Below are 111,773 nucleotides of genomic sequence, written 5' to 3'. Positions count from 1 at the left end.
CCGGTGGGCCGTCTTGGGGAAGCCAACGAAATCGCGCGCTGCGTGGTGTTCCTCGCAAGCGACGACGCAGGCTTCATCACCGGCTCCACGATGACTGTGAACGGCGCGCAGTACATTACGTAACCCATCCTGAAACCCTCGCCGGTTGGCGAGGGGCTAGCGATAGCGAGCGGATGGGCAGATAAAAATCGATGCAGTCATCTCCCTCGACGCAAACGGCGGCGACGCTTACGGGCCTTGCCGCCGTTTTCATGTGGTCGTTCCTGTCGCTGCTCACGGTGGCAAGCGGGACGATGCCGCCGTTCCAACTCGCGGCGATTACTTTCCTGATCGGCGGGCTGATCGGCGTGGCAAGCTGGATCGCACGGCCTGATGCTGCGCGTTCGCTGAAGCAGCCGCCCGTGGTGTGGTTGCTCGGTGTCGGCGGTTTGTTCGGCTATCACGCGCTCTATTTCGCGGCGCTGCGGCTCGCGCCTCCGGCGGAAGCGCAGTTGTTCAATTATCTATGGCCGTTGCTGATCGTGTTGTTCTCGGCGTTGCTACCGGGCGAAAAGCTGAAACCCCATCACATCCTCGGCGTGTTGCTCGGTCTGGCGGGAACGCTCGTGCTGATCGCGGGCATGCGCGGGGTCGAGATCAAGCGCGAATACATCTTCGGCTATCTCTGTGCGCTCGGCGCGGCGCTGGCGTGGTCAGGGTACTCGGTGTTGTCGCGGCCCTTCAAGAACGTGCCGAGCGATGCGGTGGCAGGGTTCTGCCTTGCGACCGCGGCGCTTTCGCTGGCTTGTCATTTGTCGTTTGAACAAACGGTGTGGCCTGCGAACACGCTGCAATGGCTGAGCGTCATTGCACTTGGAATCTTCCCCGTGGGGCTTGCGTTCTATGCGTGGGATCGCGGCGTGAAGTTCGGCGACATCCGCGCGCTCGGCGCCGCTTCCTATGCAGCGCCGTTGCTCTCGACGATCTTTCTGGTGCTCGCGGGCTATGCAGAGCCGCGCTGGTCGCTGGCGCTTGCGGCTATCCTGATTTCGCTCGGCGGCGTCGTTGCCGCGAAAGACATGTTCACTCGCTCAAAGGTCCGGGTGACCAATCTTTCCTAGCGAGCATGAAACCGGAAAATTCAAAGCCCGGCGCGACGGTGCAGCCAACCAGCGTCCATTCGCCGAGTGTTTCCGCGGCTTGCCAGTTGTCCTGCGGGATCACGAATTGCGGCTGCTGGCCGTTTGTGATGTCGGTGCCGAGCGTGATCGCGGCGGCCGGCGTATGTTCGCTGGCTGCGTAGTGCAGGGCAAGCGGCGCGCCCGCGTAGTAGTGCCAGCATTCCGCGGCATCGACCTTGTGCCAGTGCGAGCGCTCGCCTTTCGCGAGCAGGAAATAGATCGCCGTCGATGCAGCGCGTCCGTCCGTCCTGCGCATGTCGCGGAAGGTCTCGCGGAAATGGCCGCCCTCCGGATGCGGGCGCAGGTCGAGCAGCGCAATCACTTCCGCAGCCGATAGCGCGGTAATGCTCATCCCTTGAACGTATTCTTGAGTTCGCGGAGCTTCGTGAACACGGCGCCGGAATCCTCGCCCTTCATGCCGACCGCTTCCTGCACATCCGGGTTATCGGCGCGCAGGAACGGATTGGTGTGAAGCTCCTCCTCCATGGTCGAGGGCACGGTGGGTTCGCCCTTCGCGCGCATCGCTTCGATCTGCTTGAGGCGTTCCTTCAACTGCGTGTTGTTGGGATCGACGGTGACCGAAAATTTTGCATTGGAAAGCGTGTATTCGTGCCCGCAATAGATTTTGGTTTCGGGCGGAAGCTCGCGCAGCTTCAGGAGCGATTGCCACAGCACTTCCGCGGGCCGCTCGAACGGACGTCCGCAGCCGAGCGCAAACAACGTGTCGCCGGAGAACAGCAGCATTTCCTTCGGGAAGTGATAGGAAATGTGACCCGCAGTGTGGCCTGGCGTGTCGATCACGTCGGCGCGCAGCGGACCGACTTCCGCGACATCGAGATGGCCGAGCTTCACGGAAATGCCGGGGATCTTGTCCGCTTCCGCGCGCGGGCCGTAAACCGGCACCGGGAATTTTTCACGGATCGCGGCGATGCCCTGCACATGATCCGCATGATGATGCGTGATCAGGATATGGGTGAGGTTCCAGCCTTCCCGCGCGAGCGCCTCCAGAATCGGTCCGGGCTCCGGTGCGTCGATCAGCGCGGTGGTCTTGCTATCGGCATGGTGAATCAGAACCGCGTAATTATCGCTCAGGCAGGGAATCAGGCGAACTTCGACCGCCATTACTTGCTCCGTTTTGTCTGCTGTAAAAGGAACGTAGTCGTCCCGGATAACCGCTGCAAGACGCTCCTTCCGGCTGCGGCGAAGCAACGCTAGTCTCCAAGATAACGGTATCCGCGCCCGCATGTTCCTCGACGTCGTCGATCTTCGCTCGTTCTACGCACAGCCGCTCGGCACCATGACGCGGCGGTTCTTGACGCGCGCGATCCGCACACGCTGGCCGGATACGAAAGGCATGTCGGTGCTGGGTCTCGGTTATGCGACGCCTTATCTCGGCGTGTTCCGCGACGAAGGCGAGCATACGTTTGCGTTCATGCCGGGCGCGCAGGGCGTGGTGAAGTGGCCGTCCGCATCGCCGACGCTGGCCGCGCTCGTATCAGAGATCGAAATGCCGCTGCGCGACGCCATGATCGACCGCGTGCTTGCGGTCCACGCCTTGGAAATGACGCCGAATGCGGCGGAGATGCTGAAGGAAGTCTGGCGCGTGCTGGCGCCGGGCGGACGCATGTTGCTCGTGGTGCCGAACCGGCGCGGACCCTGGGCGCGGATGGATTCGACGCCGTTCGGTCACGGCCAGCCGTTCTCGCGCTCTCAGTTGCTCACCTTGTTGCGCGAGGCGCTGTTCACGCCGGTCGGCTGGCATGAGGCCTTGTGGTTTCCGCCGGTGGCGCGGCGCTGGTGGCTGCGCACTGCGCCGGCATGGGAGCGCACGGGCGCGGCGCTCTCACTCCCGTTTCACGGCGTGCATATCGTGGAGGCGACCAAGCAGGTGTGGCGGCCGGTACAGGTGAAGAAATTCCGCGAAGCAACCGTGCTTGCGCCCGCAGGCGCGCAGCCCGCCTAAGGTTTGCGGGACAGCAGGAATACCGCCTGCTCGCCGAACATATTCCAGAACCACCACGGCGCATCGAAGCGCACGCGCCCGCCGCTCGGTCCGAACGCAACCGCGCGCTCGATCTTCGCGTCCAGTTCGCGCGTCAGTTCGACGAAATCGCGGATGGTGCAGAAGTGGATATTCGGCGTGTCGTACCAGCTAACGGGAAGGTTCTTCGTCACCGGCATGCGGCCGTTCCATAGCAACTGGCCGCGGATGCGCCAGTGGCCGAAGTTCGGAAACGATACGATCACGCGGCGGCCGATACGCAGCATCTGTTCCAGCACCCAGCGCGGGCGGCGCGTGGCCTGAATCGTCTGCGAAAGGATGACGTAGTCGAAGGTATTGTCGGGATAGTCGGCGAGGTCGGTATCGGCGTCGCCCTGAATCACGGCGAGGCCCTTCGCGACACATTCGTTCACGCCGTCGCGCGAAATCTCGATGCCGCGCGCATCGACATTGCGGGTCTCTGCGAGCAGTTGCAGCAGCTCGCCGTCGCCGCAGCCGACGTCCAGCACGCGCGAACCCGGCTCCACCATGTTCGCGACCACGACGAGGTCGACGCGCGGCGCTCTTGGAACGGCATGCGCGGTGAACGCGCCGGGATTGGTAGTGGTGAGCATGTTTACTTCGGGACCTTCACGCCGTGCTTCTTCGCGGCCGAGTCGAGGAAGCCGCGCACGATCGCGAACAGTTCCGGCTCGTCGAGCAGGAAGGCGTCGTGGCCCTTGTCGGTTTCAATTTCCGCGAACGAGACCGGCGCGCCGGCAGCGTTCAGCGCATGCACGACTTGCCGGGCTTCCGAAGTCGGGAACAGCCAGTCGGAGGTGAACGACACGGCGCAAATGCGCGCCTTCAGGTTGCGGAACGCATTGGCCAGCACGTCGCCGTGCTCGCCCGCGAGATCGAAGTAGTCCATCGCGCGGGTGATGTAGAGATAGCTGTTCGCATCGAAGCGCTCGACGAAGGACGATCCCTGATAGCGGAGATAATTCTCGACCTGGAAATCCGCATCGAAGCCGAAGGTCGGCAACGCACGGTCTTGCAGGCGGCGGCCGAATTTCCGGTGCAGCGCCGCGTCCGAGAGATAGGTGATGTGCGCGGCCATGCGCGCGACGGCGAGGCCGCGGCGCGGGCTGGTACCCTGTACGAGATATTTTCCGTCGCGCCAGTCGGGATCGGCCATCACCGCCTGACGGCCGACTTCATGGAAGGCGATGTTCTGCGCCGAGTGACGCGCGGCGCAGGCGATGGGCAGCGCGGAAAGAATCCGATCCGGATACGACACCGCCCATTGCAGCACCTGCATGCCGCCCATGGAGCCGCCGGTGACGCAAAGCAGTTTCTCGATGCCGAGATAGTCGAGGAGTGCTGCCTGCGCGCGGACCATGTCGCGGATGGTGACCACCGGGAACGACAGGCCATACGGTTCGCCGGTCGCGGGATTTTTCGACGCGGGGCCGGTGGTGCCCATGCAGCCGCCGAGTACGTTGGAACAGATGACGAAGAAGCGCTCGGTGTCGATCGGCAGGCCCGGACCGACAATGGAGTCCCACCAGCCGTCCTTGCCGGTCACCGGGTGCACGTTATGGACGTGCTGGTCGCCGGTCAGCGCGTGGCAGATCAGGATGGCGTTGGATTTGTCAGCGTTCAGCTTGCCGTAGGTCTGGTAGGCGACCTGATAGGGCGAAAGCTCCGCACCGCCGTCGAGCTTCAGCGGCTTGTCGGCGCCGAAGCGGGCGACCTCGGAACGCGGTTCGTCAGCCTCGCGGCGGACTGCTTCCGCCCGGCTGTTCGATTCCTCGCGCTCCATGCGAACGATGGTCATGGCTTCCTCGGCTGACGCGCCAGTATAGCAGCAGGGGCTTGTCGTAGGGAGCGCTGCCTATCGCTGTCAATCGCGGCTTTGCGAAGGCTCCGGGGGCGCGCTATCACGGCGCATCTTCACAGGCAGCGCGCACAGCCAATGGTTAATACGCCGAAATCGGGAAAAGACGCGGGGGCAGCGCCCACGCTTGCCGATCTGCGCACGGAGATCGACCGCATCGACCGCGCGATGCACGAACTGCTGATCGAGCGCAGCGAGATCATCGGCACGCTGATCGCCGTGAAGAAGTCGAACGAGACCGGCTCGGCATTCCGTCCTGCGCGCGAAGCCTCCATGATGCGCGCGTTGGTGGAGCGCCATCGCGGCCTGCTGCCGCTGGATACGGTGGAGAGCATCTGGCGCGTCATCATCGCGACCTTCACCTATGTCCAGCAGCCTTATTCGGTGCATGTCGACCTCGCCTCCGGCGATGCGCTGGTGCGCGACAGCGTGCGATTCCACTTCGGCTACACGGTGCCGGTGTTGCAGCATGTCGGGGCAAGCTCCGTGATCGACGCAGTGGCTGCTTCGCGCGGCGATCTCGGCCTTGTGCGCGCGGAAGGTGTTGCGGGCACCAGCGCGTGGTGGCGCGCACTGGAAGGCGAGGGCAAGCCGAAGATCATCGCGCGGCTTCCCTTCGTGGAGCGCGGCGATCATCCGGCGGCGTTGCCGCTGTTCGTGGTGTCGAAGCCACTCGCGCCGGAAGCGGCGCTGAACGAGGTCGAGGTCTGGAGCGTGCATGTGGCGGGCTGGAGCGCAGCTGCGGCCCGCGCATTGTCGCCGCTCGCCGAGGTGATCGCGTTGCCCGATGGCGGCCATGAGGGAGCGGCATTGCTGGTCTCCGTTCCGCAGGAGCGCAAACTCGAGGAAATCCTCGAAAGCCTGAAGGCGGCCGGAGCCTCGGTGCGGTCCTACGCCCTCGCCGGTGGCCACGCGACCCGCTATACCGTCTCGCCCCGCTGACGCGCGGGCCATTTTCAGGACCAGAGTGATGAGCGCTTCGTCGGATTCCCTTCGCCCCGTTCCCCGTGCCGGCGTCCTCGATATCGAGGCCTACGTGCCGGGCCGTAGCCATGCGCCGGGTGTTGCGAAGGTGCACAAGCTCTCGTCCAACGAAACGCCGCTCGGTCCAAGCCCGAAGGCAATCGAGGCCTATCGCAAGGCGGGCGAGACGCTCGAACTTTATCCGGACGGCGCGTCGTCCGACCTGCGCGATGCGATCGGCAAGGCTTATGGCCTCGACCCGGCGCGCATCGTTTGCGGCGCCGGATCGGACGAAATCCTGAACCTGCTCGCGCATACATATTTGTCCGACGGCGACGAAGCGGTGTTCACGACCCACGGATTCCTCGTCTATCGCAACGTGACGCTTGCGACCGGCGCGAAGCCGGTGGTCGCTTCCGAGAAGAACTATCGTGCGGACGTGGACACGATCCTGTCGTGCATCACGCCGAAGACGCGGATGGTGTTTCTCGCGAACCCGAACAATCCGACCGGCACTTATATTCCGCACACGGAAGTACGCCGCCTGCACGCGGCGCTGCCGGGCAACGTCATGCTCGTGCTCGACGCGGCTTACGCCGAATATGTCCGCCGCAACGATTACGAGACCGGCATCGAACTGGTCGCGACCAACGACAACGTGGTCATGACCCGCACGTTCTCGAAAATCTACGGCCTTGCCGCGCTGCGCATCGGCTGGATGTACGGCCCGGCGCATGTCGTGGACGCGATCAACCGCACGCGCGGGCCGTTTAATGTCGGCGCACCGTCGATCGCGGCCGGCGTGGCGGCGCTCTCCGACAGCGCGCATCTGGAGAAGGCGGTCGCGCACAACTCCCAATGGCTGCCGTGGCTGATCGAGGAAATCGGCAAGCTCGGCCTGGAGGTGACGCCGAGCGTCGGCAATTTCCTGCTGATCCACTTCCCGCAGACCACGGGGAAGACTGCGAAAGACGCAGATGCGTTCCTGCTGAAGCGCGGGATCGTGCTGCGGCAGGTCGGCGCCTACAAATTGCCGAATGCGTTGCGCATGACGGTCGGCACCGAAGAAGCGAACCGGCTGGTGGTGCAGTCGCTCGCTGCGTTCATGAAGTAACGGACTTTCGCGTTATGGCTCCTGTGGTGCAACGCCTTGCCATTCTCGGCCAGGGCCTGATCGGCTCGTCGATCACGCGCGCCGCGAGCGCAGGCGGGATCGCGCGCGAGATCGTTGTGACCGACGCAGTGCCGAAGGTGCGCAAAGTCGTGGCCGAACTCGGCCTTGGACTTGCAAAGGTGGTGGACACCAGCGCGGAAGCGGTGGCGGGCGCGGACCTCGTCGTTGCCTGCGTCCCGGTCGGGCAATACGGCGCGCTGGCGAAAGAGATAGGCCCGCATCTCAAGCCGGGCGCCATCGTCAGCGATGTCGGTTCGGTGAAGGGCGCGGTGGTGCGCGACATGCTCCCGTACCTGCCGAAGGGCGTGCATCTCGTGCCCGCGCATCCGCTGGCGGGCACCGAACATTCCGGGCCGGAAGCGGGCCTTGCCGACCTGTTCGAAAACCGCTGGTGCATCGTGACGCCGCTGGAAGGCGCGGACGCTGCCGCGGTCGAAACCGTGCGCGCGTTTTGGAAGGCGCTCGGCTCGGAAGTGGAGACGATGGACGTCGCGCAGCACGACCGCGTGCTTGCGATCACCAGCCATCTTCCGCACCTGATCGCGTTCGCGATTTTCCATACCGGCCTGCGCCACGAGGAAATGTCGGAATCGGAAGTGATGAAGTTTTCGGCGAGCGGATTTCGCGACTTCACCCGCATCGCCTCGTCGAACCCCGTGATGTGGCGCGACATCTTCCTGAACAACAAGGAAGCCGTGCTCGACGTGCTCCGGCAGTTCAATGCCGACCTGAGCAACCTCGCGAAGGCCATCGAGCAGGGCGACGCGCAAAAACTGGTGGACGATCTCTCCACGAGCCGCCTCACGCGCCGCAAGGTGATCGAGAAAGAGCATATCTCCGTCACCGCGCCGAAGCGCGAGCACGACATGCCCTCGCTGGTCCGCCCTTACGGCGACGATTGAGTCCGTGGCGGGATGAGCGGCGGCGATCTCTGGGTGTTCGGATACGGCTCGCTGATGTGGCGGCCGGGATTCGATTTCATCGAACAGCATCCCGCGCGGCTGAACGGCGCGCACCGTGCGCTCTGCGTGATCTCGCACTTCCATCGCGGCACGGCGGAACGACCGGGACTGGTGCTCGGCCTTGACCGCGGCGGCAGTTGCCGCGGCATCGCGTTTCGCGTGAAGGAATCGCTGCGCGAGCAGACCATCGCGTACCTGCGCGAGCGCGAGCAGGTGACGAGCGTCTATCTGGAAAAATTTCGGCTGGTCGACCTGCTGGACGGCGCGCGCGAGCGGGTCAGCGCGGTCTGCTATCTGGTCGATCGCGGGCACGCGCAATATTCGGGTGCGCTCACGCCGGAGGAGCAACTCGTTTATGTGAAACGCGGGCACGGCAAGTCCGGCAACAATCCGGACTATGTGCTCGCGACCGTGGACGCGATGAAGGCGCTCGGCATCCGCGACCGCGGCCTCGAATGGATCGCGGACAGGTTGAAGAGCGAACGCCCGTTTACGCCGCGCGACGCGGATTGAAGGGGATGACGTTGTCGCCGGGCGCGCCGGAAGGGGCGTTGCCGGGCGCATTGCCGCCGAGCAGCGCGCGCAGGTCGCGATGCGCGAAGGCCAGCGCCTCGATCCGTCCGACCAGATGCACATGCACCTCGTCGGCGTCTTTCGGGGCGGGGTCGCCGGGAAGACCGGCGGCAATCGCGATCACCTGCGGGCCTACTTCGGCATGCTTCACATAGAGCGACACGGCGAGGTCATAGGGCGGCACCTCGCCGGGTGCGTAGACGCTGACGGCGTAGCGGCGGCCGGAGCCTCCGCACCAGAACCGGAAACGGCCGCTGAGGGCCGGATTTTTGGTCGCGGCGAGCGCACCCGCGTATCCCGCTCGTTCGAATCTTTGCATGAGAACAAAGATAGAACATCAATGGTTAATGTCAACTTAACGGGATTATCCCCTTGACACAAGCAATGAGGTTTCGTAAGGTGACATTATCGAGAGGTCGCCATGACGAAGCCGCAGAAAATGACAGTCCAACAGTTCTTCGCCCGGTTTCCGGACGATGCGGCTTGTCTCGAACACATTATGAAGGTGCGCTTTGGCCTTGAGCACCACTGCCGCAAGTGCGGCGCTCTCGCCCGGTTCAAGAAAATGGCCGAGCGGCCCGCGTTCTTCTGCGAGCATTGCTGGGATCACGTTTATCCGTGCGCGGGCACCGTTCTTCAGGACACTCGGACGCCCCTGCAAAGCTGGTTCTACGCGATGTACCTATTTGTCACGACGCGCCACGGCGTCAGCGGCAAAGAACTCCAGCGTGTTCTGGGCGTCACGTACAAAACCGCTTGGCGCATGGGCCACCAAATACGGAAACTGATGGACCAATCGGACGTATTTCACGCCCTCAAGGGCCATGTTGAAATCGACGAAAGCTATGTCGGCGGCCACACGCCCGGAAAGCCGGGTGCTACCCCCGGTGCAAAGACTATCGTTCTCGGCATGAAAGAGCGTGGCGGGCGCACCGTCACGCAAGTAATCCCGAACACGAAGATGCGGACGATCAAGCCGATTGTGCTGGAAACGATTGAGGAAGGCACGACGATCTCGACGGACGAACTGCTCAGCTACGGCTTACTCACCGGCTACGGCTACAAGCACGACACGATCAAGCATCGCGCGAAAGAGTACGTGCGAGGCGAGACGCACGTGAACTCAATTGAAAGTTTTTGGAAGCTGTTTAAGCACTCGGTTCGTGGCACTCACATCCACATTTCACCGAAGCATATGGACAAGTATCTGCGCGAATTTACTTTCCGCGCGAACCATCGCGAGAAGCAGAATGCGATGTTTGATCTTCTTGTCGCTTCGATTTGATGAGTGCTTCGGTCAAATCCTCGAATGCTTGCCCATCGGCGGGACCAACACCGCGTCTTTCTTCCTGTGCGATGAACTCGGCTAACCGATTCTCCGCTAAGGCTTTTTGCAAAGTAAGCATGGTGCAGTTCACCAATGATAATCAGCGTTATTGACCAAAGTGGTTCCACACCACTATAGCAAAAAAGTGAGGGGGCGGTTCCCCGCCCCCTCTGACTATAACAAGAGCAACGGCGCCGGGACGGCAATCCCGGTTAGCCGCACCGGATACGGAAGCATCCGGGTGACCTCCTTCTCGGCAACTACCACTGCCGAGTGTGTCCGCATCGCAGCGGTTCCGGCGGCATAATCGCCGCCGGAAACTCTCCGAAGACCTCAAAACGGGCGATCTTCGTATTTTTCTTTTTCTGCCCGGCTAGGGAGCGCAACGTGCGCCCCCTGTCGGACGACCTGGTTCTTCTTCGTCATGCTCGAAACCTGCGGTGACAGGGTGCTCATCGGGACATCTCGACCGGAGAAGTCCTGAATAACCTTCCGCAGTTCAGTGACGGTCAGCCACGCAAGTTTGCTATGCTTTAGTGAGCCGAGGACTAGTTCTTCGACCGTGAGCGTCGGCGCTAGTGGCTTCGTCGCTTCCCCTGTCGATGATGCCGCCAGCTTCTCTAGAACTTCCTCAGCGATTTGCAGCCCTTCGAGTTCGTCATCGAGGGCCGCAATCTGGTTCTCAATCTCTTTAATTCGCGCCTTTACGGCGTTTAGGTCTGGAGTCGTGCTCATGCAGGACTGGTAGGCCGCCGCATCGAGTCGCGCAAGCGATTTTTGGTTTTTTCAATGCGTGAATTGGATGGAACCAAAAGTTCCGAAAACACGACACCCTTGGAAGGGTATAAAGAGTTCTTTATACGTTCCGTTGTGTGAAGGGGATAAACCCCTCAACTTAACGAGGGGAATCAACTTCCCGTGCGGCGATTTCGGCCCGGCCTTCCGCGACCAGCCGGGCGGTCGCGGTTTCGATGTCGTCCTGCAACTTCTTCAAAAACTCCTGCCGCTCCATGCCGGGCATGATCGGATCGAGGAATTCCATGCGCACGGTACCGGGGGTGAAGCGGAGCGAGCGCCGCGGCCAGTAGAGGCCGGAGTTTAGTGCGACCGGTACGCAGGGCACGCCCAGCTCGCTGTAGAGATGCGCCGCGCCGAACTTGTAGGTCGGCTCCGCGCCGACCGCGCGCCGCGTACCTTCCGGATAGATGATGATCTGGCGGCCTTCCTTCACCTTCTCGCGCGCGCCGCGCGCGATCTGTTCGAGGGCTGCTGCGCGCGTACCGCGGTTCACCGGGATCAGCCTCGCTTTCATCGTGTACCAGCCGAACAGCGGAATCCATTGCAATTCGCGCTTCAGCACGAAGGAAGGATCGGGAAGCATCGCGGCGATGGTGAAGGTCTCCCATGCGGACTGATGCTTGCTTGCCACGATGATGCCGCCCGGCGGAATTTTCTCCGCGCCGCGGATTTCGTAGTCGATGCCGCAAATCCAGCGCAGCAGGAAATGATTGCCGGCCGCCCATGAGCGCACGGGAATCCAGATGTAACGGCGCGGCAGCAGCAGCACCGGCATGTAGAAGATGATCTGGAGGAAAGTGTTCAGATAGAACGCGACGTTGAACAGCAGCGAACGAAGAACTTGCACGGCAAACCCTTACACCTGACGTTGGCCTTGGTCTTTATAGATAGTGGCTTTTGCCCCGGCCCGTGGCCGCGTTCATTCCCGCCGTCAGCGGCTCGCGACCGAATGATTGTTGCCGGTTACGAGGGCCTGTTCAAGCTGAAGCCTCGCCAGCGAAGCGAGGTACTTGAGATATTCGAATACGAGTAAACGAACGGTCTGCGGGTTGACCCACCAGTAATCGTCGCGGAGCGGCAGGCTGACGACCGGGTAGGGGATTAGCGTCATCTGCGGCATTTCGTTCTGGAGTTCGTTGAGCGCGCGCGGCATATGCCACGCGGACGTCACCACGATCAGCGAGCGGAACTTGTGCATTTCCGCCCAGCGCGCGGTTTCGGTGGCGTTGCCGGTGGTGTTCTGCGCTTCGCGCCCAAGGTCGATGCAGCAGGCGGACAGGCGGTCGAAATCGGGGATTTTCTTTTTCAGTTCTTCGGTGGTGGTCGCGGGGTTCACGCCGGAAATCAGCAGGCGCTGCCCGCGGTTCTCGGAGAGCAATTCCAGCGCGTCGTTGATGCGGAACGCGCCGCCGGTCAGCACGACAATTCCGTCGGCGCGCGCGTTCATCGGCGCGGCTGCGTTGCGGACGTCGTGCAGGAAAACGAGAAAGCCCGCGACCAGCGCGACAACCAGCGCACCCGACAGCGCGACCATGAAACGGAAGAAAAATCCCCGCCGCCGCGCGAGACGTTCCCGCTCCGCAGCCGGCTCGAAACGATCCGCGCCGTCCGTCGTCATCCGGTCCATGCCGGGCAGGATACGGGGAAATGCGGCAAGCCAGCGGCCCTCAAGCGATTCGTCTCAGCAGGCCTTTTACCGTGAAGCGGCTTACCAACGCGATAAGGATCGTTATTGCAGCCGCGAGCAGAAGGAGCTGGACGTAGCCCAGAAATCCGAAGGCGAGGGGTGCTGCGAACAGCGAGAATCCGGGGGCAGCGCGTACAAGCAGGACGAGCAACAGGATCGCCGCGGCCGTGCCGATGGCGGCACCCTTCGCGCCCGCTTCCAGAAAATAGCGCTGGAAGACGCGCAGGATGAAGCGGTCGCGCGCGCCGATGAATTGCAGCACGTCCACGACCTCGCGATTGACGACGACCGCGTTGCGCGTCGCTATCGCCGCGGCAAGCGCGAGTGCGACGAGGATCAGCACGAGCATCGCGCCCGCGCTAAAGGCGGCCGTTCCCGCCTCGGCCGTCAATCGACCGCTCCAGCCGCGATAGTCGTCGAGGATTGCGCCGGGGACCTGCGCGCCGAGGGCAGTGCGCAGCGTGGCGAGATCCGCATTCCTGTCGGTGAGTTCGACCACGATCAGATGCGGGACCGGAAGATCTTTCAGGTTCGCGTTCGCGCCGAGCCACGGCTCCAGCAATTTCGAGACTTCCGCGCGGTTGAGCGTCCGTGCGCTGCGCACGCCGGGCGTCGCCCGCGCCAGATTGATCGCGCGCTCGGCCACCGCCGCCGGTTCTTTTGCCGCGATCTGGATGGTGACTTCGCCGGCGACGGCATCGCGCCATGTGTTCGCGGCATTGCGGACGCCATGCACGACACCGAGCGCGAGCGCGGCAAGGAATGTCAGGATCCCAAACAACGCGATCAGGTTGCCGCTGCCCGCTCGCAGCAGGGGCTCGGTGCGGTGCTGGAATAATGCGCGGAGCGAAAAGCTAGCCATCGGTGCGCAACCTGCCGTTTGCGAGAATGAGACGCGGCGCATCGAAACGATTCATCAGCGCGAGATCGTGGGTCGCGAGCAGCACGGAAGTACCGTTGCGCGGCAGTTCGGCGAACAGGTGCAGGAGCTTTTCGGCATAGTCCGGATCGACGCTGCCGGTCGGCTCGTCCGCGAGCAGCAATTCGGGTTTCGCAACCAGCGCGCGTGCAATGGCGGCACGCTGCTGCTCGCCGCCGGAAAGCTGCGGCGGCTTCGCATGCAGCCGCTCGCCGAGGCCGACCCATTGCAGGAGGTCGATGACCTGTGCGCGGTACTCGCGCTCCTCGCGTCCCGCCGCGCGCAGCGGCAGCGCGACGTTCTCGTAGGCACTCAGATGCGCGAGCAGGCGGAAATCCTGAAACACCACGCCGATGCGGCGGCGGATGCGCGCGATGTCGTCGCGGTCGAGTTGCGCGGTGTCGCGGCTGAAAAGGCTGACGCGCCCGCGCGAGGGTTTCAGCGCGAGAAAGGCGAGCCGCAGCAGGCTGGTTTTTCCGGCACCGGATGCGCCGGTGAGAAACTGGAACGACTTCGGCGCGATCGAGAAGTTAATATCCGTCAACACTTCGGGCGCGCGGCCGTATCGTAGTCCGATATTTTCGAAGCGGATCACGCTTATCGCTCCCGGTTTCGCCCCGCAGCATGTCCCGATTCGGTGCACGAATCGAAAAGCGATTGTCGCGCAAAGGTTTTTTCAGGCGATGAGGGCGCAATTACGGTTTTCGATCCATTAACGGGTGTCAGGCACAATGCGCGCAGTTGGTTGTGTGTTGTGAGTGAGGCTGGCTGCGATGCGTATCGATTGCCCTTCGTGCAGTGCGTCGTTCGAAGTGAAAGCGGAAGCGCTCGGTGCGCAGGGGCGCAACGTTCGCTGCGCCCAGTGCAAGACGACATGGTTCGCCACCGCGCCCGCGCCGGAGGCGCCGGAGATCATTGCGCCGGAAGCGCTCGAGGCGCTTGTCGACAAGGCAGAAGGCCTTGTCCCCGAAATACAGGAAACACCGGAAGCGCCGGTCATCGACGCAGACGTTGTTTCCGAAATCCCGACCCCGATCATTTCCGCCGATGACCGTGCCGACCACGAAGCGCTGGGCGAAGGTCCTGCCGTGCTGGTCGCAGCACTCGAAGGCAAGCCGCTCGACGAAGCCGAACAGAATATTGCACCCGCCGATCTCCCGCCCGCGCGCCCGCGCCGCAAGACGGTGCATCGCGTGGCGCAACAACCCCAGCGCAGCGGGATGCGGATGCCGCGCGCGGCAGTGTTGTGCATCGTGCTGGTCGCCACGCTGGTACTCGGCGTGATGGGCAGGAATTCCGTGGTGCGCGCCGCGCCGGAAACCGCGAGCATCTATGCGGCCATCGGCTTCCCGGTGAACCTGCGCGGCCTCGATTTCCAGAATGTCGTCGTGCGTCAGGAGACGCAGGACGGCGTGCAGGTGCTGATGATCGAGGGCGAGGTCGAGAACGTGGCAGGCCGGGCGATCGAACTGCCGCGCGTGCGCCTTGCCGTGATCGGTGCCGACGGCAACGAAATCTATTCGTGGACCACGCTCCTGCCGCGATCCATCCTGTATCCTCGCGAGCGCGTGCCGTTCAAAAGCCGGCTCGCGTCCCCGCCGCCCGCGGGGAAGCAGATCATGGTCCGATTTCTGACGCGCGGCGATCTCGTGGCAGGGCTGCGCTAACGTTCAAGGCCGTTCATGGCTCGCATACTGATCGCGGAAGACGAGGAGGCGATGCGCGTACTGATTACGCGCGCGCTGGAACTCGACGGCCATGCGGTGCACGCCGTGGCCGACGGCGCGGCGGCGCATGACTATCTGCAAGGCGGCGGCGAGGCCGACCTGATGCTTGCCGATATTTCGATGCCGGTGATGGACGGGATTGCGCTGGCGCTCGCCGCCTCGCGCGATTTTCCCGCGCTGCCGATCCTGCTGATGACCGGCTATGCCGACCAGCAGGCGCGCGCGAGCGGCCTAGATACGCTGATCCGCGGCGTCATCCTGAAACCCTTCGAGATCGAAAAGCTGCGCGCACAGGTGCGCGAAGTGCTGGCCGCGTAGCGGCTATTCCCGCAACAGACGGTCGAGATATTCCAGTTCGAGGCGCGGCCGGTTCGGATCGCTGAGACGGCGGCGCAATTCCTCCAGCACGCGCCGCGCGCGCTGCGCGTCGATTTCGTCCGGCACCTTCACGGTGTAGTCGTCGCCGAAGTCGCGGTTGCGGGTCGGGCGGCCCAGCGGATCGGTGCGTTCGGCGGCTTCGGCTTCCGGCCCGTTCGGATCGCCGGGACCGTCGCCCGGTCCCTGCATCGCATCGGCCATTGCCTGCGCGCCTTGCCGCAGGCTTTGCAGCGCGCGGCCCTGCTGATCGATCGCGCCTTCCGCGTCGCCGTTGCCGAGTGCGTCTTCGGCGTCGCGCATCGCCTGTTCGGCGCGGTTCAGCGCTTCGCCCGCTTCCTTGCCGGGACCATCCTGTCCGTCCTGACCCTGCTGGCGCTTGCGCAACTGCTCTAGCATCTGTTCGAGCTGCTGGCGCAGGTCGCCTTGATTCTTTTGCAGGTCGCGCATCGACTGGCGCTGTTGCTTCTGGCCTTTCTGTTGCTGGTCGCCGCGCGGATTCTCGCGGCCCTGCCGGAAGGTGCGGTCACGCAGGCGCTGCTGTTCCTGAATCATGCGGCCCAGTTGATCGAGCGGCGTGTTCTGGTCCTGCTGCGGCCCGGCGTTGCGGCGGTTGCGTTGCAGGTTCTGCATCAGCGACTGCAATTCGGAGAGCAGCTTCTGCGCGCCCGAAAGGTCGCCCTGCCGCGCCATGCGCTCGATGCGGTCGAGCATGTTCTTGAGGTCCTGCGGACGAAGCGTGCGCACGTTCGCGTCCGGCCGGGGATTGTCGTTGCTTTGGCGGTTCTGCTGTTCGGCCAGCGCCTGTAAGTATTTTTCGAGTGCCGCGCGAAGCTGATCCATCAGCTTCTTGATTTCCTCTTCGCTGGCGCCGCGTTCCAGCGCCTGTTTCAGCGCGTTCTCGGCGGCGCGCAGGTCGCGCTCCACGTCGGAGAGGGTGCCGTCCTCGATCAGCACGGCGATTTCCCAGAGATAGTCGATCACGCCGCGCAGGTCGTCGTCGGTGCGCGACAGGCGCAACCTTGTGCTTGCCGTGCGCAGGCCGAGATAGACGTTCGCTTCCGTGGTGAAGCGGTCCGGCGCGATCATGAGTGCGTCGAGCGCGCGCTGCACGCGCCCGCGCGCATTGGCATCGAAGGCAAGCTCGCGGCGCTGCTCGATCAGCGCGCGGGCGAGCGGCTTCTCGAACGAGCGCTGCGGGACCGTCACTTCGTAGGCCTGACTGACGCCGGTGTTGCCGCCTTCGTCGCGCGCATGAAGGGTCATGCGCAACACCGCGCCCGCCCACGGATGTTCGGTGAGGTCGCGCGCCGTGGTGGCGGTGCCGGATTTGGTGCGCGCCTGCGGCAGGATGAGCGGGAAGTCGGGTGCGTTCACCAGCGGGCGCGGGCTGAGACTGTTGCGGGCACCCGGCACGACACGCTCGAACTTCGCTTCGGCCGAGGTGACGCCGTAGTCGTCCTCGATCTTGTAGTTGAGCGAGAATGCGTTGCGGCCGGAGATTTCCGGGTTCTTCAGGAGTTCGATCACCGGCACGCGGTCGGGGATGGCGCGGAAGTGCCAGGTCACGCTGCCGGAGGGCAGACCGCGCACGGTGACGGAAGCGTCTTCCAGAATCTTGAAGTGGCGCTCGATACCGGCTGCCGCGTTCTGCGGATTCGGGTTCGGTTCTTCCTGCAATTTTCCGTCGATCGCGAGATCGAGGTTCGCGAGGTTGGTCGCGCGCACGATCAGCGTGCTTCCCGCGGGCACCATCACCAGCGGCGTTTCGCCGGCCGCGGCTTCGTCGTGACGGATGCCGGTGAGCAGCACCGGCGCGCGGGCGGTGTATTGCGGCGGCGCGACCCACGCATCCACGCGGTAGAGGCGCGGGGTCAGCGCGCCGGTCCAGTCGAACGCGGCGGCGACACGGCGCATGCGGTCGCCTTCCGCGACGAAGAAAGTCACGACGACGCCGAGCAGGATCAGCGCGCGGAACGCCATCGGGTCGCGCAGTGCAAGTTGCGGGCGCGGCGGTGTCGCGCGGAGTTTCTTCGCGGCGTCGGCGGTGCGTGCGACATGCTCGCGCCAGAGCGCTTCCGCCATCGGGTCGGGTTTGGAGGCGATGCGATCGGTCAGCGCGGTCGCGGGGCGGTGCGTGCTGGCGTTGCTTTGCTCAAGGCGGCGCACGGCCTCGTTGTTTCCGGGCAGGCGAATACGGATCGCGGGAAACAGGCTTGCGGCAACCAGCGCGACGAGAAGAACGAGACCGGCGATGCGCGCCATCGGCGGCAGCGCGATCCAGAGGCCGGCCCAGGAAATTGCGAGAAAGATGCCGATGCCCGCCGCGAGCGAGACGGCGACCGGCCAGATTTTTTCGAACAGCAGGCTTTGGCGCGTGCGCGTCAGCGCGACCTTGAGCGCAGCCAGCGCTTCCCGGACGGTGCCGGGGGCGGAGTTCTCTTGCTGATCCGGCGTGCCGCTCAACGAACGTTCCTTACGCAGAGCACCCCCATGCCCTGCGGGAAGTTTATCGGGGTCCGGCGGCCCCGGCCAATGACTTTCGCGGCACTGCACCCATTCAGCGCAGCCAGGGCGCCATGCGGTCCTGTGCGATGATGGCTGCGGCGTCGAGACGCGGGCGGACCACGGCGTATTCGCTAGCCCGGACAAGCACTTCCGGGATCAGCGGGCGGGTATTATAGGTTCCCGCCTGCACCGCGCCGTAGGCGCCCGCGGTCATGATGGCGACGAGATCGCCTTCGCTCAGCACCGGCACGCGCCGCGCCTGCGCCAGATAATCGCCCGATTCGCAGACCGGCCCGACCACGTCGGCCAGCGCGGTCTTCATGCGCGGCGTCTTCTTCACGGGAAGAATGTCGTGCCACGCATGATAGAGCGTCGGTCGCACGAGATCGTTCATCGCGGCGTCCACGATCATGAAGTTCTTCGCGCCGGTCTTCTTCCAGTAGATCACGGAAGCGACGAGGATGCCGGCGTTGCCCGCGATCATGCGGCCGATCTCGAATACGAGCTTCACGTTCAGCCCGCGCGTATTGCGCTTGATGATCTCGGCATATTTCTTCGGCACGGGCGGCGGCGGGTCGCCGGCCTTGTAAGGAATGCCTAAGCCCCCGCCGACATCGATGTGGTCGATGGCATGGCCCTGGCTTTTGAGTTCGCGCGCGAGGGCGGCGATCTTCCTGGTCGCGGTATCGAACGGCGTCAGCTTGGTGATCTGGCTGCCGATATGCATGTCGATGCCGGTGACTTTGAGACCCGGCAGTTTCGCGGCGATGGCATAGACCGTCTTCGCGCGCGCAATCGGAATGCCGAACTTGTCACCCTTCTTGCCGGTCGAAATCTTCGCCATCGTTTTCGCGTCCACATCGGGGTTGATGCGGAGCGAAACGGGTGCGGTCTTGCCACGGGACGTGGCGACTTCGGAGAGCGCGTGCAGTTCAGGCTCGCTCTCGACGTTGAAGCAGAAGATGCCCGCGTCCAGCGCGGCAGCCATTTCGTCCCGCGTCTTGCCGACGCCGGAGAACACGATCTTGTCCGCGGGCACGCCGGCGGCAAGCGCGCGTTGTAATTCGCCACCGGAAACGATGTCGGTGCCCGCACCGAGACGGGCGAGAGTCGCGATCACCGCCTGATTGGAATTGGCCTTCATCGCGTAGCAGACGAGCGCGGGCACATCGGCGAAGGCTTCCGCGAACACCTTGTAGTGGCGCTCCAGCGTCGCGGTGGAATAGCAATAGAACGGCGTACCGACTTCGCGCGCGAGCGCGGTCAGGTCCACGTCTTCGGCGTGCAGGACGCCGTTGCGATATTCGAAGTGACGCATGGGGAAGGGAAGTTAGAGCAAACCGTCGAGAATGAAAGTCTGGTTCGGCTTTTCCGGCTCGCTGGTCAGCGGGACATTGCCGCGTTTGACGCGCTTGCGTTTGCGGTTGTCGTCCACCAGCGGCGAGGTGATGGTTGCCGGGTTCGAGCTTTGCACTTCCGTCTTGGTGCCGGTGATGGTGTTGCCGAGCGCAGGGTCGATCTCATGCTCGGTCTGCGCGGCGATGGGAGCGGCAGCCTGCGAGCCGGGAGGCGGCTCCAGCGGACCCTTCACGCCGCAACCGGCGATGACGAGCACGCCAAGCAGCGCAATGACGCGCGATTTCCCGAAAATTTGCCCAGCCGACACTAGAAACACTCCTGAACGCGGGGGTTGGGTAGCGGAAAACCGGGGCCAAAGCGAGGCTTACCGGAGACTGGCTCAGCCTTCCTTGCCAAGGCGTTTCAGCCAGCGTTTGGCCTGCATCCGCACGTTTTTCGGGGCCGTTCCGCCGTAGCTGGTGCGGCTGGCTACCGATTTCGAGACCGAGAGCACGGAGAAGACGTCGTCCGTGATCCGTTTCTCGACCGCCTGCATGTCCGCGAGCGGCAGGCGATGCAGCGGCAGATTGGCGCTGGCTGCTTTTGCTACGATGCTGCCCGTGATGTGGTGCGCTTCCCGGAACGGGATGTTGAGTTTCTGCACCAGCCAGTCCGCGAGGTCGGTCGCGGTGGAATAGCCTTCGCCGGCCGCGGCCTTCATCTTCTTCGCATCCACGGTGAGGTCGCGGACCATGCCCGCGGTCGCGGCGATCACGACCGAGAAGTCGGACAGCGCGCGGATGGTGGCGTCTTTGTCTTCCTGCATGTCCTTGGCGTAGGCGAGCGGCAGGCCCTTCATCACGATGAGCAACTGTGTCAGCGCGCCAACGATCTTGCCGACCTTCGCGCGCACGAGTTCGGCCGCGTCGGGGTTGCGCTTCTGCGGCATGATCGAGGAGCCGGTCGTGAATTTGTCGGAGAGCGCAACGAAGCCGAACGACGGCGTGGTCCAGATCACGATCTCTTCCGCGAAGCGAGAAAGGTGCATGGCGCAGATCGACGCGCCCGCGAGCGTCTCCAGTACGAAGTCGCGGTCGGATACGGCATCGAGGCTGTTCGCGGTCGGCCGATCGAAGCCGAGCGCCTTCGAGGTCGCGTCGCGGTCGATGGGAAACGAGGTGCCGGCGAGCGCGGCGCTCCCCAACGGGTTCTCGTTCATGCGTTTGCGTGCGTCGGTGAGCCGTCCGCGGTCGCGCGACAGCATCTCGACGTAAGCGAGCAGGTGATGGCCGAAGGTGACGGGTTGCGCGGTTTGCAGATGCGTGAAGCCGGGTATCACCGTTTCCGCATGCTCCAGCGCTTTTTCCGCGAGCGCGAGTTGCAGATCCGCGAGCGAGTTGTCGAGGCCGTCGATGGTGTCGCGGATATAGAGCCGGAAATCGGTCGCGACCTGATCGTTGCGCGAACGCGCGGTGTGCAGCCGCCCGGCAGCCGGACCGATCAGTTCGGCGAGGCGCGACTCCACATTCATGTGGATGTCTTCGAGCGCTTTCGAGAAGTTGAATTTGCCGTCGAGGATTTCGCGCAGGATGGTGTCGAGGCCCTGCGCGATTTTGTCCGCGTCAGCTGCCGTAATGATGCCTTGTGCCGCCAGCATCGAGGCATGCGCCTTGGAGCCGGCGATGTCCTGTGCGAACAAGTGCCGGTCGAAGTCGATGGAGGCGTTGATCTCTTCGAGGATGGCATCCGGCCCCGCCGCGAACCGCCCGCCCCACATCCGGTTACTCATGTCTCAAATCCCGACGGCCCGTATATGACCGCTACTCCACCTGAAACCACCGCCCGCGTGAACTGGCTGCGCCGCGCGCGCTACGCTTTGCTTGCGGCTCTGCTCGGCACGATTGCGGGGTTCGCGGGGGTATACTTGACCGGCGGCCTGCAACGCAACGCGGGCCTCGGCACCGATGCTTCCTGTGTTAACGCGGCGCTGACCTCCAAGCGGTTAATGCCGCTGGCGAAGGGCGAAGTCGCGGCTTTTCAGGCCAACGAGCGCCCCCGCGCGGCGACGCCGATCTCGTTCCTCAATGCCTCCGGGCAGGCCGTCGACCTGACCAAACTGCGCGGCAAGGTGGTGCTGGTGAACCTCTGGGCGACATGGTGCCTGCCGTGCCGGAAGGAAATGCCCGCACTCGACGAGTTGCAGGCGAAGCTCGGCGGCAAGGATTTCGAGGTGGTGGCGATCAACCTCGATACGCGCGAGCGTGAAAAGCCGAAGGCCTTTCTCGCCGCCATCGGCATAAAGCATCTCGCCTATTACGAAGACCCGAAGGCGGAAGTTTTCCAGAAGCTCAAGGCCGTCGAGCGCGCGCCCGGATTGCCGAGCACGCTGCTGATCGACCGCAACGGGTGCGAACTCGGCTTCGTGCTGGGTCCGGCGGAATGGGCGAGCGAGGAAGCGCTCTCGCTGATCCGCACGGCGATTGCGGGGAATTGATTCAATCGGCCGCCCTTCGGCGCGCCGGAACGATCAGACTTTAATATCGAGGTTCTGGCCGAGGCCGGCGGCAGCGTCGGCCAATTTCTGCGCGTTCTGGTTCGCGGCTTCGAGCAGCTGCGCGATTGATTGCTCGCTCGAAGCGTTCATCTTCGCGAGCTTCGCCGCAAGCGCCATCTGCACCTGCGAGGCCTTCGAGGCCATGACTGCGGAAATGAGGGCGGTTTCCATGGCCGCCAAAATGGCGGCCGCGGGTTAAAGAACGCTTATCGCTGGCCGTTAGCGGGTCGGGACCGGCTTTTCGCCGCGGTAATCGTAGAAGCCGCGCTTGGTCTTGCGACCCAGCCAGCCGGCTTCGACATACTTCACGAGCAGCGGACAGGGGCGGTATTTCGAATCCGCCAGCCCTTCGTGCAGTACCTGCATTACCGAGAGCACGGTATCCAGACCGATGAAGTCGGCGAGTTGCAGCGGACCCATCGGGTGATTGGCGCCGAGCTTCATCGCCTTGTCGATCGCTTCCACCGAGCCGACGCCCTCGTAGAGCGTGTAGATCGCTTCGTTGATCATCGGCAGCAGGATGCGGTTGACGATGAAGGCCGGGAAATCTTCCGCTACCGCGTAGGTCTTGTTGAGGCGGGAGACGAATTCCTTCGAGGTTTCGAAGGTGTCGTCGTCGGTGGCGATACCGCGTACCAGTTCGACCAGCTCCATCAGCGGCACCGGATTCATGAAGTGAATGCCGATGAATTTCTCCGGGCGGTCGGTGCCCGCGCCGAGACGCGTGATGGAAATGGAAGAAGTGTTGGAAGCGAGCAGCGCTTCCTTCGGCATGATCTGGCTGAGTTCGGTGAAGATCTTCTTCTTGATCTCCTCCTTCTCGGAGGCCGACTCGATGACGAGATCGCAGTCCGCGAGATCGTTGAAGGTTACCGCAGGCAGGATGCGCGCGAGCGCGGTCTGGCGGTCGCCCTCGGAAATCAGCGCCTTGGTCACCTGACGCTGCATGTTGCCGTTGATGTTGGCGAGGCCGGTCTTGATGCGCTCTTCGGAGATGTCGTTGAGCTTCACGTCATAACCGGCAAGCGCGCAGACATGCGCAATGCCGTTGCCCATCTGGCCCGCGCCGATAACACCGATTTTTTTGAGAGGCTTCATCGCGCGGGTCGCTCGCTATTTGCTGAGTTCTTTTTCGAGTTCGGGCAATACCTGAAAGAGATCGCCGACAAGGCCGTAATCGGCGACCTGGAAGATCGGCGCCTCTTCGTCCTTGTTGATCGCGACGATGACCTTCGAGTCCTTCATGCCGGCAAGATGCTGGATCGCGCCGGAAATGCCGACGGCGATGTAAAGCTCCGGCGCCACGACCTTGCCGGTCTGGCCGACCTGCCAGTCGTTCGGAGCATAACCGGCATCGACGGCTGCGCGGGACGCACCCATCGCCGCGCCGAGCTTGTCCGCGACCGGCTCGATGTATTTTGCGAAGTTTTCCTTGTTCGCCATCGCGCGGCCGCCGGAAATGATGATGCGGGCCGAGGTGAGTTCGGGGCGGTCGGACTTGGAGAGTTCTTCGCCCACGAAAGAGGAAAGGCCCGGATCGCCGGCACCTTCGGCGTTCTCGACGGAAGCCGAGCCGCCCTCGCCAGCCGCCTGGAACGAGGCGGTGCGAACGGTGATAACTTTCTTCTTGTCGGAAGACTGCACCGTCTGGATCGCATTGCCGGCATAGATCGGACGCTGGAAGGTATCGGCGCTCTCGACCTTGGTGACTTCCGAAATCTGCATGACGTCGAGCAGCGCCGCGACGCGCGGCATGAAGTTCTTGCCGGAGGTCGTGGCGGGAGCGACGATTGCATCGTAATTCGCAGCGAGCTTGACGATCAGGTCCGTCATCGGCTCGGCCAGCTTGTTCTTGTACGCGGCGTTGTCAGCGAGAAGCACCTTCTTCACGCCCGCGAGTTTCGCAGCCGCATCGGCAACCGCCTTCGCGCCTTCGCCAGCGACCAGCACGTCGACGTCGCCACCGAGAGCGGCGGCAGCGGTCAGCGCCTTCGCGGTCGCGCCGTTCAGGGTCTGGTTATCGTGTTCTGCAATCAGGAGCGTGGCCATGTTCAAAGCACTCCCGCTTCGTTCTTGAGTTTATCGACAAGAGCCGCGACCGAATCCACCTTCACGCCCGCCTTGCGGCCGGCTGGTTCGGCGGTTTTCAGAACCTTGAGTCGCGGCGCGACATCGACGCCGTAATCGGCGGGCGATTTCTCGTCGATCGGCTTCTTCTTCGCCTTCATGATGTTCGGCAGCGAAGCGTAGCGCGGTTCGTTGAGGCGCAGGTCGGTGGTAACCACCGCAGGAAGTTTCAGCTTCACGGTCTGGAGGCCGCCGTCGATTTCGCGCGTGACGTTCACGCTGTCGGCTTCGAGTGCAACCTTGGACGCGAACGTACCCTGCGGCCACTTGAGCAGCGCCGCGAGCATCTGTCCGGTCTGGTTGGAGTCGTCGTCGATCGCCTGCTTGCCGAGGATCACGAGGTTCGGCTTTTCGGCGTCAACGATGCCCTTGAGAATCTTCGCGACCGCGAGCGGTTCGACCACGCCGTCGTTCTTGACCAGGATGCCGCGGTCGGCGCCCATCGCGAGCGCGGTGCGGATGGTCTCGGACGCCTGCTGCGGACCAACCGAAACCGCGACGATCTCGGTGGCCTTGCCTGCTTCCTTGAGACGGATTGCTTCCTCGACGGCAATTTCGTCGAAGGGATTCATCGACATTTTGACGTTGGCGAGATCAACGCCGGAACCGTCGGGTTTTACGCGCGCCTTCACGTTGAAATCGATGACACGCTTTACTGCGACCAGAACTTTCATCCGCGCCCCATTTGTTGCGGTGCGGCGGGCAAACTATGGCTGCTCCCTAGGCCTGTCAACGCGAACGATGACGGTAGACGAGTCGCCGGGGCTCGGCGGGTCCATCGGATTGATGGGCACCGCCTGCGCGCCGGTTGCGACATCCGTAACGGTATCGTCCTTGGCAAAGAGTTCGACGCCGGGGCGCCGCAATAGATAAGTCAGGGGGATGCCCGCGATGAATCCGCCGATATGCGCCCACCAGGCGATGCGCTCGTTGAAGTAGTCCGGAAGGATACGGAACTGCGTCGCGATCTCCGCGAACACGTTGTAGGCGATGTAGAGCAGGAGCACGACGAAGGCCGGGACTTTCAGCGGGATGCGGAACAGGAGCAGCGCCCACAGTTTCGCGCGCGGATAGAGGATCAGATAGGCCGCGAGCACGCCGGAGATCGCGCCCGATGCGCCGACCAGCGCTGCCTGCGAGCTGGTATCGGACCAGAAATGGGCAAGGCCGGAGAAGATCCCGCAGCCGAGATAGAAGACGAGATAGCGGATGCGGCCCATCGCATCCTCGACGTTGTCGCCGAAGATGTAGAGGAACAGCATGTTGCCGAGCAGGTGCCCCGCGTCGCCATGCAAGAACATGTAAGTAAAGACTTTAATGCCCGGCACTTCCGCGATCAGCGCGGGGACGTTCATCTGGCGCATCGAGGCGGGCAGGATGCTGTTCGGCATGAAGCCGAAGGTATGCTGCACCTGTGCGCCGACCTTCAGGATCAGGTCGGACTGGAAAACGAAATAGATGAAAATGTTGATTGCGATCAGCGACCAGTTCATCCACGGCCGCTTGATGTGGCGCAGGCGGTTGTAGTCGTAGACTGGAAGGAAGACCATCGATCGCTCAGCGGTTGGCGCCCGGAACCCATAGCACGTCGCGCGCGCCCCTGTCATTGACGTAGCGGGCGGCTACGAACAACAGATCGGACAGGCGGTTGAGATAGCGCACTGCTGCCGGGTTCACGCGCTCGGTCTTGTGTTGGGAAAGCTCCACCGCAAGACGTTCGGCGCGGCGCGAAACGGTGCGCGCGAGATGCAGGTGCGCGGCGGCCGGTTCGCCGCCCGGTAGAATAAAAGAAGTGAGCGGTTTCAATTCCGCATTGAGCTGGTCGATTTCCTTTTCCAGCCGCTCGACCTGCGTTTCGATCACGCGCAGCCGCTCGGCCTTGCCATCGCGCTCCGGCACGGCGAAGTCCGCACCGAGATCGAACAGGTCGTTCTGGATGCGCATCAGCATCGCATCGACCTCGCTGTCCTTCGGCAGATGCACGCGCGCGATGCCGAGCGTCGCGTTGGTCTCGTCGATGGTGCCATAGACCTCGACGCGCAGGTCGGATTTCAGCCGCCGCTCGCCGGTGCCGAGCGCGGTGGTGCCGTCGTCGCCGGTCTTCGTGTAGATGCGATTGAGAACGACCATGCGTCCCGCCTGTTGTTACCGGGCGGCATCCTACGCGAGGAAACGGGAAAAGTGCGAGGGGAGACGGCGGGCTATTTGCCGAGGAACCAGAGCATGCCCATCACGATCGCGATGGCAAGCGCCTGCAAGGCGACGCGCATGCGCATCAGGCTTTGCGAGCGGCTCGACGAACCGCCTTTCATCAGGTTCCAGAGGCCCAGCACAAGTACGATCGTGACCGCGATCAGCGCGGCCGGGACGAGGAAATATTGAAGTGTGCTGGCCATGATACTTTCTCCGGGCAACCTCAGGCGTTGAGGCGCACGATCTCGGCATTGAGTGCCGTAGCGTAGCCGATCCAGAGCAGATAGGGGAGGAGGAGCGCCGCGGCAATCCGATCCACTCTCCATGCCGCAAAAATCGTCCAGGCGACCAGCAGGTCGAGCGCGAGAATCGCAACAAGGCCGCCCCGTATCGATTCCGCGCCGAAGAAAATCCACGACCACGCAAGATTTACCGCAAGCTGCAACAGGAACAGCGTTACGGCGCGGTTACGAAGATCGCCGCGCGGGGATTGCCAGAGCCGCCACAGCGAGACCGCCATCATCGCATAAAGAATATTCCAGACGATGGGGAAGAGATAATTCGGCGGCGTGAACGCGGGCTTCGTCAGGCCCGTGTACCAACCGGGAATCTTCGGCGTGGTCGCGAGCGCACCGAGCGCGGCGATGGCGAAACATAACGCCAGACATGCCAGCAGACGAAAAACCGATTTCATCGGTTAGTGTACCAGGTGCTTCTCGATCTGGTCGGCGGGGATTTTGACGAGGTCCTTGTCGATCTCTTTTTGCAGCGCCTGTTTGATCGCGGGCGTGTAGTGCTCGCGGATCATGCCGAGCGCGCGAGGCGGCGCGACGATGACCAGTTCTTTCGTTTCGCCGCCGTGAACGGCGAGATGGATTTTCCCGGCGAGGTCTTTCAGGAATTTAGCTTCGGCCTGATCGTGCCAGTCGGTCTGGCCGACCGCGCTGCGACCCGGCCCGACCGACGAATGGGAGCGGCCGGGACGGTCGGTGCCTTGTTCGGCGGTCGAGGGATTGTCCTGTTCAAAAACATCGCGGATGCGCAGGTCGGGATATTGCGGGTCGCCATTGTTTTCGAGAATGAGCGCCTTCGCGCCGTCGCAGACCACGACCCATGCGCCGTTGCCGAGTTTCAGATTTGCCAAGGGAATCCTCCGCGAATGGCCGCCCCGACAATCAACGCCGGGGAACCGAACAAGTTGCCTGGGGCGCTTCGCCGCTCCTAGCGGCGCAGCGCGACCAGCGCGGTCGATCCTATGAAAATCAATGCAAGGATGGCCTTGATCGCGGTCAAGAGCGGACCGCCCTGAATATCAAGCGCAATCCAGAGCAGGACGCCGGGGATCAGCAGGCCGCACATGATCAGCGTCATGCGCAGCAGTTGCCACGAAACACGTTTGCCAAGTTTTTCCGTTTCGGACGAGGCAACGAGTTGCGTTTTCACCTCTTCGCTTGCGCAGAGCCATGCGGAAATCTTCATGGATAGCGGCAGGCCGACGCCGATCGTGATTGCGGCTACGGACGCGAGCAGCAGCACAAAGGGAAGGGGCTGCAGTTTGCTCGGGTCGGGGTAGAGCAGGAGCAGCACGGGCAACATGAACCCGACGACGGCAATGCCTGCGAATACGATGAACAGCAGCGCGTTCAGACCGATGAATTTCAGATACGCGCCGCCATCGACCGGCTTTGCCAGCCGCTCGATCTCGTCCCATTCGGCGGGCGTATAAGAAAAGCCGGGCCACCACGAATAGCCGCCCTCGCGAAGAACACTCATGTTCTTCGCCCAGAATGCGAGGCTCGCAAGCGAGCCTTGGGACAACGAGCCTTGGGAAAGTCCGGCCATGCGCGGCCGAGCCTATGCCTAGTTCGTGCCGTCTAGAAGACGGCGCGCGATGACCTGGGCCTGTATTTCCGCGGCACCCTCGAAGATCGAGAGGATACGGGCGTCGGCCAGCACGCGCGACACCGGATATTCCATCGCGAACCCGTTGCCGCCGTGGATTTGCAGCGCGTTGTCGGCAGCTGCCCATGCGATGCGTGCGGCGAGCAGCTTTGCCATGCCCGCTTCGAGGTCGCAGCGGCGGCCGGAATCCTTCTCGCGCGCCGCATGGTAGGTGAGCTGGCGCGCGATCAGGATTTCCGCGGCCATGGTCACGATCTTGTCGGAGACGCGCGGGAACGAATAGAGCGGCTTGCCGAACTGGATGCGCTCGTGCGCGTAGCGCAGGCCAAGCTCCATCGCGCTCTGCGCAACGCCAATGGCACGCGCCGCGGTCTGGATGCGCGCCGCTTCGAAGGTTTGCATGAGTTGCTTGAAGCCGTTGCCTTCCGCGCCGCCGAGCAGATTTCCGGCTTTAACCTCGAAACCGTCGAAACCGATTTCGAATTCCTTCATGCCGCGATAGCCGATCACTTCGATCTCGCCGCCGGTCATGCCTTCGGCCGGGAATGGATCATCATCGGTGCCGCGCGGCTTCTCCGCGAGCAGAATAGAGAGGCCCTTGTAGCCTTTCTCGTCGGGATTGGTGCGGCAGAGCAGCGTCATCACGTCGGCGCGCACCGGGTGCGTGATCCAGGTCTTGTTGCCGTAGACCTTGTAGACGTCGCCCTTCTTCTCGGCACGCGTTTTCAGCGATGCGAGATCGGAGCCGGTGTTCGGTTCGGTGAAGACGGCGGTGGGCAGGATTTCGCCGGAGGCAATCTTCGGAAGCCACTCTTTCTTCTGTTCGTCGGTGCCGCCGCCGAGAATCAATTCCGCGGCGATCTCCGAGCGCGTGCCGAGCGAGCCGACGCCGATCCATGCACGCGACAGTTCTTCGGAGACGAGCACCATCGACTCCTTGCCGAGACCGAGGCCGCCGTATTCTTCCGGGATGGTGAGACCGAAGACGCCGAGTTCGGCCATCTTCGAAATGATCTCCATCGGGATGTATTCGTTGTTCAGATGCCATTCGTGCGCGTGCGGCATCACTTCGCTTTCCGCGAAGCGATGCATTTCGGCGCGCATGGCATTCAGCGTGTCGTCGAGACCGCTGTCGCCGATGGTGAGCGAGCCTTGCGCCTTGGCGATTGCGGCCGCCAGTTCGGCGCGGACTTGCGCGTTATTGCCGGCGATCAGTTCCTTCACCGCGGGCGTCATGCGCGAGGCCGCCTTCGCGTCAGGGATGCCGAGCGAACCAAGCCGGATGATCTCCCCTTGGCTCATGGGGATGCCACCGAAAATCTGCGCGAGATATTCGCCGGCACCGACGCGCACCAGCAGTTCTTCCATGCGACCGAAGCGGCCTTCGGCGCTCAGGCGATCCGTATAGGCGGCAAGCTGCCGGATCGCTTCGACATAAGTGGCGAGCCAGGCATAGCCATGCACCGCGTGCTGCTCGCGCTCCAACGCGCCCGCAGAAACCTTGCCACCCTCGGTTACCTTGAGCCGTACCGCGGCCGCGGCTTCCGCAAGCAGGGCGCCGGTGGTGTCGGCTGCTTCCTTCAAAAGTGCGGACAGATTCTGGCTGGAGGGTTCGGTGCGGGCAGCGGCCTGGGTCATGGTCGGTTCCGGTGGCGAAAAACAAGGCATCCTTATTGGTGCAGCGCACAAAGGCAAGAGGCCGTTCCCTTACCCGCTATTAACCATTCGGCCGCTTTACTGGTGCCGATTTCATCAGCGCGGCACCAAACCGGAACACTCCGGCACGGTCCCGCGCCATTGCCGCAGGTCCGGGCATGAACGTCACGCGCACAGCCACTCAGCTTCTACGCCGTCTGCCGGCATTTTCGGTGCGAGCGCGCATTCTCATTCTGGCGCTGATCCCGGTGATCGGCCTTGCGGTGATCGGTTTCGTGTTCGTGACCGGCGAGCGCAACGTCGCGGCAGCCTTCGAGACGGTGAAGGCGTCGGGTGAGCTTGCGAACGCCAGCCGCGAACTGAAGGGATCGCTCGCGGCGATGCGGATTGCTTCGCGCGACTACGCCGAAGGCAAGGAGCGGACGCTCAAGCAGGCTTTTGCCGACAACTACAACAACGCGCTCGCCAGCCTGAAGGTAATCGAGCAATTCGCGGGCAACGACGAAAGCAAGACAGTCGCGAGTCTGCGCGGTGCGCTTATCACGCTCGCTTCGAACTTCGACTATCTGGTGCAGGCAAAGACCCAACTCGGCTTCGACGAGAGCGAGGGCATTCGCGGCCGGTTCGCAAAGGCCGCAGCGGCGGTAGAGGCGCTCATTAACGCGGAAGCGCTCAAGCTTTCGGAAATCGATGCGCAGCGCCTGCTGGCGTCGCTTGCGCAACTGCGCCGCTACGAAGTCGAGTTCATGCTCTCGCAGGATCTCGGCGCAACCTATAAAATCTACGGCGAGCTTGCGACCTTCTCGAGTCATCTCGCCAAGGCGAAGCTGCCGCAGGACCTGCAGCAGCAGATCGAGAAAACGATTTCGCAGTACCGCGACGAATTCGCCGACTGGATTTCCCAGATGCGCGTGGTCGGCACGCAGTCGCTGGTGATAGAAAATTCCACGAACGACATGCAAGCGGGCGCCGACATCATCACCCTGCGCGCCAAGCGCAAGGAAACGGATGCCGCTGCGGCGCTCAACACTTCGCAGTCGCGAACGCGCACGATCATCATCAGCATCGGCATTGCGGTGATCGCGATCGGTCTTGCGCTGAACTGGCTGATCGGTCTCAGCATCACCGGGCCGTTAGCGGGCCTTGCCGGCGTCATGCGGCGGCTTGCCGACGGCGATACCTCGTCTGAAATTCCGGCGGTGAATGTGCGCGACGAGATCGGCGCGATGGCGCGCACGGTGGTCGTGTTCCGCGACAACGCCCGCGAGCGCGCCCGATTGCAGAACGAGCAGACCCAGGCCGGCAGCCAGCGCGAGCAACGCGCGAAGAATATCGAGCGCATGATCAAGTCGTTCGCGGACATGGCGGACACGGGTCTCGGCGCGGTGCGCGATGCTTCGACCCGGCTCGGCGGCGCCGCCGACAAGCTCAGCGGCGCGGCAGTGGATGTCGGCGCGCAGGCACAACGCGCGGGTGAAGCGGCAGGAGCTGCCTCGTCGAACGTCGCGCAGGCAGCGGTTGCGACCGAGCAGCTTTCGGTTTCGGTTTCGGAAGTCGCACACCAGACCGCGACTTCCACGGAAGTCGCGAACCGCGCTGTTGCCGAAGCGCAGCGTTCGGTCGCGATCATGCGGAACCTCGGCGATGCCGCTTCGCGGATCGGCGAAGTGCTCGGCCTCATTCAATCTATCGCCGCGCAAACCAATTTGCTGGCCTTGAACGCTACCATCGAAGCAGCGCGCGCGGGCGAAGCGGGCAAGGGCTTTGCCGTGGTCGCGCAGGAAGTGAAATCGCTCGCCGCGCAGACCGCGCGTGCGACGGAAGACATCGCGCATCAGATCGGCGCGATTCAGGAAGCGTCCGGCGATGCCGCCACTGCCATCGATACGGTTTCGACCGTGATCGAGGAAATGTCGGCCATCGCCTCTTCGGTTGCGTCCGCCATCGAGGAGCAGAACGCAGCGGTGGTTTCGATTGCCGAGAACGTGGCGCGGGCGTCGAATGATGCCGATGCCGGTGCGGGTGCGATGAAGTCCGTGCTGGGCGCGGCGGAAGGTGCCAGCGCCACCGCGTCCGATGTCGCGGGCATGGCGGCGGCGCTCAACAGCGAAGCCGAGAAGCTCGATTCCGCGATCCGCCAGTTCCTGCACGAAGTGCGCGCCGCCTGAGAACAGGCTTGCTTGCTTCCGGCCGCTTGCTTTTTCCCCGCGCAATCGCGATTTGAAGGCGGTCCCGCGCGCGGAAAGCCGTATGTCGAAGACTTTTTGGAAACCCTGGAATATTACGGTCGACGCCTTCTGGCGTTTCAATGACGATGACGGCTGGGCCATTGCCAGCCATATCGCGCTGTCGGGACTGATGGCGCTGTTTCCATTCATGATCTTCGTAACGTCGCTTGCCGCGTTCTTCGGTTCCAAGGAACTCGCCGACAACACCGCGCAGATTCTGCTCGATACCTGGCCCAGGGAAGTCGCCGGGCCGATCGCCAACGAAATCCACTACGTCCTCACCAACGTGCGCACCGATGCGCTGACTTTCGGCATCGTGCTCGCGATCTATTTTTCCTCGAGCGGCATCGAGAGCCTGCGCATCGGCCTGAACCGCGCCTATGACGTCGGCGAGCAGCGCTACTTCTGGTGGCTGCGGCTCGAATCTATCGGTTATGTGCTGGTCGGCGCGGCGGGGTTGCTCGCGCTTTCTTTCCTCGTCGTGCTGTGGCCGTTGATGTGGCAGACGGCGGTGAAATTCATTCCCGCGCTGGAGCCGTTTCGCGGCGTCGCGGCGTTCGTCCGCTACGCGACAGCTTCCGCCGTGCTCGTAGTTGCGCTGATCGTAGTGCACATGTGGCTGCCCGCGGGCAGGCGAACGCTGAGCGAAGTCGCGCCGGGCATCATCGTGACGCTGGTGTTGTGGCTGATCGCGGGCGCGGCCTTCGGCTATTACCTCGGCCGCTTCTCCTACAACTATGTCACGACCTATGCGGGTCTCGCCTCGGTGATGGTCGCGCTGGTGTTTCTCTACACGACCGCGTCGATCTTCCTCTATGGCGGCGAACTGAATGCCGCCATCGCCGACAAGCGAAGTGCACCGGCGATCGTGAAGGTGCCGAAGAAGACGAAGAAGCGGAAGCGCTGAGCCGCGTTTACTTGCGGCCCAGGCTGCCCGAATTCTCGATCACGTCGTCGAAGGTGCGCATGCCGGGGGCCTGCGCATTGACGAGCACCGCCATGTTGCCGGGCTTGTGCTGGTTCTTCCACATCTTGGTGTGCGCGGCCGGGATTTCCTTCCAGGTCAGCACTTCCGACATGCAGGGATCGACGCGGCGATCCAGCACGAACTGGTTGGCGGCGGCCGCCTGCTTCAGGTGCGCGAAGTGCGAACCCTGCACGCGCTTCTGGCGCATCCAGACATAGCGGGCATCGAAGGTGAGGTTGAAGCCGGTGGTGCCGGCGCAGAACACGACCATGCCGCCGCGCTTCACGACGAGGCACGACACGGGGAAGGTCTGTTCGCCCGGATGTTCGAAGACGATGTCGACGTCTTTCTTGCCGGTGATGTCCCAGATCGCCTTGCCGAACTTGCGGGCTTCTTTCACCCACTCATTGTATTCGGGCGTGTTCACCGTGGGCATCTGGCCCCAGCACTTGAAGTCCTTGCGGTTGAGCACGCCCTTGGCGCCGAGGCCAAGCACGTAATCTTTCTTGTCATTGTCGGAGATGATGCCGATGGCGTTTGCGCCGCTCGCCGCGGCGAGCTGCACGCCAAACACGCCGAGGCCGCCGGAGGCACCCCAGACCAGCACGTTGTCGCCGGGCTTGATAGTGTGCGGCGCGTGGCCGAACAACATGCGGTACGCGGTTGCGAGTGTCAGCGTGTAGCAGGCCGACTCTTCCCAGGTGAGATGTTTCGGGCGCGCCATCAACTGGCGCGACTGCACGCGGCAGAACTGCGCAAAGGATCCGTCCGGAGTTTCGTAACCCCAGATGCGCTGCGAGGGCGAGAACATCGGGTCGCCGCCGTTGCATTCCTCGTCGTCGCCGTCATCCTGATTGCAATGGACGATGACTTCGTCGCCGACCTTCCAGCGCTTCACCTTCGCGCCGACCGCCCAGACGATGCCGGAGGCATCGGAGCCTGCGACATGGAACGGCTGCTTGTGAACGTCGAACGGAGAAATCGGCTGGCCGAGGCCGGCCCAGACGCCGTTGTAGTTCACGCCTGCCGCCATCACGAGCACGAGCACGTCCTCGTCGCCGACCGGCCAGGTCGGCACGACCTCGATCTGGAAGCTCTGCTCCGGAGGGCCGTGGCGCTCGCGGCGGATCGCCCATGCGTACATTTTCGACGGGACGTGACCGAGAGGCGGAATTTCTCCGATCTCGTAAAGATCCTTGGGACCCGCCTGCAATTTCGTGACGGCCGACATGGCTGCTCCGGAAGAAAATGTTTCGGATTGATGACGGATTGAGCATGGCGCAAAGCATGTTGCAGCGCAACGCCGCTCCGGCCCATCCGATGGTTTAAGTCTTCCGCAAGCGGGAGCGGCTAGCGTTTCCGCCCATGAATCCCGCCGATTCCGCCACGTCGCCGCCGGGGCAAATACCGAAGGCGCTGGAACTCTTTTGCTTCGCATTCTGCGTCGGGAACGCGGTGTGGCTGGGCACGGCGGCGATGAGCGGAAGCTGGCTCTGGGATCCGGCGGGTAGACTGCTCTCGACCGACTTCCTGAATGTCTACGCGGCCGGAAAACTCACGCTCGCGGGGCAGGCGGCGGCGGCCTACGACTGGCCGACCCATAAGCAGATGGAGATCGCCGTCCTCGGCTACGACTTCGGCGGATATTACGGCTGGCATTATCCGCCGTTCTATCTGTTCATCGCGCTCACGCTGGCTTCGCTGCCCTACGTTCCGGCCACGTTGCTCTGGGTAGCGGTTTCGCTCGTTCCTTATCTCGCCGCGATGCGTGCCATCGTGGGAAGCGCGGCAGGTTTTCTGCTCGCATTCGCGATGCCTTCGTTCCTCGCCAACGTGCTGGTCGGGCAGAACGGATTCCTCACTGCGGCGCTGATCGGCGGCGCGCTGTATTTTCTGGAGCGGCGCGCGGTGCTCGCAGGCATTTGTCTCGGCCTGCTCACGTACAAACCGCATTTCGGAATCCTGTTTCCTGTTGCGCTGATCGCGGGCGGTTACTGGCGCGCGATTTTCTCAGCCTTCGCGACCGCGCTAATGCTGGTGCTGCTCTCGCTGCTCGCTTTCGGGCCGGAACCGTGGCTGGCTTTCGTGAAGTGGCTGCCTGTGACGTCGCAGACCTTTCTATCGGAAGGCCGTGCCGAGATCGAGAAGATGCAGAGCGTGTTTGCCATCGTGCGCACGCTCGGCGGCGCGGAATGGCTGGCGTGGGGGCTGCACGCGGTTTTCGCTGCCGGTGTAGCGGTGGCGATTGCCGCGATCTGGCGCGATGCGCGTCATCCCTTCGCGCTGAAAGCGGCGGCACTTGCAACCGGTGTCGTGCTCGCGACACCGTACATCTATCTTTACGACACGGTCGTACTCGCGATCCCGGCGGCGTTTCTGCTGCGGCTTGGTCTTGCGGAAGGCTTCCGCCGCCATGAGCTTGCCGGTCTCGGTACAGCGGCGCTGCTGCTCGCCAGCTTTCCGTTCGTGAAGCTGCCGGTGGGCTTCGCGGCGGCTGTGATCGTTGCCGTACTCGTAGCAAGACGCCTCTTCGAAGCGCCCCGCCGCGCTGCAACATAGACTTTTCCACCTGTCGCAGGAGGCGGCGACAGCCCACCCGACTTCCACTATCCTACTTTCGTCTAGTGTTAGATTCGCCCGGCGGTCATCAAGCCGGGCGATGAAGTGTAATCAGGCGGGGCAGCCGCCATTCATGGAGGACGGGGCTATGAGCATTGAAGGTCTTATCATTCTTCTGATCATCGGCGCGGTGGCGGGCTGGCTCGCCGGCGTGATCATGAAAGGCTTCGGCTTCGGGCTGATCGGCAACATCATCGTCGGCATCGTCGGTGCCGCGATTGCAAGCTGGCTGTTCCCGCGACTTGGAATTTCGCTCGGTGGCGGCATCGTCGGTTCGATCATCGCGGCAACCATCGGCGCGGTGATCCTGCTGTTTGTCATCGGCCTCGTCCGGCGCGGCTGAGTAAAGCGCTGAAAAAAGAAAACCGGCGAGGGCAACCTCGCCGGTTTTTTTGTTTTCGATTTAGATGCCGGTTAAGGCGTAAGCGTCGTCCGGAAATCGTCCTGACCACATTGTTTGCAACACGCCTGACAGCCGTAACGGCCGTGCAGTCCGACGCCCCAATACGTGCGGGCCGCGCCTTTTACCCACGCGCCGTAGCAGATTTTCTCGCCCTGAACGCAGGAGAGCGCGAGCGAGCGGCGGTCGCCGTTTGCGATGTCATAGGCGCGGTTGCCGCCCGGCCAGGCATGACCGCGGCGATCCTGCGAATAGAACTCGATCTGGATGGTGCGGCCGGAATTGTTGGTGATGTCGAAGGTTAGTTCGCCCGGCGTCTGGGCGCTTGCGGGCGCCATCAGCGCCAACGACAGCAACGCGGCGCCAAGCGCCATTAGTGCCCCTTTACCCCACATTTTCGCTCTCCACGCTGAACCGGCACTACCGGTTGGCCCGGGACTGTGCCCACTAATTTTTTACAGCCGTAGAGTGCCGTGCTCCCGCGTCCCGGTCTAGTGCGCTGCGATCACGCCGCCTTCGATTTTGCGTGATACCGGAACGTGGTAGACCTATGCTGCATTGCAGGAAAAGTTCTCTTCCTCCGGATTTCGCGCGTATGAGCGACAAGAGCGAAAAAAGTAAGCAGTCCGCAAAGCCGAAAGAGGCTCCGTGGCTGATCCGTACCTATGCGGGTCACTCCACTGCCGCGGAATCCAACAAGCTCTACCGGAGCAATCTCGCCAAGGGACAGACCGGTCTGTCGGTCGCCTTCGATCTGCCGACGCAGACCGGTTATGACTCCGATCACGTGCTTGCGCGCGGTGAAGTCGGAAAGGTCGGCGTGCCGGTCTCGCATCTCGGCGACATGCGCACGCTGTTCGACGGCATTCCGCTCGGCTCGATGAATACCTCGATGACGATCAACGCGACGGCGGCGTGGCTGCTCTCGCTCTACATCGCGCTCGCGGAAGAAACCGGCGCGCCGAAGACCGCGCTCTCCGGCACCACGCAGAACGACATCATCAAGGAATACCTCTCGCGCGGCACGTATGTTTTCCCGCCGCAGCCTTCGATGCGGCTGATCAAGGACACGATCCTTTACACCACGAAGGAAGTGCCGAAGTGGAATCCGATGAACGTCTGCTCCTATCATTTGCAGGAAGCAGGCGCGACGCCGACGCAGGAGCTTGCCTATGCGCTGGCGACCGCGATCGCGGTGCTCGACGGCGTGAAGGCTTCCGGCGGAATCCGCGAAGAAGATTTCGGCGAAGTGGTGGGGCGCATCTCGTTCTTCGTGAACGCGGGCATGCGTTTCATTACCGAAATGTGCAAGATGCGCGCGTTCACCGAACTATGGAACGAGATCACGCGCGACCGCTACGGCGTAACCAACGAGAAGCACCGCCGCTTCCGTTATGGCGTGCAGGTGAACTCGCTCGGTCTTACCGAGCCGCAGCCGGAAAACAACGTCTACCGCATCCTGCTCGAAATGCTGGCGGTGACGCTCTCGAAGAATGCGCGCGCCCGCGCGGTGCAACTGCCCGCATGGAACGAGGCGCTCGGTTTGCCGCGGCCGTGGGACCAGCAGTGGTCGATCCGCATGCAGCAGATCGTGGCGTTCGAGACCGACCTTCTCGATTTCGGCGACATCTTCGACGGCTCGAAGGAAATCGAACGCAAGGTCGCGGAACTGAAAGCGGAGGCGCTGGAAGAACTCGCGCGTATCGAAGAGATGGGCGGCGCGGTAGCGGCGGTCGAGTCGAGCTACATGAAGCAGAAGCTCGTGGAATCGAACACGAAGCGTCTGGAAGCGATCGAGCGCGGCGAACTCACAGTGGTAGGCGTCAACCGTTTCACGGAAACCGAGCCATCGCCGCTCACGACCGGCGACGGCGCGATCATGACCGTGCCGGAGCATGTCGAGAAGGAACAGGTCGAGCGCCTGAAGGCGTGGCGTTCCGCGCGCGACCAGAAGAAGGTTTCCGCCGCGCTGGATGCGCTACGGCGCGCCGCCGCGGAAGGCCAGAACATCATGCCGGTCTCGATCGAGGCGGCGAAGGCGGGCATCACCACCGGCGAATGGGGCACGACGCTGCGCGAAGTATTCGGCGAGTATCGCGCGCCGACCGGCGTTGGGCGTTCCGTGCGTGCGGGGGCGCAGGGCCTCGACGAAGTGCGCGGACAGGTGGAGCGCGTTTCCAAGAAACTCGGACGCCGCCTGAAGTTCCTGGTCGGCAAGCCCGGCCTCGACGGCCACTCCAACGGCGCCGAGCAGATCGCGGTGCGCGCGCGCGATGCGGGCATGGAAGTCGTCTACGAGGGCATCCGTCTGACGCCCGCCGAGATCGTGAACGCCGCGTTGGAAGAAGGCGTGCATGTGGTCGGCCTTTCGATCCTGTCGGGTTCGCATGTGCCGCTGGTGCGCGACGTCATGAACCGGATGCGCACGGAGGGTCTGGAAGTTCCGGTGATCGTCGGCGGCATCATCCCGCCGGAAGACGAGAACACGCTGAAACAGTGTGGCGTTGCCGCTGTGTTTACGCCGAAGGATTACGAACTGAACCGGATTCTTTCGGACATCGTGCGCGTGGTGGATGACCGGGCGGACAAGGCGGCGTAAAGAGGCGCCATGCGCCGTTTGCTTTCGCTGGTAATTGCCTTGTCGCTGTCCGTGTTTCCGGTCCTTGCCGCGAACATGCCGCCGGTCGTGCGTGACATGCTGGCGCAGGCCGCTTCCGAGTGCCGCAGCGTCGGCGGTGTCCCGACGCAACTGGATCGGGTCGCGACCGAAGCCGACCTGAACGGCGATAACAGCGCCGACTGGGTGCTGGATTTCAGCAATATTCATTGCCAGGGCGCGCCGAGTTATTTCTGCGGCACCGGCGGGTGCCAGCTCTACATTTTTGTTTCGCAGGGCACCGAATATGTCCGTGTGTGGGACAACGTGGTGCGTGCGTGGCGGCAAACGAAGGTGCACGGCAAACCGGGCATCCAGTTCGACCTGCATGGCAGCGCGTGCGGCCTCTCCGGCGCGGAGCGCTGCGTGAAGGATTTCGTGTTCGACGGACGCGAACTCCGCGAAGCGAAGTAAGCATCTCATTCATGTCCCAGATCCTGCGCATCGCCGAAATCGTGCTGCCGGTCTTCGGCGTGATCGCGCTCGGTTATGTCGCGGCATGGACGAAGCTGCTCTCCGAGCGCGCGGGTGACGGACTGAACGATTACGTTTTCCTGATCGCGATTCCGGTAATGATCGTGAAAACGCTGCTCGGCGCGGGCCTGCCGGAAGGCTCGCCGTGGGGCTACTGGCTTTCTTATTTCATCGCGGTCGCGATTGTCTGGAGCATGACGCAGTTCGCCGCGTGGAAGCTCTACGCGAGGCCGGGGCGCGAGGCAGTGATCGCGGGGTTTTCCTCTGCGCAATCGAACGTGGTGCTGATCGGCATTCCGCTGGTGCTGACGGCGTATGGCGAAGCGGGTGCGGTGCCGCTGTTCCTCCTGATCGCGATTCATCTGCCGATCATGATGGGTTCGGCGACCGTGATGATCGAAAGCGCGGAAGCGGGCGTGGGCAAGACGGCGCTGAAAAAACTCGCATGGAATCTCGCGACCAATCCGCTGATGATCGCATTCCTGTTCGGCGCAATCGGGCGGCTGAACGGTGTTTCGTTCGGCGGGCCGTTCAAGCAGTTCGTCGACATGATCGCGGCATCGTCGGTGCCGTGCGCATTGTTTGCGATGGGCATGGCGCTTCGCAAATACGGCGTGCTGGGCGACCTGAAACTCTCGCTGTTTGTCGCCGCGGCGAAGCTGATGTTGCTGCCGCTCGCGGTATGGCTGCTTGCGACGAAAGTGTTCATGCTCATGCCGGTATGGGCGGGCGTTGCCGTGATCTTCGCGTCGATGCCGGTCGGCATCAATTCGTATCTGCTGGCGTCGCGCTACAAAACCGGCGTCGCGACGATTGCGGGCGCGGTCACGATTTCGACCGTGTTGTCGCTGTTCACCGTTTCGTTCTGGTTGTTCGTACTCGGAATTGGCTAGAGGCCGGCCGCTTTCTTCACATCCGAGAGCGTCCATCCGTCCGCCCGCAAATCGCGCAACGTAGTGGACTTGTCACGCTTGGAAAGTTTCTTGCCGTGTTCGTCGAGCAGCAAACGATGATGCCGGTACAGCGGCGCGGGCAGTCCGAGCAATTCCTGCAATACACGATGCACCGCGGTCGACTCATATAAATCCCTGCCGCGCACGATGTTCGTTACGCCTTGCAAGGCATCGTCGAGCACCACGGCAAGGTGGTAGCTCGCTGGCATTTCCTTGCGGCCGAGCACGACATCGCCCCAGCGTTCCGGCTTCGCTTCGATTTTTTCACCCGCCTCGTTCCAGAAAAGCGGCTTGCCGATGCGCGACAGCGCTTCGTGCATGTCGAGGCGCAGTGCGTAGGGTTCGCCGCGGCGTTCCCGCTCTTTCGCTTCTTCCGGCGAAAGCCCTTCCTCGCGCGAATAGCGCGGCCCGCCATCGGGATCGCGCCCGGTAATCAGCCGCGCAAGATCGGCGCGGGTTTCATAGGAAGCGTAAAGCAGCCCTTCGTTTTCGAGCCTGCCGAGCGCGGCGGCGTATTCGTCGAAGTGCCGTGACTGACGCCGCGCGGGCGTTTCCCACTGAACGCCGAGCCAATCGAGATCCTCATAGACGGATTGCTCGAACTCCGGCTTGCAGCGCGTCGGGTCGATATCCTCGATGCGAAGCAGAAAGCGCCCGCCTGCGGCTTTCGCTTCTTCGTAGTTCAACAGCGCGGAAAGCGCGTGGCCAAGATGCAGATGCCCGGTCGGCGAGGGTGCGAAACGGAAAACGGGTGGATTCATGAAATGCTCTAACGCAGCCTCATCTTTCGAGACGCTAGCTATCGCTCGCTCCTCAGGACGAGGCCGGATATATTTCCACCAAGTTAGACCTCATCCTGAGGAGCCGCCGCAAGGCGGCGTCTCGAAGGATGAGGTCTGTTCACAAGCAAATAAGAATGCCTGCCCGTATCGACACCGAAGAACATCTCCGGGAAGCGCTGGAAAAGCTGCTCCTGCTCGATCCGCGTTTCGCGGACGTGCTTGCGATTGCGGGTCATCCGCCCATGCGTCGGCGGGAAGGAGGCTTTCCCGGTCTCGCACGCATAATTTGCGGGCAGCAAATCTCGGTCGCGGCGGCTGCGTCGATCTGGGGAAGGCTGGAGACGAAGTTCGTACCGCTCGACCATCACGCGATTCTCAAAGCGCGCACGCCGCAGCTTCAGCGCGTCGGTCTCTCCATGCCGAAGATCAGGACCTTTCGCCATATCGCGCGCGCAGTGCGCGACGAGCACCTGAACATTGACGCGCTCGCACACATGCCTGCGGAAGAAGCGCATGCGCAACTCGTCAAGGTGAAAGGGATCGGGCCGTGGACCGCGGACATCTATCTGATGTTCTGCGTCGGTCATGCGGACGCCTTCGCGTCCGGCGACCTCGCGCTACAGGAGGCCGCACGCATCATGCTGAACAAGCGAAAGCGTCCCGATGCGAAGCAACTCGAAAAAATTGCGCGCCTCTGGAAGCCCTATCGCTCTGTCGCGGCGCGGCTGTTGTGGGCTTATTATGCCGCCGTGAAACGCCGGACCGGAGTTCCGGTCGAGCCTTCGCCGGAGGCCGTGCAGTAAAACTGTCACGTTTCCGTCTTAGCTCTGGTGCGGCAGCCTCATGGAGCGCTTTGTGACCGATCATGCGCAACGGCAGGACTTTCTGGTCGGCCGCCGCGACCTGAAGAATACGAAGCTGGCAACCTCGATGAAGTCGCACGCCGCCGTGGCGAGACCGGGCACTGTGCTGTTGAAGGTCGATCGCTTCGCCTTCACCTCGAACAACATCACCTATGCAGCGCTCGGCGATCAGTTGAAGTACTGGCATCTGTTTCCCGCGCCGGACGGCTTCGGCATCGTGCCGGTATGGGGTTTCGGCGAGGTGATCGAATCGCGTCATGACGAGATCAGGCAGGGTGAGCGGCTGTTTGGCTATTTCCCGATGTCGACGCATCTCGTGATCGAACCCGCGCGCGTTTCTGAAAAGGGCCTGTTCGACGGCGCGGCGCACCGGCAGGAAGTTTCGCCGGTCTATAATGCCTATGCGCGCGTCAGCGGCGACCCACAGTTCGAGGGAAAGTCGGGCGACTATCAGGCGTTGTTGCGTCCATTGTTCATGCTTTCGTTTCTGGTGGACGACTTTCTCGCGCAGGAAGGATTCTTCAATGCGGATGCCGTGCTGCTCACCAGCGCGTCGAGCAAGACCGCAATTGGTCTCGCTTATCTTCTGAAGAAGCGTCGCAAGGTGTGCGTGACCGGACTGACATCCGCGGGCAACCGCGCCTTTGTCGAGGGGCTTGGTTGCTACGACAAAGTGGTTACCTATGGCGAAGTCGAAACGCTCCCGGCATCCGAAAGGATCGTCATCGTAGACATGGCGGGTAATGCTGGGCTGCTCACGGCATTGCACGAGCATTTCAAGGACAATGTGCGCTATTCCTGCCGCGTCGGGCTTACGCATGTCGATACCGAACAGCCGCCCGCCAAACTTGCCGGCGCGAAGCCGGTCTGGTTTTTCGCACCCGATCAGATGAAGAAGCGTGCACAGGACTGGGGCAAGGGCGGTGTCGAAAAACGCATCGCGGAAGTCTGGACCGGATTCGTTGCGCTGTTCGACGGCGCGACGAAGATCGAATCCGGTGCGGGAGGCGAAGCAGTACGCCGCGTCTACCTTGCTACCCTCGAAGGCGAAGCGCGGCCCGATACGGGCTACATGCTTTCGCTTTGGGACTAACCCGTCCGCTTGCGATTTTCGCAGGCTTGCGTAAGCAGGGTGCCTGCTTCGCATTCCGGCAAGGAGTTTGCGTTTGATCGACGGACCCCGTATCGCGCCGCGTTCCGGCACGGCAAAACAACTCGTGGTTTTCCTGCACGGCTACGGCGCCGACGGCAACGACCTGATCTCGCTCGGACGCGAGTGGCAGGGATTGCTGCCGGATGCCGCGTTCGTTTCTCCGAACGCGCCGGAGCCGGTACCGGGCCACCCGATGGGACGGCAATGGTTCGGGCTTACGTTCCGCGATCCCGACGAACGCTGGCGCGGCGTGAACAAGGCGCAGCCGATCCTCAACGAATTCCTCGATGCCGAGCTTGCGAAGAACAACCTGCCGTCATCGGCGCTGGCGCTCGTCGGCTTCAGCCAGGGCACGATGATGGCGCTCCATGTCGGGTTGCGGCGCGCGGTAAGCCCGGCGGCAATCGTCGGCTATTCCGGCGTGCTCGTTACCCCTTCGAATCAGGAAGCGGCCAAGAAGGCGGCCGAGGAGATCAAATCGCGCCCGCCGGTTTTGCTGGTCCATGGCGATCAGGACGAGGTGATCCCGGCGCAGGCACTCCTGCTTTCGGCGCAGGGACTGGGCGGCATGGGCCTGACGGTCGAGTGGCATCTGTCGCAGGGAATCGGCCACGGGATCGACGGCGACGGCCTCCGGATCGGCGGCGCCTTCCTGCAAAAAGCCTTCCGGGGACGCTGAACCCGGACGGCTTCACAAAGCCGACACGGACTCGGTAATATATGCGCCGGTGAAAGCGGCGTGCGACCGCGGGGGCTTCGAACAGGAGTCGCGTTTGCACACTGCCGTATCGCCAGCAATCTCTCCGGGTGCCTGGCCTGCTCTGGTCCTGAACGCGGACTTTCGCCCGCTCAGCTATTATCCCCTTTCCATCTGGTCGTGGCAGGACACGATCAAGGCCGTATTCCTGGATCGCGTGAACACCGTCGCGCTCTACGACAAGGCGATCCGCAGCCCTTCGCTCGAATTCCGCCTGCCGAGCGTGGTCTCGCTCAAAACGTTCGTGCGCCCTTCGCGGCATCCGGCGTTCACGCGCTTCAATGTTTTCCTGCGCGACCGCTTCTCCTGCCAGTATTGCGGCACGCGAGAAGAACTAACCTTCGATCATCTCATCCCGCGTTCGCACGGCGGATTGACTACATGGGAAAACGTCGTGACGGCGTGCTCGACGTGCAACCTGCGCAAAGGTGGAAAGATGCCGGCGCAGGCGAGCATGTGGCCGCATCAGATGCCGTTCCAGCCGAGCGTGAACGACCTGCATAAGAACGGCAGGCTGTTCCCGCCGAACTACCTGCACGATAGCTGGCTCGACTATCTCTACTGGGACGCGGAACTGGAAGCGTAAGCGCTTACGCTTTCCTGCGCACGGCGAGCAGCACCAGCAACGCCATCGCGGCGGAAATCAGCGCGTTGTATCCGGCAAGCGAAATGCCGAACAGGCGCCATGCCGCGTCGGTGCAGGACACCACCTTCACGTTCTGGATGGCTTTCAGGAGATCGCCGATCGGCGCGACGCTTGGCGCGCCGGTGCCGGCACAACTGGTAGGGCCTTTCCAGAACCCCCACTCGACGCCGGCGTGATAGACGCCCATGCTGGCGCTGACGACGAGGACAAGTGCCAGCAGCCAGAGTCCTGTTTTCACGAGCTTGTTTGAGAATCCCCAATGCGCGAGCGCTGCGACCGCGAGGCCGAGCGGGATCGCGACGTAATAAGGGATGCGCTGCTCGTAGCAGAGCGGGCAGGGGATGTAGCCGAGGCCGTACTGGAAATACCAAGCGCCTGCGAGCGCCGCGAACATCACGGCGGCTGCGATCAGGGCGGCGTTTGCGGGTCTGGTGAGGGTGTGGATCATCGGGCGGGTGCGTAACGAAGCTCGCTACTGTTGTCCAATCCGTGTTCTTTTTTTGGCGGCTTGCAGTGCACGGCGTCGCGGTTATAACTGCGGCCGTTCCCCGTGCCCCTATGGCGGAACTGGTAGACGCGCCTGACTCAAAATCAGGTGGTGGCAACACCGTGCTGGTTCGATTCCGGCTAGGGGCACCAGACTTCCCAGATCGCCGTCTCAGGCCCGGAAATTATTTCCGGAAGACCGCAATATAGACGCGCTCGTGGCTGGCGTCGGGAAGATCGCCGATGATTTCCGGTTTCGCGTAGCCGCCGTTCGCGGTCAGCGATTCGAGCAGCGCCAGCAGTGCGGGCCGCGTTGCACGGAACGGGTCGATCGGGTTGGCCTTCGTCTCCGCGTGAATCTTGCTCCACTCGACGACCAGCGCGCCGCCGGGGCGCACGCAGGTCAGCCAGTTGCCGATGGCCTTGCGCGGATCGAAGGCGTGGTCCCACGAGTTCGAGAACACGACATCCCATGCGCCATTCCATTCGGGCTTCACTTCGTGGAAGTCCCACTGAATGGTCATCGGGAATTGTGTTGCGGTGTCGGAGATTTCGGTGCCGAGCACGTCGGCGCCGCTCGCGTTGTGGAAGTATTTCTGCTCGGCGCCGTTGCGCGTGCCATGGCAGAGAACTTTCTTGATCTGCACGCCGCGCTTTTTCAGCGTGTCGCACAGATAAGCGATGTTGACTTCCTGCACCGAGAGCCAGTCGATCTTCGCCTTGTTCGCGGCGGTCTGGATCGCCTTGTAGGCTTCGTAGTCGAAGCTGCCGTCGGGCTTGCGGTAGTCGACGACCTTCACGCCGTCGCGGTCGGCCACGCGCGTCGAGCCGATGCGCTCGGAATAAATCGAGAGCGCTTCGCGGTCGTGTTTCTTTGGGCCGACAATGCCCAGCCATCGCAGGATGTTCATGGGCGGGAGCCTATGCCCGCTTCCCTTGCCAAATGCAATCTCGCGGAATCAGGGCGCGTGGCCGAGCGCCGCCCAGATCAGCGCAAGTCCGGAGCAAAGCAACATCAGGTCGAGCAGCTTAGAGAAGGTGTCGTCGCGCATGCGCATCACCAGGTATTTCCCGACAAAGGTGCCTACCATCAGCGACGAACCGACGATCACGCCTTTGATGAAGGTTTCCTGCGACAGCGCGCCGAGCCGCTCGAAGGTCGTGACCTTGGTGATGTAGATCAGGAGCGAGGCCGCGGCTTCGGTCGCGAGCAGCGCGCCCTTGAATAGCCCGGCTGCCGCGAACACCGGCACGCTCAACGGGCCGGTGGAAAGCACGATGCCGGTGAGGAAACCGATCACCGCGCCCGCGAGCGCAAGCTGCCACGGTCTTGCCTGCCAGCCGCGCTTCGCCAGCAGGTGGCGGCCCGGAATCATCGCGAGGAAAAACAGACCGAGCAGCGTGTCGATCACCGCAGGCGGCAACCGCAACAACGTGCTGGCGCCCAGCGCCGCGGCTGGAACGGCGGGTATCGAGTAGGCCAGCAGTGCGCGCCAGTCGATCTCGCGCCACCATGCAGCCGCGCGCGAGAAGTTCACCATCAGGCTTGCGACCGCCATGATCGGCACCGCCTGCAATGGGCCGAATACGAAGACCAGAACGGGAAGCAGGATGATCGAGGAGCCGGTGCCGATCACGCCCCCGATCGTCCCGGCAAAGATGCCGACGATCAGGACGAAAGCATAATCGGCCATCGGATTGCCTTTGCCGCGGCGCGCGGCGTCAGAAAACGTAGATCGCCGCGATGAACCCAAGCACGAAGATTATGAGGAAGATAACGAATATGAGTTCGAGGCGCTTCTCGATGAATTCCTTGGCGGGCGGTCCCATCCAGTAGAGCAGGCCTGCCACCAGATAAAAGCGCAGGCCTCGCGTGATCAGCGAAAGAACGACGAACCAGAACAGGTTGTACTCGGCAAAGCCCGCGGTGATGGTCACCAGCTTGTAGGGGATCGGCGTGACCCCCTTGATCAGGATGACCCAGTGGCCCCATTCCGCATAAGCCTGCCGGAAGGCCTCGGACTGCGTGCCGTAGCCGTAGAGCTGGATCAGCCACTTGCCGACCGACTCGTAGAGCAGTGCGCCGATAGCATAGCCGACCAAGCCGCCGAGCACGGACGTGATCGTACACAACCCCGCATAGAAGAAGGCGCGCTTCGGCTTCGCCAGGCACATCGGGATGAGCATGACGTCCGGGGGGATGGGAAAGACCGAGCTTTCGGCAAAAGAAACCGCCCCAAGCGCCCACGGCGCGGAGGGACGGCCCGAAAGCGCCAGAACCCAATTGTACATTCGGCGCAACATGGGTGGTTCTCTATCGGGGCAGCGGGGGCGAGTAAAGGCGAAGCGAAGGGAACGTTCCGGCGAATGAAACGCGATCATGTTTCATGCGTTGCATGTTTGCCGCGGCTGCTAATTTCGTGCGCAGGGATGCGGCGGGAAGGCTTGCTCTCGACGACGCCTTAGTCTTTTCTTCGTGTGCGGCGAGGATAAGACGGGAAGTTCGCGAAACCGAACCAACCCGTGGCTCTGCTAACCGCTGCGGCGTGTTCCGCTACCGGAATACGTCGAGGAGAACGGATGAAAAATCTGGAGGCAATCGCGCGCTGGGTTGGCGCGGGGAGCTTGCTATTCGCAGTCCTCGCCGCCTGCTTCGCCGTGTTTGCATTTCGTCCGGCGACCGCCCAGCAAACGCCGCCCGCGCCCCCAGCCGTACAGCAGGATATCAAGGTTCGCTTCACGCTGGATCGTCCCATCGACGGCACGGCCGCGCCGCTTCTTCTCGCGATTGAGCGTGGATACTTCAAGGCGGAAGGGCTGGAGGTCACGGTCGACGCAGCGGTGAATGCGTTCGACGGTATGACGAGGCTGGCGCTGGCAAACGGGGCCGCCGAACCGACCCACGACATGAGCTTCGGCGACATCAATTTTCTGATGCGCTACCGCGACCAGAACCCGCCGACCGGCATCAAGGCGGTGTTTATTGTCTACGACAAGCCGGCCTATGCGCTGATCGGGCGGCGCAGCCGCGGCGTGCAGTTTCCGAAAGACCTGGAAGGCAAGCGCCTCGGCGCGCCGGGGATCGATCCTGCGGGTTCGGTCTGGCCGCTGTTCGCGCGGCTGAACAGTGTCGATGTATCGAAGGTGACGGTGATGAATGTCGGGCCGCAGGTGCGCGCGCCGATGCTGGCGGCGGGCGAAGTAGACGCCATCGCCGGCAATTCGTTCTCCGCTTTCGTGGACCTCAAAGACCGCAGCGTGCAGCCGGAAGATATCGTCGTGCTGCTGATGGCCGACTACGGCGTCACGCTTTACGGCAGCGCCATCCTGGCCAGCGCCAAATTCCAGACCGAGAAGCCGGATGCGATCCGCGGATTCCTGCGGGCATATGTGAAGGGGGTGCGCGACACCGCTGCCAATCCGAGCGCGGCTATCGACATCGTGCTGACCCGGATGCAGGGCGCGCGCAAGGAGGTCGAACTGGAGCGGCTTCAGATCGCGCTGACGCAGAACATCAAGAAGTTCGATCCGAAAGATACGGCGGTTGGCGGAGTCGATCCGCAGCGCTTCGCGGCCGGCATGGAGCAACTGGGCACGATCTATAGCTTCAAGAACAAGCTGAAAGCCGAAGACATCTTCGATGCGCAGTACCTGCCTGCGCCGCCCCCCGCGGCCGCGCCTGCGCCCAAGCAGCCGCAAAAGAAAAAGGGCAAATAGGCGGGAACGTCTCGGCAACGGGAGCGGTTGGCCCTAGATTGCGCGGCGTCCGCCTTAATCAAGCCGCCGTCATCGCCGACCTAGCGCCGAGCGAAGCCACTTCCAGCCAGACCGCATGACCTTCATCCGTCTCTATTCCCGCGTGCTTGCGATGCTTGGGCCTCAGGCCCGGCTCGGCGTCATCCTCGCGATCGCGAACATCCTGCTGGCGGTCGCCGCCTTCGCGGAGCCGATTTTGTTCGGCCGCATCATCGACAACCTGATCGCCAGCCAGACCAACAAGCAGATGCCGACCGTCGAAACGCTCGGTCCGCTGCTCGCGGCATGGGTCGGCTTCGGACTGTTCACCATTGCATCCGGCGTGCTGGTCGCGCTGCACGCGGATCGGCTCGCGCACAAGCGCAGGCTTGGCATCATCACCGGCTATTTCGAGCACGTCCTGCACCTGCCGCTTGCGTATCATGGCGGCACCCATTCGGGCCGCCTGATGAAAGTGATGTTGCAGGGCGCTGATGCGCTCTGGGGCACGTGGCTTTCGTTCTTCCGCGAGCAATGCGTCGCGCTGGTGTCGCTGTTCGTGCTGCTGCCGATCGCGATCACGCTGAACTGGCGGCTCGGATTGCTGCTCGTGATTCTCGTCATCATCTTCGCGGTGCTGACCAGCTTCGTCATCAACCGCACGATCTCGATGCAGCAGCGCGTGGAGAGTTTCCACTCCGATCTCGCGGAGCGCGCGGCGGACGCGCTTGGCAATATCGCGCTGATCCAGAGCTACACGCGCACCGAGGCGGAAGTGACCGGCATGCGCAACGTCGTCGAGCGCCTGTTGGAGAAGCAGCTTCCGGTGCTGTCGTGGTGGGCGCTGGTCGCGGTCGCGACGCGCGCGGCGACCACGATCACCATTCTCTCGATCTTCCTCGTCGGCGTGTGGCTCTACACGCATAACCTTACGACCATCGGCGAGATTGTGACCTTCGTGAACATCGCGGCGCTGTTCATCGGCAAGCTGGAGCAGACCGCGAGCTTCGCGAACCGGCTCGTCACCGATGCGCCGCGCTTGCAGGAGTTCTTCGACGTTCTGGATGCCGCGCCGTCGGTTCACGACAAACCGAATGCGATCGAGATGCCACGCCCGCGCGGCGCGGTCGATTTCGAGCACGTCTCGCTATCCTATGACGGCAAACGCGCGGCGGTCGACGACATTTCGCTGCACGCCGATCCGGGCGAATCGATTGCGCTGGTGGGCGCGACCGGCGCGGGCAAATCCACTGCGCTCGCGATCATGCATCGCGCCTTCGATCCGCAGAAGGGCGCGGTCAAGATCGACGGTGTCGATATCCGCGACTACAAGCTGACCTCACTGCGCAGGAATATCGGCGTGGTGTTTCAGGAAGCGCTGTTGTTCGACCGTTCCATCGAGGAGAACCTCAAGGTCGGCAAACCCGACGCGACCGACGCCGAGATCGACGATGCGCTACGCCGCGCGCAGGCCAAGGAATTCATCGCGCGCCTTCCCGAAGGGCTGAAGTCGAATGTCGGCGAGCGCGGACGCGCGCTTTCCGGCGGCGAGCGCCAGCGCCTCGCGATTGCCCGCGCGCTCCTGAAAAATCCGCCGATCCTCGTACTGGACGAAGCCACCAGCGCGCTCGATGCCGGCACGGAATCGCTGGTGCAGCAGGCGCTGGAAGAAGTGATGAAGGGCCGCACCACCTTCGTGATCGCGCATCGCCTGGCGACGATCCGCAACGCCGACCGCATCCTTGTCTTTCACGAAGGCAAGATCGTCGAGAGCGGTTCGTTCGACGAACTGGTCGCGAAGAACGGGCGCTTCGCGCAACTCGCGAAGGCGCAGTTCATGGTCAGCGAAAAAGACAACGCGAAGCAGCCGGTATAGCTGCTTCGCGTTTTTTCTGCGTTCGCTTGGCGGGTGTCAGCGCAGCCGTTCGAGAATCGAAACGTAGTTCGCGACCGCGGCGCCGCCCATGTTGAAGATGCCGCCGAGCGAAGCGTTCGCGATCTGCATGTCGTTCGCCTCGCCGCGCAGTTGCAGCGCCGTCATGGCGTGCATGGAAACGCCGGTCGCGCCGATCGGGTGACCCTTCGCCTTCAAGCCGCCGGACGGATTGACCGGCAGCTTGCCGGTTTTTTCCGTGATGCCTTCGGCAATCACGCGCGCGCCTTCGCCCGGTTTGGCGAGGCCCATCGCTTCGTATTCGATCAGTTCGGCCACGGTGAAGCAGTCGTGGGTTTCGACGAAGGAGAGATCGTAGATGCCGAGGCCCGCTTCTTTCAGCGCGCGCTTCCACGCTTCGGCGCAGCCCTCGAACAGCACGATGTCGCGCTTCGACATCGGCAGGAAGTCCTGCACATGGGCGGTGGAGCGGAACGCGATGGCCTTGCCGCCGAGCTTCATCGCGGTCTCGACATCGGCCAGCACGATGCCGGCCGCGCCGTCGGAGACGAGCGAGCAGTCGGTGCGCTTGAGCGGCCCGGCGACGAACGGATTTTTCTCGCTCTCGTTGCGGCAGAAGTCGTAGCCGAAATCCTTGCGCATCTGCGCGTAGGGGTTCACTACGCCGTTCTTGTGATTCTTCGCCGCGATGCGCGCGAGTGCGTCTGACTGGTCGCCGAAGCGCTGGAAGTAGTTACCCGCGATCTTGCCGAACACGCCGGCGAAGCCCATCGGCGTACCGCCGTCTTCCGGCAGGTAAGAAGCGCCGAGCAGGATGTTGCCGACTTCCGCGCCCGAAACCTTCGTCATCTGTTCGACGCCGACGACCAGCACGACACGGGCGGCGCCGGCGCGGATCGACTTCAATCCCTGATGCACGGCCGCCGAACCGGTGGCGCAGGCGTTCTCGACGCGGGTCGCCTGCTTGAAGCGCAGTGCCGGATCGGCCTGCAGCACCAGCGAGGCGGTAAAATTCTGGGGAGTGAAGCCGCCGTTGTAGTGGCCGAGCACGATCTCATCGACGTCGCGCGCTTCCAGCCCGGCGTCCTTCAGGGCGTCGTTTGCGACCTTCACAACGAGGCTTTCGACGCTTTCGGCGTCCAGTTTTCCGAACGGGGTGTGGGCGATGCCGACGATACAGGCGGTCATTGGAGTTCCCTCAGGCCATATTTGCTGCTTTTTCAGACTATAGACGGCCTCCCGCAGCGCGGCGAATGCTTTGCGTGCAACGCGGATCGGCGTTAGGAAAGGAGCCGGCGGTCGAGCGGGTATATGGCCCCCACCCCGACACAGGGAACAAGCGAAATTCGATGTTGGCAGGCTGCATCCGCAAGATCGCAACCGGACTGGCGGGCGTTTTGGCGCTCTGCACGGCTGCGTCGGCGGGTCCCTACATCCTGATCGAGGCGGACAGCGGCAAGGTGATCTTGGAGCAGGACGCGGGACGGCCCTGGCATCCGGCTTCCGTCACCAAGTTGATGACCACCTACCTCACGTTTCAGGCCATCCGCGAAGGCAGGATCAACAAGTACACGCTTCTGAACATTTCGCCGTTCGCGGCGTCCACGCCGCCGTCGAAATCGGGCTTTCCTGTCGGAAAGCAGATCACGGTAGATAACGCGCTCAAGCTCCTGATGGTGCAGTCGGCGAACGACATGGCGGTGGTGCTGGCCGAAGGCGTCGGCGGCGACTACGACCGCTTCATCGCGGAGATGAACGCAACCGCGCAGCGCCTCGGCATGACCGGCACGCGCTTCAAGAACCCGCACGGACTTCCCGACGAAGAACAGGTGACGACCGCGCGCGACATGGCAATTCTCGCGCAGGCGATCATCAAGGAATACCCGGAACACGAAATGCTGTTCCGCATTCCTTCGCTCATCGTCGGCAAGCGCATGCTGCGCAATTTCAACCGCCTGATCGACCGTTATCCCGGCGCCGACGGCATGAAGACCGGCTTCATCTGCGCTTCCGGCTTCAACCTCGTCGCCAGCGCGCACCGCGGCGACAAACGCCTGATCGCGGTGGTGTTCGGTTCCATGAACGCCACGCGACGCGCAGAAGAAGCCGCGATGCTGTTCGAGCGCGGCTTCCAGAGCGGCGCGGGGTTGGAAATTCTGCTCGGCGGCTCGAAACCGGTCGTTGCGGTTGCCAATCTCCAGCAAGACCCGGTCAACCTCTACGACACGATGTGCGGCCCGAACCGTAAGAAGCGCCGCGCGGCGGCGATGTCGGACTCCGGCGACGAACACGATGACGACGACGATACCATCGTCGAGACTCCGGAAGACGCGCTGCGCGCATTGAAACGCAACCGCGCCAACCTGTTGGTCGAACTGCCGCCGTCGATGAAACCGATCCGCGTCTATCTCGGTCCCGCGCGCGACGAGCGCGGCCGCCCCATCCGCATTGCCGCGAACGGGCAGGAAGAAGTCGTCGCGGAAGAACCGAAGGCGAAGGGCAACAGGAACTCGGCCTTTGCGCCGTTCCCGGACGGCTTCGGCCCGCAGGACAGGCCGGAGAAGCCGCTTCGCCTGCCGCGCATCGCGCCGATGCCGATGGCGCGGCCGGCGAACGCTTCGTGAGCGAAACTCCCGCGAAGCGCGCGGGTCCGCCGGAGCCGATCCCGCTCAATGTTTTCACCGGCTTCCTCGGCGCGGGAAAAACCACGCTGCTCAACCGGCTGCTGAAAGACCCGGCGCTCGCGGATACGGCGGTGCTGGTGAACGAGGTCGGCGAGATCGGCATCGACCACAATCTCTACGAAGTGCTCGACGACGACGTGGTGCTGCTCTCCAGCGGCTGCCTGTGCTGCGCGGTGCGCGGCGATCTCGTCACCGCGCTGGAAAATCTTCTACGCGGACGCGACAACAACCGCATCAAGGCGTTCAAGCGCGTGGTGATCGAAACCACCGGCCTCGCCGATCCGGCTTCGGTACTGCATGTGCTCATGACGCACCCCTATCTCGTGCTGCGCTATCGCCTCGACGGCGTGATCACGCTGGTCGATGCGGTGAACGGGATGCAGACGCTCGACCAGCATGAAGAAGCGGTGAAACAGGCGGCGATGGCCGACCGCATCGTGCTGACCAAGGTAGATCTCCTGCAGGACGAGCCGGGCAAACGTGTGCTTGCGGAATTGCGCGAACGGCTCCGCAAGCTGAATCCCGCCGCCATCGTGCTCGATAGCAACGCGCCGGCCAACGAGCTGCTCGGTGCGGGACTTTACAACCCGGAGCGCAAGATTCCGGATGTCGCGCGCTGGCTGCGCGAAGAGGCGGTGCTTGCCGCGGAAGAAGAGGCGCACGACCATGCGCATCATCACGGTCACGGCCATCACCACCATCATCACGGCCATACCGATCCGCACGACCGGCCGTCGCGGCACGATGCCTCGATCAAGGTGTTCAGCATCGCGACCGACCAAGCGGTTCCGCTCGCCGCGCTGGAGATGTTCCTTGACCTGATGCGCTCGGCGCATGGCGACAAGCTGCTGCGGCTGAAAGGCATCGTGCGTTTGCAGGACGATCCTTCGCGGCCGCTGGTGCTGCATGTAGTGCAGCATCTCATGCATCCGCCCGCGCGGCTGGAGGCGTGGCCGGACGCGGATCAGCGCACACGCATGGTCTGCATTACGCGCAATCTCGCGCCCGACACCGTACGGCGGATGTTTGCCGCGTTTCTGGGGACGCCGCAGGTCGATACGCCGGACCGCGCCGCGCTCGAAGACAATCCGCTCTCGCTGCGCGGGCTTTAATTCGCTGCACTGCGGCTTGCGGAGCGGCCTCCGCTACCCGATTGTTCCCGTTACGGAAGGCGCCGTGAAGTGCGCCGCCAGGGGAGCAAAGCATGGGTCTGTTGCAAGAGTTCAAGTATCTGCGCGGCGCGCTTAGAACGCTGCGCAAGACCACACCGATCGCGAAAAATCCAAAGCGCGTATTTCCGTGGGTGATCGAGGAACTCGCGAAGCGGTACGGCGACAAGGAAGCTCTCATCTCGGACCGCGAGCGTTTCACCTACCGCGAACTGGACGAGCGCGCGAACCAGTATGCGCGCTGGGCGCGGGCGCAAGGTGTGGGCAAGGGCGATGTCGTTTGCCTGCTGATGCTGAACCGGCCCGAATACATGATCGCGTGGCTCGGCATCCTGCGCGCGGGTGGTTTGGTGGCGCTGCTCAACACCAATCTCACCGGCACGCCGCTGGCGCATTCGATCTCCATCGTTTCGCCGAAGCATGTCATCGTCGACTCGCGACTGATGCGCTCTTTTGAAAGCGCGAAAGCGCAGCTCACGGTGCAGCCGAAAATATGGGCGCATGGCGAGGGTGGCGGCGAGTATGAGCGCCTCGAACCGGCAATCGCCGCGATGGACAAGGCCTCCATCCCGCAGGCGGACCGGCCCGATCTCGACATCAACGACCGCGCGCTCTTTATCTATACGAGCGGCACCACCGGTCTGCCGAAGGCCGCGAACATCAACCACTACCGGCTCATGCTCATCACCCACGGCTTCGCGGGGGCGATGGCGACCACCGCGTCGGACCGCATGTACGACACGCTGCCGATGTACCACTCGAACGGCGGCCTGATCGCGACCGGCGCGACTCTGCTTTCCGGCGGCACGGTGATCATTCGCGAGAAGTTTTCCGCGCGCGAGTTCTGGGACGACTGCGTGAAGTGGAAATGCACGCTGTTCATCTATATCGGCGAGCTGTGCCGCTATCTCGTCACCGCGCCGCCGAGCGAAGGCGAGAAGAAACACACCATTCGTTTGTGCTGCGGCAACGGCATACGGCCCGATGTTTGGGGTCCGTTCAAGGAGCGCTTCCGGATTCCGGTGATCCTCGAATTTTACGGTGCGACCGAAGGCAATGTCGCGAGCTTCAACTTCGACGGCACGCCGGGCGCAATCGGCCGTTTGCCGAAATATCTCGCGCATCGTTTCCCGACCCGCATCGTGAAGTTCGACGTGGAAAAAGAAGAGCCTGTCCGCGACGCGCAGGGACGCTGCATTGTTTGTGACGCGGGCGAAGCGGGCGAGGCGATCGGACAGATCATCAACGACGCCAGCAAACCGGCGAACCGGTTCGAGGGTTACGCCGATACCGAGGCGACCAAGAAGAAGGTGCTGCGCGACGTATTCGAGCAGGGCGATGCCTGGTTCCGCACCGGCGACCTGCTGCGGCAGGATGCGAAGGGATATTTCTACTTCGTGGACCGCATCGGCGACACGTTCCGCTGGAAGGGCGAGAATGTTTCCACCAACGAAGTCGCGGAGGCGTTCACGGTGTTTCCGGGTATCGACGAAGCGACGGTCTATGGCGTGCCGGTGAAGGGCTACGATGGCAAGGCGGGCATGATCGCGCTGGTGGCGCAACATGGCGTCGATTTTTCCGCATTGCGTTCGCATGTGAGCAAGTCGTTGCCGGAATATGCACGGCCGATTTTCGTGCGGCTTCGGCGCGAACTCGACGTCACCGGAACTTTCAAGCAGCGCAAGGTCGATCTGGTGAAAGAAGGGTTCGATCCCGCGGCCATCAAGGACGAACTGTATTTCTACGACGGTGCGCAGGGCGCTTATGTGCCGCTCGATAAATCGCTCTATGAGCGGATACAGTCGCGCGCGTTCCGGTTATAAGCGGAGCATGACAAACAACACCACACCCGAAGCCATTCTCTCGTTCTGGAACGATGCTGGCGCAGAGCGCTGGTTCAAGTCCGATCCGGCGTTCGATGCGGAAATCAGGCAGCACTTCGCTTCGCTTTATGAAGTCGCCGCCGCGGGCGGCCGTGACGACTGGGCGGCGACGCCGGACGGCGCGCTCGCACTCGTCATTTTGCTGGATCAGTTTCCTCGCAACATGTTCCGCGGCACGCCGGGCATGTTCATCGCCGATGCGAAAGCGCGCGAGATCGCGGATACGGCGATTGCGGCCGGATATGACGCCGCGGTTTCCGGCGAGCTGCGTAGCTTTTTCTATCTGCCGTTCATGCATTCGGAGCGGCTCGCTGATCAGGAGCGCTGCGTCGATCTGATGAAGCTGCACGGCAAGCAAGAAAACATTAAGTATGCCGAGATCCACCTCGACGCGATTGCGCGGTTCGGTCGCTTTCCGCACCGGAACGAGATGCTCGACCGTGAATCCACTCCGGCCGAGGTGGAATATCTGGCGAACGGCGGATTCGCTGGCTGAAGTCTACGATTCCCTGAACGGTTTCTTAACGGCACTCTGATACCTGTCGATAAAACGAGGGCGAAGGCTCCGGGACAGGGAGACTCGGCTTGGCAATTGCCGGTCAGAATCAGCATGAGGCGCGAAGCCTGCGCGATAACGCGCGGGCTTTGATTGCGCGCGTATGGGGCCTGTTCACGGGCGGAAGCGATCATTCAATCGCTCGGCGCGGGGCAGCCACGGCTTTTCTTATTCGCGTCGCCGGCGCGTGCGTAGCCTTCCTTTCGCAGATCGTGCTTGCGCGCTGGATGGGGCGCTACGAGTTCGGCGTCTATGTTTATGTGTGGACGTGGTTGCTGCTGATCGGCAGCCTCGTTCCGCTCGGTCTTTGCACTGCCGCGCAGCGTTTCATTCCCGAATATACGGCGAAGGGCGATTACGAGCGGGTGCGCGGATATATCTTCGCGAGCCGCTGGCTTTGCGTCGCGATTGCGACCTTTGTCGCTGCAATCGTGATCGGTGGGCTATTTGTCTTCCGGCGCTACCTCGACAACCATTATGTCGTGCCGCTGGTTTTGATGTGCGCGTGTCTGCCGATGCACGCGCTCAGCGCCGCGCAGGACGGCATCTCGCGTTCCTATAACTGGATCGATATGGCGCTGGCGCCGGGCTACATCGTGCGCCCGCTGGTGATCCTCGCGTTCATGGCGGGATTCCACTTTGCAGGCTTTCCGAACACCGCGCTCTACGCGATGGCGTCCACCGTGTTCGCGTACTGGATCGTGACGGTGTCGCAACTGCTCATGATGCGCAGCCGCCTCCGCGAGAAGGCGCATGCCGGCCCGCGCAAGTACGAAATCAAGTTCTGGCTGGCGACCGCGTTTCCGATCTTTCTGGTCGAGAGTTTCTATTTCCTGCTGACCTACACCGATATTCTGGTGCTCGAAGCCTTCGTCGAGCCGGACGAAGTTGCGGTCTATTACGCGGCGACTAAAATTCTGGCGCTGGTCGTGTTCGTGCATTTTGCGGTTTCGGCGGCGACCGCGCACCGTTTCGCGGAATATCACATGGCGGGCGAGCGCGAGAAGCTGGAGCGTTTCCTCAACGACTCCATCAAGTGGACGTTCTGGCCGTCGCTCGCGGGCACGCTGTTGCTGCTCGCGGCGGGCAAGCCGCTGCTGAGCTTGTTCGGCGAAGGTTTTGCGAACGGTTACGGGCTGATGTTCGTGCTGGCGCTCGGCCTGCTCGCGCGCGCGGGGGTCGGACCGGTGGAACGGCTGCTGAATATGGTTGGCGAGCAGAAAATCTGCGCGACGATCTATGCGCTCGCTTTCATCGCGAACCTGTCGCTATGCTTCATCCTGATCCCGCACTTCAAGCTCTATGGCGCGGCAATCGCGATCTCGGCGGCGATGATGTTCGAATCTGCGATGCTGTACCTGGTCACGAAGCGTAAGCTCGGCCTGCACGTCTTCGTCTGGCGCAAGCCTTAATTTTTCTAGGCGCGACCTTCTCCGAGAGCCGCCTCGCCCGCTTCGGGAGCGCGCCGTTATCACACCTGTTCGCGCAATAAACGGCGGATGACCTTGCCGGTCGTCGTCATCGGCATCGCTTTCACGAAAGCGACCTCGCGCGGATATTCGTGCGCGGCGAGCTTGGTACGCACGAAATTCTGGATCTCCGACGCCAACTGCTCGTTTGCGGCAAAGCCCGGCTTTAACTGCACGAAGGCTTTCACGATCTCGGTGCGGAGCGCATCGGGCTTGCCGACCACCGCGGCGAGCGCGACCGCCGGGTGGCGGATCAGGCAATCCTCGATCTCGCCCGGACCGATGCGATAGCCGGCCGAGGTAATCACGTCGTCGTCGCGGCCAACGAAATGGAAATAGCCTTCCGCGTCCTGCACGCCCTGATCGCCGGTCAGCATCCAGTCGCCGATGAATTTTTCCTTCGTCGCCTGCTCGCGCTGCCAGTATTCGAGGAACATCACCGGGTTGGGACGCTTCACCGCGATCTGGCCGAGTTCTTCCGGCTCGCAGACATTTCCATCCTCGCGGATCACCGCGACTTCGTGGCCGGGCACCGCCTTGCCGATTGCACCGGGCTTCGAGACGCCGAGCATCGCGCAGGAGGAGAGCACGAGGTTACATTCGGTCTGACCGTAGAATTCATTGATGACGAGGCCGAAAGTTTCCTTGCCCCACTCGTAGGTTTCGGCGCCCAGCGACTCGCCGCCGGAACCGAGCGTGCGCAGCTTCACGTCGTGCCTGCCGCGCGGGCTTTGCGCCGAGCGCAACATGCGCAGCGCCGTCGGCGGGATGAAGACGTTGCGGATGCCTTGCTTCGCCATCAGCGCATAGGCTTCGTCGGGATCGAACTTGTCGAACTTACGCGACACCACCGGCACGCCGTGGTGGAGCGAGGGCAGCAGCACATCGAGCAGGCCGCCCGCCCACGCCCAGTCGGCGGGCGTCCAGAACAGGTCGCCCGGCTGCGGAAAGAAATCGTGCGGCAGTTCAACGCCCGGCAGGTGGCCGAGCACGACGCGATGGCCGTGCAGTGCACCCTTCGGCTGGCCGGTCGTGCCTGAAGTGTAGATCATCAGGCCCGGATCGTCCGGCGTGGTCGCGACGGCGCTGAAATCCGCGGAAGCCTTTTCGATCAGCGTCCTGAAATCCTCGACGCCGTTCTCCGCGCCATCGACCGAGACGACGAGCTTTAGTCCCGGCGCTTCGCCGCGGATTTCCGCGACCTTCGCCGCGCCCGCCGCATTCGTGACGATCGCCTTCGCGCCGGAGTTCTGGAGGCGATAGGACAAGGCGTCGGGACCGAACACGATGGCGATGGGCAGCGCGACCGCGCCGAGTTTGTAGATCGCGGCATGGGTCGAGACGACTTCCGGCGACTGCGGGAGATAGACCGCGACACGGTCGCCGCGCGCGACGCCGTGCGCGCGCAGCGCGTTCGCGAGACGGTTGGAGTTCTCGCGCAGCCAGTCGAAGGAATAGTTGTCACTGCGGCCATCCGGATGGACATGGACGATCGCTGTGCGCGACGGCTCTCGTGCCGCCCATTTGTCGGAAATGTCGGCGCCGATATTGTATTGCGCCGGTATCTGCCAGCGGAAGTTGCGCGTCAGTTCTGCAAAGGTGGACGCCTTGGGGAGCATTTCACTTCTCGGCGGATCGCGGTTTTGCCGGGAAGCGTTGTAGCGCTACTTGTCCGGTTCCGCGAGTACGAGCGCCCAGAACACCTTGTATTTGGAGTTCGGCGCATAGGCGGTGGCGATGCCGACGCGGGTCGCGCCGGGCAGCAGCATGTTCTTGTTGTGGGACGGGGAATCGCGCCAGCCGGAGAACGCCTCCGCCATGGTGTGATAGCCCGCGCCGATATTTTCCGCCGCGCGCTGCGCGTCGAAGCCGGAAGCCTTCAGGCGCTTGGTGAAATTGCGTCCGCCCGGATCGTGCGTGACCTTGTTCGCCTTCGCCATCAGTCGCGCCTGTTCCTCGGCCATCGCCTGTAATTTCGGATCAGTTTCGAGTGGCGGCAGGCCGTTCTTGCGGCGATAGTCCGAGATCAGCGAGATCGCCGCGGGCACGTTCAACTTCACGTCGCCGCGCGAAAGGTTGTCGTAGAAAGCAGGCTGGCCCTGCGGCGGTTCCGCAGTCGCGCAACCGGAGATGAGCGCGCCGAGCAACAGGCAAACGGTACTGTTCATGATGATCCGCCGCATAAGGGTTCGGGTATGGCGCTAAACGCTTAACGCTTGCTTTCCGCGTCGTCGGGCAGGCGATTGGATGCGAGTTTCGGGGCATTCGAATCGGGAACTTCGTCTTCCCTGTCGTCGGGCGAGACCGGCTGGGCTTCCGCCTTGCGGATGCGGGCCTTCCGGAACGCGCGCAGGATTTCAAAGTTGAGGTCGCTTTTGGTCTGGGTTGCGACCGTCACGTTATCGATCAGGCAACGCAGCTCGAAGCCGAGGTTGTCGCCGTCGATGTTGAGCAGCATCACCTTCGGTTCCGGCTGCTTCACGACATGGGGATGGTCGTTCGCGATTTTGAGCAGAATGTCGCGCACGCGGTCGACATGCACCGTCGCCGGAACACTGACCGGGATCTTGATGCGCGAAAGCGTGTTGTGGTGCGTCCAGTTCGTTACCGCGCCGGTGACGAGTTCGGTATTCGGGATGATGAGCGTGGCGCGGTCGAAGGTTTCGACTTCCGTAGAGCGCACCGAGATGCGGCGGATATAGCCGTCCTGGCCCTTCACGTTGATGAGATCGCCGACCTTTACCGGGCGCTCGGTGAGGAGAATCAGTCCCGACACGAAGTTCGAGACGATGGCCTGCAAACCGAAACCGATACCGACCGAAAGTGCACCCGCGACCAGCGCGATGTTTTCGAGGTTCAGTCCTAGCCGCGCCAGCGCGAAGGAAATCGCCGCGATCACGCCAGCATAGCCGGCAATGGTGGCAATCGAATTCTTCAGGCTGGTGTCGAGCCGGGTGCGCGGCAGCACCGCATCGTTGAGCCAGCGTTGCAGCACGCGCGACAGCAGGATGCCGATGACGAGAATGACCACCGCAGAGAAGATGTCGTAGAGCGAAATCCGCAGCTTGCCGAGTTCGATTCCGAACGAAGCGCGGTCGAAGCTCGTGATCAGGTCGGTGAGCGAAGTGCCCCAGTTGCCGAGCACGAGAAACAGCGCGACCACGACGATGAACACGCGCGCCGCGCCCGCCAGCAACACGGCGGCGAGATCGAGGCTCGACGAGCGGATGCCGAGCGTGGAGGCGAGGGCGCGTCCGCGTTCGCTGCTCGCGTGCATGCCTTCGCCGAAATAGGCGTTGATGAGCGTGAGCAACGTATAGGCCGCCGCGATGACGATGGCGGCATGGATCAGGCGGCTGGTGAGGAACGACGCGAGCCAGACATAGCCCATGATCGCAGCGCCGAGGATCACGATGGACGCGATCCACAACACGAGGCGCAACCAGTTCGGCGCGACCTCGCCCTTGGCGCTCATGCTGTCGCCGCGGGTTTTCATCAGGGCGTAAATGATGTTCGCGGCGATCAGTCCCGCCATCAGCACGCTGGTCGCTGCGACGAGGATGCGCGGCGCGCCGAGGCTGCGATGGATGACGTTCAGCGATGCGCCGACGGCGGCGATCAGCAGCGTATAGGTCGTGAAGCTGTAGAGGCGCGCGGCGGCTTCGTCGCTGATGGCGAAGATGCGGCGGGGCGCATCTGCCGGCCGCAGTAGCGCATCGGCCAGCGCGCGGCCTACGGCATACAGCGTTGCCGCGGCGAGGATGCCGAGCAGCGCAGCGTGGCCGTCGCCAACGATGAAATCGAACGACGAGAAAATCTCGATTACCGCGTAGCCCGCGAGCGGCAACGCGGCGGCGCCGAGAATTGCATCGCGTACGGCGGCCTTGGCGCGGCGCAGCCGCGGCAAGGGTTTGTCACCATCTTGCGCGGCAGCCACGCTGGAAAGGCGGCGGCGAATCCATCCCTGCGAAAAGAAAATGCCGAAGATCGCGGCCGCGCTCGCGGCCAGGGCAATCGCGATGCTTTGCGTGAAGCCAGGCAGTCCTTTCACAACTGCGAACCAGTCGGAGGCGGTCTTCGCAATCAGTTTGGCTTCCGTGGGAATGGCCTCGATTACGCCAAGCCAGAGTTTCGGATCGAGCAGGCTGGTAGTGCGCTCGAACAGGCGGTCGGCAAGACGCGCGCGGCGAAGCTCGTCGATGCGCGAGGCGATCTGGTCGCCGCGCAGCACCAGCACGCGCGCCTGTTTGATCAGCGAATCGATTTCCGACTGGAGTTGCGTTTGCTTCTTGCGTTCGCTGGCGATGCCGGGCTCTTCCGGTTTGTCAGCAGCGGGTGCAGGACCCATCGCTTTCACGCGGTTTTCGATTTCCGCGAGCCGCGGTTCCAGATCGCTGATGCGTTGCTGCAGCTCGTCGCGCAGCGGTTCGATGGCGTTGCGCAGACGCTGCAATTCCGCGCGGCGGCTAGTCGTGCTGATTCCGCTTTCGACATAATCGAATACGGCGCGGATGGTTTCGAGGCGAGCGCGGATGTCGGCGAAGTTTACGTCCTGCGCGTTCGCAACCGGCGGCGCAAACAGGAATGCGCCGAGCAGGGCGAGCGCCGCGAGGAACAGGCGTGGCGTTTTTTTGCCAGTCGTCAAAGCGTACATGAATTGGATTGCCGGTGTTTATTGCCGCGAGGGCTTATTCTCGCGAAGGCTTGGCCGAACGATGTGGCCGTATTGCGATTGGCGGTCCCGGAGGGAATCGAACCCCCGACCTTCGGTTTAGGAAACCGCTGCTCTATCCGGCTGAGCTACGGGACCGTATATCGCCAGTCCGTCTAGCACAGGAATTCGCGGCTTGGGACGGCAGGGATGTCTTTCATGGGCGGCATCCAGGGTGCAAAATCGGCGCATGAGAACGCAATTCCCGCGAAGCGCCCGCGCCGGGGCGGTTGCCTTTGCCGCCATGTTCTTTGTGCTGCCGGGTTCGCGCGGCGCTATGGCCGATCCTGCTGCCTGCGGCGGGACGGCGATGGAAGCGAAGGTCATGGAGGTGACGGAGAGCGGCACGCTCCGGCTCGCCGATGGCCGCGAGGTGCGGCTCGCATCGATGGCCGGACCGAATGTGCTCGATGGCGACAGCGAAGCCGCCGCGCAGACTGTCGCGCTCTTGCGGCAACTCGCGGAAGGAAAAACGGTTCGCGTCTTTACCGATGCCAAGGATCGCGACCGCTATGGACGCATTGTCGCGCGCGCGGTGCTGATCGGCGAGGGGGCATGGCTGGAGCCGATGCTGATTGAGCAGGGCGTAATGCGCGTTGCAATTTCCGGCAATGCCGCCTGCATTGCCGCGCTGCTGGCGGTTGAAAGAAAAGCGCGCGACGAAAAACGAGGACTGTGGGCGCGCGAAAAGTTCAGGGTGTTCGACGCGGCCGATCATGCAGCACTGAACCGGGAGATCGGGCGCTTTGTCGTCGTCGAGGGCACGATTCGCCGTGTCGGCGATACTCGCGCGCGGCTCTATTTGGATTTTGGCCGCCGCTACACGGAAGATTTTTCCATCATCGTGCCGGCGGCGTTCCGGTCAGAACTGGCTAAAATTGGCGGCGATCCGAAAAACTGGCGCGGCAGGCGGGTCCGGGTTAGAGGTATCCTGGTTGCCTGGGGCGGGCCAGCCATAGAAGTTAACGCGGCGCAGGCCGTCGAGATGCTAGAATCCGCCGAACGATGATTTCAGCAACGAATCGCTTGAAGCGTTTTTGCGCCGCGCTCCTCCTGTGCGTGGCGACGGCATCGTGCGCGGGTATCGACTCGATCACCCTCGACAACCTGACGGCGCGCGACGCTGATCCGGCCGTCAACGCGCTCCCGCCCGCGCAGCGCAAGGAACACGAGCGGCTCATCACCACCTATGGCGGCATTTATCGCGCGCCGCAGTTGCAGGCGCTGATCGAGCGCACGCTGGAGCGCCTGACCAAGGCTTCCGAGCGGCCCGAGCTGAAATACCGCGTCACGATTCTGAACTCGCCCGCGATCAATGCGTTCGCGCTGCCGGGCGGTTCGATCTATGTCACGCGCGGACTGATCTCTCTCGCGAACGACACGTCCGAACTTTCCTCCGTGCTCGCGCACGAAATGGCGCATGTGGTCGCTCGTCATGCCGCGATCCGCGAGGACCAGATCCGGCAGGCGATGCTGAACAGCCGGGTGATCTCGGACGTGCTGAGCGATCCGCAACTGGGTGCGCTGGCGCTCGCGCGTTCGCGGCTTTCGATTGCGACCTTCTCGCGCGGACAGGAACTGGAGGCGGACGCGGTCGGCGTCGGCATTGCGGCACGCGCGGGTTACGATCCGTTCGGCGCGTCGCGTTTCCTGACGGCGATGGGACGCTTCGCGGCGCTGCGCTCGTCCGCCTTCAACAGCGGCGCGCAGCAGCCGAAAGACCTAGATTTTCTCTCCAGCCACCCCTCGACGCCGGAGCGCATCTCGATTGCGGTGGCGAACGCGAAGCAATTCGCCAACGCCAATGCCAGCGAGCGCGACCGCGAGGAATTCCTGAACGCGCTGGAAGGAATCACGTTCGGCGACGATCCGAAGGAAGGCTTCGTGCGCGGTCGGCAGTTCTTCCACCCGAATCTCGGCTTCGCGTTCACCGCGCCGGAAGGCTTCACGCTGGAGAACACGCCGCAGGCTGTGCTCGGCGCGGCGCCGAACGGTAAGGAAGCGCTGCGTCTCGACGCGGTGAAGGTGTCCGGCTCCGATCCGCTCACCACCTATATTTCCAGCGGCTGGATCGAGGGTATCGCGCAGGAAACGATCGAGGAATTGCAAATCAACGGCTTCAACGCGGTGACTGCCGTGGTACGCGGCGAGCAGTGGTCGTTCCGGTTGTTCGCGATCCGCTTCGGCAACGATGTGTATCGCATGGCTTTCGCGGCGCGTAGCCTGACCCCGCAGATCGATGCCAGCTTCCGTCAGTCCGCGCTTTCCTTCCGGCGCGTGCCGATCGAGGAAGCGCAAACCATCAAGCCGCTGAAGATTCGCATTCATCGCGTGGTTGCGGGCGACACGCCGGAGCGCCTCGCAAGCCGCATGGCCCATCAGGACCGGCCGCTGGAGCGCTTTCTGGTGCTGAACGGATTGCAGCGCGGCGTAAAGTTGCAACCGGGCGACTATGTAAAGATCATCGGCGAATAAGCGCCGTAGCGTAACGTGCAAAAGAAAAGGCCCGGATCGCTCCGGGCCTTTCTTTTTACTCGTCCTGATCTTTTCAGGCTGCCGCTTCCTGTTCGTCGGTTTCCGGCTTCGCGGCCTTGTTGCGGGTCGGCGCCTTCATGAGCTGCGTTTCGATCAGCTTCGCGGCTTCGGTCTCGGTAATGTCTTCGACCGCCGAGAGTTCGCGGACCATGCGGTCGAGCGCGGCTTCGTAAAGCTGGCGTTCGGAGTACGACTGTTCCGGCTGAGTTTCCGAGCGGAACAGGTCGCGCACCACTTCCGCGATCTGGATGAGGTCCCCGGAATTGATTTTCGCTTCGTATTCCTGCGCGCGGCGGCTCCACATGGTGCGCTTGATGCGCGCCTTGCCCTTCAGCGTCTCAAGCGCCTTCTTGACCACGTCCGGGCCAGCCAGCTTGCGCATGCCGACCGAAGCTGCCTTCGACGTCGGGACGCGAAGCGTCATCTTATCCTTGGCGAACGAGATGACGAAAAGTTCGAGCTTGTAGCCGGCGACTTCCTGTTCCTCGATGCGAACGATCTGCCCGACGCCATGGGCCGGATACACGATGTATTCGTTGGTCCGGAAACCCTGGCGCGTCTGGGTTTTTTTCTGGGTGGTCATGCTTGGCTTCTGCTCCTGATCCGGCGGCTTGCCGGGCTTACGCGACACTTGCGCTGCCAGGTTGAAAGCCAGCGGCGATGCTACTTCCCCGCGCTGCGCCGGTGGCGGAGCGTGCGAAAACGGCCTCTACGCTGGAATTCGGGTCGGGCAGCTCCTCGGAGCGCCCTGGGATTTGCGATTAAACCGGGCGACTGTGGGAAATATAGCACATTTTCCCAGAAAATCAATGGTTTGCCGCAGCGCGAGCGTTTCAGCGCCGCACTTATGGTTAGCGGCAATCCGTGGGGCCGGGCAAGCGGCCTAATCCCCTTCGCCGGGCTTTTCGGAGAAATACTGCTCCTTGCCCTCGACGCCCTGCCACTCGTCGGCGTCGGAGGGAGCGTCGCGCTTGATCGTGATGTTGGGCCACTGCTTGGCGTATTCCGCGTTTAGCGAAATCCACTTCTCCAGGCCCGGCACGGTGTCGGGCTTGATCGCGTCGGCCGGGCATTCCGGCTCGCACACGCCGCAGTCGATGCACTCGTCGGGGTGGATGACGAGCATGTTCTCGCCTTCGTAGAAGCAGTCCACCGGACACACTTCCACGCAGTCCATGTATTTGCAGCGGATGCACTTGTCGTTGACGACGTAGGTCATTGGATCGCCCGGATATAGCGGGGAGCGCAGTAGCGCAGCGACTCACCTTTGCCAAGCGCGCAAGCGCGGCATCAGCCCTGCGCGCCCACACTCTCATAGATGTGTCTGGCGGCGCTGGCGTCAGCCCGGCGCGGCAATATGCCCGTCACCTTCAGCACGCGGACGCGGGCGGGCAGAGCGATGGTCAGCACGTCGCCGGGTTTCACGGCCTGCGCGGGTGCTTCCGCGCGGCAACCGTTCACGCGGACAAAGCCGTCCGCGACGAGGGTGGATGCCAGCGTGCGGGTTTTGACGACACGCGCATGCCAGAGCCAGCGGTCGAGGCGTTGCGACAGGGCCGCCGCCGCGTTCAAGCCTTGTCTTTCTTGTCCGCGACGAGGCGCTCTTTCAGCGCGAGCAGCGACGCGAAGGGCGAATTCGGGTCGATCGGCTTTTCTTTCCGTTCGGGACGCGGCTTGAACGAAGCCGCGTTGCCGTCACCGCGTTTGCCGCGATCCTTGTTGCGGTCTTTGCCGCGCTTGTCGCGGCGATCATGGCGCGGGCGTTCGCTCGCAGGAGATGCTGCCGCCGCCTCGGCGGGAGCGCCGTCCGCGGTTTTCGCTTCTTCCTTGCGCGGCGGGCGCTTGCGTTCGGGCTTGCGCTCCGGACGCGGACGGCCCGGACGCCAGACTTCGATCATCGCCGGTTCGGCGGAAGCCGTGGCTTCCGGGGCGATCTGCGTTTCGGTGGTGTCGTTCGAAGTCGTGGATGCCTCGGTTGGCGCCGCCGCTTCGAGCGGCTGTGCAACTTCGGCCGCCGGTTCCGTGGCAGGAGTTTCGTCCGCCTTGGCTTCTTCCGTTTTCGTTTCTTCCGGCTTTGCGTCTTCCGGTTTTGCTTCGACCGGCGCAGGGCGGCGGTCCATGCGATAGCCGAGCGAACGCAACACGGCCGCGAAGTCTTCACCGGAGCATCCGACCAGCGAGGTCATGCCGACGGCGACGGTGAAACCGAAGCCGTCGATTGCGCCTGCGGGCTTCTCGCCCGGCGCACCGGGCTTCCACGCAATCGCGGGGCGGATGAGATCGGCGAGGCGCTCCAGAATATCGACGCGCACCGAGCGCGTACCCGACACGCGATAACCGGCCGCGCGGTAGAGCGACTTCTGGATTTCCCTGTCGTTCGGGATCGAGGTGCGGCCCGATGCGGCCAGCGCCGGCAATTCGCTCATGCCCTTCTGCGAAAGGCCGCCGTGCTTCAGCGCCCAGAGCAGCAGCGCAAGCTGGCGCGGCGCGGGCTTCAAGAGCGCGGGGATATAGATGTGATACGCGCCGAAGCGCATGCCGTATTTGCGCAGCGCGCCACGCGCTTCCTGATCGAGGCCCTTCACTTCGTCGGCGACGTTGGTGCGGTCGAGTACGCCCAGTGCTTCGACAAGCTGGAACGCGACGCCGCGCGCCATGCCGGTCACGTCTTCGGCTTTGGTCAGCGCATTCAGCGGACCGAGCAGCTTTTCGATGTGCGCTGCGAGCCAGCGCTCAAGGCGCGCCGCAACCTTGTCGCGCGCGGGGCCGGTGAGATGTTCGTCTGCGATCAACTGCACGCGCGGGTTCAGCGCGGTGTCGCCCGCGGCGAGCTTCGCTACAGGTTCGCCCTTCCAGCGCAGGACGCCGTCGTTCGCGAGGATGATGCTGTCGTCGCTCGCGGCGTCGATCTCGGACGCGCGCTGTTCGATGGCGCCCGCGAGCGCTTTCTGCGCGGCTGCGCGCAGCGCTTTCGCATCGGGTCCGCCGCCGCTCGCATCGGGGGCAAATTCAAAACCTTGCAGGCGGCCAATCATGTGGCCTTCGACGATGACTTCGCCGCTTTGATTGATCTCGGCTTCCAACCGTGTGTTCTCTCGTAAGCGCCGCATCAGCACGCTGGTGCGGCGGTCGACAAAGCGTTGGGCAAGGCGCTCGTGAAGCGCGTCGGAGAGCCTGTCCTCGACGGCCCGCGTCACACCCTGCCAGTGTTCCGGTTCGCGTAACCAGTCGGGGCGGTTGGCCACGAAGGTCCAGGTACGAACCTGCGCGATGCGGTTCGAAAGCGTGTCGATGTCGCCTTCGGGCCGGTCGGCAAGGGCTACCTGTTCGGCAATCCAGTCGGCCGGGATCGTACCCTCTCGCATCAGAAATCCATAGAGGGTGAATACGAGTTCGGAATGCGCGGCGGGTGCGACTTTTCGGTAGTCAGGAATTTGACATACGGACCACAGCCTGCGGATGGCGTCCTTGCTCTGCGCCATATCGGCGATTTCGGGATCGCGCGCGGCGCGCTCCAGCACCATCACGTCTCCTGCGAGCGGCGCGCGCGTGAGGCCTTCTTGCTGCGGGATTTCCGCAAGGCTCGCGTCGAGCGCGCGCAGCGACGAAAAATCAAGCGCGGCATTCCGCCATTGCAACATTTTGACCGGTTCGAAAGTGTGCGTCTCCAGCCGCTCGATCAGCTCAGGCGCAAACGGTGCGCATTTGCCGGTGGTACCGAACGTTCCGTCGCGCTGTGCGCGTCCCGCGCGTCCTGCGATCTGCGCCATCTCTGCGGCAGAGAGCTGACGAAACTGGAAACCGTCGAACTTGCGGTCGGAATTGAACGCGACATGATCCACATCAAGGTTGAGGCCCATGCCGATGGCATCGGTCGCGACCAGATAATCGACGTCGCCGGCCTGAAACAGCGCAACCTGCGCATTCCTCGTGCGTGGCGATAGCGCGCCGAGCACCACGGCCGCGCCGCCCGACTGGCGGCGGATGAGTTCGGCGATCGCATAGACTTCGTCGGCGGAGAACGCGACCACCGCCGAGCGCCGCGGCAGGCGCGTTATCTTCTTGTCGCCCGCGTGGGTCAGCATCGAGAGGCGGGGCCGCTGCACCACATCGAGGCCCGGCAACACCTTGCCAAGTATACCGCGCATGGTCGCCGCGCCGAGCAGCCAGGTTTCCTCGCGGCCGCGGCGATTGAGGATGCGGTCGGTGAACAGATGGCCGCGCTCGAAATCGGAAGCGAGCTGCACCTCGTCGATGGCGACGAAAGCGACATCGAGATCGTCCGGCATCGCCTCGACGGTCGATACCCAGTAGCGCGGGTTCGGAGGCTTGATGCGCTCCTCGCCGGTGATCAGCGCTACGTTCTCCCCGCCCGCGCGCGCAACGCAGCGCTGATAGACCTCGCGCGCGAGCAGGCGCAGCGGCAGGCCGATCAGGCCGCTCGAATGTGCGAGCATGCGGTCGATCGCGAGATGCGTCTTGCCCGTATTGGTGGGGCCGAGCACTGCGGTGACGTTGTGCACGCGCCGCGCGAAATCTCTGGAGGAGGCGGGAGGCATTTCCGGTGATGAGTTGCGGGGCTTTTCCGCTCTTTCTGTTTCGTTTCGCTACAACTTGAATCGAATTTTCCGGATTCCGTTAACGAATGGAACGGCATCCGAACGAATCGCGTCCGAATCGCTGACCTGCATCGGTTTCCCGCTGCGTTCACGGCAGCATGTAGTTTCGTACGGGCCTCATGCCACTAATCGCATCGTCGCAGCAGGCGATTTCCACGCCGGATGGAAGGCCGAAAGTTAATTTCCGTGCGCACGGCAGCGTGATTCCGCGTTGAGTCTCACACGCTTGCAGTGTTTCGTTTTGCGACAAGTTGAATTGAATTTTTCCGTTCGCGGTAAGAAACGGAACGAGTCCCGAACGAATCGCGTCCGAATCGCTGACTCGCCAAGGTTTCGGACTCTGTTCTCACCACATCTGGGATCGTTTGAGGCAAGCGCCACCATATCGGGTGAAGCGAAACGGCGGAGCGGAATTTTCCGATACGAAATCGTTAAAAGCCGCGTCCGCGGCCTCGATCAGCGCGGCGAGAGTGCCTGCCGGTTCGGGGTGGCGCGAAATTGCGTGGCTTCTACCACCAGCGTGCCAAGCGTGGTGCCGATCGAAACCTTGATCGGCACGAGCGCGCGTGTGCCTTCGATCGGCGCGAGCCAGATGAAGATCTCGCGGTTGTCGGCCATCGCCTTCACCGAGTTGTGGTTGGCACGGTGCCCGGAAACCGGAACGTAGCGCGCCTGGCAGACCACGACCGGGCCGTTATAGCCGTCGATCTTCTTGGTCAGCTTCTCGATGCTCTTGAAGCTCAGCACCACGTCGTAGCGGATGCGGGCATCGAAGATGGGGAGCGTGCGGTTGCAGGCTTCGGGCGAAATCAATTCGCCTTCGCCTGCAACGAGCAGGAGACCGGCGCTCATTGGGTCGAGCGCGTTTTTAAGATGCGCTTCGAGCACGGGCACGCGGTTGATTTCTTCCTCGCCCTTGCGCGGCGGAACCAGCGAGAACGTCTTCACGGTGCCGGCCTGCACGGTGATGTCCACCTTCTCCGAGCGTTCGGTGGAGTTGGACTGCATGTTGTAGATCGTGTTCCACGGCCGGTTGTTCGCGAACGTGCCGCGGACCGTCGAGGTGCCTTCACCCTTCGCGACCATACGAAGCAGGCCGGTGAACTTGGCGCTGCCCGCGGCGGCAAATCCGGTCTCGGTGACATCGAGAATGACCGCACCCTGACCGATCGGAATGCCGGTCAGATAGACCGAATACTTCGCGTCCAGCCGGGTCTGGCCCCAGGCAGAGGCAGTTGCCGCGAGGAGCAGGGCCGTGCTGGCGATCAGGGTCGTGCGGCGCATGGTTTTCTTTCGGTCCCGGCGGGGTTGCCGGATTTCGCGAATCGCGTGGATTCTAGCGTAATCGGGGCGGCAAGCACGGGAATCGCCTTCGGAAGTGCCGTTCCTTTACGTCCGAACTGTGTCTCCGCGGCGGCGGCTCCTGCCCGGAAACCCTTTCGCTTGACGCCTTTCGGCCCCCTCACTATGGAGATGCCTCGCTTTACAGCCTTGAGCGGCGGCGGACCCTTCGTCCGGAACATCGCCGTTCGTACTTTTAGGAACCTACCATGTCTCGGCGCTGCGAACTGACCGGCAAAGGCGTGCTCGTCGGCCACAAGGTCAGCCACTCGAACATCAAGACTAAGCGGCGCTTTTTGCCGAACCTGACCAACGTCACGCTCCAGAGCGAGGCGCTGAAGCAGAACGTGCGTCTGCGCGTCAGCACCAACGCACTGAAGTCGGTCGATCACCGTGGTGGTCTGGATGCGTTCCTGATGAAGGCTCGCGACACGGAACTGTCTCCGCGCGCGCTGGAGATCAAGCGCAAGGTGCGCAAGGCGCTCACCGCCAACGCCTGAAGGGCGGCCGCCGGGATGACCGGCGGCAAACGGAGCCGCCCGGAGTTATAAACGCCGCGAGGCATCCGGGTCCGGTTCGAACATGGTTTCAGCGCAGAACGAGTTGCCGGTAGCGTGGTGGCGCAGGAGCTTCGGCTTCGCGCTCGATGCAGCCACGGCGAGTCACGCGCGCGCTTCGCTGCTCCTGATCCTGGTCTGCCTCGCCGCGTTCCTGCCCGGCTTCCTCACCATTCCGCCGACCGACCGCGACGAGTCCCGCTTCGCGCAGGCCTCGAAGCAGATGATCGAGAGCGGCGACTACGTCGACATCCGCTTCCACGACGAGGTCCGCTACAAGAAGCCGGTCGGCATCTACTGGATGCAGACGGCGGCGGTAAAGGTGGGGCAGGCGCTCGGCGTGCGCGATCCGCTCCGCAAGATCTGGCTCTATCGAATCCCGTCGCTGCTTGCGGCCATCGCCGCGGTGCTCCTTACCTATTGGGCGGGACTGGCGCTTGCTTCGCGGCGCGCGGCCTTGCTCGCTGGGTTGATGATGGCGTCGTCCATCCTGCTCGGCGTGGAGGCGCGTCTCGCAAAAACCGACGCGGTTTTGCTGCTGACCTGCGTTGCCGCGATGGGCGCGATGGCGCGCGCCTACATGGATACAGGCGGTCCGCGCACGGCATGGCGAAGCTTTGGACTGCCGCTCGTTTTCTGGACCGCCATCGGTACCGGCTTTCTGGTCAAGGGTCCGCTGATCCTGATGGTCGTGGGACTGGGGATGCTGGTGCTCGCCATCGCCGACCGCTCGCTGCGCTGGTTCCTGTTGCTGCGCCCATTCCTCGGCGTGCTGTGGGCCGCGCTGATCGTTGCGCCGTGGTTCCTCGCGATCATGCAGCGCGCAGGCAATACCTTCGTGCAGGGTTCGGTGAGCGAGGATTTGCTCAGCAAGATTTTCGCCGGTGCGGAATCGCACGGTGCGCCGCCGGGGACGTACCTTCTGCTTTTCTTCGTGACGTTCTGGCCGGGCGCGGTGCTGGCCGGGCTTGCCGTCGCGTCGGTGTGGCGCGAGCGGCGCGAGGTTGCGACCCGCTTCCTGCTGGCGTGGATCATCCCGTCGTGGATCGTGTTTGAACTGGTCGCGACCAAGCTGCCGCATTACGTGCTGCCGCTCTACCCTGCGATTGCGCTCTTGATCGCCACGCGCGTTGTCGAGAACAAGCTGACGCGCAGCGCGTGGCTGGAGCGCGGATTGTTCTGGTGGCTGGCGGTGCCGCTGATCCTCGGCGTCGGCGCGTTCGTCGCGGTGCGCTGGATCGGCGGTATGCCGGGCATCTTCGCAATTGCATTCCTCGTGCCCGCAGTCGCGCTCGCGTTTCTGGCGTGGTGGTTCTATCGCGACGACGGCGCGGAGAGCGCGACGCTTCGCGCGGTCGCGGCGTCGGTGCTGCTTTCCGCTGCGCTCTACGGCGGGGTCATCGCGGCGGCTCCCAATCTTTTTCCGAGTTTCCAGGCGGCACGCATCATCCGTGCGCAGAATTGCGAACTCGGCAATGTCGCGGCTGCGGGCTTCCATGAAGCGAGCCTTGTGTTTCTCACCGGCGCGCCGATCCGCCTGATCGACGCACCCACCGCCGCCGATTTCCTCCAGCAACCCGGCGGATGCCGCCTGGTACTGATCGAAGCGCGGCAGGAGCGTGCGTTCGCGCAGCGCGCACAGGAACTGAACCTGCGCTACGAGCGCGTTGCGCGCATCGACGGTTTCGCCATCGGCAATTCGCGCCGCGTCGGATTGTTGCTGTTCCGTGCCGGAGCGGCGCAGTGAGCGAAGCCGGGAGCGGGGAAGCCAAAAGCTACTTCGCGCGCGTTGCGGCGAACACGGCGGCATCTTTCCAGCGATTGCGTAAAACGCACCGGACTTCGCGGCGCGAAGCGCGCGCGCAATTCCGCCGCCGCTGGCTGATTGCGGCGCTCGTTATCGGCGGCGCGGTGCTGACCAGTATGTTCCTGTTCGACCTCGCCGCAACGAGGCGCGTCGCCGACCTGCCGGGCTGGGTGGTGATGTTCTTTCGCAAGTTTACGCATCTCGGCTGGTCGGGCGCGTTTCTGTGGCCGCTGGCGGTTCTCCTGCTGTTTTGCGCGCTGATCAGCGCGCGCAGGATCACGTCATTTCAGCAGGGCGTGCTTGCGGCGGTGGTCGTGCGGCTGCAATTCCTGCTTGCGGCGATCGGGTTGACGGGGCTTGTCGTCGCCATCGTGAAGCGCCTGATCGGGCGCAGCCGTCCCTATGCGGGCGAACTCGACGCATTTCATTACGTGCCGTTCGCCTGGAAGAACATCTACGCCAGCATGCCGTCGGGGCACACCGCGGCGGCGTTCTCGGCGCTGGTCGCGTTCGGTGCGTTGTGGCCGCGCGCGCTTCCCATACTTTGGGTCTATGCGATCGGCATGGGCGCAAGCCGCGTGATTACCTATTCGCACCATGTAAGCGACGCGATTGCCGGAGCCTTCGTGGGGATGCTAGGCGCAATGCTCGTGCGCGAGTATTTCGCGGCGCGCGGGCTGATCTTCGGCACCGACGCGGGCGGCACGCTTCGCGCAGGGCCGGGACCGTCCTTCGCCCGTATCAGACAAGTCCTTCGCAGCGCCATTCGCGGATAACGCCATGCCCGATATTTCCATTGTCGTTCCGGTGCGCAACGAGGCCGGCAACATCACGCCGCTGGTCGAGGAGATCGCGAAAGCGCTCGCCGGCCGCGACTTCGAGATCGTCTATGTCAACGACGGTTCGAGCGACGGCACGGAAGCGGAACTGGTCCAGCTTCGTGCGAAGCATCCGTATCTGCGCCAGATCAAGCATGCGCAATCCTGCGGACAATCTTCCGCGGTGACGACCGGCGTGCGCAATGCGCGCGGCGCGCTGGTGGCGACACTCGACGGCGACGGCCAGAACGATCCCGCGTTCATTCCGCAGATGCTCGCGCTGCTCGAAAACCCGAAGGTCGGATTGGTTGCGGGACAGCGGGTGGGGCGGAAATCTTCCGGCTGGAAGAAATTCCAGTCGAAGATCGCGAACAAGGTGCGCGGCGCGATCCTGCGCGACTCCACGCGCGATACCGGCTGCGGGTTGAAGGCTTTTCGCCGCGATGTTTTCCTGCGGCTGCCCTATTTCGACGGGCTGCATCGTTTCCTGCCTGCGCTGGTGAAGCGCGAGGGATACGAGATCGGATTCGTCGATGTCGTGGATCGCCAGCGCGGCCACGGCGTTTCGAACTACGGATTATGGGACCGGCTCTGGGTCGGGATTCTCGATTTGATGGGCGTGTGGTGGCTGCTTCGCCGCAAGAAGCGCGTGCCCGAAGTTACGGAGGTTTGAATGCTCGTCGATATTTATCACGCGCTGGACGGCTATCTCAGCGGGTTGTTCAAATCCAGCATGGACTGGTGGGTGCTGCTCGGCTTCGTCGCGCAGGTGATGTTCACGGGCCGCTTCGCCGTGCAGTGGCTCGCTTCCGAACGCGCGGGCAAGAGCGTGATCCCGATGGCGTTCTGGTGGCTTTCGATCGGCGGCGGCGGGTTGTTGCTGGTTTATGCGCTGTACCGGCAGGACATCGTGTTCATCCTCGGCCAGTTGTTCAGCGTGATCATCTACGTGCGCAACATCCAGTTCGTGTTGCGCGAGCGCGCGCAGCAGCGCGCGGCGGGCGAGAAGGCGTAGCCGTTACGGCTCGATCCACGCGAAGCGCAGAAGAATGGTGCGCTGGAAGCCGTTGAAGTTGTTGTCCGAGAGCAGCGTGAAGATCGTCTCGCCCTTTTCGTTGCGGGTGATGGCGAGCGCTTCCATGTTGTCGATCTCGTAGGACGGCCCGGCTTCGATCAGCACGCGGCCGTCGGCGAGCGCACCCGGCTTGATCTCGCCGAGGGGGATGGCGCGGATGCGCATGTGGATGCCGCTCAGAAACGTGAAGTAGCGCTCCAGCAAGATGAGATGGCCGGACGGCGCAATCGCTGCGTCGCTGATTTCAAAATTGTTGCTGCGCTTCACGCTGAACGATCCCGGCGTCGCGCCGCCGAGGATGAAGGCTTTGATGTTGCCGTTCTCGTCCAGGCCGCGCTCGGAAAGCGCGAGCAGGCCGCCCGCGAGTGGCATTCCTTTCGGCACGAAGGCCAGCGCTTCAAGCCCCTGATTGTGCGGCAGTTCGCGGATGCCGTTTGGCACGTTGAGCGGAATGCCGAGCGCGCCAAGTCCTTCGGCGCCGTAGCGGAAGCGCACGATCTGGTTCGCGCGCTCGATGCCGACATAAAGCGTGTCGCCGTCGGCTGTGAGCGACTCGGTGTCGAACCAGCCCAGCGAGGCGAGCGGCTTGCCGTTCGGTCCGCGCATCGGCGCCATCTCGGCGTTCTCGATGCCGGCGATGCGGTCGCCGTCGCGCTTGAATTTCCCGCGCAGCCACATGCCGCGATCGGAATGCGCAATGAAGTTCTCGCCGTTCGGGAAGATGTGCAGCCCGGAGAAGCCGCCGAAGAATCTTTCCTTCGCGGTGAGCACGAGGCCGCCGCGGAAGACGAGCGAGCCGAAGCGCTGTTTCGACGGATTGGCAGGGTCGAAGGCGGCAATTTCCTTCGCTTCGACCGTGACTGCAATCGGACTGAGGCTGCGTTGTGCTTTGGGCGCGGAGGGGCCGGTTGCGAGCAGCATTATGCTCGCAAGGGCAAGGCCGCCGTAGCGGAACGGAGTGCGCATCAGTGCAGGCGGCGGCCGCGATGGGATTGCGGCGCGGCGCTGCCGGTGGTCTCGAACAGTTCGGCCAGCTTCTCGGTCATCGCGCCGCCGAGTTCTTCCGCATCCACGATGGTCACCGCGCGGCGATAGTAGCGCGTGACGTCGTGGCCGATGCCGATGGCGATCAGTTCGACCGGCGAGCGGGTTTCGATTTCCTCGATGATCCAGCGCAGGTGCCGCTCCAGATAATTGCCGGGGTTCACCGAGAGCGTGGAATCGTCCACCGGCGCGCCGTCGGAAATCATCATGAGAATCTTACGCTGTTCAGAACGCGCGAGCAGGCGCTTGTGCGCCCAGTCGAGTGCTTCGCCGTCGATGTTCTCTTTGAGCAGGCCCTCACGCATCATCAGGCCGAGGTTCTTGCGCGCGCGCCGCCACGGCGCGTCCGCGGACTTGTAGATGATGTGCCGGAGATCGTTGAGGCGTCCCGGCGACTGCGGCTTGTTCGCGGCGAGCCACGCCTCGCGCGATTGCCCGCCCTTCCACGCGCGCGTGGTGAAGCCGAGGATTTCAACTTTCACGCCGCAGCGCTCCAGCGTGCGCGCGAGAATGTCGGCGCAGGTCGCGGCGACCGTGATCGGACGGCCGCGCATCGAACCGGAATTGTCGAGGAGCAGCGTCACCACCGTATCGCGGAAATCGGTGTCGCGTTCATGCTTGAAGGACAGCGGCTGGAACGGATCGGTGACGACGCGCGAGAGACGCGCGGGGTCGAGCATCCCTTCTTCAAGGTCGAAGTCCCACGCGCGGTTCTGCTGCGCCATCAGGCGGCGCTGCAAACGGTTCGCGAGGCGCGCGACCACGCCTTGCAGGTGGTGCAACTGCTTGTCGAGATAGGAACGCAGGCGCGCGAGTTCTTCCGCGTCGCAGAGTTCTTCCGCGCCGATGGTCTCGTCGAACTTCATCGTATAGGCGCGATAATCCGGCCCGCGCGGTTCGTTGGAGAGCGGATGCTTCGGCCGCCATGGTTCGCCGGGTTCATCCGAGTCGCCGGTATCCATGTCGTCCGGCATGTCGGCAGGCTGCGCATCCTCGGACTCGCTCGTGGTTTCCGGGCGCTCGTCGGCGGCCATTTGCGCTTCGTCCTGCGCGGACTCCTCGCTGGAATCGTCGCGCTCGGCCGCACCCTGGTCTTTCGACGAGTCGTCCTGACCGGAGCTTTCGTCGTCGTCGTCGTCGCTTTCTTCCTGCTGCTCGGTGTTGCGGTCCTCGCCCATGTCGAGCGAGGTGAGCAGGTCGTGCATCGCTTCCGCGAAGCCGCGCTGGTCGTTGATTTCTTCGGTGAGGCGGTCGAGGTCGCGGGTCGCGCGCTTCTCGATGAAGTCGCGCCACAGGTCGACGATCTTCTTCGCGGCGGCGGGCGGCTTCTGCCCGGTAAGACGCTCGCGCACCAGCATTGCGAGCGCGTCTTCGAGCGGCGCGTCGGCGCGGTCGGTGATCTCTTCGTAATTGCCGCGATGGTAGCGGTCTTCAAGCATCGCGGTGAGGTTCTGCGCGACACCCGACATGCGCCGCGAGCCGATGGCTTCGACGCGCGCCTGCTCGACCGCCTCGAACACGGAGCGCGCATTCTCGCCCTGCGGCAGCATCCTTTTATGAATCTGCGGGTTGTGCATGGCGAGGCGGAGCGCCATCGAGTCCGCGTGGCCGCGCAGGATGGCGGCGTCGGCTTTGCTCATGCGCCGCGGCGGTTCGGGCAGGCGCGCGCGCTCCGGGTTGAGCGCGGGCCGCTCGGCCGCGTAGGTCACTTCAAGATCGGGTTTGCCGGCAATCGCGCGTAACGTGCCCGCGACCGCGCGCTTGAACGGTTCGGCGGGTGCTTCCGTCGAGGACTTTGGTTTGCCGGAGTTCGATATCGTCATGCGGTCCTCAGGACAGCGCGACGTTCACCGTGGATTCGGGCAGGTCCTTGCCGAACGAGCGCTGGTAGAACTCGGCCACGATGGGACGCTCGAGTTCGTCGCACTTGTTAAGGAACGTCACGCGGAACGCGAAGCCGATGTCGCCGAAGATCTGCGCGTTCTCAGCCCACGTAATTACGGTGCGCGGACTCATGACGGTCGAGAGATCGCCGTTGATGAATGCTTGCCGCGTGAGATCGGCGACGCGGACCATTTTCGAGATGATGTCGCGGCCTTCGGGCGTGCGGTAATGATGCGCCTTCGAGGAAACGATATCGACTTCCTTGTCGTGCGGCAGGTAGTTCAACGTGGTGACGATGGACCAGCGGTCCATCTGGCCCTGGTTGATCTGCTGCGTGCCGTGATAGAGGCCGGTGGTATCGCCGAGGCCGACCGTGTTCGCCGTCGCAAACAGGCGAAACGCCGGATGCGGGCGGATCACCTTGTTCTGGTCGAGCAGCGTCAGGCGGCCGGAGACTTCCAGCACGCGCTGGATCACGAACATCACGTCCGGGCGGCCGGCATCGTATTCGTCGAAGCACAGCGCAATGTTGCGCTGGAGCGCCCACGGCAGGATGCCGTCGCGGAATTCGGTGACCTGACGGCCGTCCTTCAGGACGATGGCGTCCTTGCCGACAAGGTCGAGGCGGCTGACGTGGCTGTCGAGGTTCACGCGCACGCAGGGCCAGTTCAGGCGCGCGGCGACCTGCTCGATGTGGGTCGATTTGCCGGTGCCGTGATAGCCGGACACCAGCACGCGGCGGTTGTGCGCGAAGCCGGCCAGTAGCGCCAGCGTTGTGTCGCGGTCGAAGACGTAATCCGGATCGGTGTCGGGGACATGCTCGTCCGGCTCCGAGAAGGCCGGAACCTCCATGTCGAGGTCGATGCCGAATACCTGCCGCACCGAAATCTTCATGTCGGGAAGGGGGGCGGTTTCGCTGGTCGGGGTCATGCTTCTTCTCGCCGAAAGGCCGGCTTTTCCTTGCAAGGCGGGTGCCGTGGTCGGGGTGGCAGGAGGTCTGCCGGGGTCGAATTCGACCTTAGCAGAAGGCTTAGCAGAAACCTTGGGACTTTAGGTAGTTGTAGGCCTGCACGACTGCCCTGAAGCGGTCCTCGCTGGACCGGTCACCCCCGTTGGCATCGGGGTGGTGGCGCTTCACGAGTTCCTTGTAGCGGGCTTTCAGGGCTTCCGGGGTCACGTCGATGTCGAGGCCGAGGGTATCGAGGGCCTTGCGTTCGGCGTTCCGGATCATCCGGCCCTCCGGGGCCTCCCGTTCCTGCTGGAACCCGCCCGTCTTGCCCTCGAAGATGTGAAAGGGGTCGGTCCAGGTCTTGCCGGTGAAGCCCGGATTATTGCCATTCATTCGCGACTTTTCGCCGCCGTTCTGGCCCATCTTCCAGGTCGGCCGGTGCCCGGTCAGGGCGTCCTTCTGGTACTGCTGTACGGCGTCGTCCTTCATGCCCGCGAAGTAGTTGTAGTTCGCGTTGTATTCGCGGACGTGGTTGAGGCAGTAATTCCAATACTGGCCTTCGCTGTCGCGCCCTTTCGGCGCCTTGTGCGTGCCCGGCTCCTTGCAGCCATGCCAATCGCAGGCAGGGCTCTCCGCTTTGAGCTTCTGCTTCTTATTCCGCTCAATCGGCTTGACGCGGATTTTATCGAACAGGGGCGAGTCGAACTTCATGTGACGACTATATGGCGATTGGGGCGATCCGGCACAAGCAAAGCGCCTGCACGGTAACGGCTGGTTGTTGTCGTATCGTTGACGCGGCGGCGCCTACGCTTTAAGCGGCGCGGCGATGACCACCAAGATCGACAAGACCATCGACCGGATTCGTGACCGTCTTGCGGCGGCGCTGAAACCTGAATCGCTCGAAGTGATCGACGAGAGCGGGCAGCATGTCGGCCATGCCGGGCATGTGCCGGGCAAGGTCACACACGTGCGCGTGATCGTGGTGGCGGAAGCGTTTCAGGGCAAGGGCCGTCTCGACCGGCACCGCATGGTCAACGACCTGCTCAATCACGAGATGAGCGCGGGCCTGCATGCGCTCGCGATCGTGCCGAAGGCGCCGGGCGAATAATTATTCCGCCAGCGCGTCCCGCAAAACTTCGCGCACGATCTTCGTATCCACGTTCTTCGCGATGAAAGCCTTGCCGATGCCCTTGGCGAGAATGAACACCAGCTTGCCGCGCTGAACCTTCTTGTCCTGCGCCATGAGTTCGAGCAGCTTGTCGGCATTTGGCAGCTTGCCGGGAACCTGCGAGAGACTGGTCGGCAAGCCCACCGCGGAAAGATGTGCGATCACGCGCGCAACGTCCGCATCCTTGCAGAGCTTGAGCTTCGCGGAAAGTTTGAACGCCAGTACCATGCCGAGGCCGACGCCTTCGCCATGCAGCAGGCGATCCGAGAATCCGGTCGCGGCTTCGAGCGCGTGGCCAAAGGTATGGCCGAGATTGAGGAGTGCGCGTTCGCCGGTTTCGCGTTCGTCGCGGCCGACGATTGCGGCCTTGGACTTGCAACTAACGGCGACCGCCTCGGCGCGCGCCTTGCCGCCAGCGAAAATCTCTTTCCAGCTCTTCTCCAGCCAGCTGAAGAACTTCGCGTTGTTGATGAGGCCGTATTTCGCGACCTCGGCATAGCCCGCACGGAATTCGCGCTTCGGCAATGTATCGAGCACGCCGAGATCGGCCAGCACCAGCGCGGGCTGATGGAATGCGCCAATGAGATTTTTTCCATGCGGGGAATTGATGCCGGTCTTGCCGCCGACGGACGAATCCACCTGCGCGAGCAGCGAGGTCGGAATCTGCACGAAGTCCACGCCGCGCCGCACGACGCTGGCCGCGAAGCCCGCGAGATCGCCGATCACGCCGCCGCCGAGCGCGACCACGAGGTCGCCGCGCTCGATGCGCGATTGCAGGATCGCTTCCACCACCGCTTCCAGATTGCCGTAGCTTTTCGTGCTTTCGCCGGGCGCGAGCACGACGCTGCGGGAGCGGATGCCGGCATCGGCAAAGGATTTCTCCAGTGCGTCGAGATGATGACGCGCGACATTGCCGTCGGTGACGATGGCGACCGCCACGCCGGGACGCAGTTTCGCGACGCGCTTGCCCGCTTCCGCGACCAGACCGTTGCCGATCACGATGTCATAGCTGCGCTTGCCGAGCTTTACCTTGACGACGGTCTGTTTCGGCTTCGAGGGTTTCTTCAAGACGATGCTCCGGCGGCTTCGCGTTCGAGTTTTGCTTCCAGTTGCCGCACAATTTCCTCGACCACCATTTCATGCGGGATTTCGCATGAGGTCACGGTGAGGTCAGCCTCCGCATAGAACGGCTCGCGCGCGGCGAGCATGTTCCTAAGCGTGCCTTCGGGGTCATCGTTTTGCAGCAGCGGACGGTTGGCTTTGCGCTTCACGCGCTTCAGCAGCGTTTCGACATCGGCTTTCAGCCACACCGATACGGCGCTTTGCTTTACCTTGGCGCGGGTATCCGCATTGATGAATGCGCCGCCGCCGGTGGCCAACACCAGCGGGCCGCTTTCCAGAAGGCGCGCGATCACGCGCTGCTCGCCGGCGCGGAATTCCGCTTCGCCACGCAGGCGGAAGATTTCGGGAATGGTCATATTGGCGGCGCGCTCGATCTCGGTGTCGGCATCCGCGAAATCGAGGCCGAGGCGCTGCGACAGCCGCCGCCCGATCGAGCTTTTGCCCGAACCCGGCATGCCGACCAGCGCGACCGAACGCGCTCCGAGCAGTTGGCGAAACAGCTCGGCCTTCGGATGCGGGCTTAGCGGCGGCAGGTTTGCCATCGGGTTTCCTCTTTCACGGGACATATGACCCGCGACGCACCCGCTGTAAAACTGTTTACGGAAGCGGGGTTACTATCGGTCCGATTCGGAAATCCTAGATGCCGACCCTGTTCAGGCTCCTGCTCGTACTCGGATTGATCGCCGGCACCGGCTACGCGGTCATATGGTCGCTTGCCAACCTGGTGGAGCCGACTCCACGGCCAATGACAATCAACGTGCCGCAGGACCGGATCGGCCAATGAGCGCCGCGAAGAAAAAGGCCGTACAGGCGGACGGCGGCTGGCCTGAACTCTTTCTCGACATGCTGGCAACCGAGCGCAACGCCGGTCGCAATACGCTGGACGCCTATCGCCGCGATCTGGAAGACTACGCATCGTTCCTGCACGACAAGCGTAACGCGTTCGCGCGCGCCGAGACCGATACGATCCGCGAATATTTGAGCGCACTCGCGAAACGCGAACTCGCGACGGCTTCGGTCGCGCGGAGATTGTCCGCGATCCGGCAGTTTCATCGCTTCCTCTACAGCGAAGGCTTGCGCGGCGACGATCCCGCCGCAGTGCTGGAAGGTCCGCGGCGCGGACGGCCGCTGCCCAAGGTAATGACCGCAAAGGATGTCACCGCTTTGCTGGACGCGGCTCACGCTGCCGTGGCGAAAGTGGCGGAAGATCCCGCGAAGAAATTGCGCGCGCTGCGCCTCGTCTGCTTTCTTGAGTTGCTGTACGCGACCGGCTTGCGCGTCTCCGAACTGATTGCGTTGCCCGCGAGCGCCGCGCGCACCAACGGCGAAGCAATCGTGGTGCGCGGCAAGGGCAACAAGGAACGCCTCGTTCCCATCGGCGGCGCGGCCAAGCGCGCGATGCAAGAATTCCTCGCCGCGCGAAAGGAAACCGGGAAGGCGGAAGAGTCGCGCTGGCTGTTTCCTTCCTTCGGCGAGAGCGGGCATGTCACGCGGCAGCACGTCGCGCGCGAACTGAAAGACCTCGCGGCCGTTGCCGGAATCGACCGGGCCAAGATCAGTCCGCATGTGTTGCGCCATGCGTTTGCAAGCCACCTGCTTGCGAACGGTGCCGACCTGCGCGTAGTACAGGCGCTGCTCGGGCACAGCGACATTTCCACTACGCAGATTTATACGCATGTGCTCGACGAACGCCTCAGGAACATGGTGCGCGACCTGCACCCGCTGGCCGATCAGTAGCCTTGTTGCCGCGACGTAACTTGACTTGAACGGATACCGCGGGCAGCTTCCCGCGAAATCGCGGGATATGCCCGCTTTGGTTGCATTCCCCCACACATGCGAACGTATCTCGATTTCGAAAAACCCGTCGCCGAACTCGAAGCCAAGATCGAGGAGCTGCGCGCTGTCGCGGCTACCGGCGAAGCGGTGTCGATTGCCGACGAAGTCGCGCGCCTCGAAGCAAAATCCGAACTCGCACTCGCGGACATCTACGAAAACCTCACGCCGTGGCAGAAAACGCAGGTCGCGCGCCATCCGCAGCGCCCGCATTTCTCCGATTACGTCGCGCGCATGTTTTCCGATTTCACGCCGCTCGCGGGCGACCGCAAGTTCGCCGACGACAAGGCGATTCAGGGCGGTTTCGCGCGCTTCAACGGCGAGAGCGTCTGCCTGATCGGCCACGAAAAAGGCTCCACGACGGAAGCGCGCATCACGCACAACTTCGGCATGGCGCGGCCGGAAGGCTACCGCAAAGCCGTGCGGCTCATGGAATTGGCCGACCGCTTCGACATTCCGGTCATCACACTGGTCGATACCGCAGGCGCCTATCCCGGCATCGATGCCGAGGAGCGCGGACAGGCGGAAGCCATCGCCCGCTCGACCGACGCCGGCCTCGCGCTCGGCGTGCCGAATGTGGCGGTCATCATCGGCGAGGGCGGTTCCGGCGGTGCGATTGCGATTGCGACCGCGAATCGCGTGCTGATGCTGGAACACTCGATCTACAGCGTGATTTCGCCAGAAGGCGCGGCCTCGATCCTGTGGCGCGATACCACCAAGGCGCAGGAAGCCGCGACCAACATGAAGATCACGGCGCAGGACCTGCAACGGTTCGGGGTGGTGGACGAGATCGTGGCGGAGCCGGCGGGCGGCGCGCATCGCCATCCGGAGGCCACGATTACAGCGGCAGGTAAGGCCATCGCTTCCGCACTGGCGGGGTTCAATGGCTTGCCGCGCGAGCAAATCCGGGCACAACGGCGTGAGAAATTCCTCGCAATCGGCAGGAATCTCTGACTTTTCAAGGCGTTGCAGCCCAGCCCTGTTAACTTCGCGGGGCCGGATCGGTTGCGGTAACCTGCCGTCAAGGGTAACGCAGTAGCCAATGGGGACCGGTTACTTTCCAAACGGTTTTCGGAGTTTTGCGTTGAGCCAGCGCCGCCAGATTTCATCGCTCCGTGCGGCCGCTTTCGCGGCAGTGTGCGCGCTTGCGCTGAACGGCTGCTCCGCCGACTCCATGCTTGGGCCGAGCGACGGCCGCCATCTCGCGCCGCTCTCGCCGCAGCTTATGTCCCTGATCGATCAGAAGGGCATGACCAAAGAGTCGCCGATCCTGCTGCGCATCTACAAGGAAGAGTCCGAGCTTGAGGTCTGGAAGCAGACCAAGAGCGGCCAGTACGAACTCCTGAAAAAATATCCGATCTGCAAATGGTCGGGCGAACTGGGTCCGAAAATCCGCGAGGGCGACCGACAGGCGCCGGAAGGCTTCTATGCCATCCGCCCCGAATTGATGAACCCGCATTCGAGCTATCACCTCGCGTTCAACCTCGGTTACCCGAACGAATTCGACCGCTCGCATAACCGCACCGGCGCGCACCTGATGGTGCACGGCGACTGCTCGTCGCGCGGCTGCTACGCGATGACCGACGCACAGATTTCGGAAATCTTCGCGCTGGCGCGCGAGGCGTTCGACGGCGGCCAGCTTGCGTTCCAGGTGCAGGCGTTTCCGTTCCGCATGACCGCCGCCAACATGGCGCGCCATCGCAACAACCCGAACCTCGCGTTCTGGAAAATGCTGAAAGAGGGCAGCGACCACTTCGAGGCGACGCGCGTCGAACCGAAGATCGACGTCTGCGCACGGCGCTACATCTTCAACGCGGTGCCGAACGACCCGATGAAGCCGTTCGATCCGTCGAAGCCTTGCCCGGCCTATCACATCCAGAACGACATCGCGCTTGCGTTGCAGAACCGCCAGAACTCGGATCGCAACGACATCACCGCGCTCGTGAACAACAATTTGCCGGCCGCGCCGACCCGCATGAATACCGACGGCGGCACGCATCCGGCCTTCAACGGTCAGAATCCGCAGGCCGACGCTGCCGACGACGATGACGTGCAGCCCGCCGCGCAGCCGAAGAAGAAGCAGACGACCAAGAAGGCAGCCGCGCCAAAACAGAAGACCAAAGAAACGCAGCCGCAGCAGACCCGGCAGACGCAACAGCCGGTAGTGCCGGGTTCGACGCCGATCCGCCCGGCAAACGGCGGCTTCAATTCCTTCACGCAGCAGTAAGCCGCGTTCCTCGCGAAACAAAAAAGCCGCGCTTTAAAGCGCGGCTTTTTGTTTTTTCTGCAGGGCCGTCAGGCGAGGCGGCCGTGGCAGTTCTTGAACTTCTTGCCCGAGCCGCAGGGGCAGGCCTCGTTGCGGCCGACCTTGCCCCAGTCGTTGGGGTTCTTTGAATTGCGGTCGCCCTTCGGCTGCGCGCCGGCAGTGAGACGCGCCGGGGCCATTTCGTTCTCTCCGGTCAGCGGATTGACGTGGGTGGCTTCCATTTCCGGAAGCTGCTGGTCCGGCGGCCGGTCCACGATCTCGACGCGGAGCAGTTGCGCCGCCACCGCCTGCCGCAGGTTCGAGAGCAGGTTGTCGAACAACGTGAAGGCTTCCGACTTGTATTCGTTCAGCGGATCACGCTGCGCGTAACCGCGTAGGCCGATCACCTGCCGCAGATGCTCCAGCATCAGGAGATGTTCGCGCCAGAGATGGTCGAGGGTCTGCATCAGCACCGACTTCTCGACGTGGCGGAACAGGTCGCTGCCGTATTTCGCGACCTTGGCGGCCATTGCCTCGTCGGTGGCGCGCTTGATGCGCTCCTTCACTTCCTCGTCGGCGATACCTTCTTCTTCGGCCCAGGCTGCGATGGGCAGCTTCATGCCGAGCACATCCTCGACCGCTTTCTCCAGGCCGGGCGCGTCCCACTGTTCGGCATAGGCGTTCGGCGGGATGTATTGCGCGACCATGTCGTCGATCACGGAGTGGCGCATGTCGGCGACGGTTTCGGAGACGTCGTTCTCGCGCATCACGGCGATGCGCTCCTCGAAGATCACCTTGCGCTGGTCGTTGGAGACGTCGTCGTATTTCAGCAGGTTCTTGCGGATGTCGAAGTTGCGGGCTTCGACCTTCTGCTGCGCCTTTTCGAGCGCCTTGTTGATCCACGGATGGATGATGGCCTCGCCCTCTTTCAGGCCGAGCTTGGTCAGCATCCCGCCGAGCTGGTTCGATCCGAAGATGCGCATCAGATCGTCTTCCAGCGACAGGTAGAATTTGGAGCGGCCGGGGTCGCCCTGACGGCCGGAGCGGCCGCGCAACTGGTTGTCGATGCGGCGGCTTTCGTGGCGCTCGGTGCCGATGACGTAGAGGCCGCCCGCTTCAAGCGCTTTTGCCTTCAGCTTTGCGATGTCGTCGCGGATCTTCTGCTCGGCGGATTTGCGCTGCGCGCCCTCTTCCATATCGCCGAGTTCCTGGCGGATGCGCATGTCGGCGTTGCCGCCGAGCTGAATGTCGGTGCCGCGGCCGGCCATGTTGGTGGCGATGGTGATGGCGCCGGGAATGCCGGCCTGCGCGATGATCTGCGCTTCCTGCTCGTGGTAGCGCGCGTTCAGGACCGCGAACACTTTTTCCTTCGAGGTCTTCTGGTCGCCGTCATAGAGTGGCGAGAAGGCGTCGGCGTCGGAGAACTCCTTCTGCTTGTAGCCCTTCTTCTTCAAGAGGCTCGCCAGCAGTTCGGATTTCTCGATCGAGGTGGTGCCGACAAGGATCGGCTGGCCGCGCGTTTTGCAATCCTCGATGGTCTCGATGATCGCGTTGTACTTCTCGCCCGCGGTCAAATAGACCTCGTCGTGTTCGTCGACGCGGTTGACCGGAAGGTTGGTCGGCACTTCGACCACTTCGAGCTTGTAGATGTCGGCGAATTCGTCGGCTTCGGTGCTTGCCGTACCGGTCATGCCGGCCAGCTTTTTATAAAGCCGGAAATAGTTCTGGAACGTGATCGAGGCGAGCGTCTGGTTTTCCGGCTGGATCGGCTGATGCTCTTTCGCTTCAAGCGCCTGATGCAAGCCTTCCGAAAAGCGGCGGCCCGGCATCATGCGGCCGGTGAACTCGTCGATGATGACGACTTCGCCGTCTTTCACGATGTAGTCCTTGTCGCGCTGGAACAGCGTGTGCGCGCGCAGGCCCTGATTGACGTGGTGGACCACCGAGACATTCTCGATGTCGTATAGCGATTCCGCCTTGAGCAGCTTCGCTTCGCGAAGCATCTGCTCCATGCGCTCCATACCGGATTCGGTCAGCGCCACGGTGCGCTGCTTCTCGTCGATCTCGTAATCTTCCTTCGCGAGCTTCGGAATGTAGCTGTCGATGGTGTTGTAGAAATCGGAGCGGTCGTCGAGCGGGCCGGAAATGATGAGCGGAGTGCGTGCTTCGTCGACGAGGATGGAGTCGACTTCGTCGACGATGGCGTAGAAGTGCGGACGCTGCACCATCTGCGGCAGTTCGTACTTCATGTTGTCGCGGAGATAGTCGAAGCCGAGTTCGTTGTTCGTCGCGTAGGTGACGTCGCAGGCATAGGCAGCCTTGCGTTCGTCGTCGTCGAGGCCGTGGACGATCACGCCGACGGTGAGGCCGAGAAACTTGTAGATCTGGCCCATCCAGTCGGAGTCGCGCTTGGCGAGGTAGTCGTTGACGGTGACGACATGCACGCCCTGTCCGGCGAGTGCGTTGAGATAGACCGCGAGGGTCGCGACCAGCGTCTTGCCTTCGCCGGTCTTCATTTCGGCGATGGCGCCTTCGTGCAGCACCATGCCGCCGATCATCTGCACGTCGAAATGACGCTGACCGAGCGTGCGCTTCGCGGCTTCGCGGACGGTCGCGAATGCGGGCACGAGAAGATCGTCGAGCTTCGTGCCTTCCGCGAGTTGCTTGCGGAATTCGGCGGTGCGCGCGCGCAACTGCTCGTCGCTCAGCTTCGCGATTTCGGGTTCGAGGGCGTTGATGGCCTGTACGCGGGGCAGATAGCCCTTGACGCGGCGGTCGTTGGAGGAGCCGAACAGTTTGCGGGCTAGCGAGCCGATCATCGGGCGTGCGTTCCTGGCGTTGCGAGACGCTTTCCGCGGGAACGTAAACGGGGCCGGGAAAGAGCGGCAAATGCGCTGCCGCCGGGCGTTAGATCACGATGCCGTGAGGCCTTTTCATGATCGGGAGGTTGCGGGGACAGATATGAACCGGACCCGGGGTTGTCAATTGCAGGAAGCTCATGAAAACCCCGTAAACCCTTGCCTTGCCATCGTACTTCCGTCACCTTCCGCGCGCCTTAGCTAGCCCCGGCGGATTTTTTCGCCGCCAGAACCGGGATCCCATGAGCACAGACAGCAAAGAATCTCCGCAGCCGGCCACCGGCGCCTCGATGAGCCGCAATACGGCCTTGGGCGCCATCGTCGCTGCCCTCATCGCCGGCGCCGCGATCGGCTATTTCGTTCCGAAAACTCCGCGCGCAGCCGCGCCTGCGGCGGTCGTGCAGACGGGCGCCGATCCTGTGCTTGCTACGGTGAACGGCGAAGCCATCCGCCAGAGCGACCTCGATCTCGCGGACGCGGATATCGGCCAGAGCCTGCCGGGTGCGACCGGAGATGCGAAGCGCGAAGCGCTGCTTTCCTACATGATCGACGTCACCATTCTTGCGCAGGCCGCCAGCCAGAAGAAGCTGGATGGCACGGCGGACTACGCTCCGCGCATCAATTACGCGCGTAACAAGGTGCTGATGGAGCTGCTGCTCAACGACGTCACCAAGACCTCGGCCACCGAAGCCGAGATGAAGAAAATCTATGACGCCGAGATCGCCAAGCTGACGCCGGAGGACGAAGTCCGCGCACGGCATATTCTCGTGAAGACGGTCGAGGAAGCAAACGACATCCTCGCCAAGCTGAAAGCCGGTGCCGACTTCGAGAAGCTGGCGCGTGAACTCTCGATCGATCCGAGCGCGAAGACCAACGGCGGCGATCTCGAATACTTCACCAAGGGCCAGATGGTCGCCGAATTCTCGGAAGCCGCATTCAAGCTGAAGAAGGGCGAGCTTTCCGAGCCGGTAAAGAGCCAGTTCGGTTTCCACATCATCAAGATCGAGGATCGTCGCACCAAGCCGCTTCCGAAGTTTGAAGAAGTGAAAGAGCAGATCTCGGCTTTTGTTTCGCGCCGTGCGCAGGCGGACCTCGTCCTGAAGCTGCGCAACGAGGCCAAGATCGAAAACTTCGTGAAGAAGCCGACGCCGCCCGCGGCCCCGGCGCCGGAAATGAAAAAAGAAGAAAAGAAAGAAGAACCGAACAAGCCGGAAGAAAAGAAGTAAGTCTTCATTTCTCGCAGGACTTGGGTCATGGCCGGAAACGATTTCCGGCCATGATGCTATAGGGGACACCATGAGCACGACCGTATCGCCGCTGGCACCGAAAGAGTTCATCGATCCGCCCGCCATCGAGGGCGTTCGCATCGCGACCGGTTCGGCCGGCATCAAATATAAAGGCCGTACCGATGTGCTGCTCGCCGCCTTCGACGAAGGGACGGCGGTCGCGGGCGTGTTCACGCGCTCGAAATGTCCGTCGGCGCCGGTCGAGTGGTGCCGCGAACAGGTGAAGCGCGGCGAAGCCGCCGGCCTGGTGGTCAATTCCGGCAACGCCAATGCTTTCACCGGTAAGAACGGCAAGGATCAGGTGCGCTTCACGACCAAGCTCGCCTCGAAAGCGCTGCGCTGCAAGCCGAAGGAAGTCTTCGTCGCTTCGACCGGCGTGATCGGCGAGCCGCTCGACGCCGCGAAGTTCGACGGCGTGCTGGATGAGATGGCTGCCCGCGCCGGTGGCGGACGCTTCCTCGAGGCGGCGCGCGCGATCATGACCACCGACACGTTCCCGAAGACCGCGACTGCGACCGCGAAACTCGGCAAGGCGACGGTGACGATCAATGGCATCGCCAAGGGTGCTGGCATGATCGCGCCCGACATGGCGACGATGCTGTCCTTCGTTTTCACCGACGCGCCGATTGCGCCGAAGGTATTGCAGAAGCTGCTCAGCGAAGGCGTCGAGGATACGTTCAACGCCGTCACCATCGACGGCGATACGTCCACGTCCGATACGCTTTTGCTGTTCGCGACCGGCGCCGCGGCAAAGCGCGGCGCGCCGAAAATCTCGAAGGTGAAAGACCCGAAGCTCAAGGAATTCCGCAAGGCCTTGCTCGCGGTGCTTGCGAATCTGTCCGAACAGGTAGCGCGCGACGGCGAAGGCGCGCGCAAGCTGGTCGAGATCACGGTCGAGGGCGCGGTTTCCAAGAAGTCGGCGCGCAAGATCGCGATGTCGATTGCGAACTCGCCGCTGGTGAAAACGGCAATCGCAGGCGAGGACGCGAACTGGGGCCGCGTGGTGATGGCGGTCGGCAAAGCCGGCGAACCTGCGGACCGCGACAAGCTCTCGATCTGGTTCAACGGTATCCGCGTAGCGGTGAGTGGTGCGCGCGATCCGTCCTATGACGAGCAGGTCGTGTCGGACGCGATGAAGAAGCCGGAGATTTCGCTGAAAGTCGCGCTCGGCATGGGCAAGGGAAGCGATCGCGTGCTGACCTGCGACCTCACCAAAGAGTATGTCGCGATCAACGGCGATTATCGCAGCTAGCGTTTATTTTAAGTAACCGTTGACGCTGTTCCTTAACGTCATTTTGCAGGCTTCTCCGTGAAACTACTGTTGGTTGCCGCTTGTGCGCTGATCGATGCCGACGGCCGGGTGCTGATTGCCCGGAGGCCCGCCAACAAGGAGATGGCGGGGCTTTGGGAATTTCCCGGCGGGAAGGTCGATGACGGTGAGCGGCTGGAACAGACTCTCATCCGGGAGTTGAAGGAGGAACTGGGCATCGAGGTGCAGGAGGCGTGTCTCGCGCCGCTGACGTTCGCAAGTCATACTTATCCGCAATTCCAGCTGCTGATGCCGCTGTGGATCTGCCGCCGGTGGGAAGGCGAACCGAAAGCGATGGAGGGGCAAGATCTCGCCTGGGTCAACGTGAGGAGGCTTCGCGATTATCCGATGCCACCCGCGGATGAACCACTAATCCCGCACCTCATCGATCTGATCGGATCGCCCGGCTAGCAAAGGGAACAGGCGGCGATGAACAAGAATGTGATTCAAGCCTTGGGCAACTTTATCCGTAACGAACGCGGCACGACGGCGATCGAATATGCGCTGATTGCATCGATCATTTCGGTGGCGATCGTGGGTGTTGCAATCTCGCTCGGCGAGACTGTGCGCGACGACCTGTTCGGCAAGGTCGCGGCTGCGCTCGGCAGCTAGAACAAGCTTCAGTTTTTCTTCGGGCCGGTCTTCTCTCCGGCGGGGCGTTCGTCCGTGCGCAAGGCGTCGGCGAGGCGCATTTTCGCGCTGCCCGGCTTGAGCGGCTGCTGCTGGCTTTCGTGCGGTGCCCAGCCCGACATCCAGAGGATGTCGAAGCTGGCGCGAATACGCCCGTCGCTGTCCGAAAAACGCTGCGCGTAAATCTCCGTGGCACGAAACAGCGTGCCGCGCCGGAGCGGTTTGCGGCTGCGCTCGATCAACACGTTGGTCGCGCCCATGCGGCGCAGGTCGTGCATCAGCGCGAGCGCGTTGTCGTATCGCACTGTGAGGCTTTCGCTGTCGGTGACGGGAAGCGCGAAGCCCGCGCGTTGCAACAGGCTGCCGAGGGTTCGCACTTCGACGAAGGGCGAGACGCGCGGGCTGACGCCGCCTTCGCGCTCGTCTTCGGCAGCGGCGAGCGCCTCGCGCAATTCGTGCAGCGTTTCGCCGCCGATGATTGCCGCGAGCAGCAGTCCGTCCGGTTTCAGCGCGCGCTTGATCTGCGCCAGCACGCCCGGAAGATCGCTGAACCACTGCATCGCGAGCAGCGAGATTGCGAGATCGTGCGTGCCTTCGCTTTCGATCAGCAGCTTTTCGGTTTCGTCATCGACCGGCGCGGGCTTCAGGGAAGGAAGCCGGGCCGCCGTCTTGAATCGCTCGCGGGCGTTGCCCAGCGAATCTCCGGCGTCGATAGCGTTTGTGAACTCGCGCTTCACTGCGCCGAGGCGCGCGACCAGTTCTTCCGCGGCATGATCGAGCAAAAAGGTTGCGCGGCCCGCGCGGGCGGCGCGTGCTTCGCGTGTTTTCAGAAGTTTGCGGTCGAAAAGAAGATGCGTGCTCAAGAGCCGAATACCGTTGCGCGGCGGAAGGTGACACCTACGCGCCGCGGGCGCTAGCCTCGGCCGCATGGGGCTTACGGATCAGGCGGCACGACCGTTCCGGGCTATCGCGCGCTTCGCGTCGGGTGGCGGGAAGGCATTTCTGCACGGCGTGCTGCCGCCGTCATGTCTTGCCTGCCGCAAACCGGCGGGCTCTTCGGGCGGATTATGCGCATCCTGCTGGGAGGAAGCGGGCTTCATCGAGCGGCCTTACTGCGAACGGCTCGGTACGCCGTTCGCTTTCGATTCCGGAGCGCCTTTGATTTCCCCCGCTGCGTTCGCCGATCCGCCTGCGTTCGATCGCGCGCGAGCGGTAATGCGTTTTACCGATGTCGGGCGCGAACTGGTGCATCTCCTGAAATACGGCGACCGGCTCGATCTCGTGAAACCGCTCGCGCGCTGGATGACGCGCGCAGGGCATGAACTTCTCGCGGATGCCGATGCGCTGGTTCCGGTACCGCTGCACTGGATGCGGCTATGGACACGGCGCTTCAACCAGTCGGCGGAGGTGGCGCGCGCAATCTCGCGCATGACAAAAGTCTCCGTGCTCGACGATGTGCTCGCGCGTGTGCGCGCAACCCCGGCGCAGGTAGGCCTCGCGCGCGAAGAACGCGCGAAGAACGTGCATGGCGCATTCTCGGTGCCGAAAGGCGCGAAGGCGAAATTGCGCGGTAAGCACATTCTGCTGATTGACGATGTGCTAACCACGGGCGCTACGGCAAACGCCTGCGCGCATGTGCTGCGCCGCGCGGGCGTGGCGCGCATTGATGTCCTTACGTTAGCGCGGGTTGTCGATCCGGTCTGAGACGCCGTATGATGGCGGCAGACGCAGGAGGTTCCGTTGCCGGGATCGAACACCAAATTCAAAGCCGCGCTGATCCAGTTGCGCACCGCGAAGTCGGTGGATGCCAACATCGCGGCGGCGAGCGTGCTCATTCGCGAAGCGCGCAAGATGGGCGCGGACTACATCCAGACGCCGGAGATGACGAATATAATGGAGCAGGGCCGCGACGGCCTGTTCGCGAGCCTGCGGGAGGAGGAGCGTGACGACGCGCTCGCCGCTTTCCGCCAGCTTGCGCGCGAACTGAAAGTGCATCTGCACATCGGTTCGCTCGCGATCAAGGCGTCGCACGACAAGGCGGCGAACCGCTCGTTCCTGATCGACCCGGAAGGCGAGATCGCCGCGCGCTACGACAAGATCCATCTGTTCGACGTGCAACTCGCGGGCGGCGAAAGCTATCGCGAATCGAATACCTACAAGCCCGGCGAAGTGGCGGTGACGAGCGATCTTCCCTGGGGACGGCTCGGCCTCACCATCTGCTACGACCTGCGCTTCCCCGCGCTCTATCGCGCGCTGGCAAGCGTCGGCGCGCATTTCCTCGCGGTGCCCGCCGCATTCACGAAACAGACTGGCGAAGCGCACTGGCATGTGCTGCAACGCGCGCGCGCCATCGAAACCGGTTCGTTCGTCTTCGCCGCTGCGCAGGGCGGAAAGCACGAAAACGGCCGCGAGACGTTCGGGCACAGCCTGATCGTCGATCCATGGGGCCGCGTGCTTGCCGAAGGCGGCACAGAGCCTTCCATCATCGCCGCCGAGATCGATGTGGAAGAAGTCGCGAAGGCGCGCGCCCGCATCCCCACGCTTGAACACGGACGCCGCTTCGAAGTGCCGGGTTCGTCTTCTGCCGCAAGCGGCCACCTGCATCTGGTCGGAAAAGCATCGTGATCCGCTACGATCTGCATTGCGAAGCCGGGCACGGCTTCGAAAGCTGGTTCCGCTCGTCCGCGGATTACGATGTGCAGCGCAAGCGCAAGCTGGTCGAGTGCCCGGTTTGCGGTTCGGCGAAGATCGAGAAGCAGATCATGGCGCCGCGGCTGGGACGCGCCGCGAAAAGCAAGTCCGCTAAACCGCGCGAGGAGAAAGCGCCGGTTGCGATGATGTCGCCGCAGGAGCAGGAATTCCGCCAGAAGCTGCGCGAATTACGCGAGCATGTCACCAATAACGCGGAGAATGTCGGCGACGAGTTTCCCGACCTTGCGCGCAAGATGCACAACGAGGAAATCGAACGGCGTTCGATCTACGGCAACGCCAGTGCGGAAGACGTGAAGTCGCTGCTCGACGAGGAAGTGGACATTCATCCGCTGCCCGTGCTGCCGGACGAACGCAACTAGATGATCGCGGGTCAACTGGCGCTGATTACGACCGCGTTCTTCGCGGGGGCGGCGTTCTACATCAATTTTTCCGAGCATCCGGCGCGGCTCACGCTCGACGACCGTGCGCTGCTTCGGCAATGGAAGCCGAGTTATGCACGCGGCTACACGATGCAGGCGTCGCTTGCCGTCATCTCCGGCGTACTCGGCTTGCTCGCCGCGTGGTTGACGAAAGATTGGCGTTGGGTGGCCGGCGCGGTTCTCATTCTGGCGAACTGGCCTTTCACGCTGTTCGCGATGATGCCGCTGAACAACGAAGTGAAAGCAATTCCGGAAGAGAAGGCTGGACACGAGTCGCGCGCCAAGCTCGAACGCTGGGCTAAACTGCACGCGGTTCGCACTACGCTCGGATTGCTGGCGACGACGATCTATTTCTGGGCGGTCTTCTAGCGTTAGCGGTGCGCCCACAGCAGGAGCGCGATTCCCGCAATCAGCAACAGGATGCCGGCGGCCTCGCGTTTCGTGGTCTTCTGCGAGAACAATCCCTGCGAGACGAACTGCGCGAACAGCACTTCGATCAACGCCAGCGTGCGCACGCTGGCGGCGGTCGCCACCGCAAACGCCATGAACCAGAATTGCGAAGCGAGCGCCCCGACGAAGCCGGCCGCGAGCGAAGGCTTCCACGCGCGCATGATCGCACCGAACACCTTGCGGTCGAAGAGAATGAGCCAGAGCGATAACAGCGCCGTCTGGATGGCAAGGCTCCATGCCAGCGTGTAGGCCGCAGGCATGAGCACGGCCTGCGCGCCAGGCAGGGAAAGCACGGCGCCGCGAAAGCCGACCGCAGCGAGCGCGAAGAACACACCCGCGACGATGCCGAGGGCGGCAGGCTTCGCGGAATTCGCGGCCGCAACGCCCGGCGTCCACGACATGGCAACCACGCCCGCGGTTGCAATGATGATTGCCGCGGCGACGGGCAAGGTGAGCGCGTCGCCGAGAAACGAGAGGCCGAAGATCGCGACCAGCACCGGCTCGGTCTTGATGTAGGCGATGGCGATCACGAAGGAGCGCTCTCGCATCGCCATCAGCATCAGGGCGGTCGCGAAAATCTGCGAGACAGCGCCGAGCGTGCACCAGAAAAAAAAGTTCATGCCGGGCGAGGGCAGCGCGGATTTCGTGGCGAGGGCGATGCCAGCAAGGAACAGGATCGAGAACGGCAGGCCGAACAGGAAGCGCACATGCGTCGCACCTGCGGTGCCTGCGGTTGCCGTCAGTCCGCGCTGGAGTGCGTTGCGCGCGGTTTGCGCGAGCGCGGCGGCAATCGTGAATACGATCCAGAGCCAGCTATAGTCGGACATCGGGTGTTACGCCGGCTTCCTGCCTGCAATCATGTAATTGACGGCGGTATCGAAGCCGCGCCGCCATTCGCCGGTCAGCGGATTGAAGATCATGCCGCCGCGGTCGCACTCGTCCATGCCATTTGCGGCGAAAGCGCCGGCCAGTTCTTCCGGCATCACGAACTTGTCCCACGTATGCGTGCCGACCGGCAGCCAGCGCAGGATATATTCCGCGCCGACGATGGCGAGCGCGAAGCTGCGCAGCGTGCGGTTGATTGTGGTGATCGCCATGAAGCCGCCGGGCTTCACCATCTCGCAAGCGCGTTTCATGAACAGCGGAAGGTCGGCGACATGCTCGACCACCTCGGAAGCGATCACGATGTCGAACTTCTCGCCCGCATCGGCCAGCGTTTCCGCGCTGGTCGCGCGATAGTCGATTTCAAGCGCGGATTGCTCCGCGTGAACCTTCGCGACTTCGACGTTTTCTTCCGCCGGGTCGATGCCGACTACTTCGCCGCCGAGGCGGGCGAGCGGTTCGGAAAGAATTCCGCCGCCGCAGCCGATGTCGAGAATGCGCAGGCCGCGCAGGCAATCGAGTTTGCGTGGAGAGCGGTCGAAGATGTCGCAGGCGAGATCGCGGATGAAGGCGATCCGCACCGGGTTCAGCTTATGCAGCGGGCGCATCTTGCCGTGGGGCGCCCACCATTCCTTTGCCATCGCCGCGAAGCGGGACACTTCGCCGGGGTCGATGGTGCTCTCTTGCTTGCGTTGCGCGTCAACCATGCGCCTTTTTCCACGGATTCCGCGAGGTTTCCGCCGTTGCGGGGGACAGGTCCGGCTTGTAGATATACGCGCCTTTTCCGCCGGGGCGAAGGTTTCGTCCCGGCGCATCGTTTAGCAGGAACCGATGGCCCGTCTGGTCATGAAATTCGGCGGCACTTCCGTCGCCGACATCGAGCGTATCCGCAACGTCGCGCGCCATGTGAAGCGCGAGGTGGACGCCGGCAATGAAGTCGCGGTGGTCGTCTCCGCGATGTCGGGCAAGACCAACGAACTGGTTGCCTGGTGCCGCGATGCTTCGCCGATGCACGACGCGCGCGAATACGACGCGGTGGTGGCGAGCGGCGAACAGGTGACGTCGGGCCTGCTCGCGATCGTTCTGCAAGGCATGGGGATTACCGCGCGCTCGTGGCAGGGCTGGCAGTTGCCGCTCTACACCGATGGTACGCATGCTTCGGCGCGCATCAAGGGCCTGAACGGCGACGAACTGATCAAGCGCTTCAAGGAGCGTAACGAAGTTGCGGTGATCGCGGGCTTCCAGGGCATCAATCAGGAAACCGGACGCATCTCGACGCTGGGGCGCGGCGGTTCGGATACCAGCGCGGTCGCGGTCGCGGCTGCGATCCATGCGGATCGCTGCGACATTTATACGGACGTGGACGGCGTCTACACCACCGATCCGCGTATCGTACCGAAGGCGAAGCGTCTCGATGCGGTTGCGTTCGAGGAAATGCTGGAGATGGCGTCGCTGGGCGCCAAGGTATTGCAGGTTCGCTCGGTCGAGCTTGCCATGACCCAGAAGGTTCGTTTGTTCGTGCGCTCGAGTTTCGATGCGCCCGACGCGCCGCAGGTGGACGCCAAGGGCCGTCCACCGGGCACGTTGATCTGCGACGAGGAGGAGATCGTGGAAAATCAGGTCGTCACCGGCATCGCCTTCTCGAAGGACGAGGCGCAGATTGCGCTGCGCGAGGTCGCGGACAAGCCGGGCGTCGCCGCGGCGATCTTCGGCCCGCTCGCCGAAGCGCACATCAACGTCGACATGATCGTGCAGAACGTTTCCGCCGACGGTAAGAAAACCGACATTACCTTTACCGTGCCGGTCGCCGAGTTCGAGAAGGCCAAGAAGACCATCGAGTCCGCCAAGGACAAGGTCGGCTTCGCCTCGATGGAAGGCTATGGCGACGTGGTGAAGGTATCGGTGATCGGCGTCGGCATGCGCTCGCACGCCGGCGTGGCCGCCACCGCGTTCCGCGCGCTCGCCGAAAAGGGTATCAATATCCGCGTGATTTCGACCTCGGAGATCAAGATCTCCATCCTGATCGACGCGGCCTATACCGAACTTGCGGTCCGGACTTTGCATTCGGTATACGGACTCGACGGCTAGTGCACTGACCTTCGCGTTATCTGGAAAAATTCCAGCCGGTTTTCCGGCACACTTCCGGCTCGGCCGGAATAAAGGCTAGCGGGCATGCGTGGCTCCCTCGGCGGTCCGCGCGTTTTGCTGAGACGTCTCCGCGAGACGATGGCGGAGCAGATCAGCGCGCAGGAACGCCTCGACAAGATCGTGGTGCTGATTGCCGCCAACATGGTGGCGGAGGTCTGCTCCGTCTACGTGTTGCGCGTGGACGGTACGCTCGAGCTGTACGCCACCGAAGGCCTTAACCGCGAAGCGGTTCACCAGACCGTGCTGTCGGCGGGCGAAGGCCTGGTCGGCCTCGTCGCGAAGGAAGCGGAAGCGCTGAACCTTCCGAACGCGCAGAACCACCCGTCGTTCTCCTACAAGCCGGAGACGGGCGAAGAAATCTACAACTCGTTCCTCGGCGTGCCGATCCTGCGCGCGGGCAATACGCTCGGCGTGCTGGTCGTGCAGAACCGCGCGCGGCGCACCTATTCGGAAGAAGAAGTAGAGGCGCTGCAGACCACCGCGATGGTGGTCGCGGAGATGATCGCGTCCGGAGAACTGACCGCGCTGGCGCCGCCCGGCGCGGAGCCCGCCGCGCGCCGTCCGTTGCAGGTTACGGGCCTGCCGCTCGCGGAAGGCATCGGTCTGGGACGTGTCGTGCTGCACGAGCCGCGCATCCATGTGAAGAACGTCGTCGCCGACGATCCCACGCGCGAACTCGCGCGCCTCGACTCGGCGGTGGAAGCGCTGCGTTCCTCCATCGACGTGATGCTGGAGGACGAAGGCATCAACCGCGCCGGCGAGCATCGCGACGTGCTGGAGGCGTATCGCATGTTCGCGCAGGACCGCGGCTGGATGAAGAAGCTGCAGGAGGCGGTCGCGACCGGCCTCACCGCGGAAGCGGCGGTCGAGCGCGTGCAGTCGGACACGCGCGCGCGCATGTTGCGCCAGACCGACCCGTACCTGCGCGAGCGGCTGCACGATCTCGACGATCTCGCGAACCGACTGTTGCGCGACCTCATGGGCGAGACCCACGACAAGCGCGAGCCGCTTCCCGACAACGCCATCATCGTCGCGCGCAACATGAGTCCGGCGGCGCTGCTCGACTTCGACCGGTCGCGGCTGCGCGGCATCGTGCTGGAAGAAGGCGCGCCGACCAGCCATGTCGCTATCGTCGCGAAGGCGCTCGGGATCCCGGCGGTCGGGCAGGTCGCGAACGCGACCGGCAACGCCGATCCGGGCGACGCCATCATCGTGGACGGCGAAACCGGCGAAGTGCAATTGCGTCCGCCGGCCGATCTGGAACGCGCCTATGCGGAGAAAGTGAAGCTGCGCGCGCGCAGGCAGGCGCAATATGCCGTGCTGCGCGACCGCGAGGCGATCACGAAGGACGGCGTGAAGATCGATCTCCTGATGAACGCGGGCCTGCTGGTCGATCTTCCGCATCTCGCCGAAGCGGGCGCGGATGGCATCGGGCTGTTTCGCACCGAACTGCAATTCATGATCGCGGCGGCGCTGCCGCGCACCAGCGAGCAGTATTCGCTGTATCGCTCCGTGCTGGATGCGGCGAAGGGCAAGCCCGTCACCTTCCGCACGCTCGATGTCGGCGGCGACAAGGTGCTGCCTTATCTGCGTGGCGTGGAAGAAGAAAATCCCGCGCTCGGCTGGCGCGCGATCCGTCTCTCGCTGGACCGTCCGGGCCTGTTGCGCGCGCAGGTGCGCGCATTGCTGCGCGCGGCGGCGGGGCGCGAGCTTCGCATCATGTTCCCGATGGTTGCCGTGGTTTCCGAGTTCGATAACGCACGCGCGCTGGTGGAGCGCGAGCTTACGCATCTGCGCCGTCACGGGCACAAGCTGCCCAATCAGGTCAGCGTCGGCGTGATGGTGGAGGTGCCGTCGCTGCTGCTATCGCTCGATGAAATCGTGGAGCGTGCGGATTTTCTCTCGGTTGGCTCCAACGACCTGATGCAGTTCATCTTCGCCGCCGATCGCGGAAATGCGCAGGTCGCAAGCCGGTTCGACCCGCTCTCCGCGCCCGCGCTTCGTGCGCTGAAGATGATCGCCGATGCCTGCCTGAAGCGCGGCAAGCCGTTCACGCTTTGCGGCGAGATGGCTGCGAAACCGCTGGAAGCAATGACGCTGATTGCGCTTGGTTTCCGTTCGCTCTCGCTGTCGCCCGCGATGATCGGCCCGGTGAAGGCGATGGTGCTTGCGCTGAACGTCGGGGATGCTGAGAAGGTGATAGCTCCGTTCGTGACCGGGACGGCCTCCGGCCGCGAGAAGCTGCGCGCCTTCGCGCAGGAAGCCGGCATTCCGGTTTAAGGAACAGAGCGCATGTTGCCCGCCGCGCGCATGGAAGCGCTGATCGCACGTCACGCCGAGATCGAAGCCGAACTCGCGAAGGGCGGCGGTGGCGACAATTTCGCGAAGCTGTCGCGCGAATTCGCCGAGCTTTCGCCGGTGATCGACGACGTGAAGGCGCTGAAGCAGGCGCAGACCGATCTCGCAGGTGCGGAAGCGCTGATGGCGGGCAGCGACAGGGAACTCGCCGGCATGGCGGCCGACGAGAAGCGCGAACTCGAAACGCGCATCGAGGAACTCGAACACAAGCTGCGTCTCGCGCTGATTCCGAAAGATGCGGCGGACGCGCGCGATGCCATCCTCGAAGTGCGCGCAGGCACGGGCGGGGACGAGGCCTCGCTGTTCGCGGGCGACCTTTTTCGCATGTACGAGCGCTACGCAGCGCTACAGGGCTGGACGGTCGAATTGCTCTCCGCCAACGAGGGAACGGCGGGCGGCTTCAAGGAAATCATCGCGGCGGTTCGCGGGCGCGGCGCCTACGCGAAACTGAAATTCGAATCCGGTGTGCATCGCGTGCAGCGCGTGCCCGCGACCGAAGCGTCCGGCCGCATCCACACTTCCGCCGCCACTGTCGCGGTGCTGCCGGAAGCGGAGGAAGTAGACATCGACATCAACGAAGCCGACCTGAAGACAGATGTGTTCCGCGCGTCCGGCGCGGGCGGGCAGCACGTCAACAAGACGGAGTCGGCGGTGCGCATCACGCATCTGCCGAGCGGCATCGTGGTCGCGGTGCAGGACGAGCGCTCGCAGCACAAGAACCGTGCGCGCGCGATGGCGCTGCTTCGCACCAAGCTCTACGATCAGGAGCGCCAGCGGCTCGACTCCGCGCGCGCTGCCGACCGCAAGGGGCAGGTCGGCTCGGGCGACCGTTCGGAGCGCATCCGCACCTATAACTTTCCGCAGGCGCGCGTCACCGATCATCGCATCAACCTGACGCTGCACAAGCTGCCGCAGATCCTCGAAGGGGTTGCGCTCGGCGAACTGGTCGATGCGCTCACCGCCGAACACCAGGCCGCGTTGCTGGCGGACGAGGAAAGCAAGCTCTCGGCATGAGCGCCGCGCGCGAGGCCGGCAAGACCTTTGGCGCTTTACGCCGCGAGGCGGTGCTGCGGTTGCGCGAAGCGGGAATCGAAAATCCGGAAGCCGATGCAAGGCTTCTGCTTTGCCATGCGGCGGGCTTCGATGCCGCGAAGCTGATCGCGTTCGAGAACGATGAAGCGAATGTAGCGGCCATCGGCGCGTTCGAGCACCTGCTCGCGCGCAGAATTTCCGGCGAGCCGGTCGCACGCATGACCGGCCGCAAGGAGTTCTGGTCGCTTTCGTTCGCACTGAATGCTGACACGTTGGTTCCGCGCCCCGAAACCGAGACGCTGGTCGAAGCGGCGCTTGCGGAGTTTCCCGAGCGCGAGGCAAAACTTCGCGTGCTCGATCTCGGTACGGGAACCGGCGCGCTGCTCGCCGCGATCCTGTCGGAACGTCCGCACGCAGTGGGCGTTGCCGTTGACAGAAGCGAGCACGCGTTGCGCATTGCGCGCGATAATCTCGACAGGTTGGGGCTGGCAAATCGCGCGCAGTTCATTTGCGGCGACTGGACGGCAGCGCTTGGCACGCGGTTCGATTTGATTGTCTCGAATCCGCCATACATCGCGGCGGATGAAGTGGCCTTATTGTCGCCGGAAGTGCGCGATCATGATCCCCGGCTCGCGCTCGATGGCGGAGCGGATGGACTGGATGCCTATCGTTCCATCGTTAACCGGCTCCCCGCGCATCTCACGGCGGGCGGGGTTGCCGTTCTCGAACTGGGTCAAAGTCAGGAACCGGCGGTAACGGACATCGTGCGGCGGACAGGCAGCATCGAAGTGCGCACGCCGGCGCGGAAAGACCTCTCCGGTATCCCGCGGGCACTCGTTATCCACGCGAAAAGGTGAGGCAAAATAGCGCTTGGAAGGCACCGCGAGAGGCACTAGTGTCATTTCCAGATTCGATCCGGCACCGCCTTACGGACGAGGGGTTCATAAGGCTGGCGCGGTAACCGCGATACGGCGAACGAAGTCGCCGAAGACGCGAAACCGCAAAGATCCGGATCCGGCGCACCAGCATCGAAGCGCAAAGCAGAAGCAGAGCGCATAGCCGAGGGCGAAGCATCCGCGTGTTGAGCGTGGACTTTCAGATTGAACGGAAGATTTCAGGTCGAAGGACCGTAACGAACATGGCGCAGTGCGTGTTTATCGCTGCGTGACATGACCGGTGTGCGAGACAAGCGCATGGCCGGATGAGCGGGCGGGTCAGCCGTCAAACCACAGAGAAAGTTGTCGATGAGAAACGGACAGCAACACAATCATAACAACCACAAGCGGATGCGCGGCCGCAATCGCGGCGGACGTGGCGGCGGACATAACCCGCTGACCCGCGTCTACGAGTCGAATGGACCCGACGTGAAAATCCGCGGCACCGCGCACCACATCGCGGAGAAGTACCAGCAGCTCGCCCGCGACGCGCAATCCTCCGGCGATCCCGTTTCCGCCGAAAGCTATCTGCAGCACGCCGAGCACTATCTGCGCCTGATCGCGGCCGCGCAGCAGCAGATGCAACAGAGCAATCCGCAGGGTCAGCAGCAGCCGTATCAGCGCCCCGACGAAATGCGCGGCGAAGGCGAAGAGGACGAAGGCGACTTCAGCGACGACGCCAACGGCCAGCCCTATCCGGCGCAACAGCAGCAGCAACAGCCGCAACAGAACTTCCGTCCGCAGCCTGCGAACCAACCGCAGCCGAACTACCAGCCGCGTGAACAACGCGACCAGCGCGAACAGCGCGATCAGGAAGGCGGCTTGCCCGCGTTCATCACCGGCGGCGCGCCGCAGCAGGGTAATTTCCAGGGCGGCGAAGGCGAGCAGGGCGAGAATCGCGGCGGACGCTTCAACCGCAACCGCGGCCGCGGCCGTTTCAACAATCGCCAGCGCAACGATTTCGGCGGCCAGCAGGGCGGCGACGCCAATGCCGCGCCGGATGCGCAGCCGGAACCCGTGAAGCCGGAATAATCCGCTTCCTCAATCGAGGATTTCGATGCGGTCGCCTTCGTTGATGGCGCCGCCTTCGACCACGCTCGCATAGATGCCGCAGTCGGTGTCGCCGGTCTTGCGCCAGATGGTCTGGGGCAGGTCGGTGTCGCGTTGCGCGGTATCGGGATCGACGTCGACCGCCGCGCAGCGCTCGACGCGCTTGGTCACTTTCAAGGTCACACCGCCCGCGCGGATTTTCTTTCCGATCAGATCGAACTCGGACCAGGGCTTCAGGTCTTCGAGATAAAGGTTCGCGCGAAAGCGCACCGGGTGAAGCGGCTTGTGGGCTGCTTCCGCAAGCTCGGCGATCGTTCCGAGATTGATGATGTGAACCACTTTGGCGGCGACATCCGAGAAGCTGTGTCCCGGCGCTTCCAGAACCTTGAGCGGTCCGCGCGCCTCGCCGCCCATGAACTCCTGCAGGGCGTATTCGATGGCAGCGCGTCCGGCTTCGGTGTGCAGGCTCGCTTCCGCCAGCGTCATGCCGTTCATGCTGGCGGTGAAGTTGCCGGAGCGGTCGTTGTACTGCGTGCGCAGCGCTGCCAGTTTTGCGTTCCGCATCAGGCAGAGAAACTTGCTTTTCGAGAGCCATTTCGGGGCCGCCGGGTCGAAGCCGGACGGGCCGTTCTCGACCGCGAATTTGCGGTCGGCCGGGAAGGTCTGCTCCGGCGACAGCACGACCGATTTCAGCTTCTCGCCAGAGAACCCCTTCACCGGATAGCGGTAGAGCGCGCTGACGCGCGGTTTGATTTCGCTCATGGCATCCCCAGATCGAGGTTCTCCATGCTGGATGGGGCGGGCCGCGTCCACTCAACTCCGGTAACCGTTTCCCGCTAATTTCCGCCGGTCCGGGTCTTTCCGGGGCGGGAAATCCTCCCCATCTAGGGAACGGATGCCGCGGGCCGGGCCTTCGGGACGGAAGCGGCAGGCCGAAGGAGAACATCATGGATCTGGAAAAATATACCGAGCGCGCGCGGGGATTCCTGCAATCGGCGCAGTCGCTCGCCCTTCGCGAAGGGCATCAGCAATTCACCCCGGAACACCTGCTGAAGGTGCTGATCGACGACCCGGAAGGGCTGGCCGGTGGCCTCATCGACCGCGCGGGCGGCCGTTCGCGCGACGTGCTCGCGGGCGTCGAGGCGGCGCTCGCGAAAATGCCGAAAGTGGAAGGCGGTGGTGCGGGCCAGTTGTATCTGACCCCGCAGCTTGCCCGTGTATTCGCCGCGGCTGAGAAGGCTGCGAAGACCGCGGGCGATAATTTCGTCACCGTCGAGCGGCTGTTGCTTGCGCTCGCAATCGAGAAGGATTCGGAAGCGGGCAAGCTGCTGGCGCGCGCGGGCGTGACTCCGCAGGGCCTGAACGGCGCCATCGAACAGTTGCGCAAGGGCCGCACGGCCGACACCGCTTCCGCCGAGAGCGCCTATGACGCGCTGAAGCGCTATGCCCGCGACATCACCGAGGCCGCGCGTAACGGCAAGCTCGATCCGGTGATCGGCCGCGAGGAAGAAATCCGCCGCACCGTGCAGGTGCTGTCCCGCCGCACCAAGAACAATCCGGTGCTGATCGGCGAGCCGGGCGTCGGCAAGACCGCCATTGTCGAGGGCCTTGCGCTGCGCATCGTCAACGGCGACGTGCCGGAAAGCCTGAAGGACAAGAAACTGCTTGCGCTCGATCTCGGCGCGCTGATTGCCGGCGCGAAGTATCGCGGCGAATTCGAGGAGCGGCTGAAGGCCGTGTTGCAGGAAGTCACTTCCTCGAACGGCGAGATCATCGTGTTCATCGACGAGATGCATACGCTGATGGGCGCGGGCAAGGCCGACGGCGCGATGGACGCCGCGAACCTGCTCAAGCCCGCGCTCGCGCGCGGCGAACTGCATTGCGTCGGCGCGACCACGCTCGACGAATACCGCAAGCATGTCGAGAAGGATGCCGCGTTGGCGCGGCGCTTCCAGCCCGTGTTCGTGGGCGAGCCTACGGTGGAAGACACCGTTTCGATCCTGCGCGGCCTGAAAGATAAATACGAGCAGCACCACGGCGTGCGCATCACCGACGCGGCGCTGGTCGCGGCGGCGACGCTGTCCAACCGCTACATCACCGACCGCTTCTTGCCCGACAAGGCTATCGACCTGGTCGACGAGGCGTCGGCACGGCTGCGCATGCAGGTCGATAGCAAGCCGGAAGAACTGGACGAGATCGACCGGCGCATCGTGCAGCTCAAGATCGAGGAGGAGGCGCTCAAGAAAGAAGACGACGCCGCTTCCAAGGACCGGCTGACGCGCCTCAAGAAAGAACTGGCGTCGCTTGAGGAGAAATCGGCGGCGATCACTTCCCGCTGGCAGAGCGAGAAGGAAAAGCTCGGCTCGGTGCAGAAGCTGAAGGCCGACCTCGACGCGCTGAACAACGAACTCGCCAATGCCGAGCGCAAGGGCGAGTATGAGAAGGCGGGCGAACTCGCTTACGGCAAGATTCCGGCGCTAAAGAAAAAGCTCGCCGAACTGGAGAGCAAGGAAAGCGCGGCGCTGGTCGAGGAATCGGTCACGCCGAACCACATCGCGCAGGTGGTATCGCGCTGGACCGGCGTTCCGGTGGACCGGATGCTGGAGGGCGAGCGCGAGAAGCTCTTGCGCATGGAAGACGAGATCGCGAAGCGCGTGATCGGGCAGCAGGAAGCCGTGCATGCGGTCTCTACCGCGGTGCGCCGCGCACGCGCGGGCTTGCAGGACCCGAACCGGCCGATCGGCTCGTTCATGTTCCTCGGCCCCACCGGCGTCGGCAAAACCGAACTGACGAAGGCGCTCGCGCGCTTCCTGTTCGACGACGAAGCGGCGCTCATTCGTATCGACATGTCCGAGTACATGGAGAAGCATTCGGTCGCGCGCCTGATCGGCGCGCCTCCGGGCTATGTCGGCTACGAGGAAGGTGGCGCGCTGACCGAAGCGGTGCGGCGGCGGCCGTATCAGGTGATCCTGTTCGACGAGATCGAAAAGGCGCACCCGGACGTGTTCAATGTGCTGTTGCAGGTGCTCGACGAGGGCCGCCTGACCGACGGTCAGGGCCGCACGGTCGATTTCCGCAATACGCTGATCATCATGACGTCCAACCTCGGCGCGGAATTCCTGGTTGCGCTCGGCGAGAAGGACGACGTGGACAGCGTGCGCGAGCAGGTGATGGGCGTCGTGCGCGCGAGCTTCCGTCCGGAATTCCTCAACCGCGTGGACGAGATCATCCTGTTCCATCGGCTGAAGAAGGAGCAGATGGGCGCGATCGTCGATATCCAGATGGCGCGGCTACAGAAGCTGCTGGACGAGCACAAGATCACGCTCGAACTGGCCGCGGATGCACGGGCGCTGCTGGCGGAGAAGGGCTACGACCCGGCGTTCGGCGCGCGGCCGCTGAAGCGCACGATCCAGAAGCTGGTGCAGGATCCGCTCGCCGAGCAGATTCTTTCCGGCAAAATCTCGGACGGCGCAAAGGTGAAGGTAGTTGCCAGCGGCGACCGTCTCGCGTTCGAGACCGGCGGAAAAACTTCCGTCACGCGCGCGGCTTAAGGACGGCGCCGCTTAAAATAAAAACGGCCGGGAGAACTCCCGGCCGTTTTGTTTTATTGGCGCCCGGCTTACATGCCGCCGCCTTTGATCTGGTTGATGTAGCCCTGCAGCACCTTGTCGTCAGGGCCGCCGCCGAAGACATAATACATGCGCTTCTCGGAAACGCAGCGAATGCCGATCTGGTAGTCGCCTTTGTCGCCGAAGGTCGTGTTACCGACCAGTTCGATGCGCGTGTAGTTCTGCGACTGCATGACCTGGCGGGCGCGGCCGAAGCACTGCTCCTGCGAGATGTCGAGGTCGCCCCAGGCGCTCGAAATCGCAGGCGCGTTCGACTGCGCGCTGACGCCGCCCGAAAGCGAAGTAATCAAAGCAAGCGCGAATGCGCCCGTAGCCAATTTCAGTTTCATCCGTAACTCCCGTGAGACGGTTTCAAGCATCCAACCGGCTTAAGAGATTATCAGGCACGATTGCCGTAGCAACTGCCCCGCGCTTTCCGGGAGCCTAGAATCAGCCCTAGAATCGCGTGGTCACAGGAACTTGTTTTCAGGAGAGCGCGACGTGAAGCGTTTTGGGGCGGCTTTTGGCTTTGTCATCCTGCTGTTTCTTTGTGCGGTAACCGGCACGACTGCCGCGCGGGCGCAGGCCGGGGACTCCATCCTGATCCTCGATGCTTCCGGCTCCATGTGGGGTCAGGTGGACGGGCAAACCAAGATTTCCGCCGCCCGCCGCGCCGTCGATTCCATTCTCGCGAAGTGGCGCCCGAACGACCGCCTCGGCCTGATGGTTTATGGCCATCGCACCAAGGGCGACTGCCGGGATATCGAACTGGTGGTGCCGGTCGGCAGTTTCGATGCCGATAAAATCCGATCGGCGGTGAAGGGGCTGAACCCCAAGGGCAAGACGCCGATGGCGGACTCGCTGCGCGCCGCGGCACAGGCGCTGCGTTCCACCGAAAACAAGGCGACGATCATTCTGGTTTCCGACGGCATCGAGACTTGCGCGCCCGATCCCTGCGCGGTCGCGGGCGAACTGAAAAAATCGGGGGTCGCTTTCGTTGCGCATGTCATCGGCTTCGACGTGACCGACCCGGCGGCGAAAGCGCAATTGCAATGCATCGCGCGCGTCACCGGCGGCGTCTATCTCGATGCGAGCAATGCCTCCGGCCTTGAGAACGCGCTGAACCGCGCAGTGCAGGCGGTGCAGGGCGAGAAGGTGCAGACGGAAGCGCCCGCGAAGCCCGAACCCGATCCGCTTGCCGATAAGAACTTCCGCGGCATCGCGCGGCTCGTGCAGGGCGGCGATCCGATCAGTGACACGAAGTCGGATGTGGGCTGGAGCTTTCACACCAATCGCGGCGGCCAGAAGGGCGATTACGTCACTACGTTCTACGGTGCGCCGGTCGCCGATGCGGTCGATCCCGGCGACTATATCGTCGTCGTGAAATACGGCTTCGTGGAGCGCGAGTTTCCCTTCAAGGTCGAGAAGGGCAAGGTTTCGGCGCTCGATGTAAGCCTTGAAGCCGGCTACGTCACGAGCGACGGCGAAGTGATCGGCGGCGGCAAGGCCGATAACGTGACGTGGGAACTGTACCGCGCGAACGGCGACTACGTCACGACCGACTACGAGAAGTTGCCGAAGTTCATCCTGCCGGCCGGCAGCTACGTGCTGACGCTGACCAAGGGCACGGCGAAAACGAAAAAAGAATTCACTATCGCCGCCGGCGACTCGATCAACGTCTCCATGACGCTCGATGTGGGCAAGCTCGCGGTCAGCGCGGTTTACGCGGCAAACGGACCCAAGGTCGAACACGGCATCACCGTGGAAGTCCGTCATCCCGCGAAGAACGATACCGAGCAGCCGGTATGGATTGCGACACTCTACGATGCGCTATCGCAATTCGATCTGCCGGCCGGGCGTTATGAGGTCACGGTCGGCGTCGGCTACGCGAAGCGCGTGTTCCCGGTCGAGGTGAAATCCGGCGACACCACACGGGTCAACTTCAATCTCGACGCCGGTGTTCTGGGAACGAAAGTGCCCGAAGGCAGCACGATCGAGATTTTCTCCGCCGAGCGCGACATCAATAACCGGCGGACGTGGATCGGCACCTTCTACGAAGCGGAAGCGAGTACGGCGCTCAATGCGGGCAATTACGTCGTGATCATAACGACCAAGGGCGACAAGAAGACCGAACACGAGATCTCGGTCTCGCCGGGCAAGCGCGTCGAGATTTCCGTAAAGTAGCGGTCAGTTGCCGGTCTGCGCGACGCGGTTAGGCGTGCCGAGGGCGAGAATGCCGTCGATACGCTGCCGCTCGCGGGCGAAGTCCTTCAGGAACTGGTCTTCCAGCACGCGGCCTTGCGGCAGACGGATGCGAAGCGGATCGACATAGTTACCGTTGATCGCGACTTCGTAGTGCAGATGCGGGCCAGTCGAGAGGCCGGTGTTGCCGATGTAGCCGATGATCTGGCCCTGGCGGACTTTCACGCCATCCTGAATGCCGCGCGCAAAGCCCGACAAGTGGGAATAGGTCGTGACGTAGCCGTTCAAGTGCTGGATTTCGACGCGGCGGCCGTAACCCGAACTCCAGTCGGCATGGATGATGGTGCCGTTGCCCGCCGCGAAGACCGGCGTGCCGGTCTCATCGGCCCAGTCCACGCCAGAATGCATACGCGAATAGCCAAGGATCGGGTGGCGGCGGAGACCGAAACCTGAGCGGAAGTTGCCGCCTGCGAGCGGTTTGCGCAGCAGGAATTTCTTCGCGCTCTTTCCGCCTTCATCGTAGAAATCGACGATGCCGTCGTCGGTGGTCTGGAAGCGGTAATACTTGCGCTGATTTTCGCCGGCGAGTTGCAGCGAGGCGAACAGCACTTCGCCCTTGGTGTCGTTCTCGTCGTCGCCGAACAGGATGTCGAAGGCATCGCCCGCGCGCACCTTGCGTTGCAGATCGATGTCGAAAGAGAACACCTTGATCAGTGCTTCGATGATGTGCGTCGGCACCTGATTGCGCAGGGACGTTTCGTAGATCGCGTTGTAGAGGCGCAGGCCATTGCCATCGTCTTCGTCGTCTTCCGGCTGCGGTGTGGTGCGCAGCATGTTCATGTCGCGCGGCTCGGCGACAGTGACGTACTTGTTGAGATCGGTAAGAGCGACCGTCGCTTCGTGCGCCTTGTCGTTGAAGATGCTGACGCGGAGCGGTTGTACGCTTCCGTCTTTCAATGTGTTCATCAAGACGCGAACGCGAAGGCCCTCTTTCAGGAGGCCGTCGCGGCCGCGGTTGAAGGCGCGAACCAGTTCGACCGTCGTTTGGGGCTGGGCGCCGAGTTCTTTCAGCAGCGAGACGAGGGTGTCGTTCTTCTTGGCGACCAGCGTTTTTTCGGTCCAGTCGTTGCCGCCTTTGGTGTCCTGCGAGGTCTTGGTGATGACCAGCATGTTCTCGGCAACCGCGGGCATCGGATCGAGCGTGGTGCGCACCCCGCCTTCGTTCGCGTAGGCGAGCGAGTTGCCGAGCGTGAAGCCCTGGAACGGGATCGCGCCGGCGGCGGGATGGTTCACCATCACTTCCAGATGCTCGCGCACGCGCATCATGACGTCTTCGAGGCGCACCGCGCCGGCAATGCGGGCGTTCGCCGGCAGCTGCGAGAGATCGCGCATGACGATGGTGAGTTCGCCGGTCGGTTCGATGTCCGGCGTTTCCGCGGTCTGGTCTTCCTCGCCCATCAGCTTGACGGGGTTGAACGCGGGAATGTTTGCGGTCAGCGAAGAAGGCGTCAGCGCGAGATTGGTTGCGACCCGCACGAACGGCCGCACACGCACGATTTCGCGGTCGCCGACGCGCGTCGTGGTCGAAACGCGCAAGACCTGGCGTGCAAGCACGCTGTCGCCGAGCACGCTGATGCGGTCGCCCTTGCGGTTCGGGTTGATTGCGCGCTGATCGTTGCGGACGTTCGCGGTGCGGATGATTTCGGGCACCTGCGCGAAGCGATAATCGCCGTCGAGTGCGGCATAAACCGCGCCGCCCATCAGCCCGCCGCCGGCAAGCGCAGTGATAACGGTAGCCGCCAGCCAACGCACCGACACGGAACGGCGATCGATCGGCTCTTCGTCGTGGCCATCGAGACCAAGCGGAGGCTCGTTACCCAGATCGATCTGCGCCGCCAGGGCCTCGCGCCCATCACCGGCCGTTCGTCGGCTTTCCACGGTAGTGTCTTGCTCCCCTCGCGCGGGCCGCTGCGTCCCCAAAGGCGATC

At 63.3% G+C, this 111,773-nt stretch carries 110 protein-coding genes and 2 tRNA genes (1 of these 112 cut by a window edge); 57 read left to right on the top strand and 55 right to left on the bottom strand.

All coding sequences use genetic code 11. The features are described from left to right. Window positions 1-123, top strand: partial view of an acetoacetyl-CoA reductase gene (gene phbB, locus KF794_13770; protein QYK44809.1) — the 3' end only. 603 nt of this gene lie to the left of the window's left edge; the window shows 123 of its 726 coding nt (coding positions 604-726); its start codon lies off the left edge, out of view; its stop codon occupies window positions 121-123. A gap of 68 nt (window positions 124-191) precedes the next feature. Continuing rightward, window positions 192-1,100 carry an EamA family transporter gene (locus KF794_13765; protein ID QYK44808.1) on the top strand — a complete coding sequence of 303 codons (909 nt, stop codon included), beginning with the start codon at window positions 192-194 and terminating at the stop codon, window positions 1,098-1,100. Here the strand turns inward: KF794_13765 and KF794_13760 are convergent. Further along, window positions 1,063-1,512 carry a cupin domain-containing protein gene (locus KF794_13760; GenBank protein QYK44807.1) on the bottom strand — a complete coding sequence of 150 codons (450 nt, stop codon included), beginning with the start codon at window positions 1,510-1,512 and terminating at the stop codon, window positions 1,063-1,065. The genes KF794_13765 and KF794_13760 overlap by 38 nt on opposite strands. Beyond that, window positions 1,509-2,282 (bottom strand): hydroxyacylglutathione hydrolase, encoded by a 774-nt coding sequence (gloB, locus tag KF794_13755; protein ID QYK44806.1) that lies wholly within the window; start codon window positions 2,280-2,282, stop codon window positions 1,509-1,511. The genes KF794_13760 and gloB overlap by 4 nt, the downstream gene beginning before the upstream one ends. Window positions 2,283-2,403: 121 nt before the next feature. Between gloB and KF794_13750 the strand changes: the two genes are divergently transcribed. Then, complete coding sequence (locus KF794_13750; GenBank protein QYK44805.1) at window positions 2,404-3,123, top strand: methyltransferase domain-containing protein; 720 nt, start codon at window positions 2,404-2,406, stop codon at window positions 3,121-3,123. On the opposite strand, the gene metW is transcribed toward KF794_13750, so the two are convergent. Together metW and KF794_13740 are read right to left on the bottom strand one after the other, a co-directional pair. Further along, window positions 3,120-3,776, bottom strand: a complete 657-nt coding sequence (gene metW, locus KF794_13745) for a methionine biosynthesis protein MetW (GenBank protein QYK44804.1) — start codon at window positions 3,774-3,776, stop codon at window positions 3,120-3,122. The two genes, KF794_13750 and metW, sit on opposite strands and share 4 nt — an antisense overlap. A gap of 2 nt (window positions 3,777-3,778) precedes the next feature. Beyond that, window positions 3,779-4,981: a homoserine O-acetyltransferase gene (locus KF794_13740; protein ID QYK44803.1), complete on the bottom strand. Its 1,203-nt coding sequence runs from the start codon at window positions 4,979-4,981 to the stop codon at window positions 3,779-3,781. A gap of 138 nt (window positions 4,982-5,119) precedes the next feature. Between KF794_13740 and KF794_13735 the strand changes: the two genes are divergently transcribed. Genes KF794_13735 through KF794_13720 form a run of 4 tightly spaced genes read left to right on the top strand, consistent with a single transcriptional unit; the run spans window position 5,120 to window position 8,653 of the window. Then, complete coding sequence (locus KF794_13735; GenBank protein QYK44802.1) at window positions 5,120-5,983, top strand: chorismate mutase; 864 nt, start codon at window positions 5,120-5,122, stop codon at window positions 5,981-5,983. Window positions 5,984-6,011: 28 nt separating this feature from the next. Beyond that, complete coding sequence (locus KF794_13730) at window positions 6,012-7,118, top strand: histidinol-phosphate transaminase (protein ID QYK44801.1); 1,107 nt, start codon at window positions 6,012-6,014, stop codon at window positions 7,116-7,118. A gap of 14 nt (window positions 7,119-7,132) precedes the next feature. Next, the gene (locus KF794_13725; protein ID QYK44800.1) at window positions 7,133-8,080 is read left to right on the top strand and encodes a prephenate/arogenate dehydrogenase family protein; all 948 of its coding nucleotides are present in this window, start codon (window positions 7,133-7,135) and stop codon (window positions 8,078-8,080) included. Between the two features lie 12 nt (window positions 8,081-8,092). Continuing rightward, complete coding sequence (locus KF794_13720; GenBank protein ID QYK44799.1) at window positions 8,093-8,653, top strand: gamma-glutamylcyclotransferase; 561 nt, start codon at window positions 8,093-8,095, stop codon at window positions 8,651-8,653. On the opposite strand, the gene KF794_13715 is transcribed toward KF794_13720, so the two are convergent. Then, entirely contained in the window at window positions 8,631-9,032 is a 402-nt protein-coding gene (locus tag KF794_13715; protein QYK44798.1) for a hypothetical protein, read from the bottom strand. The genes KF794_13720 and KF794_13715 overlap by 23 nt on opposite strands. A 102-nt stretch (window positions 9,033-9,134) precedes the next feature. Here KF794_13715 and KF794_13710 point away from each other — a divergent pair, with 102 nt between their 5' ends. Next, the gene (locus KF794_13710) at window positions 9,135-9,998 is read left to right on the top strand and encodes an IS1595 family transposase (protein ID QYK44797.1); all 864 of its coding nucleotides are present in this window, start codon (window positions 9,135-9,137) and stop codon (window positions 9,996-9,998) included. Window positions 9,999-10,373: 375 nt separating this feature from the next. Here the strand turns inward: KF794_13710 and KF794_13705 are convergent, their stop codons facing one another. From KF794_13705 to KF794_13685, 5 genes are all read right to left on the bottom strand, one after another. Next, the gene (locus KF794_13705) at window positions 10,374-10,775 is read right to left on the bottom strand and encodes a hypothetical protein (GenBank protein QYK44796.1); all 402 of its coding nucleotides are present in this window, start codon (window positions 10,773-10,775) and stop codon (window positions 10,374-10,376) included. Between the two features lie 160 nt (window positions 10,776-10,935). After that, a complete protein-coding gene (locus KF794_13700) occupies window positions 10,936-11,685 on the bottom strand; it encodes a 1-acyl-sn-glycerol-3-phosphate acyltransferase (GenBank protein QYK44795.1) in 750 nt (249 codons plus the stop codon). An 84-nt stretch (window positions 11,686-11,769) separates the two neighbouring features. Next, window positions 11,770-12,456 carry a YdcF family protein gene (locus KF794_13695; protein QYK44794.1) on the bottom strand — a complete coding sequence of 229 codons (687 nt, stop codon included), beginning with the start codon at window positions 12,454-12,456 and terminating at the stop codon, window positions 11,770-11,772. Window positions 12,457-12,505: 49 nt separating this feature from the next. Then, window positions 12,506-13,387 (bottom strand): ABC transporter permease, encoded by an 882-nt coding sequence (locus KF794_13690; GenBank protein ID QYK44793.1) that lies wholly within the window; start codon window positions 13,385-13,387, stop codon window positions 12,506-12,508. Next, a complete protein-coding gene (locus KF794_13685) occupies window positions 13,380-14,039 on the bottom strand; it encodes an ATP-binding cassette domain-containing protein (protein QYK44792.1) in 660 nt (219 codons plus the stop codon). Before KF794_13685 ends, KF794_13690 begins: the two co-directional genes overlap by 8 nt. Window positions 14,040-14,217: 178 nt before the next feature. Here KF794_13685 and KF794_13680 point away from each other — a divergent pair, with 178 nt between their 5' ends. Continuing rightward, on the top strand, window positions 14,218-15,111 hold the full coding sequence (locus tag KF794_13680; GenBank protein ID QYK44791.1) for a zinc-ribbon domain-containing protein: 894 nt from the start codon (window positions 14,218-14,220) through the stop codon (window positions 15,109-15,111). Between the two features lie 15 nt (window positions 15,112-15,126). Next, window positions 15,127-15,489: a response regulator gene (locus tag KF794_13675; protein QYK44790.1), complete on the top strand. Its 363-nt coding sequence runs from the start codon at window positions 15,127-15,129 to the stop codon at window positions 15,487-15,489. A gap of 3 nt (window positions 15,490-15,492) precedes the next feature. Here KF794_13675 and KF794_13670 read toward each other — a convergent pair whose 3' ends face one another. The 4 genes from KF794_13670 to argH form a co-directional block, all read right to left on the bottom strand. After that, window positions 15,493-18,012 carry a TIGR02302 family protein gene (locus KF794_13670; protein ID QYK44789.1) on the bottom strand — a complete coding sequence of 840 codons (2,520 nt, stop codon included), beginning with the start codon at window positions 18,010-18,012 and terminating at the stop codon, window positions 15,493-15,495. 94 nt (window positions 18,013-18,106) lie between these two features. Continuing rightward, window positions 18,107-19,372, bottom strand: coding sequence for a diaminopimelate decarboxylase (lysA, locus tag KF794_13665; protein QYK44788.1), 1,266 nt, complete (start codon window positions 19,370-19,372; stop codon window positions 18,107-18,109). A gap of 12 nt (window positions 19,373-19,384) precedes the next feature. Beyond that, the gene (locus KF794_13660) at window positions 19,385-19,720 is read right to left on the bottom strand and encodes a lipoprotein (protein ID QYK44787.1); all 336 of its coding nucleotides are present in this window, start codon (window positions 19,718-19,720) and stop codon (window positions 19,385-19,387) included. Between the two features lie 72 nt (window positions 19,721-19,792). After that, a complete protein-coding gene (argH, locus tag KF794_13655; GenBank protein QYK44786.1) occupies window positions 19,793-21,181 on the bottom strand; it encodes an argininosuccinate lyase in 1,389 nt (462 codons plus the stop codon). A gap of 24 nt (window positions 21,182-21,205) precedes the next feature. On the opposite strand from argH, the gene KF794_13650 reads away from it, so the two are divergent. Further along, complete coding sequence (locus KF794_13650) at window positions 21,206-21,886, top strand: TlpA family protein disulfide reductase (GenBank protein ID QYK44785.1); 681 nt, start codon at window positions 21,206-21,208, stop codon at window positions 21,884-21,886. A gap of 33 nt (window positions 21,887-21,919) precedes the next feature. Here KF794_13650 and KF794_13645 read toward each other — a convergent pair whose 3' ends face one another. The 11 genes from KF794_13645 to KF794_13595 all read right to left on the bottom strand — a co-directional run bounded on the left by KF794_13645 (window position 21,920) and on the right by KF794_13595 (window position 29,806). Beyond that, on the bottom strand, window positions 21,920-22,117 hold the full coding sequence (locus tag KF794_13645; protein QYK44784.1) for a hypothetical protein: 198 nt from the start codon (window positions 22,115-22,117) through the stop codon (window positions 21,920-21,922). A gap of 48 nt (window positions 22,118-22,165) precedes the next feature. Then, window positions 22,166-23,044 carry a 3-hydroxybutyryl-CoA dehydrogenase gene (locus tag KF794_13640; GenBank protein QYK44783.1) on the bottom strand — a complete coding sequence of 293 codons (879 nt, stop codon included), beginning with the start codon at window positions 23,042-23,044 and terminating at the stop codon, window positions 22,166-22,168. 15 nt (window positions 23,045-23,059) lie between these two features. After that, a complete protein-coding gene (locus KF794_13635) occupies window positions 23,060-23,995 on the bottom strand; it encodes an electron transfer flavoprotein subunit alpha/FixB family protein (GenBank protein ID QYK44782.1) in 936 nt (311 codons plus the stop codon). A 2-nt stretch (window positions 23,996-23,997) separates the two neighbouring features. Continuing rightward, the gene (locus KF794_13630; GenBank protein ID QYK44781.1) at window positions 23,998-24,747 is read right to left on the bottom strand and encodes an electron transfer flavoprotein subunit beta/FixA family protein; all 750 of its coding nucleotides are present in this window, start codon (window positions 24,745-24,747) and stop codon (window positions 23,998-24,000) included. Window positions 24,748-24,780: 33 nt separating this feature from the next. After that, window positions 24,781-25,623: a rhomboid family intramembrane serine protease gene (locus KF794_13625; protein ID QYK44780.1), complete on the bottom strand. Its 843-nt coding sequence runs from the start codon at window positions 25,621-25,623 to the stop codon at window positions 24,781-24,783. 7 nt (window positions 25,624-25,630) lie between these two features. Further along, window positions 25,631-26,203, bottom strand: a complete 573-nt coding sequence (locus KF794_13620) for a cob(I)yrinic acid a,c-diamide adenosyltransferase (protein ID QYK44779.1) — start codon at window positions 26,201-26,203, stop codon at window positions 25,631-25,633. Window positions 26,204-26,274: 71 nt separating this feature from the next. Further along, window positions 26,275-26,469 carry a twin transmembrane helix small protein gene (locus tag KF794_13615; GenBank protein ID QYK44778.1) on the bottom strand — a complete coding sequence of 65 codons (195 nt, stop codon included), beginning with the start codon at window positions 26,467-26,469 and terminating at the stop codon, window positions 26,275-26,277. Window positions 26,470-26,489: 20 nt separating this feature from the next. Next, a complete protein-coding gene (locus tag KF794_13610) occupies window positions 26,490-26,960 on the bottom strand; it encodes a tryptophan-rich sensory protein (protein QYK44777.1) in 471 nt (156 codons plus the stop codon). A gap of 3 nt (window positions 26,961-26,963) precedes the next feature. After that, window positions 26,964-27,410 (bottom strand): host attachment protein, encoded by a 447-nt coding sequence (locus KF794_13605; protein QYK44776.1) that lies wholly within the window; start codon window positions 27,408-27,410, stop codon window positions 26,964-26,966. Between the two features lie 77 nt (window positions 27,411-27,487). Then, window positions 27,488-28,108, bottom strand: coding sequence for a hypothetical protein (locus KF794_13600; GenBank protein QYK44775.1), 621 nt, complete (start codon window positions 28,106-28,108; stop codon window positions 27,488-27,490). Between the two features lie 18 nt (window positions 28,109-28,126). Continuing rightward, window positions 28,127-29,806, bottom strand: a complete 1,680-nt coding sequence (locus KF794_13595; GenBank protein ID QYK44774.1) for an acyl-CoA/acyl-ACP dehydrogenase — start codon at window positions 29,804-29,806, stop codon at window positions 28,127-28,129. 176 nt (window positions 29,807-29,982) lie between these two features. Here KF794_13595 and KF794_13590 point away from each other — a divergent pair, with 176 nt between their 5' ends. Then, window positions 29,983-31,992, top strand: coding sequence for a HAMP domain-containing protein (locus tag KF794_13590; GenBank protein QYK44773.1), 2,010 nt, complete (start codon window positions 29,983-29,985; stop codon window positions 31,990-31,992). An 82-nt stretch (window positions 31,993-32,074) separates the two neighbouring features. After that, entirely contained in the window at window positions 32,075-32,959 is an 885-nt protein-coding gene (locus KF794_13585) for a YihY/virulence factor BrkB family protein (protein QYK44772.1), read from the top strand. Window positions 32,960-32,966: 7 nt separating this feature from the next. On the opposite strand, the gene ccrA is transcribed toward KF794_13585, so the two are convergent. Continuing rightward, on the bottom strand, window positions 32,967-34,250 hold the full coding sequence (ccrA, locus tag KF794_13580; protein QYK44771.1) for a crotonyl-CoA carboxylase/reductase: 1,284 nt from the start codon (window positions 34,248-34,250) through the stop codon (window positions 32,967-32,969). A 134-nt stretch (window positions 34,251-34,384) separates the two neighbouring features. Here ccrA and KF794_13575 point away from each other — a divergent pair, with 134 nt between their 5' ends. Both KF794_13575 and KF794_13570 read left to right on the top strand, forming a co-directional pair. Next, window positions 34,385-35,578, top strand: coding sequence for a DUF2029 domain-containing protein (locus tag KF794_13575; GenBank protein ID QYK44770.1), 1,194 nt, complete (start codon window positions 34,385-34,387; stop codon window positions 35,576-35,578). A gap of 148 nt (window positions 35,579-35,726) precedes the next feature. Continuing rightward, on the top strand, window positions 35,727-35,981 hold the full coding sequence (locus KF794_13570) for a GlsB/YeaQ/YmgE family stress response membrane protein (protein QYK44769.1): 255 nt from the start codon (window positions 35,727-35,729) through the stop codon (window positions 35,979-35,981). Between the two features lie 71 nt (window positions 35,982-36,052). Here the strand turns inward: KF794_13570 and KF794_13565 are convergent, their stop codons facing one another. Then, window positions 36,053-36,433, bottom strand: a complete 381-nt coding sequence (locus KF794_13565; protein QYK44768.1) for a hypothetical protein — start codon at window positions 36,431-36,433, stop codon at window positions 36,053-36,055. A 200-nt stretch (window positions 36,434-36,633) separates the two neighbouring features. On the opposite strand from KF794_13565, the gene KF794_13560 reads away from it, so the two are divergent. The 3 genes from KF794_13560 to KF794_13550 are packed head-to-tail and all read left to right on the top strand — an operon-like array spanning window position 36,634 to window position 40,061. Next, entirely contained in the window at window positions 36,634-38,637 is a 2,004-nt protein-coding gene (locus tag KF794_13560; protein QYK44767.1) for a protein meaA, read from the top strand. A 9-nt stretch (window positions 38,638-38,646) separates the two neighbouring features. Continuing rightward, the gene (locus KF794_13555; GenBank protein QYK44766.1) at window positions 38,647-39,108 is read left to right on the top strand and encodes a hypothetical protein; all 462 of its coding nucleotides are present in this window, start codon (window positions 38,647-38,649) and stop codon (window positions 39,106-39,108) included. 11 nt (window positions 39,109-39,119) lie between these two features. Continuing rightward, a complete protein-coding gene (locus tag KF794_13550) occupies window positions 39,120-40,061 on the top strand; it encodes an AEC family transporter (GenBank protein QYK44765.1) in 942 nt (313 codons plus the stop codon). On the opposite strand, the gene gluQRS is transcribed toward KF794_13550, so the two are convergent. Further along, window positions 40,058-40,882 carry a tRNA glutamyl-Q(34) synthetase GluQRS gene (gene gluQRS, locus KF794_13545; GenBank protein QYK44764.1) on the bottom strand — a complete coding sequence of 275 codons (825 nt, stop codon included), beginning with the start codon at window positions 40,880-40,882 and terminating at the stop codon, window positions 40,058-40,060. The two genes, KF794_13550 and gluQRS, sit on opposite strands and share 4 nt — an antisense overlap. Before the next feature lie 155 nt (window positions 40,883-41,037). On the opposite strand from gluQRS, the gene KF794_13540 reads away from it, so the two are divergent. The 4 genes from KF794_13540 to KF794_13525 all read left to right on the top strand — a co-directional run bounded on the left by KF794_13540 (window position 41,038) and on the right by KF794_13525 (window position 44,262). Further along, a complete protein-coding gene (locus KF794_13540) occupies window positions 41,038-41,706 on the top strand; it encodes a DNA-3-methyladenine glycosylase 2 family protein (protein QYK44763.1) in 669 nt (222 codons plus the stop codon). A 40-nt stretch (window positions 41,707-41,746) separates the two neighbouring features. Next, window positions 41,747-42,859: a DUF2855 family protein gene (locus KF794_13535; protein ID QYK44762.1), complete on the top strand. Its 1,113-nt coding sequence runs from the start codon at window positions 41,747-41,749 to the stop codon at window positions 42,857-42,859. Window positions 42,860-42,926: 67 nt separating this feature from the next. Then, complete coding sequence (locus KF794_13530) at window positions 42,927-43,598, top strand: dienelactone hydrolase family protein (GenBank protein ID QYK44761.1); 672 nt, start codon at window positions 42,927-42,929, stop codon at window positions 43,596-43,598. Window positions 43,599-43,692: 94 nt separating this feature from the next. Then, the gene (locus tag KF794_13525) at window positions 43,693-44,262 is read left to right on the top strand and encodes an HNH endonuclease (GenBank protein QYK44760.1); all 570 of its coding nucleotides are present in this window, start codon (window positions 43,693-43,695) and stop codon (window positions 44,260-44,262) included. A gap of 4 nt (window positions 44,263-44,266) precedes the next feature. Here the strand turns inward: KF794_13525 and KF794_13520 are convergent, their stop codons facing one another. Next, window positions 44,267-44,770 carry a disulfide bond formation protein B gene (locus KF794_13520; GenBank protein QYK44759.1) on the bottom strand — a complete coding sequence of 168 codons (504 nt, stop codon included), beginning with the start codon at window positions 44,768-44,770 and terminating at the stop codon, window positions 44,267-44,269. Between the two features lie 104 nt (window positions 44,771-44,874). Between KF794_13520 and KF794_13515 the strand changes: the two genes are divergently transcribed. Next, window positions 44,875-44,961, top strand: a tRNA-Leu gene (locus KF794_13515). A 32-nt stretch (window positions 44,962-44,993) separates the two neighbouring features. Here the strand turns inward: KF794_13515 and KF794_13510 are convergent. From KF794_13510 to KF794_13500, 3 genes are read right to left on the bottom strand one after another with little or no spacing between them, the layout of a single operon-like run. After that, window positions 44,994-45,719 (bottom strand): hypothetical protein, encoded by a 726-nt coding sequence (locus tag KF794_13510; GenBank protein QYK44758.1) that lies wholly within the window; start codon window positions 45,717-45,719, stop codon window positions 44,994-44,996. Between the two features lie 48 nt (window positions 45,720-45,767). After that, window positions 45,768-46,502 carry a sulfite exporter TauE/SafE family protein gene (locus KF794_13505; GenBank protein QYK44757.1) on the bottom strand — a complete coding sequence of 245 codons (735 nt, stop codon included), beginning with the start codon at window positions 46,500-46,502 and terminating at the stop codon, window positions 45,768-45,770. Window positions 46,503-46,530: 28 nt separating this feature from the next. Then, window positions 46,531-47,112: a DedA family protein gene (locus KF794_13500; GenBank protein QYK44756.1), complete on the bottom strand. Its 582-nt coding sequence runs from the start codon at window positions 47,110-47,112 to the stop codon at window positions 46,531-46,533. 276 nt (window positions 47,113-47,388) lie between these two features. Here KF794_13500 and KF794_13495 point away from each other — a divergent pair, with 276 nt between their 5' ends. Together KF794_13495 and KF794_13490 are read left to right on the top strand one after the other, a co-directional pair. Continuing rightward, window positions 47,389-48,525, top strand: a complete 1,137-nt coding sequence (locus KF794_13495) for an ABC transporter substrate-binding protein (GenBank protein QYK44755.1) — start codon at window positions 47,389-47,391, stop codon at window positions 48,523-48,525. A 115-nt stretch (window positions 48,526-48,640) separates the two neighbouring features. Beyond that, window positions 48,641-50,419 (top strand): glucan ABC transporter ATP-binding protein/ permease, encoded by a 1,779-nt coding sequence (locus tag KF794_13490; protein QYK44754.1) that lies wholly within the window; start codon window positions 48,641-48,643, stop codon window positions 50,417-50,419. A 36-nt stretch (window positions 50,420-50,455) separates the two neighbouring features. On the opposite strand, the gene KF794_13485 is transcribed toward KF794_13490, so the two are convergent. After that, window positions 50,456-51,625, bottom strand: coding sequence for an acetyl-CoA acetyltransferase (locus KF794_13485; protein ID QYK44753.1), 1,170 nt, complete (start codon window positions 51,623-51,625; stop codon window positions 50,456-50,458). Between the two features lie 161 nt (window positions 51,626-51,786). Here KF794_13485 and KF794_13480 point away from each other — a divergent pair, with 161 nt between their 5' ends. From KF794_13480 to KF794_13460, 5 genes are all read left to right on the top strand, one after another. Continuing rightward, entirely contained in the window at window positions 51,787-53,061 is a 1,275-nt protein-coding gene (locus KF794_13480; protein QYK44752.1) for a D-alanyl-D-alanine carboxypeptidase, read from the top strand. After that, window positions 53,058-54,233, top strand: a complete 1,176-nt coding sequence (locus KF794_13475) for a GTP-binding protein (protein QYK44751.1) — start codon at window positions 53,058-53,060, stop codon at window positions 54,231-54,233. The genes KF794_13480 and KF794_13475 overlap by 4 nt, the downstream gene beginning before the upstream one ends. Before the next feature lie 92 nt (window positions 54,234-54,325). Then, window positions 54,326-56,113, top strand: coding sequence for a long-chain-acyl-CoA synthetase (locus KF794_13470; GenBank protein QYK44750.1), 1,788 nt, complete (start codon window positions 54,326-54,328; stop codon window positions 56,111-56,113). A 7-nt stretch (window positions 56,114-56,120) separates the two neighbouring features. Next, the gene (locus KF794_13465) at window positions 56,121-56,669 is read left to right on the top strand and encodes a DUF924 domain-containing protein (GenBank protein QYK44749.1); all 549 of its coding nucleotides are present in this window, start codon (window positions 56,121-56,123) and stop codon (window positions 56,667-56,669) included. Between the two features lie 128 nt (window positions 56,670-56,797). Then, on the top strand, window positions 56,798-58,141 hold the full coding sequence (locus KF794_13460) for a lipopolysaccharide biosynthesis protein (GenBank protein ID QYK46711.1): 1,344 nt from the start codon (window positions 56,798-56,800) through the stop codon (window positions 58,139-58,141). Window positions 58,142-58,200: 59 nt separating this feature from the next. Here the strand turns inward: KF794_13460 and KF794_13455 are convergent, their stop codons facing one another. The 4 genes from KF794_13455 to KF794_13440 all read right to left on the bottom strand — a co-directional run bounded on the left by KF794_13455 (window position 58,201) and on the right by KF794_13440 (window position 63,008). Continuing rightward, on the bottom strand, window positions 58,201-59,817 hold the full coding sequence (locus KF794_13455; protein QYK44748.1) for an acyl-CoA synthetase: 1,617 nt from the start codon (window positions 59,815-59,817) through the stop codon (window positions 58,201-58,203). Window positions 59,818-59,862: 45 nt separating this feature from the next. Next, entirely contained in the window at window positions 59,863-60,366 is a 504-nt protein-coding gene (locus tag KF794_13450) for a CAP domain-containing protein (GenBank protein ID QYK44747.1), read from the bottom strand. Between the two features lie 41 nt (window positions 60,367-60,407). Further along, on the bottom strand, window positions 60,408-62,852 hold the full coding sequence (locus KF794_13445) for a mechanosensitive ion channel family protein (GenBank protein ID QYK44746.1): 2,445 nt from the start codon (window positions 62,850-62,852) through the stop codon (window positions 60,408-60,410). Window positions 62,853-62,931: 79 nt separating this feature from the next. Continuing rightward, a tRNA-Arg gene (locus KF794_13440) sits at window positions 62,932-63,008 on the bottom strand. A gap of 91 nt (window positions 63,009-63,099) precedes the next feature. On the opposite strand from KF794_13440, the gene KF794_13435 reads away from it, so the two are divergent. Next, window positions 63,100-63,918, top strand: a complete 819-nt coding sequence (locus KF794_13435; protein QYK44745.1) for a thermonuclease family protein — start codon at window positions 63,100-63,102, stop codon at window positions 63,916-63,918. Further along, window positions 63,915-65,384 (top strand): M48 family metalloprotease, encoded by a 1,470-nt coding sequence (locus KF794_13430; protein QYK44744.1) that lies wholly within the window; start codon window positions 63,915-63,917, stop codon window positions 65,382-65,384. The genes KF794_13435 and KF794_13430 overlap by 4 nt, the downstream gene beginning before the upstream one ends. A 73-nt stretch (window positions 65,385-65,457) precedes the next feature. Here the strand turns inward: KF794_13430 and KF794_13425 are convergent, their stop codons facing one another. The 5 genes from KF794_13425 to KF794_13405 form a co-directional block, all read right to left on the bottom strand. Continuing rightward, window positions 65,458-66,027 (bottom strand): CarD family transcriptional regulator, encoded by a 570-nt coding sequence (locus tag KF794_13425; GenBank protein QYK44743.1) that lies wholly within the window; start codon window positions 66,025-66,027, stop codon window positions 65,458-65,460. A gap of 300 nt (window positions 66,028-66,327) precedes the next feature. Further along, a complete protein-coding gene (locus KF794_13420; protein ID QYK44742.1) occupies window positions 66,328-66,663 on the bottom strand; it encodes a ferredoxin family protein in 336 nt (111 codons plus the stop codon). A gap of 71 nt (window positions 66,664-66,734) precedes the next feature. Beyond that, the gene (locus KF794_13415; protein ID QYK46710.1) at window positions 66,735-66,998 is read right to left on the bottom strand and encodes an RNA-binding S4 domain-containing protein; all 264 of its coding nucleotides are present in this window, start codon (window positions 66,996-66,998) and stop codon (window positions 66,735-66,737) included. Window positions 66,999-67,012: 14 nt separating this feature from the next. Next, a complete protein-coding gene (locus tag KF794_13410) occupies window positions 67,013-70,003 on the bottom strand; it encodes a helicase (protein ID QYK44741.1) in 2,991 nt (996 codons plus the stop codon). A 516-nt stretch (window positions 70,004-70,519) separates the two neighbouring features. Continuing rightward, entirely contained in the window at window positions 70,520-71,347 is an 828-nt protein-coding gene (locus tag KF794_13405) for a DUF3108 domain-containing protein (GenBank protein QYK44740.1), read from the bottom strand. A 266-nt stretch (window positions 71,348-71,613) separates the two neighbouring features. Here KF794_13405 and rpmB point away from each other — a divergent pair, with 266 nt between their 5' ends. The 5 genes from rpmB to KF794_13380 all read left to right on the top strand — a co-directional run bounded on the left by rpmB (window position 71,614) and on the right by KF794_13380 (window position 75,601). Further along, entirely contained in the window at window positions 71,614-71,904 is a 291-nt protein-coding gene (gene rpmB, locus KF794_13400) for a 50S ribosomal protein L28 (GenBank protein ID QYK44739.1), read from the top strand. Window positions 71,905-71,986: 82 nt separating this feature from the next. Then, window positions 71,987-73,708, top strand: a complete 1,722-nt coding sequence (locus tag KF794_13395) for a glycosyltransferase family 39 protein (GenBank protein QYK44738.1) — start codon at window positions 71,987-71,989, stop codon at window positions 73,706-73,708. Further along, complete coding sequence (locus tag KF794_13390; protein ID QYK44737.1) at window positions 73,705-74,544, top strand: phosphatase PAP2 family protein; 840 nt, start codon at window positions 73,705-73,707, stop codon at window positions 74,542-74,544. The genes KF794_13395 and KF794_13390 overlap by 4 nt, the downstream gene beginning before the upstream one ends. 4 nt (window positions 74,545-74,548) lie before the next feature. Continuing rightward, the gene (locus KF794_13385) at window positions 74,549-75,259 is read left to right on the top strand and encodes a glycosyltransferase family 2 protein (protein QYK44736.1); all 711 of its coding nucleotides are present in this window, start codon (window positions 74,549-74,551) and stop codon (window positions 75,257-75,259) included. Further along, window positions 75,260-75,601 (top strand): lipid-A-disaccharide synthase N-terminal domain-containing protein, encoded by a 342-nt coding sequence (locus KF794_13380; protein ID QYK44735.1) that lies wholly within the window; start codon window positions 75,260-75,262, stop codon window positions 75,599-75,601. Window positions 75,602-75,604: 3 nt separating this feature from the next. Here KF794_13380 and KF794_13375 read toward each other — a convergent pair whose 3' ends face one another. The 4 genes from KF794_13375 to KF794_13360 all read right to left on the bottom strand — a co-directional run bounded on the left by KF794_13375 (window position 75,605) and on the right by KF794_13360 (window position 80,249). Continuing rightward, on the bottom strand, window positions 75,605-76,627 hold the full coding sequence (locus KF794_13375; protein ID QYK44734.1) for an esterase-like activity of phytase family protein: 1,023 nt from the start codon (window positions 76,625-76,627) through the stop codon (window positions 75,605-75,607). Continuing rightward, complete coding sequence (gene cobT, locus KF794_13370; GenBank protein ID QYK44733.1) at window positions 76,627-78,528, bottom strand: cobaltochelatase subunit CobT; 1,902 nt, start codon at window positions 78,526-78,528, stop codon at window positions 76,627-76,629. Before cobT ends, KF794_13375 begins: the two co-directional genes overlap by 1 nt. 7 nt (window positions 78,529-78,535) lie before the next feature. Then, window positions 78,536-79,519: a cobaltochelatase subunit CobS gene (cobS, locus tag KF794_13365; GenBank protein QYK44732.1), complete on the bottom strand. Its 984-nt coding sequence runs from the start codon at window positions 79,517-79,519 to the stop codon at window positions 78,536-78,538. Between the two features lie 100 nt (window positions 79,520-79,619). Beyond that, complete coding sequence (locus KF794_13360; protein QYK44731.1) at window positions 79,620-80,249, bottom strand: DnaJ domain-containing protein; 630 nt, start codon at window positions 80,247-80,249, stop codon at window positions 79,620-79,622. 115 nt (window positions 80,250-80,364) lie between these two features. On the opposite strand from KF794_13360, the gene KF794_13355 reads away from it, so the two are divergent. Beyond that, complete coding sequence (locus tag KF794_13355) at window positions 80,365-80,646, top strand: BolA family transcriptional regulator (protein QYK44730.1); 282 nt, start codon at window positions 80,365-80,367, stop codon at window positions 80,644-80,646. On the opposite strand, the gene aroB is transcribed toward KF794_13355, so the two are convergent. Both aroB and KF794_13345 read right to left on the bottom strand, forming a co-directional pair. Next, window positions 80,647-81,774 (bottom strand): 3-dehydroquinate synthase, encoded by a 1,128-nt coding sequence (gene aroB, locus KF794_13350; GenBank protein QYK44729.1) that lies wholly within the window; start codon window positions 81,772-81,774, stop codon window positions 80,647-80,649. Continuing rightward, window positions 81,771-82,394: a shikimate kinase gene (locus tag KF794_13345; GenBank protein QYK44728.1), complete on the bottom strand. Its 624-nt coding sequence runs from the start codon at window positions 82,392-82,394 to the stop codon at window positions 81,771-81,773. The genes aroB and KF794_13345 overlap by 4 nt, the downstream gene beginning before the upstream one ends. Before the next feature lie 74 nt (window positions 82,395-82,468). Here KF794_13345 and KF794_13340 point away from each other — a divergent pair, with 74 nt between their 5' ends. From KF794_13340 to KF794_13325, 4 genes are all read left to right on the top strand, one after another. Further along, window positions 82,469-82,612 carry a hypothetical protein gene (locus tag KF794_13340; GenBank protein ID QYK44727.1) on the top strand — a complete coding sequence of 48 codons (144 nt, stop codon included), beginning with the start codon at window positions 82,469-82,471 and terminating at the stop codon, window positions 82,610-82,612. Continuing rightward, window positions 82,609-83,565 carry a site-specific tyrosine recombinase XerD gene (gene xerD, locus KF794_13335; GenBank protein QYK44726.1) on the top strand — a complete coding sequence of 319 codons (957 nt, stop codon included), beginning with the start codon at window positions 82,609-82,611 and terminating at the stop codon, window positions 83,563-83,565. Before KF794_13340 ends, xerD begins: the two co-directional genes overlap by 4 nt. Before the next feature lie 96 nt (window positions 83,566-83,661). Further along, a complete protein-coding gene (locus KF794_13330) occupies window positions 83,662-84,615 on the top strand; it encodes an acetyl-CoA carboxylase carboxyltransferase subunit alpha (protein QYK44725.1) in 954 nt (317 codons plus the stop codon). Between the two features lie 130 nt (window positions 84,616-84,745). After that, window positions 84,746-85,888 carry a murein L,D-transpeptidase gene (locus KF794_13325; protein QYK44724.1) on the top strand — a complete coding sequence of 381 codons (1,143 nt, stop codon included), beginning with the start codon at window positions 84,746-84,748 and terminating at the stop codon, window positions 85,886-85,888. 68 nt (window positions 85,889-85,956) lie between these two features. Here the strand turns inward: KF794_13325 and secA are convergent, their stop codons facing one another. Next, window positions 85,957-88,725 (bottom strand): preprotein translocase subunit SecA, encoded by a 2,769-nt coding sequence (gene secA / locus KF794_13320; GenBank protein QYK44723.1) that lies wholly within the window; start codon window positions 88,723-88,725, stop codon window positions 85,957-85,959. A 281-nt stretch (window positions 88,726-89,006) separates the two neighbouring features. Between secA and KF794_13315 the strand changes: the two genes are divergently transcribed. From KF794_13315 to KF794_13300, 4 genes are all read left to right on the top strand, one after another. Beyond that, on the top strand, window positions 89,007-89,990 hold the full coding sequence (locus KF794_13315) for a peptidylprolyl isomerase (protein ID QYK44722.1): 984 nt from the start codon (window positions 89,007-89,009) through the stop codon (window positions 89,988-89,990). A gap of 70 nt (window positions 89,991-90,060) precedes the next feature. Continuing rightward, complete coding sequence (argJ, locus tag KF794_13310; protein QYK44721.1) at window positions 90,061-91,302, top strand: bifunctional glutamate N-acetyltransferase/amino-acid acetyltransferase ArgJ; 1,242 nt, start codon at window positions 90,061-90,063, stop codon at window positions 91,300-91,302. 57 nt (window positions 91,303-91,359) lie between these two features. Continuing rightward, window positions 91,360-91,770 (top strand): 8-oxo-dGTP diphosphatase MutT, encoded by a 411-nt coding sequence (gene mutT / locus KF794_13305; protein QYK44720.1) that lies wholly within the window; start codon window positions 91,360-91,362, stop codon window positions 91,768-91,770. 18 nt (window positions 91,771-91,788) lie between these two features. Further along, a complete protein-coding gene (locus KF794_13300) occupies window positions 91,789-91,971 on the top strand; it encodes a Flp family type IVb pilin (protein QYK44719.1) in 183 nt (60 codons plus the stop codon). Window positions 91,972-91,979: 8 nt separating this feature from the next. Here KF794_13300 and KF794_13295 read toward each other — a convergent pair whose 3' ends face one another. After that, complete coding sequence (locus tag KF794_13295; protein ID QYK44718.1) at window positions 91,980-92,918, bottom strand: methyltransferase domain-containing protein; 939 nt, start codon at window positions 92,916-92,918, stop codon at window positions 91,980-91,982. Between KF794_13295 and KF794_13290 the strand changes: the two genes are divergently transcribed. Genes KF794_13290 through KF794_13275 form a run of 4 tightly spaced genes read left to right on the top strand, consistent with a single transcriptional unit; the run spans window position 92,917 to window position 95,489 of the window. Further along, window positions 92,917-93,693, top strand: coding sequence for a ComF family protein (locus tag KF794_13290; GenBank protein ID QYK44717.1), 777 nt, complete (start codon window positions 92,917-92,919; stop codon window positions 93,691-93,693). The two genes, KF794_13295 and KF794_13290, sit on opposite strands and share 2 nt — an antisense overlap. A 36-nt stretch (window positions 93,694-93,729) precedes the next feature. Continuing rightward, on the top strand, window positions 93,730-94,614 hold the full coding sequence (locus KF794_13285; protein QYK44716.1) for a carbon-nitrogen hydrolase family protein: 885 nt from the start codon (window positions 93,730-93,732) through the stop codon (window positions 94,612-94,614). After that, window positions 94,611-95,060, top strand: a complete 450-nt coding sequence (locus tag KF794_13280; GenBank protein ID QYK44715.1) for a DUF1178 family protein — start codon at window positions 94,611-94,613, stop codon at window positions 95,058-95,060. The genes KF794_13285 and KF794_13280 overlap by 4 nt, the downstream gene beginning before the upstream one ends. Before the next feature lie 3 nt (window positions 95,061-95,063). Further along, the gene (locus tag KF794_13275; GenBank protein QYK46709.1) at window positions 95,064-95,489 is read left to right on the top strand and encodes a DUF1772 domain-containing protein; all 426 of its coding nucleotides are present in this window, start codon (window positions 95,064-95,066) and stop codon (window positions 95,487-95,489) included. Window positions 95,490-95,491: 2 nt separating this feature from the next. On the opposite strand, the gene KF794_13270 is transcribed toward KF794_13275, so the two are convergent. Together KF794_13270 and ubiG are read right to left on the bottom strand one after the other, a co-directional pair. After that, a complete protein-coding gene (locus KF794_13270) occupies window positions 95,492-96,397 on the bottom strand; it encodes an EamA/RhaT family transporter (GenBank protein QYK44714.1) in 906 nt (301 codons plus the stop codon). Between the two features lie 6 nt (window positions 96,398-96,403). Then, window positions 96,404-97,159, bottom strand: a complete 756-nt coding sequence (gene ubiG / locus KF794_13265; protein QYK44713.1) for a bifunctional 2-polyprenyl-6-hydroxyphenol methylase/3-demethylubiquinol 3-O-methyltransferase UbiG — start codon at window positions 97,157-97,159, stop codon at window positions 96,404-96,406. Window positions 97,160-97,283: 124 nt separating this feature from the next. On the opposite strand from ubiG, the gene KF794_13260 reads away from it, so the two are divergent. The 5 genes from KF794_13260 to KF794_13240 all read left to right on the top strand — a co-directional run bounded on the left by KF794_13260 (window position 97,284) and on the right by KF794_13240 (window position 103,957). Then, window positions 97,284-98,540 carry an aspartate kinase gene (locus KF794_13260; protein QYK44712.1) on the top strand — a complete coding sequence of 419 codons (1,257 nt, stop codon included), beginning with the start codon at window positions 97,284-97,286 and terminating at the stop codon, window positions 98,538-98,540. Window positions 98,541-98,624: 84 nt separating this feature from the next. Continuing rightward, on the top strand, window positions 98,625-100,880 hold the full coding sequence (gene ptsP, locus KF794_13255; protein ID QYK44711.1) for a phosphoenolpyruvate--protein phosphotransferase: 2,256 nt from the start codon (window positions 98,625-98,627) through the stop codon (window positions 100,878-100,880). Between the two features lie 12 nt (window positions 100,881-100,892). Then, a complete protein-coding gene (gene prfA, locus KF794_13250) occupies window positions 100,893-101,972 on the top strand; it encodes a peptide chain release factor 1 (GenBank protein QYK44710.1) in 1,080 nt (359 codons plus the stop codon). Next, on the top strand, window positions 101,969-102,847 hold the full coding sequence (gene prmC, locus KF794_13245; GenBank protein ID QYK44709.1) for a peptide chain release factor N(5)-glutamine methyltransferase: 879 nt from the start codon (window positions 101,969-101,971) through the stop codon (window positions 102,845-102,847). Before prfA ends, prmC begins: the two co-directional genes overlap by 4 nt. A 387-nt stretch (window positions 102,848-103,234) precedes the next feature. Beyond that, complete coding sequence (locus tag KF794_13240; protein QYK44708.1) at window positions 103,235-103,957, top strand: DUF4167 domain-containing protein; 723 nt, start codon at window positions 103,235-103,237, stop codon at window positions 103,955-103,957. Between the two features lie 9 nt (window positions 103,958-103,966). Here the strand turns inward: KF794_13240 and KF794_13235 are convergent, their stop codons facing one another. Then, a complete protein-coding gene (locus tag KF794_13235) occupies window positions 103,967-104,737 on the bottom strand; it encodes an MOSC domain-containing protein (GenBank protein QYK44707.1) in 771 nt (256 codons plus the stop codon). A 185-nt stretch (window positions 104,738-104,922) separates the two neighbouring features. On the opposite strand from KF794_13235, the gene clpB reads away from it, so the two are divergent. Continuing rightward, window positions 104,923-107,526, top strand: a complete 2,604-nt coding sequence (gene clpB / locus KF794_13230) for an ATP-dependent chaperone ClpB (GenBank protein QYK44706.1) — start codon at window positions 104,923-104,925, stop codon at window positions 107,524-107,526. A gap of 68 nt (window positions 107,527-107,594) precedes the next feature. Here clpB and KF794_13225 read toward each other — a convergent pair whose 3' ends face one another. Further along, window positions 107,595-107,933 (bottom strand): hypothetical protein, encoded by a 339-nt coding sequence (locus KF794_13225; GenBank protein QYK44705.1) that lies wholly within the window; start codon window positions 107,931-107,933, stop codon window positions 107,595-107,597. 151 nt (window positions 107,934-108,084) lie between these two features. Here KF794_13225 and KF794_13220 point away from each other — a divergent pair, with 151 nt between their 5' ends. Beyond that, window positions 108,085-109,767, top strand: coding sequence for a VWA domain-containing protein (locus KF794_13220; GenBank protein QYK44704.1), 1,683 nt, complete (start codon window positions 108,085-108,087; stop codon window positions 109,765-109,767). Between the two features lie 3 nt (window positions 109,768-109,770). Here KF794_13220 and KF794_13215 read toward each other — a convergent pair whose 3' ends face one another. Next, a complete protein-coding gene (locus KF794_13215; protein QYK46708.1) occupies window positions 109,771-111,684 on the bottom strand; it encodes a M23 family metallopeptidase in 1,914 nt (637 codons plus the stop codon). Window positions 111,685-111,773: the final 89 nt, after the last annotated feature.

The sequence above is a fragment of the Xanthobacteraceae bacterium genome, assembly GCA_019454205.1.
Taxonomy (GTDB): Bacteria; Pseudomonadota; Alphaproteobacteria; order Rhizobiales; family Xanthobacteraceae.
Note: the sequence above shows the minus strand (reverse complement) of the source record. Positions and strands in the feature narration are given on the sequence as shown.

What these genes read in the sequence shown, in the direction of transcription:
- KF794_13765 (QYK44808.1), top strand. Translation starts at nt 192, where the DNA reads ATGCAGTCATCTCCCTCGACGCAAACGGCGGCGACGCTTACGGGCCTT.
- KF794_13760 (QYK44807.1), bottom strand. Translation starts at nt 1,512, where the DNA reads ATGAGCATTACCGCGCTATCGGCTGCGGAAGTGATTGCGCTGCTCGAC.
- gloB (QYK44806.1), bottom strand. Translation starts at nt 2,282, where the DNA reads ATGGCGGTCGAAGTTCGCCTGATTCCCTGCCTGAGCGATAATTACGCG.
- KF794_13750 (QYK44805.1), top strand. Translation starts at nt 2,404, where the DNA reads ATGTTCCTCGACGTCGTCGATCTTCGCTCGTTCTACGCACAGCCGCTC.
- metW (QYK44804.1), bottom strand. Translation starts at nt 3,776, where the DNA reads ATGCTCACCACTACCAATCCCGGCGCGTTCACCGCGCATGCCGTTCCA.
- KF794_13740 (QYK44803.1), bottom strand. Translation starts at nt 4,981, where the DNA reads ATGACCATCGTTCGCATGGAGCGCGAGGAATCGAACAGCCGGGCGGAA.
- KF794_13735 (QYK44802.1), top strand. Translation starts at nt 5,120, where the DNA reads ATGGTTAATACGCCGAAATCGGGAAAAGACGCGGGGGCAGCGCCCACG.
- KF794_13730 (QYK44801.1), top strand. Translation starts at nt 6,012, where the DNA reads ATGAGCGCTTCGTCGGATTCCCTTCGCCCCGTTCCCCGTGCCGGCGTC.
- KF794_13725 (QYK44800.1), top strand. Translation starts at nt 7,133, where the DNA reads ATGGCTCCTGTGGTGCAACGCCTTGCCATTCTCGGCCAGGGCCTGATC.
- KF794_13720 (QYK44799.1), top strand. Translation starts at nt 8,093, where the DNA reads ATGAGCGGCGGCGATCTCTGGGTGTTCGGATACGGCTCGCTGATGTGG.
- KF794_13715 (QYK44798.1), bottom strand. Translation starts at nt 9,032, where the DNA reads ATGCAAAGATTCGAACGAGCGGGATACGCGGGTGCGCTCGCCGCGACC.
- KF794_13710 (QYK44797.1), top strand. Translation starts at nt 9,135, where the DNA reads ATGACGAAGCCGCAGAAAATGACAGTCCAACAGTTCTTCGCCCGGTTT.
- KF794_13705 (QYK44796.1), bottom strand. Translation starts at nt 10,775, where the DNA reads ATGAGCACGACTCCAGACCTAAACGCCGTAAAGGCGCGAATTAAAGAG.
- KF794_13695 (QYK44794.1), bottom strand. Translation starts at nt 12,456, where the DNA reads ATGACGACGGACGGCGCGGATCGTTTCGAGCCGGCTGCGGAGCGGGAA.
- KF794_13690 (QYK44793.1), bottom strand. Translation starts at nt 13,387, where the DNA reads ATGGCTAGCTTTTCGCTCCGCGCATTATTCCAGCACCGCACCGAGCCC.
- KF794_13680 (QYK44791.1), top strand. Translation starts at nt 14,218, where the DNA reads ATGCGTATCGATTGCCCTTCGTGCAGTGCGTCGTTCGAAGTGAAAGCG.
- KF794_13675 (QYK44790.1), top strand. Translation starts at nt 15,127, where the DNA reads ATGGCTCGCATACTGATCGCGGAAGACGAGGAGGCGATGCGCGTACTG.
- lysA (QYK44788.1), bottom strand. Translation starts at nt 19,372, where the DNA reads ATGCGTCACTTCGAATATCGCAACGGCGTCCTGCACGCCGAAGACGTG.
- argH (QYK44786.1), bottom strand. Translation starts at nt 21,181, where the DNA reads ATGAGTAACCGGATGTGGGGCGGGCGGTTCGCGGCGGGGCCGGATGCC.
- KF794_13650 (QYK44785.1), top strand. Translation starts at nt 21,206, where the DNA reads ATGACCGCTACTCCACCTGAAACCACCGCCCGCGTGAACTGGCTGCGC.
- KF794_13645 (QYK44784.1), bottom strand. Translation starts at nt 22,117, where the DNA reads ATGGAAACCGCCCTCATTTCCGCAGTCATGGCCTCGAAGGCCTCGCAG.
- KF794_13640 (QYK44783.1), bottom strand. Translation starts at nt 23,044, where the DNA reads ATGAAGCCTCTCAAAAAAATCGGTGTTATCGGCGCGGGCCAGATGGGC.
- KF794_13635 (QYK44782.1), bottom strand. Translation starts at nt 23,995, where the DNA reads ATGGCCACGCTCCTGATTGCAGAACACGATAACCAGACCCTGAACGGC.
- KF794_13630 (QYK44781.1), bottom strand. Translation starts at nt 24,747, where the DNA reads ATGAAAGTTCTGGTCGCAGTAAAGCGTGTCATCGATTTCAACGTGAAG.
- KF794_13625 (QYK44780.1), bottom strand. Translation starts at nt 25,623, where the DNA reads ATGGTCTTCCTTCCAGTCTACGACTACAACCGCCTGCGCCACATCAAG.
- KF794_13620 (QYK44779.1), bottom strand. Translation starts at nt 26,203, where the DNA reads ATGGTCGTTCTCAATCGCATCTACACGAAGACCGGCGACGACGGCACC.
- KF794_13615 (QYK44778.1), bottom strand. Translation starts at nt 26,469, where the DNA reads ATGGCCAGCACACTTCAATATTTCCTCGTCCCGGCCGCGCTGATCGCG.
- KF794_13610 (QYK44777.1), bottom strand. Translation starts at nt 26,960, where the DNA reads ATGAAATCGGTTTTTCGTCTGCTGGCATGTCTGGCGTTATGTTTCGCC.
- KF794_13600 (QYK44775.1), bottom strand. Translation starts at nt 28,108, where the DNA reads ATGGCCGGACTTTCCCAAGGCTCGTTGTCCCAAGGCTCGCTTGCGAGC.
- KF794_13595 (QYK44774.1), bottom strand. Translation starts at nt 29,806, where the DNA reads ATGACCCAGGCCGCTGCCCGCACCGAACCCTCCAGCCAGAATCTGTCC.
- KF794_13590 (QYK44773.1), top strand. Translation starts at nt 29,983, where the DNA reads ATGAACGTCACGCGCACAGCCACTCAGCTTCTACGCCGTCTGCCGGCA.
- KF794_13585 (QYK44772.1), top strand. Translation starts at nt 32,075, where the DNA reads ATGTCGAAGACTTTTTGGAAACCCTGGAATATTACGGTCGACGCCTTC.
- ccrA (QYK44771.1), bottom strand. Translation starts at nt 34,250, where the DNA reads ATGTCGGCCGTCACGAAATTGCAGGCGGGTCCCAAGGATCTTTACGAG.
- KF794_13575 (QYK44770.1), top strand. Translation starts at nt 34,385, where the DNA reads ATGAATCCCGCCGATTCCGCCACGTCGCCGCCGGGGCAAATACCGAAG.
- KF794_13570 (QYK44769.1), top strand. Translation starts at nt 35,727, where the DNA reads ATGAGCATTGAAGGTCTTATCATTCTTCTGATCATCGGCGCGGTGGCG.
- KF794_13565 (QYK44768.1), bottom strand. Translation starts at nt 36,433, where the DNA reads ATGTGGGGTAAAGGGGCACTAATGGCGCTTGGCGCCGCGTTGCTGTCG.
- KF794_13560 (QYK44767.1), top strand. Translation starts at nt 36,634, where the DNA reads ATGAGCGACAAGAGCGAAAAAAGTAAGCAGTCCGCAAAGCCGAAAGAG.
- KF794_13555 (QYK44766.1), top strand. Translation starts at nt 38,647, where the DNA reads ATGCGCCGTTTGCTTTCGCTGGTAATTGCCTTGTCGCTGTCCGTGTTT.
- KF794_13550 (QYK44765.1), top strand. Translation starts at nt 39,120, where the DNA reads ATGTCCCAGATCCTGCGCATCGCCGAAATCGTGCTGCCGGTCTTCGGC.
- gluQRS (QYK44764.1), bottom strand. Translation starts at nt 40,882, where the DNA reads ATGAATCCACCCGTTTTCCGTTTCGCACCCTCGCCGACCGGGCATCTG.
- KF794_13540 (QYK44763.1), top strand. Translation starts at nt 41,038, where the DNA reads ATGCCTGCCCGTATCGACACCGAAGAACATCTCCGGGAAGCGCTGGAA.
- KF794_13535 (QYK44762.1), top strand. Translation starts at nt 41,747, where the DNA reads ATGGAGCGCTTTGTGACCGATCATGCGCAACGGCAGGACTTTCTGGTC.
- KF794_13520 (QYK44759.1), bottom strand. Translation starts at nt 44,770, where the DNA reads ATGATCCACACCCTCACCAGACCCGCAAACGCCGCCCTGATCGCAGCC.
- KF794_13510 (QYK44758.1), bottom strand. Translation starts at nt 45,719, where the DNA reads ATGAACATCCTGCGATGGCTGGGCATTGTCGGCCCAAAGAAACACGAC.
- KF794_13505 (QYK44757.1), bottom strand. Translation starts at nt 46,502, where the DNA reads ATGGCCGATTATGCTTTCGTCCTGATCGTCGGCATCTTTGCCGGGACG.
- KF794_13500 (QYK44756.1), bottom strand. Translation starts at nt 47,112, where the DNA reads ATGTTGCGCCGAATGTACAATTGGGTTCTGGCGCTTTCGGGCCGTCCC.
- KF794_13495 (QYK44755.1), top strand. Translation starts at nt 47,389, where the DNA reads ATGAAAAATCTGGAGGCAATCGCGCGCTGGGTTGGCGCGGGGAGCTTG.
- KF794_13490 (QYK44754.1), top strand. Translation starts at nt 48,641, where the DNA reads ATGACCTTCATCCGTCTCTATTCCCGCGTGCTTGCGATGCTTGGGCCT.
- KF794_13485 (QYK44753.1), bottom strand. Translation starts at nt 51,625, where the DNA reads ATGACCGCCTGTATCGTCGGCATCGCCCACACCCCGTTCGGAAAACTG.
- KF794_13480 (QYK44752.1), top strand. Translation starts at nt 51,787, where the DNA reads ATGTTGGCAGGCTGCATCCGCAAGATCGCAACCGGACTGGCGGGCGTT.
- KF794_13470 (QYK44750.1), top strand. Translation starts at nt 54,326, where the DNA reads ATGGGTCTGTTGCAAGAGTTCAAGTATCTGCGCGGCGCGCTTAGAACG.
- KF794_13465 (QYK44749.1), top strand. Translation starts at nt 56,121, where the DNA reads ATGACAAACAACACCACACCCGAAGCCATTCTCTCGTTCTGGAACGAT.
- KF794_13455 (QYK44748.1), bottom strand. Translation starts at nt 59,817, where the DNA reads ATGCTCCCCAAGGCGTCCACCTTTGCAGAACTGACGCGCAACTTCCGC.
- KF794_13450 (QYK44747.1), bottom strand. Translation starts at nt 60,366, where the DNA reads ATGAACAGTACCGTTTGCCTGTTGCTCGGCGCGCTCATCTCCGGTTGC.
- KF794_13445 (QYK44746.1), bottom strand. Translation starts at nt 62,852, where the DNA reads ATGTACGCTTTGACGACTGGCAAAAAAACGCCACGCCTGTTCCTCGCG.
- KF794_13435 (QYK44745.1), top strand. Translation starts at nt 63,100, where the DNA reads ATGAGAACGCAATTCCCGCGAAGCGCCCGCGCCGGGGCGGTTGCCTTT.
- KF794_13430 (QYK44744.1), top strand. Translation starts at nt 63,915, where the DNA reads ATGATTTCAGCAACGAATCGCTTGAAGCGTTTTTGCGCCGCGCTCCTC.
- KF794_13425 (QYK44743.1), bottom strand. Translation starts at nt 66,027, where the DNA reads ATGACCACCCAGAAAAAAACCCAGACGCGCCAGGGTTTCCGGACCAAC.
- KF794_13420 (QYK44742.1), bottom strand. Translation starts at nt 66,663, where the DNA reads ATGACCTACGTCGTCAACGACAAGTGCATCCGCTGCAAATACATGGAC.
- KF794_13410 (QYK44741.1), bottom strand. Translation starts at nt 70,003, where the DNA reads ATGCCTCCCGCCTCCTCCAGAGATTTCGCGCGGCGCGTGCACAACGTC.
- KF794_13405 (QYK44740.1), bottom strand. Translation starts at nt 71,347, where the DNA reads ATGCGCCGCACGACCCTGATCGCCAGCACGGCCCTGCTCCTCGCGGCA.
- rpmB (QYK44739.1), top strand. Translation starts at nt 71,614, where the DNA reads ATGTCTCGGCGCTGCGAACTGACCGGCAAAGGCGTGCTCGTCGGCCAC.
- KF794_13395 (QYK44738.1), top strand. Translation starts at nt 71,987, where the DNA reads ATGGTTTCAGCGCAGAACGAGTTGCCGGTAGCGTGGTGGCGCAGGAGC.
- KF794_13385 (QYK44736.1), top strand. Translation starts at nt 74,549, where the DNA reads ATGCCCGATATTTCCATTGTCGTTCCGGTGCGCAACGAGGCCGGCAAC.
- KF794_13380 (QYK44735.1), top strand. Translation starts at nt 75,260, where the DNA reads ATGCTCGTCGATATTTATCACGCGCTGGACGGCTATCTCAGCGGGTTG.
- KF794_13375 (QYK44734.1), bottom strand. Translation starts at nt 76,627, where the DNA reads ATGCGCACTCCGTTCCGCTACGGCGGCCTTGCCCTTGCGAGCATAATG.
- cobT (QYK44733.1), bottom strand. Translation starts at nt 78,528, where the DNA reads ATGACGATATCGAACTCCGGCAAACCAAAGTCCTCGACGGAAGCACCC.
- cobS (QYK44732.1), bottom strand. Translation starts at nt 79,519, where the DNA reads ATGACCCCGACCAGCGAAACCGCCCCCCTTCCCGACATGAAGATTTCG.
- KF794_13360 (QYK44731.1), bottom strand. Translation starts at nt 80,249, where the DNA reads ATGAAGTTCGACTCGCCCCTGTTCGATAAAATCCGCGTCAAGCCGATT.
- KF794_13355 (QYK44730.1), top strand. Translation starts at nt 80,365, where the DNA reads ATGACCACCAAGATCGACAAGACCATCGACCGGATTCGTGACCGTCTT.
- KF794_13345 (QYK44728.1), bottom strand. Translation starts at nt 82,394, where the DNA reads ATGTCCCGTGAAAGAGGAAACCCGATGGCAAACCTGCCGCCGCTAAGC.
- KF794_13340 (QYK44727.1), top strand. Translation starts at nt 82,469, where the DNA reads ATGCCGACCCTGTTCAGGCTCCTGCTCGTACTCGGATTGATCGCCGGC.
- xerD (QYK44726.1), top strand. Translation starts at nt 82,609, where the DNA reads ATGAGCGCCGCGAAGAAAAAGGCCGTACAGGCGGACGGCGGCTGGCCT.
- KF794_13330 (QYK44725.1), top strand. Translation starts at nt 83,662, where the DNA reads ATGCGAACGTATCTCGATTTCGAAAAACCCGTCGCCGAACTCGAAGCC.
- secA (QYK44723.1), bottom strand. Translation starts at nt 88,725, where the DNA reads ATGATCGGCTCGCTAGCCCGCAAACTGTTCGGCTCCTCCAACGACCGC.
- KF794_13315 (QYK44722.1), top strand. Translation starts at nt 89,007, where the DNA reads ATGAGCACAGACAGCAAAGAATCTCCGCAGCCGGCCACCGGCGCCTCG.
- argJ (QYK44721.1), top strand. Translation starts at nt 90,061, where the DNA reads ATGAGCACGACCGTATCGCCGCTGGCACCGAAAGAGTTCATCGATCCG.
- KF794_13300 (QYK44719.1), top strand. Translation starts at nt 91,789, where the DNA reads ATGAACAAGAATGTGATTCAAGCCTTGGGCAACTTTATCCGTAACGAA.
- KF794_13290 (QYK44717.1), top strand. Translation starts at nt 92,917, where the DNA reads ATGGGGCTTACGGATCAGGCGGCACGACCGTTCCGGGCTATCGCGCGC.
- KF794_13295 (QYK44718.1), bottom strand. Translation starts at nt 92,918, where the DNA reads ATGCGGCCGAGGCTAGCGCCCGCGGCGCGTAGGTGTCACCTTCCGCCG.
- KF794_13270 (QYK44714.1), bottom strand. Translation starts at nt 96,397, where the DNA reads ATGTCCGACTATAGCTGGCTCTGGATCGTATTCACGATTGCCGCCGCG.
- ubiG (QYK44713.1), bottom strand. Translation starts at nt 97,159, where the DNA reads ATGGTTGACGCGCAACGCAAGCAAGAGAGCACCATCGACCCCGGCGAA.
- KF794_13260 (QYK44712.1), top strand. Translation starts at nt 97,284, where the DNA reads ATGGCCCGTCTGGTCATGAAATTCGGCGGCACTTCCGTCGCCGACATC.
- ptsP (QYK44711.1), top strand. Translation starts at nt 98,625, where the DNA reads ATGCGTGGCTCCCTCGGCGGTCCGCGCGTTTTGCTGAGACGTCTCCGC.
- prfA (QYK44710.1), top strand. Translation starts at nt 100,893, where the DNA reads ATGTTGCCCGCCGCGCGCATGGAAGCGCTGATCGCACGTCACGCCGAG.
- prmC (QYK44709.1), top strand. Translation starts at nt 101,969, where the DNA reads ATGAGCGCCGCGCGCGAGGCCGGCAAGACCTTTGGCGCTTTACGCCGC.
- KF794_13240 (QYK44708.1), top strand. Translation starts at nt 103,235, where the DNA reads ATGAGAAACGGACAGCAACACAATCATAACAACCACAAGCGGATGCGC.
- KF794_13235 (QYK44707.1), bottom strand. Translation starts at nt 104,737, where the DNA reads ATGAGCGAAATCAAACCGCGCGTCAGCGCGCTCTACCGCTATCCGGTG.
- clpB (QYK44706.1), top strand. Translation starts at nt 104,923, where the DNA reads ATGGATCTGGAAAAATATACCGAGCGCGCGCGGGGATTCCTGCAATCG.
- KF794_13225 (QYK44705.1), bottom strand. Translation starts at nt 107,933, where the DNA reads ATGAAACTGAAATTGGCTACGGGCGCATTCGCGCTTGCTTTGATTACT.